The following is a 108,656-nucleotide window of genomic DNA, read 5'->3' as shown; positions in this document are numbered from 1 at the left end:
TGAGCAACGGTGGGAGACGTGCGTCCGCAGGGCGGGAAAACGCGCCATGCGCCCACCATCACGACCGTCATGCATAGATCGCGGCTATCGAGAGTGGCGCGAGACGGTGCTTCTCAACAGCCTGCTAACGCTGGAGTTAAGCGGCGCGCGCTTTTGCGCGTCCGCTTGAATGACTGGTTAGGTGCTGAACCGCAAACCATGTGGCTGCACCGACGAAGGGTGGCGATAAGATAGCTAAGAAATTGCCAAGTGACATATTGGCTTGGACGTGGGCCGCTGCGGCATCTGGCCAAGCGACACCGGCTATTAGGAAGAGAATGCTTAACGCCATGACCGGCCCCACAATGACCAGCGTAAGCACGACAAACTCAAGACTGACTCTACCAACAAGGACGGCGAAAACTGTGCCGATGGCAGGAGGGGCGATATTTATCCAAGCTCCGGGGAGGAAGGAGGGTTGGACGAGCACAAACTGCAGTGTGACCAGCCCGATGCAAGCAACAAATTGACGAATTGCGCGCACTTTGCCACCTAACGCTGGAGTTGAGCGGCGGCGTAGCCGTCCGCCTCGAACGCACTGTTAGGCGCATGGCTGGTGCCTATAGTGAACTTCTTGGATAGCCAGTACCCAGCAAGCTTCCATTTTTTATCTACATATTGAAAAACGAACTTTTCTTGCACCCCCTTAATATTGGCGAAGTCCGTCTCCAGCTCGATGATGCCGTACTGACCCGGCGGAGCGTCGGCCATGGTTTTTGTAAAGCCAAAGCCTTGAACCTTTGAAGCACCCGGAGTCCCTAGAGGCGTGCGCAGTGTAGAGACATATTTACTCCACTCCTGCTGGGTGGTCTTTGCCTTAAGAATCGGCGCTAAAAGCTTCCAAGACTCAGCGTATTCACCCGAGTTGAACATTTTCGCCACCGACTTGGCTGCCGCAAAAACCTGCTCTTGCTGACTCACTGTGCCACTGTCGATCGCGTCGGTTGGATCAGTTGATCGAGCCTGCACGCTGCAAACGCAGAACAAAATAGTCAAAAGTACTGAAAGTAAACGAGCGAGCATGGGTGATAGGCCTAACGCTGGAGTTGAGCGGCGGCGTAGCCGTCCGCCTCGAACGAGTGGTTAGGTACGCTTGCCACCCGGAAAAAGTACGAGATCCGGCTTGCCCCTTGGCTTTCGAGTTGGTCGGTTAATGATAAGTTCGAAACCAACGAGACGCTTCCATGGAATTCGATAGATATGGTCTTTCTCCGGGCCGTTATGAAACAGGATAAGCATGCCGGGTGAGTTAAAATTTATCTGGAGCGACGAGTTGTCACCGGAAACATGAATATCACCGTCGAAGTGAAACGCAAGAGTGAGGTGATCTCGCGGCGAAAATATTTCTCCCGCGGCCTCCAACTCCTCGTCCCTCTGGATAAAGGGGTTGAGGTGTTCACGCCAGTACTTTTCGTGGATTGACGTTCGCGGCATGCTCGGTGTGTACCTAACTATTGAATATACGGAAGCCAGTGTCCGGCTATACAAGTCGCGGCAGACTCCGGCAACGGTAGCACAACCCCATGATGCTGATGGAATTTCGTGTGGCTCAGTCTGGCTAACCATGCGCGGTATAAACGGACCCAGCGACGCCGGACCCGGTTCCGCACTCTGCCGCCAGCAACCGCAAGGCAAGTTTCAAACGGCTGCTATCAGGCAACCTAACTGAAGCCACGGGCGGCCGGTCATGGCCGGTTGCTGCCGGCCGATTCCAGCACTTCGCATACCTCGAACTCGCGGCGGTGATCACCAACAGCGCACTGATTGCGAGATACCGGAGCGAGTGATCAAGGTCGCCGGAATACGCAGAATGGTAGCGCCAGCCGCTGGTGCTGCATGGGGTTCGTTTCGCGGATCGCGTCGCGCGCGTGATGTGGGCAGCTTGGGCCTGCCAGCAAACCTAAATCCAAAGGCTAACCGCCCTTTTACTCGTCAAAACCAAGCGCCCCTACCCTGCCCAGCAACCGGGCGAAATGGCCAAACTCCCGCGCAGCCAGCTCGGCATCGCGCGCGGCGTAGCGGTCGAAGGTGCGCCAGCGCATCCACTTGGGTTTGAACGGCTGGCTGAACAGGTCGCTGTACTCGTCGCCCAGCTTGCGGCGAATTGCCCAGCGTTGATCCATGATGCGTTCCGCACCGCTCACGCGCTGGCTGGCGTAGGTGGGCCGGGGCTTGATCGCGTCGCGGTGGCAGAACTGCGCGATGCCGTTCCACTTGTAGAGCCTCACCGCGAGCCGCTGTGAGTACGGGCAGCGGGCATACCAGCGTCGCCCGCCGTAATGGCAGGGCAGCGACTCCAAGGCAATGCGGCAGGTCACCGGCTGGCGCTCGCCGGTGTCGCGCTCGCGGTGCGTGTAGTCCAGCACCAGCAGGCCCGCCCCGTCGGTGAGCGTCGCGTGGTAGTTCACGCTGGCGACTTTCTCGCCGTCGCCGTTCGTCCATTGCCAACTGCCGCGCGTCTCGCGGTTCGGCACCAGCGCCCCCAGCTTGAGCATGCGCCGCACGTCCAGGCAGGTGGCCGATTCGATGTGCGGTCGCCAGCCGCCCGGATAACTCACAGCTGCGGCTCGATATGCGCGGGCAGTTCGGCCGCGACCTGCTCGCGGCAGTAGTCGCGGGAGTCCTCGGTGCCCGTTGTGCCGTATTGCAGGCGACTGACCATAGGCTCCGCGAGTTTCGCCACCAGCACATCATCGCCACTCAATCGCCGCGCCGTCACGATCAGCGGCTCGGGCGCCTCATGCACCGGCTTGCCCACCAGGTAGGCGGCCAGGAATGCCCGCGCCTGCGCATCGCCTTCCTTGGCCTTGGCGACGGTGGCGTCTATCACGTCGCCCCAGGTTTCAAGCGTCACGCGATCCAGCAGCGCACCCATGTAATCGGATTGCGTGCGCCGGTGCGTGGCGCTACCGCGCAGCATCGGGACGGTGTCGGTCTTGCGGGTCATGGCGTCGGCTCCTCGCGCTGGCGCTTCCATGCCGCAGGCGCAACGTAGTAGATCGTGCACCCGTCCCGCTGCGTGCGCGTCACAGCCACCGCCGCCACGTCGGCTGGCTGCCGTTGTGCCGACAACGCGGCTTCGGCTTGGCGCAGGTAGAAACCGGATGCGGTGCGGTTGAAGTCTGCCGGATGGTGTCGGGTTGTCATGGCTGCCTGCTCGCGGTCGGCTGCTTCGTGGTGAGGCCGTGCGCTCGCGCGCGGCTAGCCCTTACGCTCTTTGATAAGCCTTGATGTCTGCACTTACGGGCTTTCACTCCCATTGAAGAATCCTTGATATCCCTTGATAAGCCTTGATGTCTGCACGGGGCCAAGTTCATGCGCTGGCGACTCGCTGGAAGTCACCAGCCGCGATGGCGGCATAGATCGCGCTGGCGCGCCCGCAGCTTTCGCGGTGGCGTGCCCACCATGCTGCGGTGAGCTTGGTGTGGGGCCGGTACACCAGCCGCGACACGCCCACCACGGCAGGCGCGCCGATATGGCACAGCACAGGCAACACGTAGGCGAAGCCCTCGGCCTTGTAACGGAATCCGCCGGGCAACTCCGTCGATAGCGCCCATGCCGCCTCGCGTGCCTCGTCTGCATCGGCGTCGCCGGTCAAGGCATGGATCAGTTCGGCGTCGGGTGAGTCACCCTCGGCCAGATAGTGCACGGTTTGCAGCAGGCCCATGCGCTCAAGGGCTTCAAGACAATCCCATGCGGAACCGTCGCCATTCTTGCGCTTGGCGAAGCGCGCCAGCGGGCCTCGCGCGTTGCAGTAGCGAGCCCCATTTTCCGGCTCGCGAAAGCCCCACACCACAAACTGGCCGGTGTCGCAAATGCGCTCGCGTTCGTATTGCTTCCAGATCAGGTTACGCGGCAAGCCACCGTCGCCGGCCAGGTCTTGCATGCCGTACAACTCGATGAACGCTTGCAGGTGTTCCAGATTCTGCGCCTGCCGCAGTCGCATGATCGGCGGCGCTTCGGAGCCAGCGCCCGAGACAAGCGCGTTAGGCAGCCACAGCATGTTCGCCGCATCCTCGGGGATGGCGAGCTTGCGCGTGGGCCGCGTGGTGCGCTCGCCCACGGCATCCGCCAGCTTGGCCTGCTCCAGTATCTCGATGGCCGCCGCTGCACGACGCCATGCCATGCCGGTGCAATTGGCGACGGCCTCCGCGCTCCATCGCGTCGTGCTGTTGTCGCGCCCGGTGCCACGCGCCAGCACCAGCAGCGCCGCCGCAGGGTTTAAACCCAAGGCACAAGCCTGCGTCCATTGCGGTTTGCCGATGGCGAAAAAGTCGCCGCTCACGACATGCCTGCCTGCGGGTTTTGCGCCGCGACGGTGACGGGGTACTGGCCTACCCTAACCGCGTGCGTGCGATGCGCTGGAATGGCCGCTGCCCGCTGTCGTGCGGCACGTTGCGCGCGGGCCTCGCTAGTCCAGAATCCCGCCGCGTTGCGGACGAAGCCGGCAGCTTCCATTGCCTGCACGTCCAGGCATCGGCGGTCGGTGCCGAAGCTGCCGACGCGGTGCCTATCGAACGGCTGCACCCCGTTGAAGTATTCGCCGCAGGCCGTGCACTGGCATCGGTTGCCGGTGAGCTTGGGCGCGGTCATGGCTGCACCGCCTTGGCCAGCAGATCGGCCACGCTGTCCAGCAGGTCGGCGGCTTGCACGGCTTCCCAGGCGGGCCGGTCGGTGGCGTCGGCGTACTCGCGCAGGTGCTGGAGCACTTCGTCGGCGGCAAGCATGGCCACGCGCAGAGGATGCGCTTGTTTCAGGTCGGTGCCGATCATGTCCGCACCCCCAGCGCGTGCAGTATCAGCACGGGCACGCACAAGACGATGGCGAGTACGTAGACGGTGGCCGTCATGGTGGCGTCGGTGACGCGATGCAGGGACGGGCGTTTCATGCCGCCTCCTCCCCGTTCTCAATGAACGCCAGCAGGTCGGCACGGTTGTATCTAATTATCTTCGCCCCGATTTTTTTTGCGCGTGGGCCTTTGCGCAGCGTGCGCCAGTTCTGGAGTGTCTTGCGCTGCACGCCCAGGATCGCGGCAGCTTCGCGTTCGTCGATCAGGTCGCCGGGTTCCAGCTTGGTGACCGGTTGCGGTGCAAGGGTGTTCGTGGGCATTGCGGCATCCTCAGCAGTGCCCCGCGGGTGGTGCGGGGTTGGTGTGGATGTTCGCGGGGCATCGCGTCGCCGCTGCCCGTCAGCTAGCACGATGGCCAGTCAGCTAGCAGGCTGGGATTTCTTGGCTTCCTTGTTCCACTCCGTGCACCAGCCGCAAATTACCTTCGCGCTCGTCAGCACCGGCCAGCGATGCATGCACTCCATTGCAAATTGCTCGTTTGTGCGCAGCTTTGGATGCTTCCCCGCGTGGCGCTCCTGCCACAACTTGTAGGCCATGGCTTTGGCCGCTTGCACAGGGTCTTTCGCCAGTTTCGCGGCCACCCTCTTTTTAGCGCTGCCTGTCCGATCTTGCTTGACCATCAAAATGTCAGTTCGCTGACTGATAAGAGCATCCGCCGCGAATCGAGCATCGACAACGTAAGTCCACGCCTCGGTTACTTGCCCAGCGTTATATGCGGCCATTGCCTCGACACAATACGTGGTAGCAACAAGACCCCAAAACATACGATTATCGGGGAAGGAACGAATGAGTCGCTCCTCAGGGATCATTCCCTTATCTCTGAGGATTGCTTGGATTTGCTCGAACCTGCCACTGCTAGTAAGGGCTTTATAAACCTCGGTGCCGCCCATTCCATGATTCACATGCCCATACACCGCATGATTGAACATAACCTTCATGTACTCATCTTCGCTCCTGAAGAAGCCAAGTTCTATCAAGGAATTGCAAATTGATCCAAGAATCTGACCCACATACTCCTGGGGAGTTCTTTCGCACCTTGGCTTTTCGTGCTCATCAATCACGCGCACACCTCTGCGCCCTTCAAGTGGAGCCGCGCCAGCCGGGGAAGGTGCCCGGTGTTCGGATGGCCGTCCTAGGCGCGGCTTGATCGAATCAGCTTGCCTTGCGCTTGAACGGCACGATGCTGCCTCCCGCGCGTAGGGCGTCCAGGTAGTCCGCCCAGCCTTGCATCATCTTCCGCCGCTCCGGCAGGTGCGCCGTGCGGTTGTAGGCGCGCCCGTTCGGGTCTTTCACGGCATGCGCCAGCTGGTGCTCGATGTAGTCCACGCGGTAGCCCAGCACTTCGTCCAGGATCGTGCGAGCGGTGGCGCGGAAGCCGTGGGCGGTCATGCTGTCGGTACCGTAGCCCATGCGGCGCAGCGCGGCGTTGATCGCGTTGTTGCTCATCGGGCGACGCGGTGAACGGCCACCGGGGAACACGTACTGCCCGCGCCCGGTCAGCGGCTGCAACTCGCGCAGGATCGCCACCGCCTGCTCGCACAGCGGCACCAGGTGGGGCTGGCGCATCTTCATCTTGCCGGCAGGGATGTTCCACTCCGCCGCGTCCAGGTCGAACTCTGCCCACTCCGCATGCCGAAGTTCGCCGGGGCGCACGAACAGCATTGCGGACAGCTTCAACGCCGCCCGCGTGGTCGGATCGCCCGAGTACCCTTCGATGGCGCGTAGCAGGCCGCCCAGTTCGGCGGGGTCGGTAATCGCGGCATGGTGGCGCTCAGGCGGCGCGGCAATCGCGCCCTTCAAGTCGGCCACGGGGTTGCGCTCGGCTCGCCCGGTGGCGATGGCGTAACGCATGACTTGCCCGCACGTCTGCAAGATGCGGTGTGCGGATTCAATGGCACCACGCTCTTCCATCCGGCGCCCTACCCGCAGGAACTCCGGCGCGCTCAGCTCGGCTACGGGCCTGCCGCCAATGTGCGGATAGACGTCGTTCGCCATCCAAGCCTCGACCTTGACCCGGTAGTGTTCCACCCAAGTTTGCTTACCCAGCCACTCGCGGGCGACCACTTCGAAGCTGTTGGCCGCTCGCTCCTCTCCTGCCGCTTTCTCAGCCTTGCGGTGCTCGCCGGGGTCTATTCCCGCCGCCAGCAGGGCGCGGGCTTCCTCGCGTTTCTCGCGGGCCAGCCGCAGGGACGTTTCCGGGTACGCACCCAGCGCCAGCATATTTTCCATACCCGTGACGGGTCGGCGGTAGCGCCAGCGCCACAGCTTGCTACCGTCCGGGTTCACCAGCAGCAACATGCCCCGTCCGTCCGGCAGCTTGTAGGGCTTGGCCTGCGGCTTGGCATTGGCAACGGCGGAAGGGGTCAACGGGTCTGCACGCTTGGGCATCGGGGCTGCTCCGGTTTTTCGGGTACGTGCTCCGTCACTCGGCCTGCTACCCGTACCCATACCCGCAAACTTGGGGGATATACGGGTACACCCCGGGGACGTTGCGGGGCAAGCGTACAACAAAAAACCGCGCCAGAGCGCGGTTTCAGGGGGATCAAGGGGCATCCCGTGACGCTTGATTGGTGGAGGTGGCGGGAGTCGAACCCGCGTCCGAAAGCGCTTGATGCCCGGATCTACATGCTTAGCTCGCCGTTCGATCTCGTTCCGCGACAAGTACGGTGGGCAAAACGCACCGCGGAACCAGCCTGATTGATTTGACCTAGCACCGCCAGGCGGCAGCGTTCGGCGATCTCATGATAATGACCCTACACCGACGAGCATGAGCACAAGTGGGTTCGGGGCTAGGCCTTAAGCGGCCAGAGCGTAGTTGTCGTCGTTGGCAACTATGAGTTTGCCGCTGGATTAACGAGGAAAGCTGCCCCCTCGGCATGCACCAAGCCATCTCACTGCCCCCGTCGAAGCCAGTACACCCCCGGGGAAAACGGTATGGCTGCACAAGTATATGGGGTCGCGGCACAAGGCTTCAATGCGATGCGCCGTACCCATGCATCGTTCGTTACATCTCCACGCAGTCGAAGCGCCGATCCGTCTCCACCTCGGCGTCATAGTCCACATCCGCCCGGTCAAACCCGAACAGCTTGAGGAACTCGTGCTTGTAACCGGTGTAGTCGGTGATCTGCCTGAGGTTCTCGGTGGTGACGGTGGGCCACAACGCCTTGCAGGCGTCCTGCACGTCGTCGCGCAGTTCCCAGTCGTCCAGCCGCAGGCGGCCTTCGTCGTCGGTGGGTGCATGGGCACCATCGGCGCGGTAGAGGCGGTCGTGGAACAGGCGGTTGATCTGCTCGATGCAGCCTTCGTGGATGCCCTTCTCCTTCATGATCTTGAAGGCGATCGACACGTACAGCGGGATCACCGGGATCGCCGCGCTGGCCTGGGTGACCACCGACTTCATCACGCCGACGCGTGCGTCCAGGCCGCCGTGACGCTCGCGCAGCGCCTTGGCGGTGTTGTCGAGGTGCTGCTTGGCCTGGCCCAGCGTGCCGTGCCAGTACATCGGCCAGGTGATCTCGGTGCCGATGTAACTGTAGGCGATGGTCCTGGCATCCTTCGCCAGCACGCCGGCAGCGGAGAGCGCGTCGATCCACAGCGCCCAGTCCTCGCCGCCCATCACGGTGACGGTGTCCTTGATCTCCTGCTCGGTGGCCGGCTCGATGGTGGCCTCGATCACGGCGTCCTTGTTGGTGTCGACCGAGGTGTTGGTGAACGGCTGGCCAATGGTCTTGAGCGCGGAGCGCACCACTTCGCCGCTGACCGGCAGCTTGCGCACGGGCGAGGCCAGCGAATAGACGACGAGGTCGATCGGGCCACCCATTTCGTTCTTGATGATCTCGATCGCGCGGGCGCGCGTTTCGTTGGCGAACGCATCGCCGTTGATCGACTTGCTGTACAGGCCGGCCTGCTTGGCCAGCTTGTCGAACGCGGCGGAGTTGTACCAGCCGGCGGTGCCGGGCTTGTCCTCGCTGCTGGGCTTCTCGAAGAACACGCCCAGCGTGGCCGCGCCGTAGCCGAACGCGGCGGTGATGCGCGAAGCGAGGCCGTAGCCGGTGGAGGCGCCGATCACCAGCACGCGCTTCGGGCCCTTGCCGCCGTCGTGGATCGCAGCCTTGGTGGTGGCGATCTGCTCGGCCACGTTGCGCTCGCAGCCGACCGGATGGGCCGTGACACAGATGAAACCGCGCACTTTGGGTTTGATGATCACTGGTGTTGCTCCACGGGGAATTCGCAAGGCGGCATTTTAGCGAAGGTGGGGGAACATGCGCTGCGGTAGGGAGCATTGAACCGCTCTCCCGCCAGGAGAGGGGATTCGGACTTGATTGAACGCCACGCTACGCCCGAACTTTCATCCGGCGCTTCGCGCCACCTTCGTCGCTCCCCAGAACGGCGCCATCCATGGCGCCTCTCCGCGTCTCCCGAGGGGAGAAGGGAAATACTCGCGCCGTAGACGCTATTCAATCGCTTGCAATGCCTGCACCAATGCGCGCACCTGTTCCTCGTCGCTGCGCAGTTCGCCGCCTTGCATGTCGGCGAGCCGCGGCGGGCGATGACGCATGCCTGAGGCGAGTTGCCGCTTGGCCGAGGCATGGAACTCGCGGGCGCCGGTGGCGTCGGCGAGCGAGGCCAGATTGGCAGCCGTGACGCCGGCGCCAGGCATGATCGCGATGCGGTCCCCCGCCTGCGCGACCAGCTCGCGGATCAGCGAAGCGCCTTCCAGCGCGCTGGCCTGCCCACCCGACGTGAGCACGCGCTCGCAGCCCAAGGCGATCACGTCGCCCAGCGCACGCCGCGGATCGCGCATCAGGTCGAAGGCACGATGGAAGGTGACGCCGAGGTGGCCGGCCGCGGCAATCAGGCCGTAGCAGCGCTCCATGTCCACATCGCCGTCCGCATCGAGCACACCCAGCACCACACCGTCGCAGCCCAGCGCCACGCAGGTCTCGATGTCGCGGCGCATCGCCTCGCATTCATCGTCGTCGTAGAGGAAGTCACCGGCGCGCGGGCGGATCAGCACGTACAGCGGAATGCGCAGCCGTTCGCGCACCATCGCGATGGTGGCCTGCGAGGGCGTGAGGCCGCCCAGCTCCAGCGCGCCGCAGAGTTCCACTCGCCCTGCCCCGCCGGCCTGCGCGGCCAGCGCGGAGGCCACCGAGTTCGCCGCCACTTCCAGCAGGCGGGCGCTCATGCGGGAAACACGCTCTTCGCGGGGACCAGCGCGTGCTGGTCCTTCGCGTCGCACACGGCGTAGGAGAAGCCAGGCTGGATCGCCCAGGCGCCCACTTCGCCGTCCTTGTTCATGGCGAGGAAGCCCACCTGGATGTCCTGCGCGGTCTTGGGTTTCTTGCGCACGATGCGCAGCACCGCCTCGCGGCAGGCCTCGGCCGGCGTGCGGCCCTGGCGCATCAGTTCCACCACGAGGAAGCTGCCGGCGTTGCGGATCACCTCCTCGCCCACGCCGGTGGACGTGGCGCCGCCCACTTCGCCGTCCACGTACAGGCCGGCGCCGATGATCGGCGAATCGCCCACGCGGCCGTGCAGCTTCCACGCCATGCCGCTGGTGGTGCAGGCACCGGCGAGCTTGCCGTGGGCATCCAGCGCCAGCATGCCGATGGTGTCGTGGTTGTCCTTGCCGCCGGGGAAGCCCTTGCCGTAATCGCGCACCTCGCTGTTGGCGGTGGGCTGGTAGCGCGCGGTATTCAGCCATTCGTGCCAGGCTTTTTCGGCCTCCGGCGTCAGCAGGTTCTCTTTCTCGAAGCCCTGCTCCAGCGCGAACTGCAACGCGCCGTCGCCGGCCAGAAGCACGTGCGGGGTGCGCTCCATCACGCGGCGCGCCACCGAGATCGCGTGGGTGACGTGCTCCATCGCCGCGACCGCGCCGCAGTTGCCTTCGGCATCCATGATGCTGGCGTCCAGGGTCACGTTGCCGTCGCGGTCGGGGTAACCGCCCTTGCCCACGCTGTGGTTCCTGAGGTCTGCTTCCGGCACCCGCACACCGGCTTCCACCGCGTCCAGCGAATGGCCGCCCCGACCCAGGATCGCCCACGCTGCCTGGTTCGCGGCGATGCCGAAATCCCAGGTGGAAGTCACGCGCACGGTGGCGGGCTGGCGCCCGGTGCCGGCCGACTCCGCGGCAGCGATCGGCTTGCTTATTGCCAGCGCCGAGGCGCCCAGCAACGAGGTCTTGAGGAATTGGCGGCGATCGGCCATGTCTGGTCCTTTGTTTATGCCATCGTCCATGATTGCGGGGATCACACGGGCGGCCATCCTTGGCTGCACTCTTCAATGTTTTTGCAATCGTCCATGATCGCGAGAACCCTGCGAGCGGCCCACGGCAGCACTTCTCAAAGCAAAAAGCCCCGCGCCGGGGCGCGGGGCTTGGTTTCACTGCATGGCCGGCGCAAGCGCCGGCCGGTGGAACTCAGGCCGCAATCTCGACGCCCGAAGCCTGGGCACCTTTCGGGCCCGTGGTGACTTCGAACTTCACGCGCTGGCCTTCCTGCAGGCTGCGGAAGCCCTTGGAGTTGATGGCCGAGAAATGGACGAACACGTCCTCCCCACCGTCCTCGGGCGCGATGAAGCCGAAGCCCTTGGCATCGTTGAACCACTTGACCGTACCGAAACGCATTGCTGGAACCTCTGTAAGCATGGACAGGATGCACCCGACCGAGCTCGAACCATCCCCCTGGCTCACCGTCCTGGTGCCCGGAAAGTATCATCATGTTTGCGGGCAAAGCGCAATATGTGTCTGCCGATTTCCTGCCCGGGACCCCATTCCAGTCCACAAGGATGCGTCATGCGGTAATGCGATAACGCGCGATCACGCGCGCAGCATCGCTTCCAGCAGACGCGGCACCTCGGCGGTAGCCGCGGCGAGATGGGCGAAGATCTCCTCGATGCTGATCTCGTCCTCGTCGCCGCAGCCGGCGGCATAGTTCGCCACCAGGGCGAGGCAGGCGTAGTCCAGCCCCAGTTCGCGCGCCAGCGCGGCCTCGGGCATGCCGGTCATGCCGACCAGGTCGCAGCCGTCGCGCTTCATGCGCGCGATCTCGGCGCGGGTCTCCAGCCGCGGCCCCTGGGTGGCGCCGTAGCAGCCGCCGTCGATCACCGCGATGCCGGCCTTGCGCGCGCCCTGCAACAGGCGGTGGCGCAATGCGGCGGTGTACGGCTCGCTGAAGTCGATGTGCTTCACCTCGGCGCCTTCGACGTCGCAGAAGCTGGTGTAGCGACCGTGGGTGTAATCGATCAGCTGGTCGGGCACCACGATGGCACGCGGTCCCATGTCGGTGCGGATGCCGCCCACCGCGTTGACGCCGATCACCGTGCGCGCGCCGAGGCCGTGCAGCGCCCACAGGTTGGCGCGGTAGTTCACCCGGTGCGGCGGCAGGCTGTGGCTTTCGCCATGGCGGGCGAGAAAGGCCACCCGCTTGCCGGCGAAATCGCCCAGCACCACATCGCCCGAGGCCGCGCCCCAGGGCGTCTCGACGGCGCTACGCTCGACGTTCTCCAGCCCCGGGAACTTGTACAAGCCGCTGCCGCCGATCACGGCGAGGTCGATGGCGTGCGGCGTGCTCATGCGCCGGTCTCCTTCAAGGCATAGATGGCCGGCAGGTTGCGACCTTGCTCGTGGTAGTCCATGCCGTAGCCGAACACGTAGCGGTCGGGCAGCTCGACGCCGTTGAAGTCGGCGACGATGCCCGCGACCAGACGGTCGTGCCGCTTGCTGCACAGGCTGGCGATCAGCACGCGCTTCGCGCCGCGGTGCAGGCAGTCGTCGCGCACCGCCTTCAGCGTGTGGCCCTCGTCGAGGATATCGTCCACCAGCAGCACGGTGCGATCTGCCAGGTCCGCCGCCGGTTCGCGCAGCCAGTGCAGCTCGCTGCCGGAAGTGGCGCCGCGGTAGCGGGTGGCGTGCACGTAGTCGAATTCGAGATCAGTGCGGATCGCCAGCGCAAGCTGGCCGGCGAACATCAGCGCGCCGTTCATCACGGTGAGGAACACCGCGCGCTCGCCGTCCAGCGCGGCGTCGATCCGCCGGCCGAGGTCGGCGATCACGGTTTCCAGTTCGGCGCGCTCGAACAGCACGTCGGCATGCGCCAACGCGTCGCGGAGGGAGGGAGTCGTCGCGTTCATGCGTTGTCCGGTGCGGCGTCCAGCGCCGTGATGCGCGCGACGAAGCGGTCGCGCTGGGGGTTGTCGGTGAGGCTGTCCCAGCTGGCGCCGATCGCGCCGCGCAGCGGAAGCAGCCGCTCGGGATGGGCCGGCACGCGACCGGCGACAGCGGCGATAGCCCGGTCCACCACGTCGGGGAAGCAGGCCAGCACCAAGTCGCAACCGGCATCCAGGTGGCCGAGCACGCGCTCGGCCACGCCACCGGCCACGCCGGCGGCGGCCATGCTGATGTCGTCGCTGATCGCCGCGCCGGCGAAGCCCAGTTCGCCGCGCAGGATCTCGCCGATCCACGCGCGCGAATAGCCGGCCGGCTGCGCGTCGACGGCGGGATAGACCACATGCGCCATCATCACCGCCTCCACCCGCGCCGCGATGCATTCGGCGAACGGGCGCAGGTCGTCGCGGCTGATGACGTCCAGCGAACGCGGATCGACCGCTAGCGCCTTGTGCGTGTCGGCGGCCACCGAGCCGTGGCCGGGAAAGTGCTTGAGCACCGCGGCCATGCCGGCCAGGTGCATGCCGCGCACGTAGGCCGCGGCGAGTTCCGCGGCCACGGCGGGATCGGCATGGAAGGCACGCGTGCCGATCGCGGCGTTGCCGCGCGCGAGATCCGCCACCGGGGCGAAGCTGAAATCCACGCCGCAGGCGCGCAGCTCGCTGGCCATCACCCAGGCATGTTCCTCGGCGAGACGCACCGCTTCGGACGGGTCGCGGTCGTGGACCTCGCCGATCCGTGCCAGCGCCGGCAAGCGGGTGAAGCCCTCACGGAAGCGCTGCACCGGTCCGCCCTCCTGGTCCACCGCGATCAGCAACTGCTCGCCGCCGATCTCGCGGATGGATTCGCACAGCGTCATCAACTGCGCGCGATCGGCATAGTTGCGCGCGAACAGGATCACGCCCGCCACGCCGGGTGCGGCGAGCCACGCGCGTTCGCGCTCGGCGACTTCGAGTCCGGCCAGGCCGATCAGCAGCATCAGGGATTCGCTCCATCGTTGGCGTCGCGCTCGGCCTGCGTCCAGCGGGCATACGGATGCGTGATCAGGTTGACGTTGTAGTAGCGCGCCAGCGCGCTCACCTCGCGCCCCAGCCACGGCGGCCGCGGGAATGGCGCGTCCGACCGCGGCAGTTCCACCTCGGCCACCACGAGGCCGGCATTGTCGCCCAGAAACTCATCGATCTCGAACAGCGTGCCGTCGACCGTGACGTGATGGCGCCGCTTGCCCAGCACGCCGTCGCACAGCGTGGCCAGCAACGTGTCGGCATCCGCCGGCGGGATCGCGTAGTCGTACTCGGCGCGCTCGATGCCCAACCGCGCAGCCTTGATGTTGAGCCAGGCCTCATCGCCCGCCAGCCGCACCCGCACCGAAGCCCGCGCCAGTCCCGCCGCCAATGCCGCCGCGCCGACCAGATAGCCTTGCACGAGGTGCTCGCTGCGCTCGATCGCATCGCGCCAGCTGTCGCCGCGCAGGAGGAATTTGCGTTCGATTTCTATGGGCATCTGATGAAGCGCCATGTATCACAGGTTTATTGAAGAGTGCGGCCATGGATGGCCGCCCGTTTAATCTTCGCGGTCAGGAAGACCGCTCAAATACAGCAATCGACTCCACGTGCGCGGTGTGGGGGAACATGTCCATCACACCCGCCGCGCTGAGCCGGAAACCATGCTGGCTCACGAGGATGCCGGCATCGCGCGCCAGCGAGGCGGGATGGCAGGAGACGTAGACGATGCGGTTCGTCGCCTGGTGCGGCAGGTAGGCCAACACCTGGTCGGCGCCGGCGCGCGGCGGGTCCAGCAGCAGCTTGTCCCAGGGCTGGCGCGCCCAGTCGGCACCGTGCTGGTCCTCGAACAGGTTGGCGACATGGAAGCGCGCATTGGCGATGCCGTTGCGTGCGGCGTTCTCCGCGGCGCGCGCCACCAGCCCGTGCTCGCCCTCGACGCCCGCCACCTCGGCCACGCGGCGCGCGATCGGCAAGGTGAAGTTGCCCAGCCCGCAGAACAGGTCCAGCACGCGGTCGCTGGCCTGCGGATCGAGCAGCTCCATCGCGTGCGCCATCATCTTCCGGTTCATGCCGGCGTTGACCTGCACGAAATCCAGCGGCTGGAATTCCAGTTCCACGTCCGCCGCACCGCCGCCCGGCGACAGCGTGAACGCCAGCCGCGGCGCCTCCGGCCACAGCGGATGCACGCTGCTCACGCCACCCGGCTGCAGGTAGATCGCGAAACCGTGCGCCTGGCCGAATGCGGCCAGTGTCGCACGGTCGCGCTCGCTCAACGGCTGCATGTGGCGGAACACCAGCGCCACGGTGTCGTCCCCGGCGGCGAACTCGATCTGCGGAATCTCCGAAGCAGCGTCCATGCCGCTCACCAACTCGCCGAGCAGTTCGATCTTCTCGCCCAGCGCAGGATGCACCACGTCGCAATGGCGGATGTCGGCCACATAGCGCGGATTGGCCTCCTCGCGGAAACCCACCAGCACGCGCCCCTTCTTCGCTACCGCACGCACCGACAAGCGCCCCTTGCGGCGATAGCCCCAGGGCTCATCGACCAGCGGTGGCAGCCACCGCGCCGGCTCCACCTTGCCGATGCGCGCGAAGTTGTCGGCCAGCACGCGCTGCTTGGCGCCGATCTGCGCTGCCGCGTCCAAGTGCTGCAGCGAGCAGCCGCCGCACTGGCCGAAGTGCGCGCACTTGGGCTGCACGCGATGCGGCGAGGCGCTGAGCACTTCGACCGTTTCGGCCTCGTCGAAGTGGCGATGGCGCTGGCGGATGCGCAGGCGCACGCGTTCGCCTTCGAGCGCACCGGCGACGAACACCGCCTTGCCGTCGATGCGGGCGACGCCACGGCCGTCGTGGCTCAGGTCGGTGATGTCGGCTTCGAGTTCGGGTGCAGGCGCGCGGGGGCGGGAGTTGGATCGGGACATGGTCTGCGGGGCTTCAACACGGCAGGGGCAGACCGGCCATTATCCCTGATTGCTTCCCGCGACGCTGCAACAGGCGCCCACCCCCTCCCTCTCCCCGGAACCTCTCCTCGCTCCCCGATGCCGGCGCCAGCCGTGGCGCCTTCCCGCGTGCCCGCAGCGGGCGAAGGGGATCAGGCGCTCACTTGCGCTGCCAGGCGCCGGCGGCATCCTGGTAGTACCAGCCGGCATGCGCATGTTCGATCCAGGTCTGCGCGAAGGTGGCGCGGATCTGCGCTTCCCACTCCGGATGGTTGTTGGCGTTGGCGATCTCGCGGTACAGCGCGGCGCGGTCGCGGTTCTCGTCGGCCACGGCGGCGTTGGCCTGGGCGCGTTCGGCGAGCGGCAGCTTGGCCGCGTCGCGCATGGCCACCATGCCGTCGCGGGTGAAGCCCACCGCGCCGCTGTCCAGCAAGGCCTTCAGGGAGCGCTCGAAGCGCGTGCGCATCCGCTCGTGGATCGCCTGCACCGCCGGCGTCTGCACGCGCAGGTTCGGCACGTCGGCGGCATAAGCGGCCGGCACCAGCAGGTCCAGCAGCATCGCCGAGGGCTGATGCGCGGGTGGCGGATTGTCCTGCGCGGGGGCGTTCTTGTCCGCCGCGGGTGCCTTCTGCCCGCTGCCGTCGAGCACGGTGCCGATGAACTGGTCGGCGGCCTTCTGCGCCGCCGCCTCGGGGAAATAGACGTTGATCGTGACGCATCCCACCAGTGCGACGGCCAGCATGGCGAGGATGGTGCAGGTGAGCTTGCGCATGTGCCACTCCTTTGAACGAGACGTCCGCAACGGCTTCAGCGAACCACCGGCGCGTGACCGTTGATGGCTTCGCGCAGGCGACGCACCAAGGTGGGCCAATCGACCCGGGTCTGGTGGCCGATCACCTCGAGATGCGGCAGGCCGCTGCCTTCGACGATAGTGTAACCGCCATCGTCGCTCTCCAGCCCGCCCATCTGGCAGACCGCGCCGCGCAGCGTGCAGCTGAGGCCGATGCGCTTGTAGCCGAAGGTCTTGAACAATTTCAACATCGCGCCCTGCAGGCCGCCGGCCATGCTGCCGCCGCCCACCGTGGTGAGGTTGTTCACCGCGCGCTGGCTGATCCGCCCGCCGCTGCCGGCGAGCAGCGAGGCCTTGAACGCGACCGGGTTCCAGTTCGCCAGTCGCAGATCGTCGATGGTGCCGTCGAGTCGCCCGGTGATGCTGCCGAAGTCGAACACGCTGGTGATCGCGCCGAGGTCGAGCTGGTTGAGGCTGATGTCGCCGGCCAGCACCGGCGCATCACCGAACGGCTGCTGCAGCGAGAGATGGGTGACGTCCACGAAACCGTCGAACACGTTCACCGACAGGCCGCCCTCCAGCTCGAAGCGATCGCCGACCCAGCGCAGCGAGGGAACCGCGCCACCCAGCGTGCCGGGGAAGGACGGCCAGCCCAGCGCGTGGCTGAAGCTGGCCATGTCGATGCCGGCGACGGTGAGGCTGGTGGCGAGGCGCTGGCCCTTCACCGCCGCCGGGCGCCAGTCCAGGCTGGCCAGCCGCAACTGGCCCTTCAGCACCGGCACGGTGAGCGGCTGCTGCAAGGCCAGCGTGCCGTCGCGGCTCTGCCAGCGGGACTGCGCCGCGCCGTTGGGAATGCGGTAGAACTGCAGGCCCTGCCAGCCCAGCGTGGTGGCGGGACGATCGCCCTGTGCCGTCCAGTCCAGGCCGCCGCGAAGGTCGCTCACCGCGAAACGGCCGGCGCCGTCGGCCAGGTCCAGCCGGTCGGTGTCGAACGCGAAAGCGTGCAGGCCGTCGCTGCGCAGATCCAGACTGCCGCTCAACTGCCCCGCGGAGCGCACGTCACGCAGGCCCAGCGTGGCCAGCCAAGCCTGGCCGTAACGTTCGTACGCTGCCGGCAAGCTGGCGTGGAAGCGATCCAGTTCCAGCTTCTGCAGGTTGCCCTTGGCGTCGAACGCCAGCGCGCCGTCCAGTTGCAGCGCATCGGCATCGTCCACGTGCAGGCGATCCAGTTCGATCGCGCCGCGACTGGCGCGTGCGCCGATGTCCAGCTGCACCGGGTGCGCGGGCAGTTTCGCGTACAGTGGCCCAAGCAGCAGTTCGCCGCCGCCCAGGCTGCCTTGCAGGCTGATCCGCGCTCCGTCGCCGCCGTTCTCGAAACCGAAACGCCCCTTGCCGCTGATGCCCTGCCCCGCGAGGGTGCCGCTGGGCGTGTCGAAGCCTACGCCGGCCAGGGTGAACTCGCCGGAGGACTGCACCCCCGCATCGCCTGCGTCCAGCGCGAGATCGGCATCCAGCCGACCGGCGCCGAGCCGGCCGGACCATACCGTGCCGAGCAGGCCCTGCAGCCAGCCCGCCGGCAACTGGCGCAGGCTGATCTTCGCGTGGCTGAGCTGGTCCAGCGGCAGCCACGCGCTGGCTTGCGCCTTGTCCTGCTGCAACTGCACCTGCATGGTGTCGGAAGCGGGATTCACTACCCAGCTGAGCTGCGCGTTGCCCAGCGCGCCGCCCGGTGCGCCGCGCAACTGCACGTGGCCGTCGAACACCCAGCGCTGCTGTGCATCGCGCTGCAGCCGGCCGTCGAGATGCAGGCCCACGCGCCGCCAGCCCATCGCGGCAATATCCGCCTGGTCGGCCTGCAGCTGCAGATGCAGGCCGCCGGCCGGATCCTCGCTGATCCGGGCGCTCAGGTCCTGCAGCCGCAGGCCCGGCAGACTGAGCTGTTTCGCGGCGACCGTGATGTCCGCCCGCGCCGGCCCCGCCAGGGCCAGGCCAAGGCCGAGCAGCAGGAACAGGCACAGCAGCAGATGGCTTGATGTCGGGCGCATGTCGGGCCATTCTGCCAAAACCAGCTGAACCAAGGACCCGGTCATGCCAGCCAGCCCCGTTGCCCCCCCCTTCACCGCGTGTGCTGGTGGCCGACGACGATCCGGCCAGCCGCCGCTTCCTGTGCGATGGATTGCGCTCGCTGGGCGCCCACGTGACGGATTGCGCCGATGGCGTGCAGGCGCTGCGGCAGGGTCGCGGCGAACCCTTCGACCTGCTGCTGCTGGACTGCCGCATGCCCGGTGCCGGCGCCCGCGAGGTGCTGGCGGCGTTGCGCGCCGACGCCCAGGCCCGTTCCGCCGGCAGTCTCGCGGTCGCCAGCTCCGCCGAGCTGGACAGCACCGAACAGCGCAGCCTGCTCGCCTGCGGCTTCGGCGACGTGCTGCGCAAACCCTGCGGCATCGCCGACCTGCAGCGCCTGCTGGCCCGGCTGCCCGGTGTCACGCCGGTGTTGGACGATACCGCGGCCCTGCGTGCCAGCGGCGACGCCAGCACCATGCAGGCGCTGCGCCAGCTGCTGCGTGGCGAGCTTGCCTTGCTCTACCAGGAGCTGGGCATGCCGGTTCGCGACCAGGCGGCACTGGACGACCGGCTGCACCGGCTGCGTTCGTCCTGCGGATTCTGCGGCACCGCCGCGCTGGCCGCCGAGGTGGCCAGCCTGCAGCTGCGGCTGCGCGAGGAGCCACACGCTGTCGCCCCCGCCATCGCGCGATTCCGCAGCGCCGTGCAGGTCACGTTGCAGGCCCTGGACACCTGAGAGCCGGCCGCCTCAACGACGCGGCTGCACGCCCGCCAGCATGCGCCACGCGCGCAGCTCGCCCCCGCCCAGGTGGTAACGGATGACCTCGCGCATCAGCCGCCGCAACGCCGCCGCCCCCGCGGGGTCCGGCATGCGGTCTTCGGCCAGCGCCAGCAGGTCGCCGCCGCGCACGGCACGGGCCGCACCGGCCGCGCAACGCACGGCGCCTTGCTCCACGTCGTAGCGGTAATGTGCCTGCGCCTGCAGCGCCTCCTCGCCGCCGGCCTCGCAGCGCAATTGCAGTCCGTAGCCGATGGCCTCCAGCAGGTCGCGCTCGAAACGGCGCAACGTCCATCCCGCCGGTTCGCCCGCGGCCAGCCGCGCCAGCGTGCAGGCATAGGCGTCGAACAACGCCGGATGGGCATCCTGCCGTGCGGTGAGCCGCACCACCAACTCGTTGAGGTAAAGCCCCGCCAGGCCGTGATCGCCGGTCAGTCGCAGCGGCATGCCCACCGTCTCGACTCCCGTCAGCGTGGCCAGTTCGCCGCGCAACAGCAGGTCCAGCGCCAGCAGCTGGAATGGCTCCAGTTGCGCCCGCCGCAACTTCGCCCGTTCGCCACGCACCCCGCGCGCCACCACGCCGAGCCGGCCTTGGTCGCGGGTCAGGCATTCGAGCAGCAGCGAAGTCTCGCGGTAGGGCCGCGCATGCAGCACGTAGGCGGGTTGCTGGTCGAGTCGCATGAAAAATCAGGAGTGAGGAACGAGAAGTGAGAAGTGGGACCGCGCAAGCAGCGAAAGGCGAATGGCGATGATGCGAGAAGCATCCCCGGCTTCTCTCTCACTTCTCACTCCTCACCTCCCACTCCTAATCCGTATAGCCGAACTTCTTCAGCATCGCTTCGTCGTCCACCCAGCCTTCGCGCACCTTCACCCACAACTTGAGGAAGACCTTGCGCTCGAACAGGCGCTCCATGTGCCGGCGCGCGGCCGTGCCGATGGCCTTGAGCTGGGCGCCGCCCTGGCCGATCACGATGGCCTTCTGGCCGGCGCGCTCCACCCAGATCACCGCGTGGATCTCGGCGACTCCGTCGGGACGGTCATTGAACTGCTCGATCTCCACCGTGGTGGCATAGGGCAGTTCCTGGTCCAGCCGCAGCATCAGTTGCTCGCGCACCATCTCAGCGGCGAGGAAGCGCTCGCTGCGGTCGGTGATCTCGTCCTCGCCGTAGACCGGCGCGCGCACCGGCAAACGGGCGAGGATGGCCCGCTCCAGCTCGGCCAGGCCCTTCTTCTTCAACGCACTGGCGTAGTGGATCTCGTCGTACTGGTGCTTCTCGCTCAAGCCGGCGACGAACGGCAGCAGGGTCGTCTTGTCCTTGCTGAGGTCCACCTTGTTGATGACCAGCAGGCGCGGCGCCTTCTGCTCGGTGAGCGCGGCGTACAGCGCCTCGTCCTCGTCGGTCCAGCGGCCGGCCTCGATCACCTGCACCACCAGGTCCACGTCGCTGATCGCCGCTCGCGCGGCACGGTTGAGGCTGCGGTTCATCGCCCGCTTGGCGCCGCGGTGCAAGCCGGGCGTGTCGACATAGAGGATCTGCCCCGCCTCGCTGCTGGCGATGCCGAGAATGCGGTGGCGGGTGGTCTGCGGGCGCGGGCTGACGATGGAGAGGCGGAAGCCGATCAGCGCATTGAGCAGGGTCGACTTGCCCACGTTCGGGCGACCGGCCAGCGCGACCAGGCCGCAGCGATAGTCGGCATGCGGCAGCACGCCGTCGGCAACGGGTTCGTCGGAATGATCCATGGGAATGGGTGCTCGGGCTGGGAGAGGCATTGTAGTCGCGCGTGCCGCTTGCTGCCGCAAGCAGCGGACTGCTCAGGCGGCGCGCGACTGCTCGATCAAGTGGGCCAGCACGCTGTCGGCGGCGTCCTGTTCGGCCTGGCGCCGGCTGGAGCCGCTGGCCTCGGCGCTGAACGGCTGCGGCTCGGTCACCGTGCAGCGCACGTCGAAGACCTTGGCGTGGTCCTCGCCGTGGCTGTCGACCAGTTCGTACTGCGGCAGCGCATGGCCATGGCCTTGCAGCCACTCCTGCAGGCGCGTCTTGGCATCCTTGGAGGAGCGTTGCAGCGCGGCGATGCGTTCCGCGAACAACTCGCGCACCACCTGCCGGCAGTCATCGAGGCCGCCATCGAGGAAGACCGCCGCCAGCAACGCCTCGAACGCGTCGGCGAGGATGGAATCGCGGCGGAAACCGCCGCTCTTCAACTCGCCGGGACCGAGCTTCAACGCATCGCCCAGTTCCAACTCGCGCGCGATCGCCGCCAGCGCCTGGCCGTTGACCAGCTGCGCGCGCAGGCGCGACAACTCGCCCTCGCTGGCCTTCGGGTGCGCCTCGTACAGCATCTCGGCGACGAAGGCGCCCAGCAGGGCATCGCCGAGGAACTCCAGGCGCTCGTTGTTCGGCTTGCCGACGCTGCGGTGGGTCAGCGCCAGCGCGGCAAGTTCGGGATCGCAAAAACGGTAGTTCAGGGTCAAGCGGGGGCGGCTCACTCGTTCACGTTGCCCTGCATCTTCACACTCTTCTCGAAGTGCAGCAGAAAATCGATGTTGTACATGAACGGGATGTCCTTGTCGTAGACGACATGCAGCGTACTGCCACCGCCGTTGTCGCGGCTGATCGTGATGTCGGTCGGTTTGATGGTGTTGTCGCCAACGTATTGATTGTCAAACTTGAACATCAGATCGCGACGGATCTCGTCCAGTGACTTGCCCGATGTTCCGCTCGAAGCTTCCTGGTTCACCGCCTTCACCACGCCACCGTATTCGGTATAGGACGGCACCAGCTTCATCGCCATGTAGCCGAAGAAGCCCACTACCAGCAGGATCACCAGGAATCCGACCAAGGTCACGCCCGACTGTTTCGTTTTCATAGTCCCCTCAGCTATGTGACCGGCGCGGCCGGTTGTGCTTGTGTCAGGCAACCGAGTAGGCCGCCGGCACCGATTATGCCAGCGGCCACGCGGCGTGCATCCACCGCCGCGTCACATCAGTGGATGATCGTCCCGATGCGGTGGAAGTCCACGCCACCGGCACCCCAGCCCTTCCAGCTCATCCAGATCATGAAGGCCTTGCCCGCCAAGTCCTGCTCCGGCAGGCAGCCCCACCAGCGGCTGTCGGTGCTGTTGTTGCGGTTGTCGCCCATCACCAGGTAGCAGCCCGGCGGCACCTTCGAGGGCACCACGGGGTTCGGGATCGAGTTCGGCGTGGTGTAGGCCGGCATACGTGCGATCAGGTGGTTGACCAGCTTGCCGTCCTCGCGCTGCAGGTGCTCGGTCCAGACCGTGGCGCCCATGTCCAGCATCAGGCGCTCCTCGTTGCGCTGCGGGTTGCCCACGTAGGGGCCGATCTCGGTGGCCGTGACCGGCTTGCCGTTGATCAGCAGGTCGGAGCCGTGGATCTCAATGCTGTCGCCGGGCAGGCCGATCACCCGCTTGATCCAGTTCTGGCTGGGTACCGGCGCATGCGGGTCGGCGCAGCCGTAGTCACCGCTGCGCACCAGCTTGCCGCTGGCGTCTTGGCACAGATAACCCGGCCAGCGAAACACCACCACGTCGCCGCGCTTCGGCTCGCCAAGGTCGAGGAACTTGGTGTTGAACGCCGGCAGACGCAGGCCGTAGGCGAACTTGTTGACCAGGATGAAATCGCCCACGTCCAGCGTGGGCATCATCGAACCGGAGGGGATGCGGAACGGCTCGGCTACGAAGGAACGCAGCACCAGCACCGCCAGCACCACCGGGAATAGCGAGCGCGCCCAGTCCACCGGCGCCGGGTCGCGGTACTCGCTGCCGGCCGCGTCGAGGCGCGCCTTGCGCTTCTTGTAGAGGAACAGCCGATCCAGTCCCCACACCACGCCGAACAGCACGGTGAGGCCGAGCAGGATCGCGGAAAAGTCGAATTCCATGCTTACTCCTGGGAGTGCCGCTTCTTATTTGTCTGTCCGCAACACGGCGAGGAAGGCTTCCTGCGGAATCTCCACCCGACCGACCTGTTTCATGCGTTTCTTGCCTTCCTTCTGCTTCTCCAAGAGCTTCTTCTTGCGGCTGACGTCGCCGCCGTAGCACTTGGCCAAGACATTCTTGCGCAGCGCCTTCACCGTGGAGCGCGCGATGACCTGCGCACCCACGGCGGCCTGGATCGCCACGTCGAACTGCTGGCGCGGGATCAGGTCCTTCATGCGCTCGACCAGTTCGCGGCCGCGGCGATCCGCGTGCGAACGATGCACGATGAGGGAAAGCGCATCCACGCGGTCACCGTTGATCAGTACGTCCACGCGCACGAACGGGCCGGCGTCGAAGCGCTCGAAGTGATAGTCCATCGACGCGTAGCCGCGCGACACCGACTTCAGGCGATCGAAGAAGTCCAGCACCACCTCGGCCAGCGGCAGCTCGTAGGTGATCTGCACCTGGCTGGCCAGGTACTGGATCGAGCGCTGGACGCCACGCTTTTCCTGGCACAGCGTGACGATGTTGCCGATGTAGTCCGGCGGAGTGAGGATGCTGGCCACGATGACCGGCTCGCGGATCTCCTCGATCTGCGGCACCGGCGGCAGCTTGGCCGGGTTGTCCAGCGCCAGCACCGTGCCATCGCTCTTCAGCACCTCGTACACCACGGTGGGGGCGGTGGTGATGAGGTTGAGGTCGTACTCGCGCTCCAGCCGCTCCTGCACGATCTCCATGTGCAGCATGCCGAGGAAGCCGCAACGGAAGCCGAAGCCCATCGCCTCGGAGGATTCCGGTTCGAAGAACAGCGCGGCGTCGTTCAGGCGCAGCTTGTCCAGCGCCTCGCGCATCGCGGGAAAGTCGTCGGCCGAGACCGGAAACAAGCCGGCGAACACCCGCGGCTGCATGGTCTGGAAACCGGGCAGCGGTTTGGAAGCAGGCTTGCCGGCGTGGGTGAGCGTGTCGCCCACCGGCGCGCCGTGCACGTCCTTGATCGAGGCGTTGATCCAGCCCACCTCGCCCGCGGAAAGCTTGTCCAGCTTCTTGCGCTTGGGCGTGAACACGCCCACCTCGTCCACTTCGTGAGTGCGGCCGGTGGACATCACCAGCAGCTTGTCGCCCGGCCTGATCTCGCCTTGCATCACGCGGACCAGCGAGATCACGCCGAGGTAGTTGTCAAACCACGAGTCGATGATCAGCGCCTGCAGCTTGTCGGTGTCGCGCGGCTGCGGCGGCGGGATGCGTGCCACGATGGCCTCCAGCACCTCGACCACGTTGAGGCCGGTCTTGGCGCTGATCGCCACCGCGTCGGTGGCGTCGATGCCGATCACCGCCTCGATCTCGCCCTTCACCTTGTCGATGTCGGCGGTGGGCAGGTCGATCTTGTTCAGCACGGGCACCACTTCCAGGCCCATCTCGACGGCCGTGTAGCAGTTCGCGACGGACTGCGCCTCCACGCCCTGCGCGGCGTCCACCACCAGCAGCGCACCTTCGCAGGCCGCCAGCGAGCGGCTGACCTCGTAGGAGAAGTCCACGTGGCCGGGGGTGTCGATGAAGTTGAGCTGGTAGGTCTTGCCGTCGCGCGCCTTGTACGGCAGCGACACCGACTGCGCCTTGATGGTGATGCCGCGTTCGCGCTCGATCGGGTTGTTGTCCAGCACCTGCGCTTCCATCTCGCGCTCGGCAAGGCCGCCGCAGATCTGGATGATGCGATCCGCGAGCGTGGACTTGCCGTGGTCGATGTGGGCGATGATGGAGAAATTGCGGATCAGTTCCATGGAGCGCGAAGAGCCTGCCGTACCTTGGGTGGTGCCACCGCGCCTGGCGCGGGCGGCGCGCCGCCGGAATGGCGACGCGAACCCCGTATTGTCGCATGGAACTGACCCGCGTCATGCCCTCGCCACTCGACGCGGCACGGGCGCCATCGCATGGCGATGACGCCCGCAGCGGATTCGCCTTACTTGCCGTCCGGCACGGTCAGGCCGAAGAAGCGGTTCTGCCCGTCGCGGCGCACCAGCAGCAGCACCGTGGAACCGGCCTTCACGTCCTTCGTCGCGGCGCGGAACGCCTCCACGCTGCCCACCGGCTGCTGGTTCACCATCAGGATCACGTCGCCCGGCTGCAAGCCGGCCTGCGCCGCCACCGCGCCGGTGACATCGCCGACCAGCACGCCCTGCCCGGACTTCAGGTCCATCTGCTTGCGGGTGGCGTTGTCCAGCGGCTGCACGGTGATCCCCAGCGCGGCGGTGCCGCTGCTGTTCGCGCCCGGCGCCGCGCCGCCGTTGTCCACCGCATCCTGGTCACGCGGCATCGCGCCGATGGTGACCTGCACGGTCTGCTTCTTGCCGTTGCGCAGGATCTCCAGCGGCACCCGCGTACCCGGCTTGGTCATGCCCACCAGCGGCGGCAGGTCGGAAGGACTGCGGATCACGTGGCCGTCATAGCCTAGGATGATGTCGCCGAGCTGGATACCGGCCTTCTCCGCGCCGCTGCTGGCGGTCACCTCGGCGACCGCCGCGCCGGAGGCATCCGGCAGCTTGTAGGCCTTCTCCATGTCGTCATCGACGGCCTGGACCAGCACGCCCAGCTGGCCACGCGTCACGTAGCCCTTGGTCTTGAGCTGCTCCACCGCGTTCATCGCCACGTCGATCGGGATCGAGAACGACACGCCCTGGTAGCCGCCCGTGCCGGAATAGATCTGCGAGTTGATGCCCACCACCTGGCCCTGCAAGTTGAACAACGGGCCGCCGGAATTGCCGCGGTTGATTGGCACGTCGGTCTGGATGAACGAGGTGTAGGGCTGGTCCTGGCTGCCCAGGTTGCGGCCGATCGCGCTGACGATGCCCTGGGTCACGGTGTAGTCGAAACCGAACGGCGAGCCGATCGCCAGCACCCACTGGCCGGGCTTCAAGCCACGCGAGTCGCCGATGCTCACCGTGGGCAGGCTGCCGCCCGCGTCCACCTTGAGCAGGGCGATGTCGTAGGTGGGATCGGTGCCCACCACCTTGGCGTCGAGGATGCGCCGGTCCTGCAGGCGCACGATCACCTTGTCGGCATCGGCCACCACGTGGTTGTTGGTGAGGATGTAGCCGTCGCCGGAAATGATGAAGCCCGAGCCCAGCGAGGTATGCGCCTGTTCCGCCGGCGACGGCATCATCGGCATGCCGAAGAAGCGGCGGAACAGCTCGGCCTGCGGATCGTTCGGCATGCCGCCCTGCCCCGACAGGCCGCGTGCGTTCGGCTTGCTGCGACCGCTGTACTTCGCCTCCACCTGCACCACGGCGGGTGCGTTCTTCTGCACGATGCCGGTGAAGTCCGGCAGGGAGGCCGCGACAGGTGCCGGCTGGGCCTGCACCACCGGCACGGCCAGGACCGTGCCGGCCAGGGCACAGCACACCAGCAGGCTCAGGCGGGAGCTGCGCAGGATGGATGATTTCATGACGCCTCCTAGGATCGGTTCAGGCTTCGGAACGGACACGCGCCACCGACGGCCCTGGTCGGGTCGCGGGTGAGCGGAACGGATGGAGAGGCGGACCGCGGTGCGTGCACGCGGTCCCGCCTTACTGGGCGCTGGCGCCTTGGCGCGGAGCGTCCGGCACTTGCTGCTGGGCCGGGTCGAGCAGGATCAGGTAGCTGCCGTCATGATTGTCCAGCGTGCGGTAGCGCTGCGCGCGAAACGGCGACATGCCGCGACCGCCGTACGACGGCGAGAGGCCGGCATCGACCGGCGCAGCCAGCGTGGCCGAGGCGCGCTGGCTGAGCAGGCCGGGCGCCTTGCCGCTCAGCCACGGCGGCACCACCGCCACTTCCGGCTGCGGCGCGGCGGCTGGCGCGCTCTTCACCGGCATGCCCGGCGGCGCAGCCTGCGCGGTCAGCGGGGCCGCGTGCCGTTCGGCATCGCCGGTGGGCTGGGCGATCATCAGTGCCGCGGCAGCGACGCTCGCAGCGATCGCGCCACCGGCGGACCAGCGCAGCCAGCGATGGTGGCGCGGCATGGCGACCACGACCGATTCCTGCTCGATCGCCAGCATCACCCGCGACACGAAGCCGGCCTCGGCCAGCGGCGGCAGCTGTTTGCGCAAGCCGTCGCGGGCGACGTGATAGCTCACCCAGGTGCGGCGCAGCTCGCCGTCGTGGTCGAGCCGGCGCAGCAGGAAGCGCAGTTCCTCGTGCGACAGTTCGCCGTCGATGCCGGCCGAAAGGTGTTCACGCGCATGCTGGTCTGGCTGGTTCATGTCTGCTCCTCGCGATCCGACAACAATGGTCGCAACTTCTCGTCGATCGCCTCGCGGGCCCGGAAGATGCGCGAACGCACCGTACCGATCGGGCAGCCCATCGCCTCGGCGATTTCCTCGTAGCTCAGGCCGTCCACCTCGCGCAGCGTGATGGCCACCCTGAGTTCCTCAGGCAGCGCTTGGACAGTGGAAAACACCGAATGTTCAATTTCCTGCCGCATCAGCTCGCGCTCGGGGGTGGCGCTGTCGTGCATGCGCTCGGCGCCGGACAGGAACACGGCGTCCTCGGCGTCGATGTCGTCGGTGGGCGGACGCCGCCCCATCGCCACAAGGTGGTTCTTCGCGGTGTTCACCGCGATCTTGTACAGCCAGGTGTAGAACGCGCTGTCGCCGCGGAACGAGCCGATCGCCCGCCAGGCGCGGATGAAGGACTCCTGCGCGATGTCCTCGCACTCGGCGTGGCTCCTCACGTAGCGCGAGACCAGCCCGATCACCTTGTGCTGGTATTTGCGCACCAGGAGATCGAAGGCACGCTTGTCGCCGCCCTGCACGCGTTCGACCAGTGCCCGATCCAGTTCGTTTTCGCCCGTGCGGGCCGTTTCCGTCGTCAATGCCGTCTTCCGCTGCGGAGCTTGTGCCAGAACGAGCGCTGCTCAGACCGGGGCCGGGCGCGCAAGTTCAGCGTACCCATGAGTGTAGCGATTCCACCCTGACGTACGGCTGTGCCATCGGTTGACCCGTCTGGGTCAACCGAGCATGGGGACGAGGGGTGCCCGGCTCAAGCCGGCACGGCGGTCGGCTGGCCCAGCAACTGCTGGCGCTCGGCCAGCAGGCGCTCGAAGGAAACCACCGGCAGCGGCCGGCAGAACAGGTAGCCCTGCAGCTCGTCGCAATCGTGGGCACGCAGGAACGCCAGGTGCTGCTCGGTTTCCACGCCCTCGGCCACCACGCTGCGGCCGAGCCGGTGCGCCATCTCGATGGTGGCGCGCACGATCGCCTCGTCGTCCGGGTCCACGCCGATGTTGCGCACGAAGCTCTGGTCGACCTTGATGCGGTCGGCCGGCAGCTTGCGCAGGTAGTCCAGCGAGGCAGCGCCGGTGCCGAAGTCGTCGATCGCGATCCGGCAGCCCAGCCGGTGCAACGCCTGCAGGTTCTCCACCAGGTTCGGCGCGGCCTTGATGCTGATGCTCTCGGTGATCTCCAGCTCCAGCAGGGTGGGATCGAGCCCGGTTTCCTGCAGTGCGCGGAACACCGTGGCCGGCAGCTTAGGTTCCATCAGCTGCAGCGCGGACAGGTTCACGCCCAGGCGCAGGCGCAGGCCGTAGCGCTGCTCCCATTCCTGGGCTTGGCGGCAGGCCATGCGCAGCACCCATTCGCCGATCGGCACGATCAGGCCGGTCTCTTCCGCCAGCGGGATGAACACCGCGGGGCTGATCGGCCCCAGCTCGGGGTGCTCCCAGCGCAGCAGCGCCTCCATCCCCACGATGTCCTCGCTGTCGGTGCCGACCTGCGGCTGGTAGACCAGGCGCAGTTCGCCATTGCCCAGCGCATGGCGCAGGCGCGAGCGCAGCGCCAGGCCGTGCTCGCGCGCGTACTCAGGGCTCACCTCGTAGATGCGGCAGTTGTTGCGGCCCTGACGCTTGGCCGCGTACATCGCCTCGTCGGCATGCTTGAGCAGGGTTTCCGCATCGGCCGCGTCGTCGGGGAAGAAGCTCACGCCGATCGACACGCCGACTTGCAGGCGGGTGCCGTTCTCCAGTTCCAGCGGCTCGGCCACCACCTGCAGGATCTTCTCGGCCACCCGCTGCACGTCGTCGTTCTTCACGATGTGGCGCAACACCACGGTGAACTCGTCGCCGGCATAGCGCGCCACCGTATCGGAGGCGCGCACGCTGCCGCGCAGGCGACGGGTGACTTCCTGCAGCACCTGGTCGCCGGCGGCGTGGCCGTGGGTGTCGTTGATCGCCTTGAAGTGGTCGAGGTCGACGAACAGCACGGCGAAGCATTCGCCGTTGCGCACCGCCTCGCGCAGGATCGATTCCAGCCGGTCGCCGAACAGCAGGCGGTTCGGCAAGCCGGTGAGCGCGTCGAGCAGGCCCTCCGCACGCCCTTGCTCGCGGGTGAGCCCCAGCTCCAGCCCCTGCGCGAAGCGCGCCGCCGCGCAGCGCAGCAGCGGCTCGACGATCGCCATGTCGCCGAAGCCGCGCCGGGTGCCGGCCAGCATCGCGCCCAGCACCACGCGGCGCTCGTCGAGGAGCGGCAGGCCCACGAAACCGGACAGCTCCAGCAAGGGCAGCAGCGGATCGGTGGGCACCCGCTGCACCGCCTCGCTGCGGTAGAGCACCGGCTCCCCGTCGAGGACGCGCTGCAGCAGCGTTTGGGACTCGATTGGCGGCCAGGCCGGTTCCGCGCCGTTCCACAGCTGCAGCAGCGGCGCCAGGAACTCGCTGCCCTCGTTGCGCACCGGCCACACCGCCAGGTAATCCAGCGCCATCTCGTCGAACAGCAGCCGTGCGCTGGCGTCGCGGGTGGCGCCGCCGCCGCTGGTGGCGAAGATGCGCGCCAGCAGGGCCAGTGCGTTTTCCGCCGCACTGCGGCCTTGCGCGGGCATCGCTGGCGCAGCGGCGGGCGGCAGTTGCTGCCAGCGCGTCAGCAGCTCGGCTTCGATCTGGGCCGCATGCAGCCAGCCGGCGATGTCGTCGGGCAATTGCGCGGCCTGCAACGGCGCGTCTTCGTCGAGGATCGCCAGCATCGGTACGCCGGCCCCGGCATCCAGCGCGCGCAATTGCTCGCAGCACTGACGCGCCTGCGCGGCATCGTCGCCGAGCACCGCCACCATCAGCTGCAGCGGCTGGCGCCCTTCCAGCAGGATCGCCGCGTGCTGCGCGTCGCGGGCGCTGTGGATGTGCCGGCAACCCGACTGGTCGAACACGTCGAACAGGCGGCGGCGCAGATCGCGCCGCGCGGCGAGGACGAGGATGCCTTCGCTCATGCCTGTTGTCCGCTCAGCCAGCGGCCGTCGCGCAGGCGCAGGCGCTGCGGCAACTCAGGTTCGCTGTCGATGCAGGTGATCAGCTCACCCAGTTGCTCGACCAGGGCCAGTGGTGCGTTGAGCAGCACCACGCGGCGCAGATGTCCGGTGGTCGCCCGCGCCAGCTGCCGCAGCAGGGTGAGGTCGGCTGCCGCCAGCGGCAACTCCAGTTCCTGCAGCACGTAGACGCCGAAATGCATGCTCTGCTGCATGTAGCGCAAGGCTTGGCCGAGGCGCTGCGCGTCCGGCACGCGCGCATGCGCGTCGCGCAGGCTGGACAGCCCCAGCCCCGGCTGCCACAGGTACACCGCCTGCCCGCTGTGGCGGGCGATGCCGCGGAAGTGTTCCAGCAGGGCGGCGCCATCTTCGCTGCGCACCGCCACCACCCCGGCAGGCGCGGCCAGGATCCGTTCGAAGACGTCGTGACCGGAAGATGGCAGCGGCATGTCCATCATCGATGTCATCGTGGCTCCCAGGATCGTTCGGCGCCGGCTGGCGGGATGGTGCACCGTCGGCCGGCACGCATGGCGCATTCTCCACGGTTTCAGCCCATTCTGGGGCCTGTCCGCCACCAGCGGAGCGAACCGCTTCACATTCGACCGATCGGAAGATTCCGAAACCCGACGCAAGTCCATGCGAGTCCTCTCCGGCGCGCATCTCGCATTCGTCCGGACGGGACGGTAAGGTTCGGGCTTCGTCCACCACCCTCCCCGGCCCATGTTCGAAGGATTGCGCTTCAACCACTGGAAGACGAGCCTGGACGAGCGCGGCATCGTCACGCTCAGCCTCGACCGCGCCGGCAGCAGCGTCAACGCGATCAACCGCGACGTGCTGGATGAGCTGGGTCAGATCGTCGAGCGGCTGGCGATCGAGCAGCCCGCCGGGGTGATCGTGCATTCCGCCAAGCCCGCCGGCTTCGCGGTAGGCGCGGATATCAAGGAATTCGTGGCGTACGCGAAACAGGGCAGCGTGCTGGAGAACATCGAGCACGGCCAGCAGGTGTACGAGGCGCTGGCACGGCTGACCTGCCGCACGGTGGCCGCAGTGCACGGCGCCTGCATGGGCGGCGGCACCGAGTTGATCCTGGCCTGCCACCAGCGCATCGCCGCGGATGACGACAAGACGAAGATCGCCCTGCCCGAGGTGATGCTGGGCATCCACCCCGGCTGGGGCGGCACGGCACGCCTGCCCCGGCTGATCGGCGCCACCGAGGCGCTATCCCTGATGCTGACAGGCAAGTCGCTGTCGGCGAAACGTGCGCTCGCGCTGGGCGTGGTCGACCGCGTGGCGCCACCCGACGAATTGCTGGCCGAGGCGCGCGCGCTGCTGCGCCGCCCGCAGACGCAGCCGTTCGCGCGCCGCGCCAAGGCCTGGCTCACCAACTGCTGGCCGGCGCGACAGATCCTTGCACCGATGGTGATGAAGCGGACCGCTGCCAAGGTGCGCAAGGAACACTACCCCGCCCCGTTCGCGCTGATCGACGTATGGCAGCGCGGCGGCAGCGACATCCGCCAGCGACTGAAGCTGGAGGCGCGCTCGGTGGCAAAGCTGGCGACCACGCCCACCGCGCACAACCTGATCCGCCTGTTCTTCCTGCAGGAGCGACTGAAGAACCAGAGCGCCGGCACCGAGCACGGCATCCGGCACGTGCACGTGGTGGGCGCCGGCGTGATGGGCGGCGACATCGCCGCGTGGGCCGCGCTGAAAGGCTTTGACGTCACCTTGCAGGATCGCGAGATGAAGTTCGTGCAGCCCGCGCTGGACCGTGCCCGCCAGCTGTACGAGAAGAAACTGAAGACGCCGGCGAGGGTCGCGGCGGCCAGTGCGCGCCTGCGCGCCGACGTCGAAGGCAAGGGCGTGGCCAGTGCCGACCTCGCCATCGAGGCGATCTACGAGAACGCCGAGGCCAAGCAGGCGCTGTACGCCGCGATCGAGCCGCAGTTCCAAAGCGACGAGATCCTCGCCAGCAACACCTCCAGCATCCCGCTGGACGAGCTGCGCAAGCAGCTCAAGGCACCGCAGCGTTTCCTCGGCCTGCATTTCTTCAACCCGGTGGCGCAGATGCCGCTGGTGGAAGTGGTGCGCCACGACGCGCTCGACCCGGCGATCGAGAAGCGCGCACTGGCGTTCTGCAAGGCGATCGGCAAGCTGCCGGTGGCGGTGAAAGGCACGCCTGGCTTCCTGGTCAACCGCATCCTGATGCCCTACCTGCTGGAAGCGCTGCGCCTATACAACGAGGGCGTGCCCGGCCCCGTGCTGGACAAGGCGGCGAAGGCTTTCGGCATGCCGATGGGGCCGATCGAACTGGCCGACACCGTGGGTCTGGACGTATGCGCCTCGGTCGGCAAGGAGCTGTCGCCCTTCCTCGGCCTGGAACTGCCACCGGGGCTGGAGGACAAGCTCGACGCCGGCAAGCGTGGCAAGAAGGACGGTCAGGGCTTGTACGTTTGGCAGGACGGCAAGCCGATCAAGCCGGAAGTCGATCCCGACTACCATCCCGCGCCCGACCTGACGGATCGCATGATCCTCGCCATGGTGAACGAGGCGGTGGCCTGCCTCGCCGACGGCGTGGTCGACGACGCCGACCTGCTCGATGCCGGCGTGATCTTCGGCACCGGCTTCGCGCCGTTCCGCGGCGGTCCGATCCAGTACCTGCGCAGCGAAGGCGCGGACAAGGTGAAGGCTAGGCTGGAGCAACTGGCGCAGCGCCATGGCGCCCGGTTCACGCCCAAGGAAGGCTGGGATCATCCGGCGCTGGCGGCGAGTACCGACACGCTCTGAATTCATGCTCATCGCATGTGAAAACGCCCGGCTCATGACCGGGCGTTTTCGTCAGAAGGTAGTGCAGCGGCCTACCAGACCAGATCGTCGGGCACGCCGTCGTCGTCAGCTGCTGCATCTGGATCGACCAACAAGGCCAGTTGGTGGGCATCGATCGCGCGCACCAGCTCGGCGATCTCGCGGCCGACCAGCAGATAGCGTCCGGCCTGCTGTACGACGCCCAGCTCGCCCGCGTTGAGCGCCGCCAGTTGTTCGGCATCGACATGGACGCGGCGGATCTTGCCGCCGTACTCGAAATTGCGCACCAACTCGGTCTCGGCCTTGTTCAAGGCCTTGCCGTCCAGCAGTTGCTGGATCTTCTGCTTGCGCTCGCGGCGCAGTCGCGCCTGTTCCTCGGCTTCCTGCTGGGCGCGCTTGCGCTCGCCCGCCTCGGCCTGGGCGCGGATCGCGTAGGCCTTGGCCAGGTCGATGTCTTCCTGGTTGCGCCGCGGCGTCGGCGGTTTGCCGCCGTGGCTGTGCGGCTTGGCAGTCGGTTTGCCGTTGCCTTCGTTGCCGCGCCTTTCCTCGCGGATTTGCTTGACGAGGCCGCTCTTGAGCAGCTGATCGCGCAGTGATTCACTCATGGATGGGATGTCGTGTTTTAGTAATGAGGCGGCGGCGGTTCGCTGTGCGGATCGGACGTCGCGCCCAGCCGCACGCTCTGCAGTTCCTGGCGCAGATGATGCACCAGCTGTTCCAGTTGGACGATGCGCAGCGCCTGCTCGGCGTCTGCGCCGGCCAGCGCCTGCACGGTGTCGTCGATGAAGGTCAGCCGCACTTCGAGATCGGCGAGGCGCTGCTCGATCGCGTCCATCAGCGTGCCACGCGCAAGCTGCGGCCACGGCCGATGCCGTAGTAGGCCAGGCCAGCCTCTTCCACCGCCGCCGGATCGTAGAGATTGCGACCGTCGAAGATCACCGGCGTCTTGAGCAGGGCGCGGATGCGCGCGAAATCCGGGCTGCGGAAGGCCTTCCATTCGGTGACGATGGCCAGCGCATCGGCGCCTTGCAATGCGTCGCGGGCGTGCTCGCACAGCACGAGGTCGTTGCGCTCGCCGTAGATGCGTCGGGTCTCCTCGCGCGCTTCCGGATCGAAGGCCTGCACGCAGGCGCCGGCATCCCACAGCGCTTCCATCAGGCGGCGGCTGGAGGCCTCGCGCATGTCGTCGGTGTTCGGCTTGAAGGCCAGCCCCCACAGCGCAATGGTCTTGCCCTCCAGGTCGCCATCGAAGTGGCGCGAGATCAGTTCGAACAACTTGGTCTTCTGATCGTGGTTGACCGCCTCGACCGCCCCCAGCAGGCGCGCCGCGTAGCCCGCGCCGCGCGCGGTGCGTTCCAGCGCCTGCACGTCCTTGGGGAAACAGGAGCCGCCGTAGCCCGCGCCCGGATAGATGAAGTGGTAGCCGATGCGCGGATCGGCGCCGATGCCCTGGCGCACCAGTTCCACGTCTGCGCCCACGCGCTCGGCGATGTTGGCGATCTCGTTCATGAAGCTGATCTTGGTCGCCAGCATCGCGTTGGCGGCGTACTTGGTCAGTTCGGCCGAGCGCTCGTCCATCACCACGGTGCGCTCGTGGTTGCGGTTGAACGGCGCGTACAGCTTGCGCAGCACGGCCACCGCCCGCTCGCTGGAGCTGCCGATGACGATGCGGTCGGGACGCAGGCAGTCCTCCACCGCGTCGCCTTCCTTGAGGAATTCGGGGTTGGAGACCACGTCGAATTGGATCGCAGCGTCACGCGTCGCCAGCTCGGCCGCGATCGCCGTGCGCACGCGGTCGGCAGTGCCCACCGGCACGGTGGACTTGTTCACCACCACGGCATAGCGATCCAGGTGCCGGCCGATGGTGCGCGCCACGCCCAGCACGTACTTCAGGTCGGCGCTGCCGTCCTCGTCGGGCGGCGTGCCCACCGCGATGAAGATCACCTCGGCGTGCGCGATGCCGGCCGCGGCATCGGTGGTGAAATCGAGCTGGCCGTCGGCGTGGTTGCGCCGCACGATGGGTTCCAGGCCCGGCTCGTAGATCGGGATCTCGCCGCGCAGCAGGCGCTCGACCTTGCCCGCGTCGATGTCGACGCAGACCACGTGGTTGCCCATCTCGGCGAGGCAGGCGCCGGTGACCAGGCCGACATAGCCGGTGCCGAAGATCGTGACTTTCATCGTGCTGCCGATTCCTCTTCGAACGGAACGTGCATTCTAACCGCGCGGTCGTTGCCGCGCAGGGACAAAGCAAGAGGGCGCGAATCGCTTCGCGCCCTCTTGTGATTGACTGCCGAAGCCGCGCTTACTTGGCGGCGGGAGCCGCCGGCGTCGGCTTGGTGCTGACCAGCGTCACGTCGAAGATCAGCGTGGCGTTCGGCGGCATCGGCGGCTGCGGCTCGGCGCCGTAGGCCAAGGCTGACGGGATGAACAGCTTGTAATGGCCGCCCACCTGCATCAGCTGCAGGCCTTCGCGGAAGCCCGGGATCACGCCGGCCAGCGGGATGTCGGCCGCGCCCGGCGGATTGTGCTTGGACGAGGCGTCGAACACCTGGCCGTCGACGAACGTACCGGTGTAGTCGATCTTCACCGTGTCGTTCGGACCCGGGCGGGCGCCGGTACCCTGGCTGATCACCTGGTACTGCAGGCCCGAGGCGGTGGTCTTCACGCCCGGCGCAGTCTTGTTCTTGGCGAGGAAGGCGTCGCCCTCGGCCTTGTTCTTGGCCGCCAGCTTGGTCATCTCGGCCTCGTACTTGGCCTTGATCTTGGCCATGAAGGCGTCATGCACCTGCTTGGCCTCTTCCTCGCTCATGCTCGGCTTCTGGCCGGACAGGGCAGCCTTCACCGCATTCGCCACGGCGGTCGGGTCCAGCTCGTCGCGCATGATCGGCGGCACCTGGGAAGCAATCTCCCAGCCAACCACGTAGCTGGCCTTGGCCTTGTCAACCGTACCGCTGGCGCTGGCAGCCTTGGTAGCCGTCTGGGCGGCGAACGCACCCGCCGACATGCCCAGCGTCGCGGCCACCGCAAGGGCCGTCAGCGTGGGGCGCAGAAAATGCTTCATTCGGTATTCCCTCGTGTTTTGGATATGCCGGTGCCGCCGGCCGGGCCCCCACAGCGGAGGCATGGTCGCCCATTGTGAGGCGCCCGCGCCGGGCTTGCAATCGGGTCTGCTTGCGACAGTCAAGCCGCAGAAAGGTTCCGCCGGTGCCGCGGAAAGCGCGAGCCCGACGCGGCGCAGCCGGGCACCGGGCGTCAGGCAGAATGGTGATGCTCGGGGGGCTCCGGCTTGTCCAGCGTCTCCTTCAGCGCGGCCTGCAGCCGCGCATGCAACTTGACCAGGGTGCGCCACAGGATCACCGCCAGCACCACGACGGCCACCAGCAGCGACAACGCCACGCCGAACGGCGGCAGGATCGCCGAGCCCAGCGCACCGACCAGCAGCGCCAGCGCGAACAAGGTGGCCAGCGGGATCATCCGCGCCAGCACGTTGCGGATCGCCTGCGTATAGCTGCCGGTGTAGCGTTCGCGGATGCCCAGCTCGGCCAGCAGCATGCCCAGCGCCTCGGCCTTGCGATAGACGGCGATCAGCATCGGCAACGACAGAAACAGCGCGCAGGCCCATATCAACGTGTGGCGCAGGTCGCGATGGATGCCAACCTGCGTGAACCAGATCCAGCTGTGTGCATTCACGTAGGCGCCGATCACGAACAGCGTAACCACCAGCAACACGTTGACCGCGATATGCCACAGCAGGCGGCGCAGCATCGCCGCCAGCACCGCGTTCTCGTCGACCGGCCGGAGGTTCTCCAGCCAGCCGCTGTAGCTGTCGGCCAGCACGTGCAGCGGCCGTGGCGTGATGCGCGACAGGCCATCGGCTAGGTGGTCGGCCGAGCGCCCCAGGTAGGGCGATACCGCCATGCACAGCACCGACACCGCCACCGCGATCGGATAGAGGAAATCACTGATCGCACCCAGCGACAGGCCCAGCGTGGCGATCACGAACGAGAACTCGCCGATCTGCGCCATGCCCAGGCCAGAACGCAGCGCGGTGCGCGCATCGTGGCCCACGGCGAGGATGCCGAGTCCACAGGCCAGCGTCTTGCCCACGATCACCACGGCGGCGATCAGCAGCGCCGGCAACGCGTACTGCCACAGCATCGCCGGGTCGATCTTCAGGCCGATCGCGACGAAGAACAGCGCCGCGAACATGTCGCGCAACGGCTCGATCAGGTGCAGCACGCGCCCCACGCTGCGCGCCTCGGCCACCACCGCGCCGGCAAGAAACGCGCCCAGTGCCACGCTGAAACCCATCCACGCCGCCAGCAGGCTGGCGCCGAAGCAGATGCCGAGCACGCTCACCAGCAGGGTCTCGTCGCGGCCGAAGCCCGCCACGTAATCCACCAGCCGCGGCAGCAGCAGCAGGCCCAGGACCATGCCCACCACCACGAACAGGCCGAGGTGGCCGATCAGCGCGAACGCGGTGTCCGCATGCACGGTGCCTCCGATCGCCACCGCGGTGAGCAGGGTCAGCATCACGATGGTGAGCACGTCCTCGGCCACCAGCAGGCCCACCACCAGCTTCGCGAACGGCTGGCCCTGCTTGCCGCTTTCCTTGAGCGTGCGCGTGGCGACCATCGTCGAGGAGAGCGCGATGATCGCGCCGAGGAACAGCGCGTCGATGCCCTTCCAGCCGAACAGGCTGCCCAGGCCCACGCCGATCCACAGCATCAGCCCCACTTCCAGTACCGCCACGGCGAGCACGCCGATGCCGACCTCGCGCAGCTTGCGCACGCTGAACTCCAGCCCCAGCGTGAACATCAGCAGCACCACGCCGAGGTTGGAGATGTCGTCGATCGCGCGCGGATCGGCCACCAACGTGCCCGGCGTATGCGGGCCGATCAGCACGCCGGCCAGGATGTAGCCCAGCAGCACCGGCTGGCGAAAACGCTGGAACAGGATCGTGGCGGCGCCGGCCACGAGCATCACGATCGCGAGGTCGCGGATGAAGCCGATCTCGTGCATGTCTTCCTCTCGTTGCGCCGATGCAGGAAGCTTAAACGATGCCTCGCGCCGGCCGTGATCGCGGCCGGGCGAAGCTCGCCGATTCGACGTCGTCGAGCGCGTGAAAATTTCTTGAAAAAAAGCTTGACGGAAATGCGACCCCCGCCTATTCTTTGCGGCTTCCAGCGGCGGGGCCATAGCTCAGCTGGGAGAGCGCCTGCATGGCATGCAGGAGGTCGGCGGTTCGATCCCGCCTGGCTCCACCAACGTTTGATTCAAGGCAAGTCCTTTGCGAGAGACCGCACCTCCAGTGCGGACTTTCCGAAAAAGCAACGTCCCCATCGTCTAGAGGCCTAGGACATCACCCTTTCACGGTGGCGACCGGGGTTCGAATCCCCGTGGGGACGCCAAGATTCGATACGCGTTGTTACGTTTGCTGGAAACACATGTGGAGCGGTAGTTCAGTCGGTTAGAATGCTGGCCTGTCACGCCGGAGGTCGCGGGTTCGAGTCCCGTCCGCTCCGCCACGATCAACAAGAAAGCCGCCTCCGGGCGGCTTTCTTGTTGGGTTGTATCCGGGGTTGCATCAAGACATCTCAAGCGTACCGACGGAATGTCCCTGCTCCGCCAGGTATTCCAGCCAGCGCGCGAGAAACCCGTTCATTTGCAGGCGATGCTGAAACACCGTGTGTGCCGGCGCGAACGGGCCAAGCACCTGCCACAGGTGTCGCCCTGGATGGCAGTGCAGCGCCTCGGCCACGTGGGCGTCGGTGTACATGCGCAACTGCGCCGACGGCGCGCGGTGGCCGGTGTGCGCATCGACGAAACCGTAGGTGAGTTCCAGTTCCAAGGTGTAGGGATGGCGTTCCTGCACCGCCAGGTGCACGTTGAGTCCGTCGTCCACGTCCGACACGTAGCTCCCCGGCGCCAACTGCTGCGGCGCGAACAGCCGCGTCAGCCGGTGGTAGTTCTCCGCATACAGGCCCATCAGGAACTCGAAGCGTCCCGGCAACAGGCTGTGGCGGTCGTCGAGTACGGCACTCATGGTGGGCGCTGGCTACTCCGATGTGGTTGCAGGATGCGGTTTCAGAACATGGTGCGCTCGATGCCGAAGCTCGCGAAGATCTTGCTCGCGATCTCCTCGATCGACACGTGCGTGGTGTTGAGGAACGGGATGCCGGCCTGGCGCATCAGCCGGTCGGCCTGCTCCAGCTCCCAGCGGCACTGCTTGATCGTGGCGTAACGGCTGCCCGCGCGGCGCTGCTCGCGGATCTGCGCCAGCCGCTCGGGCTCGATGGTGAGCCCGAACAGACGGTCGCGGTACGGCCGCAGGCGCGCCGGCAGTTCCAGTTTTTCCAGGTCCTCGTCGGTCAACGGGTAGTTGGCGGCGCTGACGCCGTAATGCAAGGCCATGTACAGGCAGGTCGGCGTCTTGCCCGAGCGCGACACGCCAACCAGGATCAGGTCGGCTTGCGCATAGTCCACGTCGATGCCGTCGTCGTGCGACAGCGCGTAATTGGTGGCGTTGATGCGCGCCTCGTACTTGTCGAAATCCACCAGGCCGTGCGAGCGGTTCACCGCACCGGAACGCTTTGCGCCCAGCTCATCCTCCAAGGGGCCGATGAACGGCGCGAACACATCCAGCATCAGCGCACCGCTGGCGGCCACGATTTCGCACAGGGCGCGGTCGGCCATGGTGTTGACCACGATCGGCCGCTCGCCGCTCTTGGCGTAGTGCGTCTTGATGCGCAGCGTGGCCGCCTCGGCCTTGGTCGCGTCGTCGATGAAGGGCAAGCGGTGCTTGTCGAAACGCACCCCCTCGAACTGCGCGAGGATGCTGTTGCCGATCGTCTCCGCGGTGATGCCGGTGGAGTCGGAGATGAAGAAAACCGTGCGCTGCATGGGGAGTCCAAGGGTCGTGGCGCCTGCCTGCTGCGCACCATATCGCAAGGTCCGGAAGCTGTCGCCGCTTGACCGGCGCCTGACTGGTATGCAGTTGGCTCGGCGCCGGGCGGCATTGGTCTTCTTGTGCCATGCACCATCGACAGCGGACAATACCAATCCTTTGCGGCCCGCTTCGGGCCTTTGCTTTGTGACCATTCCACTCGTTGCGGCGCTTCCTGAGGAGACACCCTTGAACCATCTGGTGCTTTGGCTCGACCAACTGCGCATGACCGACCTGGGCAAGGTCGGTGGCAAGAACGCCTCGCTGGGCGAGATGATCGGCAACCTCGCCAAGCTCGGCGTCTCGGTGCCCGGCGGCTTCGCCACCACGGCCGACGCGTTCCAGCAGTACCTGGAAAAGAGCGGCGTGGCCCAGCGCATCCAGACGCGTCTCGCCGACCTCAACGTGGAAGACGTGGACGCGCTGACCAAGGCGGGCAAGGAAATCCGCGAGTGGGTCACCGAGACTCCGCTGCCGGCCGAGCTCGACCAGGCCATCCGCGATGCCTACGCCAAGCTGTGCAAGGACGCGGGCGCCGACAACATCGCGGTGGCGGTGCGCTCCTCCGCGACGGCCGAAGACCTGCCCGACGCCAGCTTCGCCGGCCAGCAGGAAACCTTCCTAAACGTGGTCGGCGTCGAGGACGTGCTGCACAAGGTGAAGGAAGTCTTCGCCTCGCTGTACAACGACCGCGCGATCGCCTACCGCGTGCACCAGGGCTTCGCCCACGAGAACGTGTTCCTCTCCGCCGGCGTGCAGTTGATGGTGCGTTCGGACGTGGGCGCCGCCGGCGTGCTGTTCACGCTGGATACCGAGTCCGGCTTCCGCGACGTGGTGTTCGTCACCGGCAGCTACGGCCTCGGCGAGATGGTCGTGCAAGGCGCGGTGAACCCCGACGAGTTCTACGTGTTCAAGCCCACGCTGAAGGCTGGCAAGCCGGCCGTATTGCGCCGCAATCTCGGCGCCAAGCAGCTGCGCATGGTCTATTCGAACCAGCCCGGCGAGCGCGTGAAGACCGAGGACACCCCGGTCGAGCTGCGCAACCGCTTCTGCATCAGCGACGCCGACGTGGAATCCCTGGCGAAGCAGGCATTGATCATCGAGCAGCACTACGGCCGCCCGATGGACATCGAGTGGGCGAAGGACGGCCACACCGGCAAGCTCTACATCGTGCAGGCGCGCCCGGAGACTGTGAAGTCGCGCGCCCACGCCACCCAGCTCGAGCGCTTCCACCTCGGCGAGAAGGGCAAGGTGCTGGCCGAAGGCCGCGCGATCGGCCAGAAGATCGGCGCCGGCAAGGCGCGTGTGATCCGCTCGCTGGCCGACATGAACAAGGTGCAGCCCGGCGACGTGCTGGTAGCCGACATGACCGACCCCGACTGGGAGCCGGTGATGAAGCGCGCCAGCGCCATCGTCACCAACCGCGGCGGCCGCACCTGCCACGCCGCGATCATCGCGCGCGAGCTGGGCGTACCGGCGGTGGTGGGCACGCACAACGCGCTGGACAGCATCCCCGACGGCACCGAGGTCACCGTGTCCTGCGCCGAGGGCGATACCGGCACGATCTACGCGGGCCAGTTGAAGTTCGAGCGCATCACCGCCGACCTCGGCGCGATGCCCGAGGCGCCGCTGAAGATCATGATGAACGTGGCCAACCCCGAGCGCGCGTTCGACTTCGGCATGTTGCCGAACGCCGGCATCGGCCTCGCCCGCCTGGAGATGATCATCGCCAGCCACATCGGCGTGCATCCGAAGGCGCTGCTGGAATACGCCAAGCAAGACGCCGAGACCAAGGCAAAGATCGACGCGCGCGTCGCCGGCTACCCGGGCCCGGTCGAGTTCTACGTGGATCGCCTCGCCGAAGGCATCGCCACCATCGCCGCCTCGGTGTACCCGAAGCCGGTGATCGTGCGCATGAGCGATTTCAAATCCAACGAATACGCCAACCTGCTCGGCGGCTCGCGCTACGAGCCGCACGAGGAAAACCCCATGATCGGCTTCCGCGGCGCCAGCCGCTACGTCGATCCCAGCTTCGCCGAGGCGTTCGGGCTGGAGTGCAAGGCGGTCAAGCGCGTGCGCGAGACGATGGGACTGGACAACGTGTGGGTGATGATCCCGTTCGTGCGCACGCTGGACGAAGGCCGCAAGGTGGTCGAGGTGCTGGCGAAGAACGGACTCAAGCAGGGCGAGCACGGCCTCAAGCTCATCATGATGTGCGAGGTCCCCTCCAACGCCCTGCTCGCCGACGAGTTCCTCGACATCTTCGACGGCTTCTCGATCGGCTCGAACGACCTCACCCAGCTCACGCTCGGCCTGGATCGCGACTCCAGCATCGTCGCCGGCCTGTTCGACGAGCGGAATCCGGCGGTGAAGAAGCTGCTGGCGATGGCGATCCAGACCGCGCGCGCCAAGGGCAAGTACATCGGCATCTGTGGCCAGGGGCCGAGCGATCATCCGGATTTGGCCGAGTGGCTGATGGACCAGGGCATCGAGTCGGTCTCGCTGAACCCGGATACGGTGGTCGATACTTGGTTGAAGCTGGCGAAGAAGAAGGCCGGCTGAGCCCTCCGCGTCAGACTGACGACAACGAGCGCCGCATCGCCCCGAAGCGGCGCCGGTACTGGACCGGCGCAAGCCCGACCTTGCGCCGGAACAGTTTGCCGAAAAAGCCCGCGTCCTCGTAGCCGACCGCATTGGCGATCGCCTCGATCGGTTCGTCGCCGGCTTCGAGCATCTGCTTGGCCTCCTCCAGGCGCAGCGTGTGGACGTACTCGAGCGGTGACAGCCCGGTCGCAAGCCGGAAGCGCCGCTTGAAGGTCCGCTCGGGCAATTCGCTCAGGCGCACCATCGCGGCGACCGGCGCCGGTTCCTGGTAATGCTCGGCAATCCAGACCTGGCAGCGCGCGACCACGGCATCCCCGGACTGGCGTGAACGCGCGAGCCGCGCATACGGCTGCTGGCCGACCGCATGCCATTCGACGAGGTTCATGCGTGCCGTGCCCATGGCTTGTTCGACGCCGGCGAGGCGGGCGATCAGATACAGCGCGAGGTCGGCCCATGAGGTACCTCCCCCGGCCATGACCAGGCGATGCCCCTCGCCGGTGACGACCAGCGCGTTCTCCGGACGCATGCGGATGCGCGGGTGGCGCCGCGCGATCGCGTCGGCGAAGGCCCAGTGCGTCGTCGCATCGCAGCCGTCGAGCAGACCGGCCTCGGCGAACAGCAGGGCGCCCGAGCAGGCCGAAGCGAGTACCGCCCCGCGCGCATGGCAATCCCTGAGCCAAGCGATCTCGGTCGCGAAGCGCTCGCGGTTGCGAGGATCGTCCGGATCGACCGCCAGATCGGGAATGACGACGACATCGGGGCAGCCGATGCGATCGATCGTCGTCTCCGGCGTCACGTGGATGTCGTTGACGATCGGGAACGAGCCTTCGCGCGTGGCGACAACGACGGGCTGCACGACGCCCGGCCCCGCATCACCGCCAATGGCCATGTTCCAGTCGCGGCCGGCCGAGCGGAACAGGTCGTACATGCCGTAAAGGACCGATGCCGAGGTCTCGGGTACGGCAAGGATCGCGATCATGGGCTGGCGGGCTGCGGTCATGGCCGATCCGTCCGATTCGCTGCCGAAATGACTGGGGGCTGTGGCTGACGTGCGGGTTATCGTAACCCGTACCAGGCAAACCGGAGGCCGCCATGCCCACGCCGATTGAAGTCCTGCTCGATCCGATCTCCCTGACCGTCTTCGCACTCTACGCGGCACTGATCCTCTGGGAGCATTTCTTCCCTGCACGCGAATTGCCCCGGACACCTGCATGGCGAATGCGCGGACTGGCCGCGTTCGCACTCTTTTTCACGCTGTCCACCTACCTGCCGCTGCTGTGGACCGAGTACCTGTTGTCGTGGCAGTTTTTCGACCTCAGCCACCTTGGTACCGCGACTGGCGCCCTCGTCGGCGTCCTCGTCTACGAAGGCCTCGGCTACTTCTACCACCGCGGCATGCACGCCTCCGACCTACTGTGGCGTGGCCTGCACCAGATGCATCACAGCGCCGAGCGCGTCGATACCTGGAGCGCGTTCTGGTTCCATCCGTTGGACATGATCGGCTGGACGGCGATGTCGAGCCTCGCGCTGCCCCTGGTCGTCGGCCTGTCCGCGTCGGCGACGACGACGGCCCTACTCGTCTTCACCCTGCTGTCGATCTTCCAGCACACCAATGTGCGCACACCGCGCTGGCTCGGCTGCATCGTCCAGCGACCCGAGAGCCACTCCTGGCACCATGCGCGCGGACGGCACCGCAACAACTATGCTGACGTGCCGCTGTTCGACATCCTCTTCGGCACCTTCGACAACCCGCGCGACTTCGCCCCCGCAACGGGGTTCTACGACGGCGCCTCGTCGCGCCTCCGCGACATGCTGCTGTTCCGCGAGGTCTCGGTGAATCCGCTCACGCACGGAGAGCCGGAAAGATCGGCTCCGCCGCAGTAGTGGATCAGGCATCAGCCCCATCGCCGAACCCGGATACCGCGGTCGACACCTGACTGCGACTGACCGGGAAGCCAGTTGGCCGACCAGCCCGGCATGACAAGCCGGTCCGCCCGCGCTTGTCACGGCCCCGGCCAGCACGTAAAATCGCCGGCTCGCGCAGACCACGCGACCCCTTTGGAGAGGTGGCAGAGTGGTCGAATGTACCTGACTCGAAATCAGGCGTACGTGTAAGCGTACCGTGGGTTCGAATCCCACCCTCTCCGCCAGACACAAAAACGCCCCCTCGCGGGGCGTTTTTGTGTCTGGCGGAGAGGGTGGTGTGGACGAACCCACTCGGTTCGACAAAATTGCCCGGAGCAATTTTGGACAGCCGAAGGCTGGCCCCGCAGCGCGCAAGCGCGAAGGGGTTCGGCTCATGGATGAGCCGAACAATCCCACCCATGTTTCAAATCACGCATTCGCTTTTGCACCCTCCCCCAACATCCGCCATGCTCCACCCATGATCGAATTCGGACACGCCACCCACGTCGGATTGCGCCGCACGCGCAACGAGGACACCTATTACGTCGACGCGGCGCTCGGCCTGTTCCTGGTGGCCGATGGCATGGGCGGGCACCTGCACGGCGAGGTGGCCTCGGCCCTCGTGCGCGACAGCGTGGTCGAGCTGGTAAGCCGCGGGCACAGCCTGGCCGAAGCGATTCGCGGTGCCGACGAACATCTGCTGGCGCAACTGCATGACTACGCCGACGTGATGCCGATGGGCAGCACGATCGCGGCCTTGCGCCTGAACGAGGACGGTTACGAGGCGGCGTGGGTGGGCGACAGCCGCATCTACACCACCGGGCGCGAGCTGCGCCAGATCAGCCACGACCACTCGCTGGTGCAGGCGCTGGTCGAGGCAGGGCAACTGGATCCGGCGCATACCGCGCGGCATCCGCAACGCAACGTGCTGACCCAGGCGCTGGGCGTGACTGCCCCCTCCCAGCTGCACATCGGCATGGCGCACGGCCGCGTGGTGCCCGGCATGGGTTTCCTGCTATGCAGCGACGGCCTGACCGAGGATCTCGACGCGGCCTCGATCGCGCGCACCGTGGCGCGTACCGACCTCGCCGCACAGGAGTGCGTGGATCAGCTGCTGTTGAACGCGCTGGATCGCGGCGGCAAGGACAACATCACCGCGATCCTGGTGCGCTCAAGCTGAGCCGGCTTCCACAGACGCCTCGACCGTTTCCAGCTTGCGCCAGACGCTGACGCCGCCGGCGCCCTTGTCCAGCGCATCGAGGCGTTGCTCGTGCGCGGCGGCCTCCTCGGCGGATGCGCGCAGCACGCGCGGCCGTCCGCGCAATACCAGCGGCGCAGCTGCCGTCGTCGCCGACGATTCCTGCGGCTGCTCGAAGGCCAAGTCCAGCGCCACCTGGCCCGAGGTCATCGCGAGATAGACGTCAGCCAACAACTGTGCGTCGATCAGGCCGCCATGCAGGTCGCGGCGCGAGTTGTCCACCCCGAGGCGCTTGCACAGCGCGTCGAGGCTGTTGCGCTGGCCGGGGTAGCGTTCGCGCGCCATCGCCAGCGTGTCGAGCACGCTGCAGCGGTCGCCGATGCGGCCGTAGCCCTCGCCCAGGCGTGCCAGTTCGGCATCGAGGAAGCCCACGTCGAAGCTGGCGTTGTGGATGACCAGCTCCGCGCCATCGACGAAGGCGAGGAACTCGTCCACCTTGCTGGCGAACAGTGGTTTGTCGACCAGATCGCCGTCGCGGATGCCGGTAACCTGGCTGGCGCCCTCGTCCATCGCCCGCTGGGGATTGAGATAGGTTTGCCAGTAGCGGCCGGTGAGCCGCCGCCCGACCATTTCCACACAGGCGATTTCCACCAGTCGGTGGCCCTGGCGCACTTCCAGGCCAGTGGTTTCCGTGTCCAGCACCACCTGCCTCATGCGTTGCTCCTGTGCTGTTCGGCCTGCTCGCGTGCGGCCTGGTCCACGCGTTCGTTCTCGGCGTGGCCGTTGTGACCCTTCACCCATTGCCAGCGCACACGATGATGGCCGCTCGCCGTGGAGAGGCGCTCCCACAGGTCCTGGTTCTTCACCGGCTTCTTGTCGGCGGTGCGCCAGCCGTTGGCGCGCCATTTCGGCAGCCACTGCTCGATGCCCTGTATCACGTAGCGCGAATCGGTAGTGAGCAGCACGGCGCAGGGTCGCGTCAACGCCTCCAGCGCGCCGATCGCCGCCATCAGTTCCATGCGGTTGTTGGTGGTGTCGGGCTCGCCGCCTGCCAGCAGGCGTTCGCGGCCCTTGGTGCGCAGCAGCGCCGCCCAGCCGCCGGGTCCCGGATTGCCGAGGCAGGCGCCATCGGTGAATGCTTCCACTTCTTCAGTCGTCACGCAGTTTTCCAATCAAGATACGGAGTGCCGCCGCGTGCCCGGCGACAGGTGCGCGTTTACCGGCGCGCGCGCCGGCAACGGCCGCAATTTCAGGGGAATGGCCTGGCGCCGCTGCTTGCGCGCCAGCAACAGATAGCCGCCACCCCAGCGGCTGTCGCCACCCGCCGGCCGTGCGTCACTGGGCCAAACCGCGCCAAGCCGATGCAAGCCATCGATCTCCAGCCCTTGCCGCCGGAGTTGCTGGCGCAGGCGCCACGGCCACTGCAGCGATTGCCGCTGCCTCCTTGCACGCCAGCAGAACCAGGGAGCCCAGCCGCCCAGCGGATGCACCGCGGTCACCACCAGCACGCCGCCGGCGGCCAGCACGCGGCACGCCTCGGCCAGCAGCGCGGCGACCTGCGGTGCCGGCTCCAGCGCATGCTGCAACCAGACCAGGTCGAAGGCTTCGTCGATGAAGGGCAACGGTTCGTCGGCACGGCCGCGCAGGTCGCCGCGGTAGCCGCCCTCCGTCAGCCACAGTCGCGTCCACGTCACGTCGGGCAAGGGCGGCACCGCGTCGTCGTCGGCCACGCCGATACGCAATGCGCGTCGCCCCGTCTCGCGCTGCAGCAAGGGCGCCATGCTGCGCCATTGTCCGCTGCGCAACTGCCGCAGGGGAACGCTGGCATGTATGTCCTGATCGCGTTGAAGCGGCATGCACTCGATCCGGTGCCGGCGGTGCCGACCCCCGGCCATCCTCGAAATCCAGCCCGCAGTGTAGCGTTTGGCAACGCCGACCGTGTCGCAGATCGTTGCGGACGCGCCTCACATCGCTGAACCGCCACCACTCGCATTAACGACATGCTAACGAGTCGCCGGAGCAGGCTGTTTATAGTCGTCCGGTTCGCGCATGCCGGGATGGCTGCGTCTGCACGTTAGTGAACCAACGCAGCGGAGCATGCCATGCATCTCGTACCGTTACCGGCGCTGGCCGACAATTACATCTGGTTGCTGCACGATGACGCGGGCCACGCGCTCGTCGTCGATCCCGGCGACGATGCGCCGGTGGAACAGGCGCTGGCCACGCGCAAGCTGCAGCTGCGGGCGATCCTGCTGACCCACCATCATCACGATCATGTCGGCGGTGCGCTGGCGCTGCGCCAGCGGCACGGCGTGCCCGTGTACGCGCCCGAGGATGCCCGCATCGAGGCGGCCACCGTGCGCGTGCGCGACGGCGAGCGCATCACCTTGTCGCAGCCGCAGGCGAGCTTCGAGGTGATCGCGGTGCCCGGCCATACGCTGAGCCACGTGGCCTACCTCGGCGAAGGCTTGCTGCTGGCCGGCGACACCTTGTTCAGCCTGGGCTGCGGCCGCCTGTTCGAGGGCACGCCCGCGCAGATGCTGGCTTCGCTGGATCGCCTCGCGACACTGCCGGCCAACACCCTGCTCTGCTGCGGCCATGAATACACCACCGCCAACGGCCGCTTCGCCCGCGAGGTCGAACCGGACAATGCCGCCTTGTCGGCGCGCCTGCGCGAGGTGGAGACGCTGCGCGCACGGCAGCACCCCACCCTGCCGGTATCCATGGCCAGCGAGCTGGCGACCAATCCCTTCCTGCGCACCGACGCGCCGGCCGTGGTCGACTGGTGCCGGCGGCAGTCTGGCGATCCCGCGGATCGCACCACCCGCTTCGCCACCGTGCGCGCGGCCAAGGATGCGTTCCGCGCATGAGCACGCATCTTTATCCGAAGCGATTGCTGCCGCTGGCGCTCTCGGCCCTGCTCGCCGCCTGCGCCACCACGCCGCCGCCACGTCCCGAGCCGGGGCCGCTTCTCGTTCCGTCAGCATCCGGCGCCATCGAAACGCCGCCACCAGCTATCACGGCCGCACCGGCGCCGGAGGCCAGCGACGTCTGGGATCGATTGCGCGGCAGCTTCGCGATGGCCGATTGCGATGCCGATCCCGCGGTACTGTCCTGGGCGCGGCGCTACACGCGCAACCCGCAGCGCTTCGAGCAGGAAGTGCGCGACGCGCTGCCCAAGCTCACCTACGTGCAGCAGGTGGCCGCCGAGCACGACGTCGCCGGCGAGTTCGTGCTGCTGCCCTGGGTCGAGAGCGGCTTCCGCCCGATCCCCGGCCGGCGTGACCGTCCGGCCGGCATGTGGCAGATCATGCCAACCACGGCGGCTGCCATGGGCCTGCGCGTGGATCGCCATTACGACGGCCGCCTCGACGTGCATGCTTCCGCCGACGCGGTGATGAAGCTGCTGAGCCACTATCACGATCAGTTCCACGACTGGCGCGTCGCCGACTATGCCTACAACGCCGGCGAGTTCCGAACGCGCAAGCTCGTCCAGCAGCACGGCCTGCCGCCAGCGACACCGGTGATCCCGCGCTGGCCGGTGCACGACATCACCCGCGAGCACCTCACCAAGCTGCTGGCGATGGCCTGCGTGGTGCGCGAACCCGACCGCTTCCACGTCAGCCTGCCCACGCTGACGCCCAGCCAGCACCTCGTCTCGGTGGCGCTGCCGCACTCGATGCCGCTGGCGCGTGCCGCCGATCGCGCCGGCATGCCGCTGGACCAGCTGAAGAACCTCAACGCTGCCTTCCGCAACGACGTCGCCGACACCAGCATCGCCTCCTACCTGATGATGCCGGTCAGCCACGCGCAGCAGTTCCGCGATGCGCTGCTGAACCAGGCGGCCAGCGCGAGCGCCGATCGCCTGCCCGAGGCTTCGTTCGCGACCGGCATCGGCGCCACCGACGCCACCGATGCGAGTGCGGCCGGCGCGAAGCCCGCGCAGACGGTCGCGGGACGCGCGCGGACACACCGTGTGAAGTCCGGCGAAAGCCTGTGGCTGCTGGCCCGCCACTATTCGGTGAGCGTGGGTGACCTGCAGCACTGGAACCACCTGCACGGACAATCCATCAAGCCCGGCCAAGTGCTCAAGATCAGCGCCTCGCGCTGAACCGGCCGGCGCTCGCCACCAACCACCGAGTTGCGGAGACGAAAAAGGCGGCCACGGCCGCCTTTTTCGCATGCTCCGTATCGACCGGGGACTTACATCCGGTCCTTGGCGATCTTGATCTCGGTGCTGTTGCGCAGTGACTTGATCAGTTCCTGGGTCGCCACCGCGCCGTAGGCCTGGATCATCTGCTGGCGCAGCATGTTCCGCTGCTCGGAGGTGACCTTGGACAGGTCGGCTCCCTGCACCTTGTCCACCGCCAGCAGCGCATAGCTGCCGTCGCGCATGTCCACCGCGGCGTACTGCGGCTTGCCCTCGGCCGGATGCGGCAACAGGAAGGCTTCGTCGCGCAGTGCCGCCGGCACGTCGGTCTGGATGCGCACCACTTCGTTCGCGCTCTTGATGTCGGCGTTGGCCGAGGCCGCCACGGCGGCCAGCGCCTCGCCCTTGCGCAGGCGCGCCAGCAAGGTATCGGCCTGCTGCTTCGCTGCCGTCTCGATGCGCTGATCCAGGATGGTCTTGCCGATCTCGTCATGCACCTGGGCCAGCGGCTTGGCCGCGGCGGGCACGTGCTTCGCCACGCGGATCACCACCGCGTCGTCGTTGCCGAGCTCGATGAGGTTGGAGTTGTTGCCCTGCGCCAGCACGTCGTTTCCGAACGCCGCCTTGGTCACCTTGGGATTGGCGGCAATGCCCTCGCCGCCCTGGCGCGAGAACAGCGCGGTGGTCTTGACCGAAAGGCCCAGCGCCTGCGCGGCCGGTTCCAGCGAGGACGGATTCTGGTAAGCGCTGTCCGACAACTTGCCGGCCACCTCGTTGTACTTGCGGTCCTTGTCGCCCGCGGTGGCCTCGGCCAGCAGCTGGTCGCGCACCTCTGCGAAGGACTTGGCCTCGCCACTGCGGGTGTCGCGCAGCCAGATGATGTCGTAGCCGTCCGGGGTCAGCACCGGCTTGGAGATCTCGCCCTTCTGCAGCGCGAACATCGCGGTGTCGAAGGCAGCATTGGTCACGCCCTTCTGCAGCCAGCCCAGGTCGCCGCCCTGGCGCTTCGAGCCCAAGTCGTCCGAGTCCTGCGCGGCCAGCTTGGCGAAGTTCTCCGGCGTGGCTTCGGCCGCGATCTTGTCGGCCTTGGCCAGCGCAGCTTTCTGCTGCTCGGGCGTGGCGTTCGCGGGCACGTTGACGAGGATGTGCGACACCTCGCGCTGCTCGGGCTGCACGTAGCGCTGCTTCTCGCTCTCGTAGCGCTTCATCAGGTCGGCGTCGCTGGGCGCGGCATCCGGCTTCAAGTCGGCGCCGTTCACCTCGAGGTACTGCAGCGACACCTGCTCGGGGTTCATGTAGTCGGCGAGGTGCGCCTTGTAATAGTCCGCGATCTGCGCGTCGGTGACGGTGGCGTCGGCAGGCTGCGGCTTGGGCAGCACGGCGTAGCTGATGTCGCGGCGCTGCATGCGCAGGTCGAGGAAGTGGTCGATCTCGGCGTCCGTGACGATCGTGCTGGCATCGATCGCGTTCGGCAGCGCCTGGGTGGACAGCGAGGCGCGCACGTCGCCCTGGAACATCTCGGGCGTCTTGCGCTGCTCGGCCAGCAAGGTGCGGTAGGTGGCGGGATCGAACTGGCCATTGATCTGGAACGCCGGGATCGCCGCGATGTAGTCGCGCACGGCCTGGTCGGGCACGCGGATGCCCCAGTCCTGGTTCGCCTTCAGCAGCAGTTGCTGGTCGATCATGCCGTCCAGCACCTTCAGCTTCGTTTCCGGCTTCTCGAACGCGTCCGGATCGAAGCTGTCACCCTGCTCGGCACTCAGCTGCTGGCGCAGCTGGTTCATGCGGCCCTGGAAATCCTGCTGGCTGATCTCGTGCTTGCCCACCTTCGCCACGTAGGTGTCGGCACGCGACATGATGTAGCCCTCGATGCCGAAGAACGTCATCGCGAAGGTGGCCACCCCGAGAAGGACGACGGCCGGCCATCCATGCATCTTGTTCCGCATTGCCTGCAGCATTGCCTACCCTTCCTGCCAGTGTTGATCGGCGCACACGGCGCACGTTGCATGAATCATTGGGTGCCGGCGTGGCGCCAGTCACAGCGGATTCCCCCGGAACGCCATCCAAACGACAAGGGCGCCACAGGGGCGCCCTTGCGAACCGTGGCGGAGCGGACGGGACTCGAACCCGCGACCTCCGGCGTGACAGGCCAGCATTCTAACCGACTGAACTACCGCTCCACATCGTTCTGGTGGGTGCTGTAGGGATCGAACCTACGACCATCGCCTTGTAAGGGCGGCGCTCTACCGCTGAGCTAAGCACCCGAAACCGAGCGTCAGCCGCTCAGTTTAGGGCGTCCTTGAGCGTCTTGCCAGCCTTGAAGGCGGGAACCTTCGAAGCCTTGATCTTGATCGTCTCGTTGGTACGCGGGTTGCGACCGGTACGGGCGGCGCGCTTGCGCACGGTGAAGGTACCGAAACCGACCACCGACACGTCCTCACCCTTCTTCAGCGACTTCTGCACGACCTCGAAGAACGCTTCGAGCGCGCGACCGGCGTCGGCCTTGGTCAGTTCAGCCTTGTCGGCGATGGCATTGATCAGATCGGTTTTATTCATTGAAAACTCCCTAGTACGTTTTGCGGCAGGCTCGCCCCGTGGCATGGGCGCACGCAGCCGCCGTGGATGGTTGGTACCCGCTTGGCGCCGTAACGCAACCCCGCATCACGGTCACATGCAGCAGGCGCCGGGATTGCGGTTTCGCCTTTATACCAGTGCCTCGCCGAACACCGCAATACAAGCTGCAGCAAGGTTTTCAGGACGCATGCAGCGGCAGCGGCGATTTGCCGGCGACTGCATCGCAAAACACCCGCAACGCCTGCGGATTCCCCGTAACACATGAAAACGCAAGGCGCCCTGTCCACTTCGGGATCCTGTCACGCCTTGCCCGCAAACGGCCTCAGTGGGGGCGCGCGTGCGACTCCGCCTCGTCGACGTCCGTCTGTTCCTCGCGCGCGGCGTGCGATTCCGGCCTCGCTTCGTTCGGCTGCAGCGGACGCTCCAGCGCGATATCCAGCACCTCGTCGATCCAGCGCACCGGGTGGATCTCCAGCGAGGAGGTGATGTTGGCCGGCATGTCGGCCAGATCCTTCTGGTTGTCCTCGGGAATGATCACCGTGGTGATGCCGCCGCGATGCGCGGCCAGCAGTTTCTCCTTCAGACCGCCAATCGGCAGCACGCGTCCGCGCAGGGTGATCTCGCCGGTCATCGCCACTTCCGAACGCACCGGCACCTTGGTGAGCGCGGACACCAGCGCGGTGCACATGCCGATGCCGGCGCTGGGACCGTCTTTCGGCGTGGCGCCCTCGGGCACGTGCACGTGGATGTCGAACTTCTGGTGGAACTCGGGATCGATGCCTAGCAAGTCCACCCGCGCGCGCACCACCGACAGCGCGGCCTGGATGGATTCCTTCATCACGTCGCCGAGTTGGCCGGTATGCACCAGCCGGCCCTTACCGGCCACCACCGAGGCCTCGATGCTGAGCAGTTCGCCGCCCACCTGGGTCCAGGCCAGGCCGGTGACCAGGCCCACTTCGTTCTGCAGTTCCTTGCGGCCGAAATCGAAGCGGCGCACGCCGAGGTAATGGTCGAGATTCGCCGAATCCACGACCACCGCCGCCGCCGCCTTTGCCTTGCCCTTAGCGGGTTTCGCCGCCGCCGGTTTGGCGTTGCCCTTGGCCTTGCGCACCTCGCCCAGGGTGAGCTCCTTCACCACCTTGCGGCAGATCTTGGAAATCTCGCGTTCGAGGCTGCGCACGCCGGACTCGCGCGTGTAGTAGCGCACGATGTCGCGCACGGCCTCCTCCACCACGCTCAGTTCTTCGGTCTTCAGGCCGTTCGCCTTGAGCTGCTTCGGCAGCAGGTACTTCTGCGCGATCGCCAGCTTCTCGTCCTCGGTATAGCCGGGGATGCGGATCACCTCCATGCGGTCGAGCAGCGGGCCCGGGATGTTCAGCGAATTCGCGGTGGCGATCCACATCACCTCGGAGAGGTCGAGATCGACTTCGAGATAATGGTCGTTGAACGCGTGGTTCTGCTCGGGATCGAGCACTTCCAGCAGCGCCGAGGACGGGTCGCCACGGAAGTCCATCGACATCTTGTCGATCTCATCCAGCACGAACAGCGGGTTCTTGCTGCCTGACTTGTTGAGGTTCTGCACGATGCGGCCCGGCATCGAACCGATGTAGGTACGGCGATGACCGCGGATTTCCGCCTCGTCGCGCACGCCACCCAGCGACATGCGGACGAACTTGCGGTTGGTGGCCTTGGCGATCGACTGGCCGAGCGAGGTCTTGCCCACGCCGGGCGGACCGACCAGGCACAGGATCGGCCCCTTCATCACCGACACGCGATGCTGCACGGCGAGGTATTCGAGGATGCGGTCCTTGACCTTCTCCAGGCCGAAATGGTCGGCATCCAGCACCTGCTGCGCCAGCGCCAGGTCCTTGCGCACCTTGCTGCGCTTCTTCCACGGCACGCCGACCAGCCAGTCCAGGTAGTTGCGCACCACCGTGGCCTCGGCCGACATCGGCGACATCTGGCGCAGCTTGCCGAATTCCTGGCGCGCCTTGGCCAGCACCGCCTTCGGCATGCCGGCGTTCTCGATCTTCTTCTGCAGCTCCTCGACCTCGTTCGGGCCATCCTCGCCTTCGCCCAGTTCCTTCTGGATCGCCTTCATCTGCTCGTTGAGGTAGTACTCGCGCTGGCTCTTCTCCATCTGCGACTTGACGCGGCCGCGGATGCGCTTCTCCACCTGCTGCAGGTCCATCTCGCCGTCGACGAGGCCGATCAAGAGCTCCAGCCGTTCGCCCACGTCGGCGGTTTCCAGCACCTTCTGCTTGTCGGCCATGCGCACGGACAGATGCGCGGCGATCGAGTCGGCCACGCGCGAAGGATCTTCGATGCCGGACAGGCTGGCCAGCACTTCCGGCGGCAGCTTGCGGCTCTGCTTCACCAGCTGCTCGAACAGCGAGATCAGCGTGCGCGAGACCACGTCCAGCTCGCGCTCCTTGACACTGTAGACCGGCGCGATCACGCGCGAGCGCGCCACCAGCATGCCGCCATCCTCGTGGCAGTCCTCGACGGACACCCGCGACTGGCCCTCGACCAGCACCTTCACCGTGCCGTCGGGCAGCTTCAGCAATTGCAGCACGCCGGCCAGCGTGCCGATCTGCTGCAGGTCATCCACCGCCGGGTCGTCGATGTCCGGGCTCTTCTGCGCCACCAGCAGGATCTGCCGTTCGCTCTCCATTGCGCGCTCCAGCGCGCGCATGGATTTGTCGCGGCCCACGAACAGCGGGATGACCATGTGCGGATAGACCACCACGTCGCGCAGCGGCAGCACGGGCAGCGTGTCGATTACGGCAGGCATAGGAGCGTTCTTGGCCATCGAGGGGTTCTCACGGGAATCCGGTGGGACAAGCCCGACACTGCGCCGGGCACCATGACACGTCAAGTGGTGGCGAACCCGTCGGTACGCAAGCTTTGCCGGGGAACGGCAGGGACCGCCCCGCACGCCCTCCCGCGCGTCCGGCGGGGCGGCGCGAGGGACGCGCGCAAAACAAAACGGCCCCGGCGCGGGCGCCGGAGCCGTTCACGTGAAGCCGGCGGCGATCAGGCGGCGTCGCCGCCATCCCCCGCCACGCGCTGCTGCAGGTTGCCTCGGTAGATCAGGTAGGGCTCGGCCTGGCCATCGATCACCGCGTCGTCTACCACCACCTTGCTGACATGCTCCAGCGACGGCAGCTCGTACATGGTGTCCAGCAGCACTTGTTCGAGGATGGTGCGCAGGCCGCGGGCGCCGGTCTTGCGCTTGAGCGCCTTCTTGGCGATCGCCTGCAGCGCCTCGGGGCGGAACTCCAGCTCCACCTCTTCCATCTCGAACAGTTTCTTGAATTGCTTGGTGACGGCGTTCCTCGGCTCGGTGAGGATCTTTACCAGCGCCGCCTCGTCCAGCTCGTCCAGAGTGGCGACCACCGGCAGGCGGCCGACGAACTCGGGGATCAGGCCGAACTTCACCAGATCCGCCGGCTCCACGTCGGCCAGCGTCTTGCCCAGGTTCTGGGTGCGCTCCTTGCTGCGCACCTCGGCGCCGAAGCCGATGCCGGTATTCTCGGAGCGCTGCTGGATCACCTTCTCCAGCCCCGCGAACGCGCCACCGCAGATGAACAGGATGTTCTTGGTGTCCACCTGCAGGAATTCCTGCTGCGGGTGCTTGCGCCCGCCCTGCGGAGGCACCGAGGCCAGGGTGCCCTCGATCAGCTTCAGCAGCGCCTGCTGCACGCCTTCGCCCGAGACGTCGCGGGTGATCGACGGGTTCTCGCTCTTGCGCGAGATCTTGTCGATCTCGTCGATGTAGACGATGCCCGACTGCGCCTTCTCGACGTCGTAGTCGCACTTCTGCAGCAGCTTCTGGATGATGTTCTCGACGTCCTCGCCCACGTAACCGGCTTCAGTCAGCGTGGTGGCGTCGGCGATCGTGAACGGCACGTTGAGCAGGCGCGCCAGCGTCTCGGCCAGCAGCGTCTTGCCCGAACCGGTGGGCCCGATCAGCAGGATGTTGGACTTGCCCAGTTCGATCTCGTCGTTCTTCTGGCGCGATTCCATGCGCTTGTAGTGGTTGTACACCGCCACCGCCAGCGCCTTCTTGGCACGGGTCTGGCCCACCACGTACTGGTCGAGCGACTCGCGGATCTCCTTGGGTTTGGGCAGCTGGGTGCGACCGGAGGCGGCCTTCTCCTCCAGCTCCTCGCGGATGATGTCGTTGCACAGCTCCACGCATTCGTCGCAGATGAACACGGACGGACCCGCGATCAGCTTGCGCACTTCATGCTGGCTCTTGCCGCAGAAAGAGCAGTAGAGAATCTTTCCGCCGTCGCTGGAACGCCCCTGCCGATCGTCGCTCATACTTTCGATTCCGCTGGTGAAACTGGGTGATTCAGGTTGCGGCCGAGAATAGCACAGGGCTCCGCGCCTGCCCGCAGGCGCGGAGCCCCAGGGACCCAACCGTGAAGTGTGCGGCCAAGGATGGCCGCCCGTTTGACCTTCGCGATCAGGGATGATCGCAAGGACACTCTCAGGCCGACTTGACCGTGTCGACGGCGCGACGATCGAGCACCGCATCGATCAGGCCGTACTCGCAGGCCGCCTCCGCGCTCATGAAGCGGTCGCGCTCCATGTCACGCTCGATCTTGTCCAGCGGCTGGCCGGTGTGCTGCACGTAGATATCGTTGAGGCGCCGGCGCAGGTACAGGATTTCCTGCGCCTGGATCTCGATGTCAGTCGCCTGGCCGCGGGCGCCGCCCGACGGCTGGTGGATCATCACGCGTGAGTTGGGCAGCGAATAGCGCTTGCCCTTGGCGCCGGCCATCAGCAGCAGCGACGCGGCGCTGCAGGCCTGGCCGATGCACATGGTGCTGACGTCGGGCTTGATGTACTGCATGGTGTCGTAGATCGCCAGCCCTGCGGTGACCGCGCCGCCCGGGCTGTTGATGTACAGGTGGATGTCCTTGTCCGGATTTTCCGACTCCAGGAACAGCATCTGCGCGACCAGCAGGTTCGCCACCTGGTCGTTGACCTCGCCCACCAGGAAGATCACCCGCTCCTTGAGCAGGCGCGAGTAGATGTCGTAGGAGCGCTCGCCGCGGGCAGTCTGCTCGACGACCATCGGCACCAGGTTGAGGTTCTGAATCGGTTCCATGGTGTTTGCGCTCTCTCGTTGATGTGCCTGAAGTATGCCACCGGGCCCAGTCTGCGCCAGACCCGATGGGCGGATGCCTGATCGTCAGGCGCCCGCGGGGCGCATCACCTCGTCGAAGCTCAGGTCGAGGTTGGTGGTATTGGCGTGCTCCGCCACCCACTCGGCCACCTGGTCTTCCATGACGCGGTTCTGCAGCCCTGACATCAACTGGGGGTCGCCGTTGTAGAGTTCAATGACCTTTTCCGGCTCCTCGTAGGTCGAGGCGATCGCGGCGAGCTGCTCGGCCACGCGCTTGCGGTCGATCTTCAGCTCCTGGTTGCGGGCGATCTCGCCCATCAGCAGGCCGGCGATCACGCGCTTGCGCGCCATCGGCAGCGCGGCCTCGACCAGCTGCGGCGGCGCCTGCTGGCCACGCGGCACGCTGCCCGCGGCCATCGCCTGCGCCTCGGACTGCACCATCAGCTTCGGCACGTCCAGCGCGGGATGCGCGTCGGCCAGCTTCTCGGCCACCTCGGACTTCAGCCGGCCCATCAGCGCGGCCTTCAGCTCGCGCTCGAGATTCGCGCGCACTTCCTTGCGGAAGTGCTCCAGGTCGCCGTCAGCGATGCCGAACAGCTTGGCGAACTCGGCGTCGATCTCCGGCAGCTTCGGCTCCTGCACCTTGACGATCTTGAAGCTCACCTTGGCGCTCTTGCCAGCCAGGCCCTCGTTGCGGAAGTCCGCCGGGAACTCGATGTCGGCCTCGTAGCTGTCGTCGCCCCTGCGACCGGTCAGCGCTTCGTCCAGCGCCTTGAACAGGTTGCCCGAACCGAGCACGCTGCCCGCACGCTCCAGGCCGTCGGCCGGGAAGCGGTAGTCGCCGGCCTGTGCGGCGTACTCGAACATCACGAAATCGCCTTCGGCCGACGCGCGTTCGACCAGCTCGAAGCTGCGGCGCTGCTGGCGCAGCGTTTCCAGCATCTTCTCCACGTCGGCGTCGGCCACCTCGGCCTGTGGACGCTTGATCTCCAGCGCGGCGACATCGACCGCCGGGAACTCCGGCATCACCTCGAAGGTGGCGGTATAGGCGATCTCGCCGTTCTCCGGCTTGCCGGTGGTGTCGATCGCGGGGTTCGCGACCGGCTGCAGCTTCTCCTGCGTCACCGCCTCGCGCAACGTGCTGCCGATCAGGTCGGACAGCACTTCGCCGCGCACCTGCTCACCGAAACGCTGCTTGATGACCGCCACCGGCACCTTGCCCGGACGAAAACCCTTCAGGCGTACCGTGCGCCCCAGCTCCGCGATGCGCGCACTCACCTGCGTCTCGTAACGCTCGGCGGGAAACTTCACCGTGAGCTTGCGCTCGAGCGTGCCGATGTTCTCAACCGAAACCTGCATGTCGTCTCCTGGAACCTGATTGTTGTGGCACCCGGCGGGCACCCTGGCGGCAACCGTTAAGGCGCCGGAAAACCATCGTGGCATGGTGCGAAAGGCGGGACTCGAACCCGCACGGGGGTTACCCGCCAGAACCTAAATCTGGTGCGTCTACCAGTTCCGCCACTTTCGCCTTGCCCAGCCCGGCCGCCGAGGCAGCCACGGCGCGCGCGCCACGCCTGCCCCGCCGCAGCCTAAGTCGATGATTACCCAGCGCTAAAGCGGTTCATTGTACGGGTGCGCCAAGCCGCAGCACAAGCATGCAGCGCACATCGGCCCGGCTTTGCGCGGCCCAAAAACGAAGCGCCGACCGCAAGGGTCGGCGCTAGGCAAATTGGTGGGCCGTGTAGGATTCGAACCTACGACCAATTGATTAAGAGTCAACTGCTCTACCAACTGAGCTAACGGCCCTGAAACTTCAATTTGGGGTGAGCGATGGGATTCGAACCCACGACAACCGGAATCACAATCCGGGACTCTAACCAGCTGAGCTACGCCCACCATGAAACACTTAACTGGTGCGCCCGACAGGACTCGAACCTGCAACCGTCGGCTTAGAAGGCCGATGCTCTATCCGGTTGAGCTACAGGCGCGGACGCCGACGGCAGAACACGCAACTGGTCGGGGCAGAGGGATTCGAACCCCCGACTTTTGCGTCCCAAACGCAACGCTCTACCAGACTGAGCTATACCCCGAACGAGCCCGCGACAGCCTTCATCAACGGAACCTTGGAATGCTACGGGCGACCATGCCAACCGTCAATCCGCGCGCATCGCTCAGGGCACCTTGCCCACCGTTCCACGGCACCGACAAACTGCGCCGCTCCGTGGAAGCAAGACGAAGCGCGAGCACCTCGCCTTGCAGTACAAAATGGCGCGCCCGGAGAGATTCGAACTCCCGACCACCTAGTTCGTAGCCAGGTACTCTATCCAACTGAGCTACGGGCGCGCACTGAACTTGCCACTCCGTCGACCGGTTTCCCGAACCACCGAAGCGAGGAGCGGAATTATTCAGGGTCATGCCGCGAAGGTCAACACCTTTCGTGAATTTTTTTTCGCATGCGCTACCGGCATCCTGCCCTCGCCGCGCTTCGCCATGCGAAGGTCCCGTCGAACGGCGCGATTCCGGCCATGCGCAAACGACGAAGGGAGCGGACGTCGCCGCTCCCTTCGCATGATCCGACACTCCCGACCGTATGGACGTCCAGACGTCCGATTCAGGCATCCATGCCGGAGCGATTCTGGGTCGCCGGATCGCCCACCTTGCCCAGCGTGGAATCCCCGCCCTTCGGCGGCGGCGGAGGCGGCGTGGAGCCGCCGCTGGTGTTGCGATTCCAGTCGGCGGGCGGACCCGGCTGGCAGCCGGCCATGATGTCGTCGATCTGGTGCGCGTCGATCGTCTCGTACTGCAGCAGCGCCTCGGCCATCGCGTGCAGCTTGTCGAGGTTGTCGGTCAGCAGCTGCGTGCTGCGTGCGTAGGCGCGGTCGAGGATGCCGCGCACCACCTCGTCGATCTTGCTCGCGGTCTCGTTGGAGATGCTCTTGTGCTGGGTCACCGAGCGGCCCAGGAACACCTCGTCCTCGTCCTCGCCGTAGGTGATCGGGCCAAGCTCGTCGGACAGGCCCCACTTGGTCGCCATGTTGCGCGCCATCTTGGTGGCACGCTCGATGTCGTTGGAGGCGCCGGTGGTGACCTTGTCGGTGCCGAAGATCAGCTCCTCGGCCACACGGCCGCCGTACAGCGAGCACAGCTGCGATTCGATCGCCACCTTGTTCATGCTGTACTTGTCGCCCTCCGGGAGGTACATGGTGACACCCAACGCGCGGCCACGCGGGATGATCGTGACCTTGTAGACCGGGTCGTGCTCGGGCACCAGACGCCCGACGATGGCATGGCCGGCCTCGTGGTAGGCGGTGAGCTTCTTCTCGTCCTCGCTCATCGCCATCGACCGGCGCTCGGTACCCATCAGGATCTTGTCGCGCGCCTTGTCCAGATGGACCATGCGCACCTCGCGCGCGTTCTCGCGCGCGGCGAACAGCGCGGCCTCGTTGACCAGGTTGGCGAGGTCGGCGCCGGAGAAGCCCGGCGTGCCGCGCGCGATGGTCATCGCGTTGACGTCGCTGGCGGTCGGCACCTTGCGCATGTGCACCTTGAGGATCTGCTCGCGGCCGCGCACATCCGGCAGTCCCACCACCACCTGGCGATCGAAGCGGCCCGGACGCAGCAACGCAGGATCGAGCACGTCGGGACGGTTGGTCGCGGCGATCACGATGATGCCTTCCGAACCCTCGAAACCGTCCATCTCGACCAGCAACTGGTTCAGCGTCTGCTCGCGCTCGTCGTGACCGCCGCCGAGGCCGGCGCCGCGGTGGCGACCGACTGCATCGATCTCGTCGATGAAGATGATGCAGGGTGCGTGCTTCTTCGCCTGCTCGAACATGTCGCGCACGCGGCTGGCGCCCACGCCCACGAACATCTCCACGAAGTCGGAACCGGAGATCGCGAAGAACGGCACCTTGGCCTCGCCCGCGATGGCCTTGGCCAGCAGGGTCTTGCCGGTGCCGGGCGGACCCACCATCAGCACGCCGCGCGGGATCTTGCCGCCCAGCTTCTGGAACTTGGACGGATCGCGCAGGAACTCGACCAACTCGCCGACCTCCTCCTTGGCCTCGTCGCAACCGGCCACGTCACTGAAGTTGACCTTGATCTGGTCCTCGCCCTGCAGCTTGGCCCGCGAACGGCCGAAGCTCATCGCACCGCGCCCGCCGCCGCCGGACTGCATCTGGCGCATGAACCAGATGAACACGCCAACGATCAGCAGCACCGGCAGCCAGCTCACCAGCAGGCCCAGCAGCGAGAAGCCCTCGGCCGGGTCCTGGCGTACTTCCACGCCCTTGTCCTGCATCTGCTTCACCACCTGGTTGGTGGAGAAGCCCAGCATCGGCGCCACCGTGCGGTAGCTCGAACCGTCCTTGAGCTTGCCGCTGATGGCGGGTGGCGAGTCGGCGCTGATCACCGCGCTGGAGACGTTGCCGTTGGACACGCTCTGCACGAAGCTCGAGTAGGCCATGTTCGACGACCCGGAGCCGTGCGGGTTGAAGCTCTGGAACACGGTGAACAGCACCACCGCGATGATGACCCAGAGCAACACGTTTTTCGCTGTTTCGTTCATGCGCGGTTCCCGCCCGGTTGCACCGCGACGGCCTTGCGGCCGGTCGCCAGTGCGTACACCTCGCGCGAACGTGCGCGCGAGGCCTTTGGTTTACGCATCGTCACGCGCGAGAAGTCCGCGCGCAAGCTGCGAATGTAATCGTCGAAGCCGGCGCCCTGGAACAGCTTGATCAGGAACGCGCCGCCCGGTTTCAGCCACTGCCGGGAGAAATCCAGCGCAAGCTCGGCCAGGTCCATCGCACGAATCTGGTCGGCCAGCGCCACTCCACTCATATTGGGGGCCATGTCGGACAGTACAAGATCGACCGGCAGCCCGGCCAGCCGCGCCTCCAGCGCCCGCAGCACGCTTTCTTCGCGGAAATCGCCTTCGAGGAAGTCCACCCCGGCGATGCCCTGCATCGGCAGGATGTCCAGCGCGAACACCTTGCCGTTGTCGCCCAGCCGCTGGCGCACCAGTTGCGACCAGCCGCCCGGCGCCGCGCCCAGGTCCACCACGGTCATGCCGGGCTTCAGCAGGCGGTCGCGGTCGATCAGTTCCTCCAGCTTGTAGACCGCGCGCGAGCGCACGCCCTCGGCCTGCGCCTTCTTCACGTAGACGTCGCTGAAATGTTCGCGCAGCCAGCCGGCGCTGCTCTTGCTGCGGCTCATGGGACAGCATCACTGCAGGGGAATCGGGGCGCATGATACCCTTTGCCGCTCACTCCCCGCGAATCGAAGCCGCCGCATGGCCCTCTCCCCCTCGCAGACCCGTTACCTGCGTAGCCTCTCCCATGGCCTGAACCCCGTCGTCCTGCTCGGCAACAAGGGCGCCAGCGAGGCCGTGGTCAAGGAGCTCGGCCAGGCGCTGGAGATCCACGAGCTGGTCAAGGTGAAGCTCTCCGGCGGCGACAAGGAGGAGCGGCAGGCCCAGCTCGACACCTTGCTGGCCGGCACCGGCGCCGAGGCGGTGCAGCAGATTGGCCACGTCGCCGTGCTGTTCCGCCGCAACGCCGACGAACCGAAGATCGCGCTCCCCCGCTGATGGACCTCGCGCTCGACCGCCCCGAGGGTTACCTGTTCGTGCGCCGGGTTGGCGAACATGGCATCACCCTGATCGACCGCGAGCTCACTGACAGCTTCCTGCTGGCGCCCGACCGCGTGGTCGAGCACTGGCCAGTGCACGCGGCCGGTGCGCTCGATGCCAAGCATGTCGAGACCCTGCTTGCCCTGCAGCCGGAACTGGTGCTGCTGGGCACGGGCGCGCGCCAGGCATTCCCTGCCGCCGCCTTCATGGCCGGTTTCCTGCGCAAAGGCATCGGCGTCGAGGTGATGGACAATGCCGCCGCGGCACGCACCTACAACCTGCTGGCTGGTGAGGGGCGGCACGTGGTGGCTGCGTTCATGCTGCCTGGCTGACATCGGGAAGCTTCAAGCGTCGCGCCACAATCAACCCAATAGCCGTTCTTGATGGCCAGGAAAGTGCTCCTGCACTTTCCTGGCTCGCTGAGCCGGAAACGCCCGGCTCAGCTCCGTCAGGCAATCACTTCGTGATTGCCTGACGAGCGCCCCATCCCTGGGGCGCTACTTCGCCGGCAGGTAGTTCAACGGGTCGACCGGGTTGCCGTCCTTGCGGATCTGGAAGCCCAGCTCGACGCGCGAGGCGCCGCTGGAACCCATCTCGGCGATCTGCTGGCCGGCACTGACGCGCTGGCCTTCCTTCACCAACCGCTTGCTGTTGTGCCCGTAGGCCGACAGCAGGCTGTCGTTGTGCTTGATGATGACCAGCTCGCCGTAGCCGACCAGGCCGTTGCCGCTGTACACCACCACGCCATCGGCCGCAGCGCGCACCGGATCGCCCGCCTTGCCGGCGATCTCGATGCCCGGCACCGCGTCGCCGGGCGTGAAGCGCTTGATGATCTGGCCGTCCGCCGGCCAGCGCCAGCTCACGCCGCCCGCCGCGCGCGACCCCCCGCTCGCCACCGCCGGGGCCGGCGGCGGCACGGCCGCCTTCGGCTCTCCCGCCACCGGCACTTCGGTGCTCACGGCCGTGGCCGGCGCGGCTGCGACGGTTGGCGCATGCGCGGCCGGGACGGTAGCCGACCCGGTCGCCGTCGACACATGGGGGCTCGCCGGCGGCGCCGAAGCCGTTGCCGGCACGCTCTGGAACACGGGAGCCGACAGTGCCGCAGCCGCGGGCGTCGACCTCGCCTTTTCCGTCGTGGCCACGGCTGCGTGCGACCTCGGCGCGCCGCCCGGCGGCGGCGACAAGCGCAAATGCTGGCCAGGCCAGATCGTGTAGGGCGCGGCGATGCCATTCCATTTCGCCAGGTCGCGGAAGTCCACGCCCTTGCGGAAGGCGATCGAATACAAGGTGTCCCCCCGCACCACCGCGTAGCTGCCGCCGGGTACCGATGTGTGCGCCACGACCGGGACGGCATGGCGGCCGCCTTGGCCCGTGGCCGGCTCCACCACCACGGTGCTGCAGGCGGACAGCGCCAGCAAGGCGATGGCGAGCAGCCATGGAGCGAGGTGTCGATTCATGCGCGCCAGCATAGCGAGGCCTCCCTGTTTTTTCATGCGAGGCACGGCGTGCCCGCGAGGCTCAATGCCGCCAGATCCACCACGCCAGCAGCAGGCCCAGCAACACCAGCACGATCCAGCCGATCCACTCGATGTACTTGTGCAGCAAGTGTTCGGCGCGCTCGCCGAACAGCCAGATCAAGAGCGCAAGCAGCCACACGCGCTTGCCGCGCCCCAGCGCCACGCAGCCGAGGAAGGGCAGCACCGGCACGCCGACGATGCCCGAGGCCCAGGTCACGAACTTCATCGGCACCACCGGCTGCAGCGCGGCGAGAATCAGCACACCGTAAAGCCCCCAGCGATGCTCCGCCATCTGCGTACGCAGACTAGCCACGCCCTGCTCGATCGGACTCAGCAGGTGTAACGTGTCCAGCAGCGGTTTCAGCGCCGTGAACGCCCAGTGCCCCAGCGTGTAACCGACCAGCGAGCCCAGCAGCGAGAACGCGAGGCTGAGGTTGGCGTAGAAGAACGCCCGATGCCGCTTGCCCAGCATCATCGGCGCCAGCATCACCTCCGGCATGATCGGGAAGATGAAGGCCTCGAAGAAGCTGAGCGCGCACAGGTAGCGGATCGCGTGCGGATGGCGTGCCCACACCAAGGCGCGGGCATAGAGCTTGCCGAACAGGCGCATCTAGTCGGTTTCCTTGGAGAGTCTGCTCAATGCCTCCGCATGGCCCGCGCCGGGAGCTGTTTGCGCGCAGACCAAGGAAGAACGAAGGAGTGGACGTCCGTCCACGACTGAGTGATGACGCAGGGATGCGGGCAAACGGACCCGGCCCCGGAATTGATGGGTGCGGGGGTTACCTTGCCGTGGCAGCCATGCGGCAGCGCGCGGCTTGACCTGCCAGCCAGGCAGGCGCTGCGCCGCGCACTCCCACCTGGCGGCCACGGCAAGGCAACGCGGGCTATGTGGAGACATTGAGCAGACTCTTCGTTGCATCAGCCGATGCCGCCCAGGAGCGGCACGAAGCTGACCGCGCCGAGTTCTTCCTGGGCGAAGTCGCCCTGCCCGTCGCCGCGCAAGCGGATCAGCACCTGGCTGCTGGGCGAGCCCACCGGGGCCACCAGCACGCCGCTGGGGCTGAGCTGTTCGAGGATGCGGCTGGGGATGGTGTCGCCGGCGGCGGTGAGGATGATCGCGTCGAACGGCGCCTCGTCGGCCCAACCCAGCTTGCCGTCGTCGTAGCGCGAGCGGATGTTGGCGAGGCCCAACTGGCGGAAACGGCGGCGCGCCTGGCGCAGCAGTTCCTCGATGCGTTCCACCGTGTAGACCTGTTCCACCAGCGCGGCCAGCACCACCGCCTGGTAGCCGGAGCCGGTGCCGATCTCCAGCACCCGACCGGGCTTTTCCTTGCGCACGTCGAAGTGCTCGAGCAGCGCCTCGGTCATCCGCGCCACCACCCAGGGTTGCGAGATGGTCTGGCCGTGGCCGATCGGGAGCGCGGTGTTCTCGTAGGCGCGCGAATGCAGCGCCTGGTCAATGAAATGATGGCGCGGCACGTTGCGGATCACGTCGATCACCCGCGGATCGCGGATGCCGCCCTCGCGCAGTTGGGTGGCGAGGCGGTCGCGGGCGCGCTGCGAGGTCATGCCCTCGCCTTTCAGTACCGCGGGAGGCAGCGTATGCATGTTCATCACTCAGGCCGCCTTGTGGCCGGGAGCGGCCATGTCGTCGCTGAGCGCCTGCATCCAGCTGCTGACCTTCTCCAGCGCCTGGAAGCGGGTGAGGTCGACGTGGATCGGCGTCACCGAAACGTAGCCGCGCCGCACCGCGTCGAAATCCGTGCCCGGGCCGGCGTCGTCCGCCTCGCCCGCGGGGCCGATCCACCACACTTGGCGGCCGCGCGGATCGGTCTGCGCGATGCACGGCGCCGCGCGATGACGGCGGCCCAGCCGGGTGACCTCGAAACCGCGGATCTCCACCCACGGCCGGTCCGGCACGTTGACGTTGAGGATGGTGTCGGCCGGTAGCGGATCGACCAGCAACCGGCGCATCAGCAGCAGCACCGCATTCGCCGCCGAGTCGTAATGCGTGCCGCGATGGTCGTCGCTGACCAGCGACACCGCGATCGCGGGCAGGCCGAGGAAGCGCCCTTCCATTGCCGCCGACACCGTGCCGGAATAGATCACGTCGTCGCCGAGGTTGGCCGAGTTGTTGATGCCCGACACCACGATGTCGGGCTCCTCGGCCAGCAGGCCGGACAGCGCCAGGTGCACGCAATCGGTGGGCGTGCCGGCCACGCGGTAGCGGCCATCCTCCATGTGCAGCACGCGCAGCGGCGCGTCCAGGGTCAGCGAATTGCTGGCGCCGGAGCGGTCGCGATCGGGCGCCACCACCGTCACCTCGCCCACTTCGCCGAGACGCTCGGCAAGCACGTGGATGCCTTTCGCATCCACGCCATCGTCGTTGCTGACAAGAACTCGCATGCTGATCCGTGTTGAGTCGACCGCAGCGCATCGCCATTCGTGGCATGCGCACCCTGCAACTGCCCGAGTTTACCGGAGCGCACCCGCCGTTTCACGGCTGGCCACCGCGACTTGCTAGCATCGCTGCATGAAACGCCGGCCGCCCACCGTGATCAGCGAAGATGACGCTCGCCTGTTCCGCGAGGCGATCGGCGAGATACGTCGCATCGATCCCGTCGCCGCGCCACCGCCGGCGCCGAAACCCGAGCCGTTGCCGCGCATGCTCGAAGCCGACGAGGCGGCGGTGCCGGGCGAGCTGCTGGAGATGGCGTTCGACCCGGCCACCCTCGAAGTGGGCGAGGAACTGACTTACCTGCGCGAGGGTTACCCGCCGAAGCTGCTGCGCGAGCTGAAGCGCGGCCAGTTCAGCGTGCAGGACGAGCTCGACCTGCACCAGATGAATGCCGCCGCCGCCCAAGCCTCCATCGCGACCTTCCTCGCCGAGGCACGCCGGCGCGGGCTGCGCTGCGTGCGCATCATCCACGGCAAGGGGCTGCGTTCGAAGGCCGCCGGCCCGGTGCTCAAGGCGCTCACCGACCGCCTGCTGCGCCGGCGCGACGACGTGATCGCGTTTGCTTCGGCACGGCCGGCGCAAGGCGGCACCGGGGCCGTGGTCGTGCTCCTCAGGAATCTCCGATAGGAGCGCACCCTGTGCGCGAATGCCATTCGCCTCGATCAAGGCATCAGAGCATTCGCGCACAGGGTGCGCTCCTACAATGTTGAGGCCACTTCGCGCGCCACCACCGTCGCATACGCCCCGGCCGGCAGCTCGAACGACAGCTCCAGCGCATCGTCCGCCAGCCAGCGCCAGCGCAGGTCTTTCGGCAGCAGGCGCAACGGGCGGCGCTCCTGGTCCATGCGCGCGGCAGCAACGCCTTCGGCGAGATCGGCGTGAGCGGCAGCGACTTCCCGCTCCAGCGCGCCCGCCTCGCCCGTGCTGGGTGGTTCGCCCTGCCCCCACAGCGGGCCCGAGGGCTGAATGTCGCCGCTGGCAAGCCGTTGGGCCAGCACATCGCTGTACGGCTCGGGTCCGAACCACGAACGCGAACCGGCCAGCGACCAGATTTCGCCATCCAGCGGCGCATCCCATGTACCGCGCTCGACGCGGGCGGCGAGCACGCTGTTGAAGATCTGCGAGCGGGCAGCGGAAAGCAGGAAACCACGCTTGTCGCGATCCACCCGCCGTCCTGCGAACATCGCCCGTGCCTGTTCCAGGTTGCCGCCTTCGCGGCCGAAACGCTGCTCGCCGAAATAGTTCGGCACGCCGCGCGCGGCGATCGCGGCCAGCACCTGCTCGGCGCGTTCGCGCTCGCCCCGCGCCTCGCGCAGCACCAGCACGAAGCGGTTGCCGCGCAACGCACCATGCTTGAGCTTGCGGCCGTGGCGGGTGGCGGCAAGCACCCTCACTTCCGCATGCGGAAACACGGACCAGTCCAGGTCGGGCTTGCCCGCCAGTTGCACCGAGAAGGTCTGCCGGGTCACCGCGTTGCGGTCCTTGAGGCCGGCATAGCCCACCGCCAGCGGCGGCACGCCGGCGAACTTCGCCAGTTCGCGCGCCACCCAATCGGTATTTGCACCGCGCTTTTCCACCCACAGCAGCGCGTGCTCGCCGCTGCCGTCGGCGTCGTAGCCCAGGATTTCCTCAACGAGGAAATCTTCATGAGTAAGGCGAAGACGCGCTGTCAAAGGTGGGATGGCGCCATGGGCGAAAGGAAGCTCCTGGTTTGTCATGGGCCTGCCTCTCAGCGTTCGATCAGCAACACGCAGGCCTGGGCTGCGATGCCTTCGCCACGGCCGGCAAAACCCAGCTTTTCGGTGGTGGTGGCCTTGACGCTGATGCGGCCAAGTTCGCATTCGAGGTCGGCGGCGAGGTTTTCGCGAATGGCCTGTGCGTGCGGGCCGACCTTGGGCGATTCGCAAATCACGGTGATGTCGGCGTTGCCCAGCGCGTAGCCGTGTTGCGTCATCAGCAAGGCCGCGTGGCGCAGGAACTGCCTGCTGTCGGCATCGCGCCAACGCTCGTCGGAAGGCGGGAAGTGCTTGCCGATGTCGCCCAGCGCCAGCGCGCCGAAGATCGCGTCGCACAGGGCGTGGATCACCACATCGCCGTCGGAGTGCGCGACCAGACCGCGAGCGTGGGGGATGCGCACGCCGCCCAGGGTGACATGGGCGCCCGCGCCGAAGGCGTGTACGTCGAAACCGTTGCCGATGCGCATGCTCACGCCGTCCTCGCCAGCAGGAATTCGGCGAGCGCGAGGTCCGCCGCCGTAGTCACCTTGATGTTGTCCTCGGCGCCCTCGACCAGCAGCGGCCGGAAGCCGGCCAGTTCCATCGCCATCGCCTCGTCGCTGACCGCGCGACCATCGCGCGCCGCGGCCCGCAGCGCGGCGACGAGCTCACCGCGGCGGAACATCTGCGGCGTGAACGCGCGCCAGCGCAGCTCGCGCGGTTCGGTGGCAAGGCTGCGCCCGCCTTCCCCCGCGCGCTTCAGTGTGTCGCGCAACGGCGCACCGAGCAGGCCGCCATCCGCCTGCGCGGCCTGTTCGATCAGGCGCGCGATGTCGGCTGCACGCACGCAGGGGCGCGCGGCATCGTGCACCAGCACGAAGTCGGCCTCGCACACCTCGGGCGGCAGGGCATGCAGGCCCGCCAGCACCGAATCGCTGCGCTCGGTGCCGCCGATCGCGGTGCACACCGGCTTGCCGTGCAGGGTCGTGCCGCCGGACCAGTGCTCATCCTTCGCGCCCAGCACGACCATCAGGCCGGCGATGCGCGGGTGCGCGGCCAGCCGCTCCAGCGTGTGCGCGATCAGTGGCCGACCAGCCAGCGGCAGGTATTGCTTGGGACAGTCCGTACCCATCCGGGTGCCGCGACCGGCGGCCGGCACCACGCACCACAAGGCCGTGTTCATTTGACAACGCCACCGGTAGCGCCGCCGGGCCGGGCCGGCGGCGGCAGGGGCAGCGTGCTGCTGGCCCCCGCGGGCTGGTTGTCGACCTGGTAGAAGGTCTCGCCCGGCTTGATCAGGCCCAGCTCGGTGCGCGCACGCGCCTCGATCGCCTGGTCGCCGTGCTTGAGGTCGGTCACGTCGGCGGCCAGCGCCTGGTTGCGCTGCTGCAGGCGCGCGTTCTCGTCGGTCTGCTTCTTGATCGATACGCGCAGGGCATCCACTTCATGCACACCGCCGTGCGCGGACCACAGCTTCATCTGCAGTCCGATCAGCAGCAAGAACAGGACGAGGGCGATCCAGCGCAGCATGGGCCGGGGGCGCCGGATCAGCCCGGCAGGTGGTCGAGGCTGACGAAAGCCGCGCGGCCCGCGTAACGTGCCGCCGAGCCCAGCGCCTCCTCGATGCGCAGCAGCTGGTTGTACTTGGCCACGCGGTCGGTGCGGCACAGCGAGCCGGTCTTGATCTGGGTGGCGGTGGTCGCCACCGCGATGTCGGCGATGGTGGTGTCCTCGGTCTCGCCCGAACGGTGCGAGACGATGGCCGCGTACTTCGCCGCGTCGGCCATGGCGATCGCTTCCAGCGTCTCGGACAGCGTGCCAATCTGGTTCACCTTGATCAGGATGGCGTTGGCGATGCCCTTGTCGATGCCTTCCTTGAAGATGGCCGGGTTGGTGACGAACAGGTCGTCGCCCACGACCTGGGTGTTCTTGCCGATGGTGTCGGTGAGCAGCTTCCAGCCAGCCCAGTCGCCTTCGGCCATGCCGTCCTCGATGGTGACGATCGGGTACTGCCTGGCCCAGCCAGCCAGCACGTCCACCCATTGCTCGGGGGTATAGACCTTGCCCTCGCCTTCGAGGTCGTACATGCCGTTCTTGAAGAACTCCGAGCTGGCCGCGTCGAGGCCGAGCAGGATCTCGCTGCCGATCTTGTAACCGGCCTTGTTCACCGCTTCGAGGATGGTGTCCAGCGCCTCGATGTTGGAACGCAGGTTCGGCGCGAAGCCGCCCTCGTCGCCTACCGCGGTGTTCAGGCCCTTGCCCTTCAGCACGCTCTTCAGCGCGTGGAAGATCTCCGCGCCCGCGCGCAAGGCTTCGGCGAAGCTGGCCACGCCCACCGGCAGCACCATGAACTCCTGCACGTCGACGTTGTTGTCGGCATGGGCGCCGCCGTTGATGATGTTCATCATCGGCACCGGCAACGCGCCGGGCTTGCCGGTGGTGCCGTTGATCTCGGCGAGGTACTCCCACAGCGCCTGCTTGCGCTGCGCCGCCACCGCGTGCGCGGCGGCCATCGACACGCCGAGCAGCGCGTTGGCACCGAGCTTGCCCTTGTTCGGCGTGCCGTCGAGCTGGATCAGCTTCGCGTCCAAGCCGCCCTGGTTCGCTGCATCAAAGCCCTTCAATGCGCTGGCGATCGCGCCATTGACGTTGCCCACCGCATGCTTCACGCCCTTGCCGAGATAGCGCGCCTTGTCGCCGTCGCGCAGTTCCACCGCCTCGCGGGTACCAGTCGAAGCACCGCTGGGCACCGCCGCACGGCCGAAGCCGCCGCCCGCCAAGGTGACCTCGGCCTCCAGCGTGGGGTTGCCGCGCGAGTCGAGGATTTCACGGGCGTGGATGCGGGTGATGTCGGTACTCATGCGGCTGCAATCCTTCAAAGTTTTGGAGAGGGTACGATCCGGGGCTTACAAAGTGTTCTCGAGGAAGCCGTGGCGCTTGGTCACGGCATCCAGTTCCAGCAGGGTTTCCAGCAGCGCTTCCATCTTGTCCAGTGGCCAGGCGTTCGGGCCGTCGGAGAGCGCCTTGCTCGGATCGGGGTGCGTCTCGGCGAACAGGCCGGCCACACCCGCGGCCACCGCGGCACGCGCCAGCACCGGCACGAACTCGCGCTGGCCGCCGGAGCTGGTGCCCTGGCCGCCCGGCAATTGCACCGAATGGGTGGCGTCGAACACCACCGGGCAACCCGTGTCGCGCATCGCGCTCAGCGAGCGCATGTCGGAAACGAGGTTGTTGTAGCCGAAGCTCGCGCCGCGCTCGCACACCAGGATCTCGTCGTTGCCCACGGCCTTGGCCTTGTCCACGACGTTCTTCATGTCCCAGGGCGCGAGGAACTGGCCCTTCTTGATGTTCACCGGCTTGCCGGCGCGGGCCACGGCCTGGATGAAATCGGTCTGCCGGCACAGGAAGGCCGGCGTCTGCAACACGTCCACCACCGCGGCGACCTCCCCGAACGGGGTGTATTCGTGCACGTCGGTGAGCACCGGCACGCCGATCTGGCGTTTCACCTCGCCGAGGATGCGCAAGCCCTCCTCCATGCCCGGGCCGCGGAAGCTGGTGCCGGAGGAGCGGTTGGCCTTGTCGAAGCTGGACTTGAAGATGAAGTTCACGCCGAGCCTGCCGGTGATCTCCTTCAGCGTGCCCGCGGTATCCAGTTGCAGCTGTTCGGACTCGACCACGCAAGGGCCGGCGATCAGGAACAGCGGTTGGTCCAAACCGACTTCAAAGTTGCAGAGTTTCATCGCTGCAGCCCTCCGGGTTGCAGCGATGCCGCCGCACCGTCATCCCGGCCATGGATTGGCCGGGACCCAGTCGCAGGGAGGCAAGAACCTTTCATGCCACGTGCTCCCTGGCCAGCTTCTCGCCCTCGCGCACGGCCTTGAACTCGCGCGCGGCGCGCACGAAGCCGATGAACAACGGGTGGCCGTCGCGCGGCGTGGAGGTGAATTCCGGATGCGCCTGGCAGCCGAGGAACCATGGGTGCTTCTGCTGCGGCAGCTCGACGATCTCCACCAGCAGGTCGTCCATCGACTTGCCGGAGATCACCAGGCCGAGATCCTCGAAGCTCTGGCGATAGCGGTTGTTGAATTCGTAGCGGTGACGATGGCGCTCGCGCACCACGTCGTGGCCGTACATCTCGCGCGCCAGCGTGCCGGCCTTGAGCCGGCATTCCTGCGCGCCCAAGCGCATGGTGCCGCCCAGGTCCGAGCGATCGCTGCGCTGCTCCACCTCGCCGCTGGCGGTGGTCCATTCGGTGATCAGCGCGATCACCGGATTGGCCGTGTTGCGTTCGTTCTCGCTGGAATCGGCGTCGGCGAGCCCGGCCACGTGGCGGGCGAAATCCACCACTGCCGCATGCATGCCATAGCAGATGCCGAAGTACGGCACGCCGTGCTCGCGGGCGTATTTCGCGGCCAGCACCTTGCCCTCGAAGCCGCGCTTGCCGAAGCCCCCGGGCACCAGGATCGCGTCCATGCCGCCGAGCACCTTGGCCGCGCCTTCGGCCTCGACCTGCTCGGAATCGATCCACTGCAGGTTGACGCGCGTCTGCTGCTTGATGCCGCCGTGGCGCAGCGCCTCGCCCAGCGACTTGTAGGCGTCCTTGTGCTCCACGTACTTGCCGACGATGGCCACGTTGACCTCGTCCTTCGGGTGCACCACGGCGTCCACCGTGCGCTGCCAGCCAGACAGGTCGGCCGGCTTGGCATCCAGCCCCAGCTTCCGCACCACGATCTCGTCCAGGCCCTGGCCGTGCAGCCACAGCGGCATCTTGTAGATCACGTCCACGTCCACCGCGCTGATCACCGCGTTCTCCGGCACGTTGGTGAACAGCGCGATCTTGCGCCGCTCGCCCTCGGGCAGCGGCTGTTCGCAGCGGCACAGCAGCACGTCCGGCTGGATACCGATCGAACGCAGCTCCTTCACCGAATGCTGGGTCGGCTTGGTCTTGATCTCGCCGGCGGCCTTGATGTACGGCACCAGGGTCAGGTGCATGAACAGGCACTTCTCCGGGCCGTGCTCGATGCGCAACTGGCGGATCGCCTCCAGGAACGGCAGCGACTCGATGTCGCCCACGGTGCCGCCGATCTCCACCAGCGCCACGTCGAAGCCGCGAGTGGCCTCGTGGATGCAGTGCTTGATCTCGTCGGTGATGTGCGGGATCACCTGCACGGTGGCGCCCAGGTAATCGCCGCGGCGCTCCTTGCGGATCACCGACTCGTAGATCTTGCCGGTGGTGATGGAGTTCTTGCCGGTGAGGCGGGTATGGACGAAGCGCTCGTAATGACCGAGGTCGAGGTCGGTCTCGGCGCCGTCGTCGGTGACATAGACCTCGCCGTGCTGGAACGGGCTCATGGTGCCCGGATCCACGTTGATGTACGGATCGAGCTTCATCATGGTGACCGAGAGGCCACGCGCTTCCAGGATGGAGGCCAGCGACGCCGCGGCGATGCCCTTGCCAAGCGAGGACACCACACCGCCAGTGACGAAAATCAGGGGGGTCATGGAAAGCAGCCGTGCTGGAAATACGCATTCTAGCGGCAGACGGCCCCTGCCGCGAGATCCCGCGGCGGGCGAATTCATCCGGAATTGCGGTTGCGGAGTGTTGCCTGGTGCATTCGCGAGTTTCAAAGCGGTTTCGAGCGCCCTCCGGCGCCCGAGTCACTTTTCTCTGCGTGGCCAGAGAAAAGTAACCAAAAGAGAGGCCACCCCGCCTCACCGCCGCCCAGGGGACCCACAAGAGCAGGCGCGCATCGTGCGCGCCAGAAGCCGAAGCCAGAGCGCCGCAAGCTCGCGGCTTTATGCTTTTGCCGTTGCTTCTGTGCGCCGGGAGCGCGCTGCTCTACCCGGGGCCCCTATGGCGCGGCGGGCGGGTGGAGGAAAGTCCGCAGGATGGCCGGCAGGAAGCCGGCCAGTTTTTCGCCGGTACAGGGACGTGCCGTCGGAAACCCCCGGAACCCGCCCGCGCACCCGGAGGGCAGGATGCCTGGAGGGCGCGCCATCGGGGCGCCCCTCTCTTTGGCTACTTTCTCTCGGGCAAGCGAGAGAAAGTAGCTCGGGCGCCGACAGGCGCTCGAAACCGCTCTGTGCTTGCAGCACCACAAGCCAAACAAAAACCGGCGGCCCCTCGCAAGGCCGCCGGCAGCGGAATACTCGGAAGCGCGACCTCAGCCGTGCGACATGCCCGGCACCATGTAGACATTCATGTTGTGCAGCACCCACAGCGAGCCGATCACCACGATGGCGATGAACAGCAGCGCGCACGCGGCCACCATCAGGTTCTCGCGCTGCTCCGGCGCGATGCCCATGTGCAGGAAGAAGCCGAGCTGCACCAGCACCTGGGCCACGCAGAACACCATCAGGCCAGGCACGATCAGGTGGTGCGGCACCATCCCGGTCATCACGCAGCCGAAGGAAAGCAGGGTGAGCACCAGCGACAGCCCGAAGCCGACCAGGTAGGACGACAGCGTCCCGTGCTTGCCGCCGTGGGCGGCCTGTTCATGAGCGTGCGACATCACAGCACCCCGTGCAGATAGACAAAAGTGAACACGCAGATCCAGATCACGTCGAGGAAATGCCAGAACAGGCTGAGGCAGGACAGCCGGCGCTTGACCACGGCATCCAGGCCGTGGCGACGCACCATGTCCAGCATCACCACGATCCAGATCAGGCCGCAGGTGACGTGCAGGCCGTGCGTGCCGACCAGGGTGAAATAGGCCGACAGGAACGCGCTGCGATCCGGGCCCGCGCCCTCGTGGATCAGCGCCGCGAATTCGTGGATTTCCATGCCCACGAAGGCCGCGCCGAACAGGAAGGTGATCGCCAGCCACGCCAGCACCTTGTTGCGGCGACCGGCGTGCATGTTCAGCATCGCCATGCCGAAGGTGAAGCTGCTGACCAGCAGCAGCATGGTCTCGCCCAGCACGTACTTGAGATCGAAGATCTCCTTGCCGGTGGGACCGCCCGCGTAGGCGTGGGCCATCACGGCGAAGGTGGCGAACAGGCCCGAGAAGATCAGGCAGTCGCTCATCAGGTAGATCCAGAACCCCAGCAGGGTCTTGGAGCCGTCGTCGTGATGCTCGTGGTGGCCGGCCACGTCGTGGCCGGCAGTGATGACGGAGGTATTCATTAGGCCACCTTCTGCTCGGCGGGAGCGGCGCCCACCTGGTCAATCAGCTTGGACAGCGGCACCAGCCGCTCGCGCTCGATCTTCTCGACCTCGGCACCGGGCACGTAGTAGTCGACGTCACGGTCGTAGGAGCGCGCGATGAACGCACCGATCATGCCGGCCAGGCCCAGGATCGCCAGCCACCAGATGTGCCAGATCAAGCCGAAGCCCAGCACCGTGGCGAGGCCGCCCATCACCACGCCCACGCCGGTGTTGCGCGGCATGTGGATGTCGGCGTAGTGGGCATGGCGCGGGTAGGCGCGCTTGTGCTCCTTGTCCGCCCAGAACTGGTCGAGCTCGCTCACCTCGGGCAGCACCGCGAAGTTGTAGAACGGCGCCGGCGAGCTGGTCGCCCACTCCAGCGTGCGGCCACCCCAGGGGTCGCCGGTGAGGTCGCGGTTGGCCGCGCGGTTGCGGATGCTCACCGCGATCTGCAGCACGGTGAAGCCGATGCCCGCCATGATGATCGCGGCGCCGATGAAGGCCACCACGAAGTAAGGCTGCCAGGCCGGGTTGTCGTAGTGCTGCATGCGGCGGGTGGCACCCATGAAGCCGAGTGCGTACAGCGGGAAGAAGGCCACGTAGAAGCCCACCAGCCAGCACCAGAACGACCACTTGCCCCAGCGCTCCTCCAGCTTGAAGCCGAACGCCTTCGGGAACCAGAAGTTCAGCGCGGCCAGGCAGCCGAATACCACGCCGCCGATGATCATGTTGTGGAAGTGCGCGATCAGGAACAGGCTGTTGTGCAGCACGAAGTCCGCGCCCGGCACCGCCAGCAGCACGCCGGTCATGCCGCCGATCACGAAGGTCACCATGAAGCCGATCGTCCACAGCACCGGCACGGTGAAGCGGATGCGGCCGCGGTACATGGTGAACAGCCAGTTGAACACCTTCACGCCGGTGGGGATCGAGATCACCATCGTGGCGATGCCGAAGAACGCGTTGACGTTGGCGCCCGAGCCCATGGTGAAGAAGTGGTGCAGCCACACCAGGAAGGACAGCACGCCGATCGCCACCGTGGCCCACACCATCGACTTGTAGCCGAACAGCGGCTTGCCGGAGAACGTGGAGATGATCTCGGAGAACACGCCGAAGCACGGCACCATCAGGATGTAGACCTCGGGGTGGCCCCAGATCCAGATCAGGTTCACGTACATCATGGCGTTGCCGCCGAGGTCGTTCGTGAAGAAGTGCATGCCGAGGTAACGGTCGGCGCCGAGCAGGGCCAGCGTCACGGTGAGAATCGGGAACGCCGCCACGATCAGCACGTTGGTGACCAGCGCGGTCCAGCTGAACACCGGCATCTTCATCAGCGTCATGCCCGGGGTGCGCATGCGCAGGATGGTGACGATGAAGTTGATGCCGCTGAGCGTGGTGCCCAGGCCCGACAGCTGCAGCGCCCAGATGTAGTAGTCCACGCCCACGCCCGGACTGAACTGCAGCTCGGACAGCGGCGGATAGGCCAGCCAGCCGGCGGTGGAGAACTCGCCGATGAACAGCGACAGCATGATCAGCACCACGCCCGAGGCGGTGAGCCAGAAGCTCAGCGAATTCAGGAACGGATAGGCCACGTCTCGTGCGCCGATCTGCAGCGGCACGATCAGGTTCATCAGGCCCACGATGAACGGCATCGCCATGAAGAAGATCATGATCGTGCCGTGCGCGCTGAAGATCTGGTCGAAGTGATGCGGCGGCAGGTAGCCCTGGTCGCCGGCAGCGGCCAGCGCCTGCTGGCCGCGCATCATGATCGCATCGGCGAAGCCGCGCAGCAGCATCACCAGCGCCAGGATGACGTACATGATGCCGATCTTCTTGTGGTCCACCGTGGTGAACCACTCGTTCCACAGGTAGCCCCACTTGCGGAAGTAGGTGATGCCGCCGAACAGGGCCGCGCCGCCGATGGCCACCATCAACAGGGTAACCATCACGATCGGCTGGTCGAACGGGATCGACGAGAGGGAAAGCTTTCCGAACATGGCTTACTCCGCAGCCTGGGCGTGATCGTTGTGCGAGGCGGCGACGGCGACGCCGTCATGCGCCGGCTCGCCGTGCATCGGCATGCCTTCCATCGGCTTGTCGCCAGCGGGCTTGCCGTCCATGTCCTTGTGCAGGATGTCCTCGAACAGGCCGGGCGCAACCGTCGCGTAATACGACACCGGCACCTTCTCACTGGGCTGCTCCAGCGCCTGGTAGGTCGGCAGGTCGAGCGTGGCCGCGCCGGCCTTCGCCTTCGCCAGCCAGTCCTGGAAGCCCTGCTCCGTGGTGGCGATCGCCTTGAAGCGCATGTCGGAGAAGCCGGCACCGCTGTAGTTGGAGGACAGGCCGTCGTAGCTGCCCGCCTCGCGCGCGATCAGGTGCAGTTTGGTCTGCATGCCCGCCATCGCGTAGATCTGGCTGCCCAGCTGCGGGATGAAGAACGCGTTCATCACGGTGGCCGAGGTGATCTTGAAGTTCACCGGCGTATCCACCGGGAACGCGATCTGGTTGACGCTGGCCACGCCGTAGTCCGGGTAGATGAACAGCCACTTCCAGTCCATCGCCACCGCCTCGATGGTCACCGGCTTCACGTCGGACACCAGCGGCTTGTACGGATCGAGCTGGTGCGTGCTGCGCCAGGTGATCACGCCGAGGATCGCGATGATGACGCAGGGGATGCCCCACATCGCCGCCTCGATCTTCGTCGAGTGCGACCACTTCGGCGCGTAGGTGGCCTTGGTGTTGGAGGCGCGGTAGCGCCACGCGAACCACAGGGTCAGCACGATCACCGGGATCACCACCACGGACATCAGCCCGAGCGCGATCAGGATCAGGTTCTTTTCATGCATGCCCACGTCGCCCTTCGGCGAGAGGACTTCCATGTTGCAGCCGGCGAGGAACACGGCCAGGCCTGCGCACGACCAGCGCAAGGCGGAAACGACGCTACGTTTGCTCACGAACGACTCTTTGGACGGCTTGAAGGGGATGCCGTGGGGATGCGGCGCGCGCATCGTAGTCAGTGGCGGCGCGAAATGACACCCCGTCGAGACACAATGCCGCAGTTGAAACATGCTGCGCGATGATCTTGCGCGTTGCTTGCCGCGCGACGTTGTGGCGGGCATCGTGAGCAGGCTCTAACATGCCGCGCATGAGCCCCTCCATCCCCGCCCGGATCGCCGCGCTGCGCGCGGCCATGCAGCAGCACGGCGTCGCCGCCGCGATCGTTCCCAGCGCCGACCCGCATCTTTCCGAGTACCTGCCCGAGCGCTGGCAGGCACGCGCCTGGCTGTCCGGCTTCACCGGTTCTGCCGGCATCTTGATCGTGGGCCGAGAGCACGCCGGCCTGTGGACCGACTCGCGCTACTTCGCACAAGCCGAGCAGCAGCTCGCCGGCAGCGGCATCGCGCTGATGAAGCTGCGCGTGCCGCACACGCCCGAGCACCTGGACTGGCTGGCCGCGCAGCTGCACCGGGACGAGGTGCTGGCGGTGGCCGGCGACAGCGTGTCGCTGGCCGGCCTGCGCGCGATGGAAGGCAAACTGGCCGAACACGGCGTGCGCGTGCGCAGCGACCTCGACCTGCCCGGCGCGATCTGGCATGACCGCCCCGCCCTGCCCCATGCGCGCATCGTCGAGCACCCGATCGCCTGGGCCTGCACGCCGCGCGCGGACAAGCTCGCCCGCCTGCGCAACGCGCTGCGCAAGCACGGCGCCACGCATCACCTGCTCTCCAGCCTCGACGACATCGCCTGGCTGACGAACCTGCGCGGCAGCGACGTGGAGTGCAACCCGGTCTTCCTGGCCCACTTGCTGGTCGCCGTCGACGGCAAAGCCACCTTGTTCGCCGAGCGCGGCAAGTTCGACGACGCGCTGGTCGCCCGGCTCGCCGCCGACGGCATCGTGCTCGCGCCCTACGCCGGCATCACCGGTGCGCTGGCGGAACTGGGCAAGGCCGACACCTTGTTGTTTGATCCCGCCCGCGTGGTCTGCGCGATCAGCAACGCGATCGCCGCCGAGGTGGGACGCATCGAGGCCGCCAATCCCAGCACCGCGTTCAAGGCGGTGAAGAGCCCCGCCGAACTGGACCGCGTGCGCGAGGTGATGCGTCGCGACGGCGCGGCGCTGGCCGGTGCGTTCCGCGAGATCGAGCACCAGTTGACCCAGGGCAAACCGCTCACCGAACTGGACGTGCACCGCCTGGTGCATGCCGCGCGCGCCGCCCAACCCGAATTCGTGGGCGAGAGCTTCGCCACCATCGCCGGCTACCAGGCCAACGGCGCGCTGCCGCACTACCGCGCCACGCAGGAATCGCACAGCGCGCTGCAGGCCAAGGGACTGCTGCTGATCGACTCCGGCGGCCAGTACCTGGGCGGCACCACCGACATCACCCGCGTGCTGGCGCTGGGCGAGAGCTCCGCCGAGCAGCGCCGCGACGCCACCCTGGTACTGAAGGGCATGATCGCGCTCAGTCGCGCGCGTTTTCCGAAAGGCGCCAGCGGCCCGCAGCTCGACGCGCTGGCGCGCGCGCCGCTGTGGGCCGCCGGCTGCGACTACGGCCACGGCACCGGCCACGGCGTGGGCTATTTCCTCAACGTGCACGAAGGCCCGCAATCGATCCGTCCGCCGGTGAGCGGCGGCGCGCTGGTGGCGCTGGAGCCGGGCATGATCTCCTCGATCGAGCCGGGCCTGTACAAGCCCGGTCGCCACGGCATCCGCCACGAGAACCTCGCGGTGGTGGTCGAGGCCGACCGCACCGAGTTCGGCGACTTCCTCGCATTCGAGACGCTCACCTTGTGCCCGTTCGACCGCCGCGCGCTGGAGCCCGGCCTGCTCGCCCCCGACGAGCGCGCGTGGCTGGACGACTACCACGCCACCGTGCGCGCCGCGCTCAGCCCGCTGCTGGAAGGCGCCGACCTCGCCTGGCTGGAGCGCCACTGCGCGCCGCTGTAAGGCACCCCGGAAAAACTTCGAGGTACCTTTGGCAAGTCACGGATCACTCGCCGAGACAAGCACGCATCGCTTGAGCTGGATTCGCTGTAAAGGCATGAAGCGACAACGCGTGTCGGCGCTCGCCGATCCAGCGGCATGACCCGGGGCGTTCAGGTGCACGCCGTCGACGCATGTCGCCGGATCGTGGTCGCCTTGCATGCGTTCCGCCGAGCCCCATCTCGGGAGTCCGCGCATGCCGCGCCACCGAGTCGATGGACCCCGCCGACGTGCCACCCCATCCGCCCCCTGCTCCCGCCACGCCTCCCGCCGACCCGACGCGCGGGTTTCTGGGCGTTTTCCGTTACAGCGGGCGCGCGCTGCAACTGGTATGGACGACGAGCCGGTCGCTGACGATCGCACTGGCGCTGCTGACGCTTGCTGCCGGCTTGCTGCCAGCCGGCGTGGCGTTTGTCGGCGCCCGTATCGTCGACGCCGTGGTCGACGCCAATCGCCAGTGGCTGGCCGGCACACACCCCTCACTGGCGCCAGTGTTCGCTTGGGTGGCGCTGGAAGGCTTGCTGGTTGCCGCGCTGGCCGGTGCGCAACGCGGCTTGTCGACGTGCCAGTCGCTGCTGCGCGCACAACTCGGGCAACGCGTCAACGTGATGATCCTGGAGAAGGCACTGACGTTGCAGCTGGCGCACTTCGAGGATTCGGAGTTCTACGACAAGCTCACCCGCGCGCGGCGCGAGGCGTCGAGCCGGCCGCTGTCGCTGGTGACGCGCACGTTCGGGCTGGGACAGAATGTAATTTCGCTGGTCAGCTACAGCACCCTGCTGTACCAGTTTTCGCCTTGGGCGGTGGCCGTGCTGGTGCTGGCCGGACTGCCGTCGTTCCTCGCCGAAACCAAGTTTTCCGGCGACGCGTTCCGGCTGTTCCGCTGGCGCTCGCCGGAAACGCGCATGCAGCTGTATCTGGAGACCGTGCTGGCGCGCGAGGATCACGCCAAGGAGGTCAAGCTGTTCGGCCTCGGCCCGCTGCTGCTGCAGCGCTACCGCGACATCTTCCACACGCTGTACAGCGCCGATCGCGACCTCACCATCCGCCGCGACGGCTGGGGCTTCGGCCTGGGCCTGCTAGGCACGCTGGCGCTGTACGGTGCGTATGCGTGGATCGCCGCGAGCACCGTGGTCTCCCGCATCACGCTGGGACAGATGACGATGTACCTGATGTTGTTCCGCCAGGGCCAGTCGGCGGTGTCGGCGATGCTGTCGGCGATCGGCGGCATGTACGAGGACAACCTGTACCTGTCGACGCTCTACGAGTACCTGGAAACGTCGGTGCCGCCATCGCAGGGCAAGGCCCGGCGCGGCGCGCAGCCAGAGGACGGCATCCGCTTCGAGCACGTCAGTTTCACCTACCCCGGTGCCGGCGAACCGGCGCTGCACGACATCAACCTGCATATCCGCCCCGGAGAATCGCTGGCCCTGGTCGGCCAGAACGGTTCGGGCAAGACCACCCTGATCAAGCTGCTGACGCGGCTGTATGCGCCCGACCACGGCTGCATCCTGCTCGACGGCACCGACCTGCGCGAGTGGGACGAAGCCGCCCTGCTGCAACGCATCGGCGTGATCTTCCAGGACTTCGCGCGCTACCAGATGCGCGTCGGCGAGAACGTCGGCGCCGGCGACGTCAGTCATTTCGAGGACGCAGCGCGCTGGCGCGAGGCCAGCGACAAGGGCATGGCCAGCGACTTCATCGACAGCCTGCCGGCCGGCTTCGAAACTCAGCTCGGCAAGTGGTTCCGCGACGGCCGCGAACTTTCCGGCGGGCAATGGCAGAAGATCGCGCTGGCGCGCGCCTTCATGCGCTCGCAGGCCGACATCCTGGTACTGGACGAACCTACCGCGGCGATGGACGCCGCCGCCGAGGCCACCATCTTCGAACACTTCCGCGAGCTGGCCGGTGGGCGTATCGCGATCCTGATCTCGCACCGTTTCTCCACCGTACGCATGGCCGACCAGATCATCGTGATCCAGGACGGCCGCATCATCGAACGCGGCAACCATGCGCAGTTGATGGCCGGGAATGGGCATTACGCGCACCTGTTCTCGTTGCAGGCGCAAGGCTATCGCTAGATCCGGCGGCCCGGCTTGACCCTTCCCGCCCACGCACCCCATGCTTCGCCGTCTTGGATCATCCGAAACACACACATGAGCAGTCGCTACAACGCCGCCGATATCGAAGTCCTCTCCGGCCTGGACCCGGTCAAGCGCCGCCCGGGCATGTACACCGACACCACGCGCCCCAACCACATGGCGCAGGAAGTGATCGACAACTCGGTGGACGAGGCGCTGGCCGGCCACGCGAAGGCGATCGATGTGGTGCTGCACGCGGACGGCTCGGTCGAGGTGACGGACGACGGCCGCGGCATGCCGGTGGACATCCACCCCGAGGAAGGCGTCCCCGGCGTCGAACTGATCCTCACCCGCCTGCATGCCGGCGGCAAGTTCAGCGGCAAGAACTACAACTTCTCCGGCGGCTTGCACGGCGTGGGCGTGTCGGTGGTGAACGCGCTGTCGACCCGGGTCGAGGTGACGATCCGCCGCGACGGCAACGAATACCGCATGGCGTTCGAGCACGGTGATCGCGTCAGCGAACTGGAAGTCATCGGCACCGTGCCGAAGAAGAAGACCGGCACCACCGTGCGCTTCTGGGCCGACCCGAAATACTTCGATTCGCCGAAGATCTCGCTGCCCAGGCTCAAGCACCTGTTGCGCGCCAAGGCCGTGCTGTGCGCGGGCCTCAACGTCAAGCTGGTCGACGAAGCCAGCGGCGAGACCAGCGAGTGGTTCTACGAGGACGGCCTGCGCGACTACCTGCGCGGCGAACTGGACGGCGGCGAGGCGCTGCCGGCGGAACTGTTCGTGCACCATGTCGCACGCGACACCGAAGGCATGGACGTGGCGCTGGCCTGGCTGCCGGAAGGCGAGCTGGTGCAGGAAAGCTACGTCAACCTGATTCCCACCGCCCAGGGCGGCACCCACGTCAACGGCCTGCGCTCGGGCCTCACCAATGCCATCAGGGAATTCTGCGACATCAGGAATCTCTTGCCGCGCGGCGTGAAGCTGGCTCCGGAAGACGTGTGGGAACGGCTCGCCTTCGTGCTCAGCGCCAAGCTGCTCGATCCGCAGTTCGCCGGCCAGACGAAGGAGCGGCTGTCCTCGCGCCAGGCCGCCGGCATGGTGGAGAACGTGATCCACGACGCCTTCAGCCTGTGGCTGAACCAGAATGTCGACTTGGGCGAACGCATCGCCCAACTCGCGATCGAGCGCGCCAGCGCGCGGCTGAAAGCGGCCAAACAAGTCGTGCGCAAGAAGATCGTCCAGGGCCCGCAACTGCCCGGCAAGCTGGCCGACTGCACCTCCACCGACCTGTCGCGCACCGAACTGTTCCTGGTCGAGGGCGACTCCGCCGGCGGCAGCGCCAAGCAGGCGCGCGACAAGGAATTCCAGGCGATCCTGCCGCTGCGCGGCAAGATCCTCAACACCTGGGAGGTGGAGTCGACTTCCGTGCTCGCCTCCGAGGAAGTGCACAACCTCGCCGTGGCGATCGGCTGCGATCCCGGCAAGGACGACCTCGCCGGCCTGCGCTACGGCAAGGTCATCATCCTCGCCGACGCCGACTCCGACGGCCTGCACATCGCCACCTTGCTCAGCGCGCTGTTCCTGAAGCACTTCCCGCACCTGGTCAGCGAAGGCCACGTGTTCGTGGCAATGCCGCCGCTGTTCCGCGTCGACGTGGGCAAACAGGTGTTCTACTGCCTCGACGAGAACGAGAAACAGGCGATGCTGCAGAAGGTCGAGCGCGAGAAGATGAAGGGCGCGGTTGCGGTCACCCGCTTCAAGGGCCTGGGCGAAATGAACCCGCCGCAGCTGCGCGAATCGACGATCCATCCCGACACCCGCCGCCTCGTGCAGCTTACCGTGGACGGCGACGACGGCACCGCCAAGCTGATGGACCTGCTGCTGGCCAAGAAACGTGCCGGCGACCGCAAAGCCTGGCTGGAGGAAAAGGGCGACCTCGCCACGCTGGAAGTCTGAGCGCCGCCACAGCGGCTCGACGTCCATCGGGATCGCTTGCATCCGCCGCCTGTCGGGGCACGTATATCTCTCTGCTTCCAGTCCGGAAGTCATTCCCCACAGGGAGATCGCCCATGAAACTGTTCAATCGCCATGTTCGCGTACTGTCCGCCGCCCTTGCCTTCGCCCTGATCGGCCTGCCGCTCGCGGCCAGTGCGGCGCCACAAGGGATGGACAAGACCGTGATGGTCGGCGGCGCGGCCATGTATCCCTCGCGCAACATCATCCAGAACGCGGTCAACTCGAAGGACCACACCACCCTCGTCGCGGCCGTGAAGGCCGCCGGCCTGGTCGGCACGCTGGAAGGCAAGGGCCCGTTCACGGTATTCGCGCCCACCAACGAGGCATTCGCCGCACTGCCGGCCGGCACCGTGCAGAACCTGCTGAAGCCGGAGAACAAGGCAACGCTGGTGAAGATCCTTACCTACCACGTGGTGCCGGGCCGGCTCACCGCACACGATCTGGCCGACAAGGTGGCCGCAGGCGGTGGCAAGGCCGAGCTGAAGACCGTCGAAGGCGAGGACCTCGCCGTGAGCAAGGACGGCAACGCTTGGGCCATCACGGACGCCAAGGGCAACACCGCCCATATCACCATCGCCAACGTGATGCAGTCCAATGGCGTGATCTTCGTGATCGACAAGGTGCTGATGCCGTAAAAGCAGGCAATGAAGCTGCCCCGTCGAGGCGGGGCGGTTTCCACCATTGCAGGAATGTGCCCGGGCAAGCGAACTGTTTGTCGATCACCGTGCCAATCCTTGGCGCGCCGCTCCGCGCATTTCGTTGCCGGCTTCGAAATGCGGCGCGGTTTTCCCATGGCATCGCGCAGGAGTATCGTGCGGGCGCTTCGTCCCCTCCCTGCAGAGTGGCTCCCATGATGCGTGCGGCCATCCCGCGACTCGCGTTCACCCTAGCCTGCTGGCTGGCCGGCGGATGCGCCCTGGCCCAGGATGTCGTCCAGCTGTGGCCCGGTGTCGCGCCCGGCTCGGAGCACTGGACTTGGCAGGAACAGGTATTCCCGCACCAGCAGGTCGACCACCGCTCCATCGGCACGGTGGTCGAGGACGTGGTAACGCCGACGCTCACCGTCTACCTGCCCGCACCCGGCCATGCCACCGGCACCGGCGTGGTGATCGCACCGGGCGGCGCCTGCATCGCGCTGGTGATGGATGAGCAAGGCCGCGACGTGGCGCGCCAGCTGCAACGCATGGGCATCGCCGCCTTCGTGTTGAAGTACCGCCTCCTGCACAAGCAGGGGCAAGGCATGCCGAAGGACCTCAGCGAGGATCGGGCCTGCCGCTGGGGCATCGCCGACGCTGTCCAGGCACTCCGGCTGGTGCGCCGGCACGCAACGGAATGGCACGTGGCGCCGAACCGGGTCGGCCTGCTGGGCTTCTCCGCCGGCGGCATGATCGCCAGCGAGGTGCTGGTGCAGCAAGATGTCGCCCTGCGGCCGGACTTCGCGGCACTGGTCTATGGCGCGCCTTTCGAGGCCATGCCGCCCGTTCCCGCCGGCCTGCCGCCGGTGTTCATGGCCTGGGCGCAGGACGACGCCATCGCCGGCGACGCGATGGCGCGCTTCTACCAAGCCCTGGTCAAGGCCGGCGACAAGCCCGAAGCACATATCTACGAAGCCGGCGGCCACGGCTTCTCGGCACGGCAACCGGATGCCAGCAGCGCGCACTGGCTGCAGGAATTCGAATGGTGGCTGTGGTCGCGCAAGCTGCTGGCCGCACATTGATCCGCAGCTTGCCGCCGGCGGTTTTCGCCGCGGCGCGCCGGCGCTAAGGTAGGAGGGTCTTCCACGGACCGCCCGCATGGCCCTCACACCGCCGTTCAACCTGCAACGCTGGATAGCCGAGCACCGCCACCTGCTGAAGCCGCCGGTGGGCAACAAGTGCATCGTCGACGGCGACTTCATCGTGATGATCGTGGGCGGCCCGAATGCGCGCACCGACTACCACTGGGACGAGGGCCCGGAATTCTTCTACCAGCTCGAAGGCGAGATGGTGCTGAAGGTGCAGGACGATGGCGTGGCGCGCGACCTGCCGATCCGTGCCGGCGAAATGTTCTACCTGCCGCCGCGCGTGCCGCACTCGCCGCAGCGCATGGCCGACTCGATCGGGTTGGTGATCGAACGGCGGCGACTCGAGCACGAAAAGGACGGCCTGCTGTGGTTCTGCGAACGCTGCAACCACAAGCTGTACGAGGAATATTTCACGCTCGAGAGCATCGAGCGCGATTTCCCGCCGGTGTTCGAGCGCTTCTACGGCTCGCGCGAGGCGCGCACCTGCCAAGGCTGCGGCCACCTCAATCCGGCGCCGGCACGTTACGCGTAGGAGCGCACCCCGTGCGCGATTGGCTTTTCGCAAAGGCGATTCGCGCACAGGGTGCGCTCTACAGCTAGCGTGCCAGCCATTTGCGCGCCATGCGCCGCAACGACGCATCCGCCTGCGGGTCGGTGGCGATCTCGCGCACCGGCTTCCATGCCAGCGCCAGCGACTCCGCGCTGACCGCGAACTCCTCGTCGCCGGTGGCGCGCACCACGTGGCGCACGTCGTAATGCCAGTGTTCGGCTTCCTCGCCGCGGACCGGATGAGGTTCGCCCGGAGCGAACCCGGACGGCGCAGCCGGCCCGCCAGGGCTGGCCACAGGGATGTGGGCAGCAATGCGATGGGCGTCGAGGTCGAAGATCTCCGGCTCGACCACCAGCTGGCCCAGGCCGGACTCCTCCTCTGCCTCGCGCAGCGCAACGCGCGCGAGGTTGGCATCGCCGTCGGCATGACCGCCCAGTTGCAACCAGCGCCGCAGCTTGCGGTGATGGGTGAGCAGTACGCGCTCGCCGTCCGCGCTCACCAGCCACGCCGAACCGGTGAAATGTCCGGCGGCATGGTGGCGCTCGAATACGGACGCATCCGAGGCGAGGAATTGTTCGAAGTCGGCGACGACATCGCCCTCGTCGGGATGGCGCGCGAGGTAGTCGTCCAGAGCAGCGGCAAGGCGCGGAAAATAGGCTGGCATGACTTGTGGCAGGGGAAGTGGAAAACTGCATGCATTCTAGCTGCATCGCGTCTTGTACCCCTCCGGACGCTCCGCTATGGTTGGCCGTCCGTCGGCTCGTCGCGTCCCACTTCGTCGCGTTTCCGTTCGAGCGTGACGTCGCTGTTTCCCCGGGGAGCCACCGCATGCTGTTCAAGCGCATCAAGCCGATCGACCAGATCATCGCCACGGCGGAAAAGAAAAGCCTCACCCGCCAGCTCGGTGCCTTCCAGCTCACCATGCTCGGCATCGGCGCGATCATCGGCACCGGCATCTTCGTGCTCACCGCCGAAGCGGGCCAGAAGGCCGGCCCCGGCATGATGATCGCGTTCGTGATTGCCGCAGTGGTGTGCGCGTTCGCCGCCTTGGCCTACGCGGAACTCGCCGCGATGGTGCCGGTGGCCGGTTCGGCCTACACCTATACGTACGGCGTGCTCGGCGAAGGTGTTGCCTGGATCGTCGGCTGGGCGCTGGTGCTGGAATACACCATCGCCGCCAGCACCGTCTGCGTGGGCTGGGCCGGTTACGTCAACGGTCTGCTCAGCCATGCCGGATTCGGTTTGCCACACTTCCTGCAGGTGGGTCCGATGGATGGCGGCAGCTTCAACCTGCTGGCCTGCCTGATCGGCCTGGCGGTCACCGGCCTGCTGGTGATCGGCACCTCGAAGTCGGCCAAGGTCAACACCGTGCTGGTGCTGATCAAGATCATCGCCCTCACCGCCTTCATCATCGTCGCCTTGCCGGCGGTGAAGGACCAGAACTTCACACCGTTCGTGCCGAACGGCTGGGGCAGCCCGATGGGCGGCATCGGCGTGCTGGGCGCGGCGGCTTCCATCGTGTTCGCCTACATCGGCTTCGATGCCATCTCCACGGCAGCCGAGGAAACCAAGAACCCGAACCGCAACATCCCTATCGCGCTGATCGCTTCGCTCGGCGTCTGCACCATCTATTACCTGCTGGTGAGCTACGCAGCGGTGGGCTCGATAGGCGCGCAGCCCATGCTGGGCCCGAACGGGGTGGCACTGGAGCCGGGCACGCCGGCGTTTGCCGCGGCCTGCCAGGGCTCGGAGGCACTGGTCTGCAGCAAGGAGGCGCTGGCCCACGTGGTGCGCCTTCTAGGCCATACCAATACCGCCGCCTTCATCGCCTTCGCCGCCAGCATCGCGCTGCCGTCGGTGATCCTGACGATGACCTACGGCCAGACGCGCATCTTTTTCACCATGTCGCGCGACGGCCTGCTGCCCAGCAAGCTGGCCAAGATCCATCCGCGCTTCCATACGCCGCACATCATCACGCTGATTACCGGCACCTTCGTTTCGCTGTTCGGCGCGCTGTTCCCGGTGGGCATCCTCGCCGACATCACCAACTCGGGCACGCTGTTCGCCTTCATCATGGTGGCGATTGGCGTGCTGATCCTGCGCCGCACCCAGCCCGAGCGCCCGCGTCCGTTCCGCACCCCGCTGCCGTGGCTGATCTGCCCGTTGGCGGTGATCGGCTGCCTGCTGCTGTTCCTCAACCTCTCGAAGGAAGCGAAGATCACGTTCTTCGTGTGGGGCGCGATCGGCCTGGTGGTGTATTACCTGTACGGCTACCGCAGGAGCCACTTGGCCTGCGGTACCGAGGCGGACTGATCCGCGCGCATACAAGCCATTCGCCATACTGCCGGCACGACAACGTCGTGCCGGTTTCATGTTCCGAGAGCCTGTTCGATGTCTCCACATAGCCCGTGTTGCGTTGCCGTGGCCGTCAGGTGGTGGCGCGTGGCGCAGCGCCCGCCTGGCTCGCAGGTCAAGCCGCGCGCTGTCGCATGGCTGCCACGGCAAGGCAACCCCCGCACCCATCAATTCCGGGGCCGGGTCTGTTTGCCCGCATCCCTGCGTCATCACTCAGTCGTGGACGGACGTCCACTCCTTCGTTCTTCCTTGGTCTGCGCGCAAACAGCTCCCGGCGCGGGCCATGCGGAGACATCGAACAGGTTCTAGGCCCCATGCTCAAACAACTGCTCGCCCGCAAGACCGAATTCGGCGCCGACGCCGCTCATGGCATCGCGCTGCAGCGCACGCTCGGCCCCTGGGGCCTGACCGCACTGGGCATCGGCGCGGTGATCGGCGGCGGCATCTTCGTGATCACTGGCCAGGCGGCGGCCGAGCATGCGGGGCCGGCGATCATCCTGTCATTCATCATCGCGGCGATCTGCTGCAGCTTCACCGCGTTGTGCTACGCCGAGTTCGCCACGCTCATACCGATGTCGGGCAGCTCGTATTCCTACGCCTACGCCACGCTGGGCGAACTGGTGGCCTGGTTCATCGGCTGGAACATGGTGCTGGAATACGGCGTTTCCGCCTCGGCGGTGGCGGTGAGCTGGACCGGCTACTTCACCAGCCTGCTCGACAACATGGGGCTGCACCTGCCCGCGGTGCTGACCAATGCGCCGCTGGCTTACCAGGGTGGCCACCTCGTCGCCACCGGCGCGCTGTTCAACCTGCCGGCGGTCGCGATCACCCTGGCGCTGACCTGGCTGTGCTACGTGGGCATCCGCGAATCCAGCGGCGCGAACCTGGCGATGGTGCTGCTCAAGGTCGGCCTGATCGTGATCGTGATCGTGGCCGGCTGGCAGTACGTGAACCCGGACCTGTGGCATCCGTTCATCCCGCCGCAGCAGGGGCCGGAGAAATACGGCTGGGCGGGCATCATGCGCGCCTCGACCCTGGTGTTCTTCGCCTACATCGGCTTCGAGGCCACCTCCACCGCGGCGCAGGAAGCGAAGAACCCGCAGCGCGACCTGCCGATCAGCACTCTCGTCTCGCTGGCGGTGTGCACCGTGCTGTATATCGGCATGGCGGCCGTGATCACCGGCCTGCTGCCGTTCGACCAGTTGGGTACTAGCGAGCCGGTGGTCACCGCGGTGAAGGCGCACCCGCAACTGAACTGGTTGCGCTGGGTGGTGGAGATCGGCGCGCTGATCGGCCTGTCCTCGGTCATCCTGGTGATGATCATCGCGCAGCCGCGCATCTTCATGATCATGGGCAACGACGGCCTGCTGCCGCCGGTGTTCTCGAAGATCCACCCACGCTACAAGACGCCGCACATCAATACCGTGATCACCGGCATCGGCATCGCGGCGCTGGCTGCGGTGTTCCCACTGGACATCCTCGGCGATCTCGTCTCGATGGGTACGCTGATCGCCTTCGTCGCGGTCTGCGCCGGCGTTTTCATCCTGCGCTACACCCGCCCCGACCTGCCGCGCACCTTCCGCGTGCCGTGGGCGCCGGTGATCTGCACGCTGGGCGTGGCCAGCTGCCTCGGCCTGCTGTACTGGGAGAACTGGTACCAATGGCTGCTGATGAGCATCTGGACCCTGATTGGGCTGGCGATCTACTTCGGCTACGGCTACCGGCACAGCCAGCTGCGCCGCGCGCGGGTAAACGCGCCATCAGCCTGAGCCTCCAATCCCGCCAAATCTCGCCGAAAATCGACGATTTTCGGCATATGCCCGTCATTGCACTCGTTATGGCTACCGGCTTGATTCCTGCCTGCATTGCATCACAAATGCAGGACAAGTTGTTGTTTTTGAACAGCTTAACGGAATATTTCCGAAAGAATCTCGACTCCCGACCGCCCATTTGGCCCGACGAGGGGTATCATCCCCAGTCCGAGGGTTGATCACTTGGCAGTGGGCCCCGGATCGCCGCCCGGCGCGTCAGGTGGGTAGCTCCTCAACCCGACGCGCCGGGCAGCACTTTTCCCGCCGAATCCCCCTCCTCGATCCCGCCGCGCACCGCGCGCAGCCATCGTGCCCGCATGGCCACACAAAAAAGGCCGGCAACCCGTGCCGGCCTTTCGCTCGTTGCGGTCGAGACCAGGCTGCGCGATCAGCCCGCCTTCGGCGAATGCGACACGCACCAGCCCTTTGCGTTGACGGACTTCCCGGGGAACAGCGCGCAGGGGCCGTAACCGGTCGGACCGCCGGAGTAGAACTGGCAGTTCGTGCAATCGTCGCCGGCCTTGTGCTTGGGGTTGGTGGTCTTGCTGGCGTCCTCCACGTAACCCAGCGCCTTCGCGGTCGGGTCCGCGTCGGTCACGTGCGGCAGATCGGCGGCGCGCGCGAAACGCGGCAGCCCGCCCATCACGACCGCGGCAGCCGTGGTGCCGGCGGCCACCTTCAGGAAACGGCGACGCGATTCATTGTTTTCGTCATGCGACATTGGAAACCTCCGTCGTTGGGGAGAACCTCCATCGCATGCCGCGATGGAGCCATCCGCCATGCTACGCCCACCACCGCACGCGCGGCGCGAATGGCTCGCATTTGGTTGAGACAGGTTGCCGCAGGGCGGCGAGCCCCGCGTGGTATGATCCCGCCCTCGTTTGGACGTCCATTTGCATGAGCCAGCAACTGCCCGATTCGATTCCGCCCGACCTGTTCGCCGCGCGCGCCGACGCCATTGCCGACGCCGCGCGCGAACTGGCGCTCGCCGGCTGGACGCCCGCCACCAGCAGCAACTTCTCGATGCGCGTCGATGGCGGGCACGCCGCGATCACGATCTCCGGCCGCGACAAAGGCAAGCTCAGCCGCGACGACATCATGCTGGTGGACATGCAGGGCCACGCCGTGGGCACCGATGCCCGCCCCAGCGCGGAAACCGCGCTGCACACCCAGGTCTACCGTCACTGGCCGGAAGCACAGGCCGTGCTGCACACCCATTCGCGCACGCAAAGCGTGGCTTCGCGGCTGTATGCGCAGGCCGGCGTGGTGCGCCTGCAAGGCTGGGAACTGCAGAAGGCGATCACCGGCCACACCACGCACGAAAGCGTGCTGGAGATCCCGGTATTTCCCAACACCCAGCACATGCCCGAACTGGTGGCGCGCGTCGATGCCTGGCTGGACGCCGGCAAGCCGCTCGCGGCCTACCTGATCGACGGCCACGGCATCTACACCTGGGGCCGCGACATGGCCGAGGCGCGCCGCCACCTGGAGGCGCTGGAATTCCTGCTGGGCTGCGAACTCGACCTGAGGAGACTCTCCGCATGAGCCGTCTGCGCATCTTCGACGAGCACCATCCCGAGGCACCGCTGTCCACGCATGCCGAACATGCGGCCATCGCCCGCGAACTGGCCAGGGTCGGCGTGCGCTTCGAGCAGTGGGCCGCGAACCAGCCGATCGCGCCCGGCGCCAGCCAGGACGAGGTGATCGCCGCCTACCATGCCGACATCGACCGCCTGATGCGCGAGGAAGGCTACCAGTCGGTGGACGTGATCAGCCTGAAGCCCGACCACCCCGAGCGTGCCGCGTTGCGCCAGAAGTTCCTCGGCGAGCACACCCACAGCGAGGACGAAGTGCGCTTCTTCGTCGCCGGTGCCGGCCAGTTCACCCTGCACATCGAGGGCAAGGTCTACGACGTGCTGTGCGAGGCCGGCGACCTGATCGGCGTGCCCGACGGCACCCGCCACTGGTTCGACATGAGCGAGGCGCCGTATTTCGTGGCGATCCGCCTGTTCACCAACAAGGACGGCTGGGTGGCGAACTTCACCGGCAGCGATATCGCGCAGGGCTTCCCGCGCATGGCGCCGCTCGCCGCTGGCTAAGCCGCGATCGCCCCCCCTGCCTCCGGCAGAGGGGATGAGCTCCAAGCCCGGGTAAACTGGCCGCTCCGCTAAACGTTCCCATGGCCATGTCCGAAATCCGCGCCATCCTCACCGACATCGAAGGCACCACCAGTTCGATCAGCTTCGTCAAGGACGTGCTGTTCCCTTACGCGCGTAAGCGCCTGCCCGCCTATGTCGAGACCCATGCCGATCACCCCGAGCTGCAGCACTGGCTGCACGAGGCGGCGAAAGAGGCCGGCTACATCGAAGCCAGCCGGCAGGAAGTGATCGAACTGCTGCTGCGCTGGATAGCCGAGGACCGCAAGTCCACCGCGCTGAAGGCACTGCAAGGCATGATCTGGCAGGAAGGCTACGCGGCCGGCGACTACCGCGCCCACGTCTATCCCGAGGTGGCGGCACGGCTGCGCGCCTGGCGGGCCGAAGGGCTGCGGTTGTACGTGTATTCCTCCGGTTCGGTGCCGGCGCAGAAACTGTTCTTCGGCTACAGCGAGGCGGGCGACCTCACGCCGCTGTTCGCCGGTTACTTCGACACCGAGACCGGCCCCAAGCGCGAGCAGGCCTCCTACGCGAAGATCGCCGCGGCGATCGGCGAGCAGCCCGCGCACATACTGTTCCTCTCCGACATCGTCGAGGAACTGGACGCCGCACGGGCTGCCGGTTTCCGCACCGGCTGGCTGCTGCGCCCGCCGCAGGCGCTGCCGGCGCAGCCGCGCCATCCCGCCTACGCCGATTTCGACGCCATCACGCCCTGACCTGAGCGAGCCGCCGCATGCGCACTGCCCTCACCGCCCTGCTCGCCTTCGCCGCCGGCGTGCTGCTGATGCTGTGGCTGCCCGGCCATGCACCGGCGCCAGCCGTCGTCGGCGCGCCCACGGCGGCGACGGCGAACGACGCCGCCACCGCCAGTTCCGTCGCCGACAGCAGCGACGACGACGATAGTGCCGCCGACTGGCCGAACCAGGGCCCCACGCCCGAACAGGTGCTGTACGCCCAGCCGCAGAAGCTGCACGACGCCCTGGCCTCGCTGGGCCCGCGCGTACCCGGCAAGCCCAACCTCTATCTGCTCGCGTTCGCGGGCGACGGCAGCGAAGACGTGTTCCGCAACGAGGCCGAATACGCGGCCCGCATGTTCCGCCAGCGCTTCGGCGCCAGCGCCCACGCGCTGGTGCTGGAAAACAATCCCGCCTCGCTCGCCACGCATCCGCTGGCCAGCTGGAGCAACCTGGAAGGCGCGCTGGACGGCCTCGCCAAGGTCATGCAGCCCGACGACATCCTGATGCTCTACATGGCCAGCCACGGCAGCGAGGACCACGAACTGCTGGTGGACATGGACCCGCTGCCGCTGGACCAGATCGGCGCGCAGGACCTCGCCGACATCCTCAAGGAGCACCCGTTCAAGTGGAAGGTGGTGGTGGTCAACGCCTGCTACTCCGGCGGCTTCATCCCGCCGCTCGCCGGCGACGGCACCCTGGTACTCACCGCCGCGCGCAGCGACCGCAGCTCCTTCGGCTGCGGCAGCGAATCGGAACTCACCTACTTCGGCCATGCCTGGCTGGTCGACGCGTTGAACCGCAGCGACAACTTCGTCGACGCCTTCGCCCAGGCCAAGGCCGAGATCGCGCAGTGGGAGCAGCGCGACAAGCTCACGCCCTCGGAACCGCAGAGCTATGTCGGCAAGGGCATAGCGGCGCAACTGGATGCGTGGCGCAAGGGCATCACGGCTGGACCGGCGGTGCCGTTCGCGCCGGCACCGCCCGCGCCGGCCGCCAGCACCGCCGCAGCGACCTTCTGAGGTACCGCGATCAGCGTTCGGCGTGCCGCCTCGCCAGCACGGCGGCCACGTCGGCCAACGACAAGCCACGGTCGCGCAGCAGCACGATGAGGTGGAACACCAGGTCCGCTGCTTCGCCCAGCAGTTCCTCATCGCCCTGCGCCACGGCGGCGAGCGCGGTTTCCACGCCCTCCTCGCCCACTTTCTGCGCGATGCGGCGCACGCCGCCATCGAACAATTTGGTGGTGTAGCTGTCTGCGGGCCGCTCGGCATGGCGCTGCGCGACCAGCGCATCGAGCTCGGCGAGGAAGCCCAGCGGCGGACGTACGTCGGCGCGGTCGCCGAAGCAGCTGGAAGTGCCAAGGTGGCAGGTCGGACCGTGCGGATCGGCTTGCACCAGCAAGCTGTCGGCATCGCAGTCGATCCGGATACCCTTCAGTACAAGGACGTGGCCCGAGCTTTCGCCCTTGGTCCACAGGCGCCGCTTGCTGCGGCTGTAGAAGGTGACGTGGCCGCTGGCCCTGGTATGCGCCAGCGCCTCGGCGTTCATGTAGCCAAGCATCAGCACTTCGCCACTCAGCCAGTGCTGCACGATCGCCGGCAGCAGACCGTCGCCCTTGGCCCAGTCGAGGCGGCCGGTATCGATGTTGGAATCACTCATGGCTGTCTTTCCTTGAGACTCACGACCGCACCGCCACGCCCTGCTCTTGCAAGTAGCGCTTGAGCGCGGGGATCGCGATGGCGCCGGAGTGGAATACGCTGGCGGCCAGCGCGCCGTCCACGTCGGCGTCGACGAAGGCGTTGCGGAAATGCTCGGGTTCGCCGGCGCCGCCGGAGGCGATCAGCGGCACGCGGCAGATCGCTCGGGCGCGCGACAGCTGCTCCAGATCGTAGCCCCGGCGCACGCCGTCGCTGCCCATGCAGTTGAGCACGATCTCGCCCGCGCCGCGCTGTTGCGCCTCGATCATCCAGTCCATCGTCCTGCGCGCCAGCGCCTGCGTCTTCGCGGGATCGCCGGTGTACTGGCGCACGCGCCACTCGCCGTCGGCATCGCGCAGCGAGTCGATGCCGACCACCACGCATTGCACGCCGAACGCGGCGGCGAGTTCGTCGATCAACTCGGGGCGTTCGAGCGCGGGCGAGTTCACCGAGATCTTGTCGGCGCCGGCATGCAGCACCGCGCGCGCCTCGTCGACCGAGCGGATGCCGCCGGCGACGCAGAACGGGATATCGATCGCGCGGGCGACCTTCTCCACCCAGCCGCGATCCACGCTGCGGCCTTCCGGGCTGGCGGTGATGTCGTAGAACACCAGTTCGTCGGCGCCTTCGTCGCGATAGCGCAACGCCAGCTCGACGATCTCGCCCATCACCACGTGGTCGCGGAAACGCACGCCCTTGACCACCTGGCCATCGCGCACGTCGAGGCAGGGAATGATGCGGCGGCTCAGCATGCGAGTGCCTCTTCCACCGTGAAGCGCCCATCCAGCAGCGCGCGGCCGAGGATCACGCCCTGCGCGCCGGCCTCGCGCGCCGCGCGGATATCGTCCAGCGAACGCACGCCGCCGGAAGCCTGCACCGCCAGCTGCGGCACAGTGTCGGCGAGGTGGCGATACAGATCGAGATTGAAGCCGGCCAGCATGCCGTCGCGGTCGATGTCGGTGCACAGCAGATGCCGCGCACCACGCGCGGCGTACCACGGCGCCAGTTCGTCCAGCGTGCGTGCCTCGACTTCGGTCCAGCCGGCACTGGGCAGGGCCCAACGGCCGTCGATGCGACGCGTATCCAGCGCGAGCGTCAGGCGCTCGGCGCCGTATGTCGCCAGCCAGCCGGCGACGCGCTCGGGATCGCGGATCGCCACGCTGCCCAGCACCACGCGCCGCACGCCGGCTTCGAACAGGCGCTGCAAGTCGGCTTCCTCGCGCACGCCACCGCCGGCCTGGATCGCCATGCCGTCGGCGGCGATCGCGGCGATCACCGCGAGGTTGTCCAGCTGGCCCGAGCGCGCGCCGTCCAGATCCACCAGGTGCAGCCAGGTCGCACCCGCTTGCGCATAACGTGCGGCGACGCCGCGGGGATCGCTGGCGTAGGTGGTCTGCTGCGCGTAGTCGCCCTGCTTCAGACGTACCACGCTGCCGCCGCGCAGGTCGATGGCGGGAATCACAGTGAATGTCATAGGTCGAGGAAGTTCTTCAGCAGCTTCGCGCCGACCGCGGCCGAACGCTCGGGATGGAATTGCATGCCATGGAAATTGTCGCGCGCGACCACGGCGGAGAACGGTACGCCGTAGTCCGCGGTGGCCAGCGTCCACTCGCCTGCGGGCACCGCATAGCTGTGCACGAAATACGCCTGCTCGCCATCGGCGAGTCCGGTCAACAGCGGATGTTCGCGCTGCACCGACAAACCATTCCAGCCCATGTGCGGCACGCGCAGGCCGGGGCGCTCGGCGAAGCGGCGCACCGTCGCCGGGATCAGGCCCAGGCATACGGTGTCGCCCTCCTCCGAGTGCGCGCACAGCAACTGCATGCCCAGGCACACGCCCAGTACCGGCTGGCGCAGCGAACGCAGCAGCTCGACCAGTCCCAGTTCGCGCAGCCTTGCCATGCCGGGGCCCGCCGCGCCCACGCCGGGCAGGATCACCTTGTCGGCGGCGCGGATCGTCGCCGCGTCCGCGGTGAGCGCGGCATCCGCACCGAGGCGCTGCAGTGCGTAGCGCACCGAACCGATGTTGGTGCCGCCGGCATCGACGAGAACCACCGCCATTACAAGGTTCCCTTGGTGCTGGGCAGTTCGCTGCCCTCGCGACGCAGCGCCTGGCGCAGCGTGCGCGCCACCACCTTGAAGCAGGCCTCGACCATGTGGTGCGCGTTCTCGCCGCGCACGCTCAGGTGCAGGTTCGCGCCCAGCGTCTCGCACAGCGAGCGGAAGAAGTGCGGCACCAGCTCGGTCGGCACCTCGCCCACGCGCTCGCGCGGGAAGTTTCCCTCGAACACGAAGTACGGGCGCCCGGACAGGTCCAGCCGCGCGTCCGCCGCGCTCTCGTCCATCGGCAGCGAGAAGCCGTAGCGGCCGATGCCGCGCTTGTCGCCCAGCGCCTGCTTCAAGGCCTGGCCCAACGCCAGCGCGCAGTCCTCGATGGTGTGGTGCTCGTCGATATGGGTGTCGCCGTCGCAGACCAGCTCCAACGCGAAACCGCCGTGCTTGCCGATCTGCTCCAGCATGTGGTCGAAGAAGCCGAGGCCGGTATGCACCCTGGGTTCGGCCACCTTGTCCAGATCCACGTTGACCGTGATCCTTGTTTCCTTCGTGTTGCGCACCACCGTCGCCATGCGCGGCGCATCCAGCAACTGGTGCGCCAGTTCGACCCAGCCCATCCCTTGCGGGCCGACGCGCAACCCGCGCACGCCGATGTTCGCGGCGAACTGCAGGTCGGTCTCGCGGTCGCCGACCATCGCCGACGCAGCGCGGCTCCAGCTGTCATCGGCAAGCCAGCCACGCATCAGCCCGATACCCGGCTTGCGCGTGTCCCTGCGTTCGTGAGGGAAACTGCGGTCGATCAGCACCTCGCGGAAACGGATGCCCTGCGAGGACAGGATGCGCATCAGCAGCTCATGCGGCCCGCTGAAGTGCGATTCCGGAAAGCGGTCGGTGCCGAGGCCGTCCTGGTTCGTCACCATCACCAGCTCGTAACCGGCGGCGACGAAGCGCTGCAGCGCAGCGACCACGCCCGGCAGCAGGGCCAGCTTCTCATAGCTGTCGATCTGTTCGTCCGCCGGCTCCTCGATCAGGCAACCGTCGCGGTCGACGAAGAGGATGCGGCGACTCATGCGGCCGATCCCTCGGCAACCCCCCGGCCATCCTTGGCGGAACTCTTCAGAAGTGCCGCCCCGCCGGACAGGCCCTTGCCGCGAGCCAGGGCGGCCAGCACTTGCTCGTTCTCCGCCGGCGTGCCGACGGTGATGCGCAGCGCATCGTCCAGCCCCGGGTAACGCCGTACATCGCGCACCACGATGCCGGCGTCGAACAGGCGCTGGTACATCGCGCCGGCATCGTCGAAACGCACGGTGAGGAAATTCGCCTGCGATGGCAGCACCGCGCGCACGCCCGGCAGGCGCGCCAGCGCCGTGCGCAAGCGCGCACGCTCGGCGCGCACGATGTCGATGTGTGCGCGCGCGTTCGCCTGCCCCCAGCCAGAGATCGCCAGCAAGGCCGCCTCCACGCTGGGCAACGGCAACGGATACGGCGGCATGATCCGGCGCAGCAGGGCCACCACGTCCGGATGCGCCAGCAGGCAGCCGACGCGCGCACCGGCCAGCGCCCAGGCCTTGGACAGCGTGCGCAGCACGGCGAGGTTGTCGTGGCGATCCAGCAGGTCGGCCACGCTGCCCTCGTCGGCGAACTCCACGTAGGCCTCGTCCACCACCAGCAAGGCGCGGCCGGCCAGCGCCCGCGCCAGCCGCTCCATGTCGGCGCGCGGCACCACGCTGCCCGCTGGATTGTTCGGCGTGCAGACGAATACCAGTTTCACCGCCGGCGTGAGTGTGGCCAGCGTGGCGTCCACGTCCAACGTGAAGTCCGGGCGCAGCGGCGCCTCGACCACGTCCGCGTCCTGGATGCGCGCACATACCGCGTACATGCCGAAGGTGGGCGGCTGGACCAGGATGGCATCGCGGCCGGCACGGCAGAATGCGCGTACCAGCAGGTCGATCGCCTCGTCGCTGCCGCGGCCCACCAGCAACTGCTCGCGGCACACGCCATACAGCCGCGCCAAGGCGTCCACCAGCGCGGCCGGCTGCGGTTCCGGATAGCGGTTGCAGCCCGTGCCGCTGTCGCCGGTGGGCGCCCATGCGGATTCGTTCGCGTTGAGCAGCAGCTGGCCGCCGCTGGCCTCCATGCGCGCCGAGGAATACGGCTGCAGGGCGCGGATTTCCGGCCGCGCGAGATCGAGCACGTTCATGTCATGGACTCCAGTTCGGCCAATCGCAGCGTCACCGCGCGGCGATGTGCCTCCAGTTGTTCGGCCGCCGCCAGCGTGGCGGTGCACGGGCCGATGGCGCGCAGGCCGTCGGCGCTGAGCTCCTGCACCGTGATCTGTTTCTGGTAGCTCGCTACCGATACACCGCTGTAGCTGCGTGCGTAACCATAAGTAGGCAGCACATGGTTGCTTCCGCTGCAATAGTCGCCCACCGACTCGGGCGTCCACGCGCCCAGGAACACCGAACCGGCGCTCTCGATGCCGTCGAGCAACACCCGCGGCGCGGTCACCTGCAGGATCAGGTGCTCGGGCGCGTAGCGGTTGCTTACCTCGACCGCCTGCGCCAGCGACGCCACCGCGATCAGCCGGCTCTGCCCCAGCGCCTGCTGCGCGATCTCCGCGCGCGGCAGTTCGGCGCATTGCCGCGCGACCTCGGATGCGACGCGATCCAGCAAGGCCGCCGAATCGCTGAGCAGGATCACCTGCGAATCCGGCCCGTGCTCGGCCTGCGACAGCAGGTCGGCAGCGACGAAGGCGGGATTCGCCGCCGCGTCGGCGATCACCAGCACCTCGGACGGGCCGGCCGGCATGTCGATCGCCGCGCCATTCGGCTCGGACGAGACCTGCAGCTTGGCCTCGGTGACCCAGGCGTTGCCGGGGCCGAACAGCTTGTCGCACTTGGGCACGGAAGCCGTGCCGTAGGCCATCGCCGCGATCGCCTGCGCGCCACCGAGCTTGAATACCTTGTGCACGCCGGTAAGGCGGGCGGCGTACAGCACCGCGGCATCGCAGCGGCCGTCGGCGCGCGCGGGCGAGCACAACGCCACCTCGCGGCACCCGGCGATGCGCGCCGGCACGCCCAGCATCAACGCGGTCGACGGTAGTGGCGCGCTACCCGCCGGCACATACAGACCCACGCGGCTGATCGGGCGCAGCATGCGCTCCACCCGCACGCCGGGTGCGGTGTCCACGCCCATCGGCTGCGGCGCGGCCGCACGATGGAAAGCCTCGATGCGTGCAGCAGCCTCGTGGATCGCCGCCTTCAAGGCGGGATCGAGCATCGCCTCGGCTTCCGCGAACTCGGCCTCGGTGACTTCGAGTTCCGTCAGCGTGCAGCGATCGTATTTCGCGCTCAGCTCGCGCAAGGCCACGTCGCCGCGCGCGCGCACCTCCGCGATGATGCGGCCCACGCCATCGCGCAGCTCCGCCGCGCGGGACTGCGCCGGGCGCGCGAGCGCCTCGCGGTGCCCCTGCTCGTCCAGCAGGTCCCACTCGATCCGTTTCATGACAGCCAGCTCTTCATGCGAGCATTTTCTCCACCGGCAACACGAACATCTCGCGCGCGCCGGCCTTCTTGATCTCTTCCAGCTGCCGCCAGCTCACCTCACCCGCGCACAGCGCCTGCAGCATCAGCTGGTCGGGCTGGCCGGCCACCGGCAGCAGGGTCGGCTGCGGGCCGCCGGGCAGCAATCGGGTCACCGCGTCCAGGGCATGGCGCGGGGTCTGCAGCAGCAGCAGGCGCGATTCGCGCACCTGGATCACGCCGTCCAGCCGCTTCAGCAACAGCGCGACCAAGTCGCCACGCTCGTCCGCCGGCAGATTCTGCGGACCGGCCAGCACCGCCTCGCTCTCCAGCAGCACGTCGACCTCGCGCAACTGGTTCGCCACCAGGGTGCCGCCGCTCTGCACCAGGTCGCAGATCGCGTCCGCGGTGCCCAGCTTCGGCGCGATCTCCACCGAGCCGGCCAGGGTCACCACGCCGGATGTGACCCCACGCTCGCGCAGCCAGGCGCCGAGCAGGCCCGGATACGAGGTGGCGATGCGCCGCCCGGCCAGTTGCACCGGCTCGCGGTAATCGAATTCCTGCGGTACGGCGATGGACAACCGGCAGCGCCCGAAGCCCAGCGGCCGCAACTCGGCCAGCGGCTCGCTCTCCGGTCCCGCCGTGAGGCGGAATTCGTCGAGCACATTGCGGCCCACGATGCCCAGCTCGCACACGCCTTGCGCGATCAGGCCGGGAATGTCGTCGTCGCGTACCAGCAGCAGGTCCACCGGCTCGCCTTCGCCGAAGCAGAACAACTTGTCGCGGCTCTGCCGGAACGTGAGGCCGCAACGCTTGAGCAGTTCCAGCGCCGGCTCGGTGAGTCGGCCGGACTTCTGCATCGCGATGCGCAGGCGGTCGCGCGGCTTCATGCGCGCACCTTCTTCGCGTTGGCGCGGCGGCGCGAGGCGCGCGCCGCGGCCGCCAGATAACCGCCGTTGCCCTGGGTGAGGAAGCGCGCCACCCGGCCGATCGTGGTGATACTCACCGCGGTGCGCTCGTGGATCTCCCGATAGGCCACGCCGTCGAGCAGATAGGGCACCACGCGCCAGCGATCCACCAGCACCTCCAGCTCGGCCGGCGTGCACAAGTCGCGCAGGAAGGCATCCATCTCCTCCGCCCCCTTCAGCGACAGCAAGGCCTCGCACAGGCTCAGCTCGGCCGACTCGACGGGCGTCTCCGGATCCAGCGATCGACGTTTCATAATGTATTAACGCGTTAGTACAGTGGAGCGGCATTGTAGGGAGCGTCGGCGCCCGGCGCAAGCGGCAGGCGCCATGGCGCGTTCAGCGCGTCGTCACGGGATGCGCGTCGATCGATGCGCCCAACCCGACGAGCTCGCGCAAAATCGCCGGCATCGGCGTCCCGCCTTGCATCGGGGATGGCCCGGGGCGACCGGCAAGGGTCCGTCCAGGAATTCCGGGAACGACGGGCACAAAAAACCCCGCCTTGGCGGGGTTCTTCGTGACACGTGGTGGAAGCGGCTCAGGCCGACTTCTTCTTCGGCGCGGCCTTCTTCGCAGCGGCCGGCTTGGTCACGGTCGGCTTGGCGCCGACCACGGCAGGCTGCGCGCCGTGCACGCGGGTGTTGCCGTAGCTGCCGCGGTAGGTCTTGCCGCGACGGGTCTTGCGATCGCCCTTGCCCATGGGAATCTCCTCAATGCGTGATGGCGGATCATGATAGCAGCGCCGCCGCCGGCGCCATAGCCGGGAGCGGCGAACTCAGCCGCGGCCGTGGCCGGCGCAGCCCTGCGGCTGGTCGAGGCAGGCTTCCGGATCGATCTGCACGGTGACGTGCTGGATGCCGAAACGCTCGCCCAGCAGCCGGTGGATCGCGCGCAGCGCCTGCGCGGCGGCGGCCGGGTCGTGCAGCTCGGCATGCAGGGTGGCCATGCGCGAACCGGAGGCCAGCTGCCATACGTGCAGGTGGTGGATGCCGCGGATCGAGGCATCGGCACCGCGCAACGCAGCTTCCACCTCGGCGCTGTCCATGCCGTCCGGCACGCCCTCCAGCAGGATGTGGGCGGAACGGCGCAGCAGGCGCCACGCACTGCCCAGGATCAGCACCGCGACCAGCAGCGACAGCAGCGGATCGGCCCACAGCCAGCCGAACCAGCGGATCGCCAGCGCGGCCAGCACCGCCGCCACCGAGCCCAGCAGGTCGCCCAGCACGTGCAGGCTGGCACCGGCCAGATTCACGTCGTCGTGCGCATGCCCGTGCAGGCTGCGCAGCACCAGGAGGTTCACCAGCAAGCCGACGATGGCCACGACCAGCATCAGGCCCGACAGGATCGCGGCCGGATGCAGCAGGCGCTGGACCGCCTCCCACACCACCCAGGCCACCAGCACGAACTGGCTGAGCGCGTTGACGAAGCCGACCAGCACCTCCATCCGCCCGTAACCGTAGCTGCGCCGCGCGTCGGCCGGCCGCAACGCCATGCGCGCTCCCATGAAGGCCATCAGCAGGGCCAGCGCGTCCACCATCATGTGGCCGCCGTCGGTGAGCAGGGCCAGCGAGCCGGACCACAAGCCGCCGGCTACCTCGGCCAGCATGGTCAGCGTGGTCAGCACGAAGGCCAGCAGCAGCTTGCGGCCGCGCATGCCGGCATGCGATGCGTGCTCGTGATCAGGCGTCGCCGCCGAATGCGGATGGTCGTGCTGGCAGGAAGGCGTGGCGCTCATGCGCGCATGCTAGGAAGCGTGGACGGCGTTACACAATCACCGCGAGGCGCGGGCTTCAGTGCGCGCACTGCGCGCCGTGCACATGTGCGCCGGCACGGCCATGCCGGCGATCGATGGCCAGGTTCACGAAATGCGCCGAGGCCAGCAGCAGGCCGCCGCAGGTGACCATCACGCTGTGCACGACGACCGAGTAGTCCGTCGCCCAGGTGACGCCGAGCAGCAGCAACGCCAGGCCCGGCACGGCCAGCAGCAACGGCAATGGCCGGCGATGCCGGCGATAGCCGCCAAGCAGGGCGAACAGCGCCAGCGTGCCGGCGAACATCACGAAACCACGCTCGAAGCGATGCCCCGCCAGGAAACCCAGGCCCAGCAGCGGCAACACGGTCAGCACGAACGGCAACAGCGCGCAGTGGATCGCGCACAGGAACGAGGCGGTGGCGCCCACGCGGTCGGCCAGATGCCACCAGCGCGCGGATTTCGTCGCGTCGCCCACGGCGACGGACCCCATCGCCATGGGGTCCAGCAGCACGCTGTCGGCTTCGGCGGAGCTTGCGATCCTGTCCATGCGATCAATGTTACTTTATAACAATCAAGACGCACAAGCGGTCGCGCCGGCCGGCGACAACACGGGATCAGGACTTGCGGCAACGCTTGCAGACGCCGTGCACTTCCAGCGTCTGCGCCTGGGCGCGGAAGCCCAGCGCCTTGGCCTGCGCCTCGATCAGTTCCGCGACGCGTTCGTCGCAGACTTCCTCGGCGCCGGAGCAGACGTCGCAGATCAGGAACGGCACCTGGTGCGCCTCGGCCGGGTGATGGCAGGAGACGAAGGCGTTGATCGATTCCAGCTTGTGGATGAAGCCCTGCTCCAGCAGGAAATCCAGCGCGCGGTACACCGTGGGCGGCGCCGCGTTGCCGTGCTTCTCGCGCAACTGGTCGAGCAGGTCGTAGGCCTTCACCGGCTTGGCTGCGGCGGCCACCAGCTCCAGCACCTCCATGCGCAGCGGGGTCAGGCGCAGCCCGCGCTCCTCGCTGACATGCGCCACCTCGCGCACGAAACCCTTCGCGTCGTGGTGATGCGAATGATGGGCGTGCGGCTTGTGGATGGCGTCGTGTGCCAAGGGACTCTCCTCGCGGGGATCATACATGCCCGCCAACGGGAAGATATGGGCACCACCCGGCGAATCAACGCGGCAGTGGCGGCGGCACGGAGCGTGCGCGGACGCGCGTGCGCAGCCACAGCACGATCCAGCCGATCGGCCCCAGCACCCAGGCCCAGGCGACGCCTTCCCACAGGCGCCCGCGCCACCAGCCCAGCAGCGCGCCCACCGCCACGAACAGCAGGTTCCACCAGAACAGCGCGGCCCAGGGCACCATCGCCCACAGGTTGAGAAAGACGTGCCAGAACGCGCCCGGCGCGTCCGGATCGACGCCCTGCATGGCGCGGGTCAGCAGCTCATGCACGGCGCCGTCCCGCTCGCCGGCCTCAGCCGCGCGCCAGGGTCAGTGCGTGGTCGATGCGTTTCAGCGCCTCGGCACGACCGCACAGATAGACGGTATGGTCGATCGACGGCGACACCTGGGTGCCGGTCATCGCCACGCGCAGCGGCTGGGCGATCTTGCCCATGCCCAGTTCCAGCTTCGCGGCCACCTGCTCGATCAATCCATGGATAGCCTCCGGCTTCCATTCGACGGCGGCGAGCAAGCCCCTGGCCGCCTCCAGCACGGCGACGGCGCTGTCGTTCTTCAGGTGCTTGGCGACAGCCTTGTCGTCCCACTCGGCGATCGGCCCGTACCAGAGCTTCGCGCGCTCGGCCATTTCCTTGAGCGTGTGCACGCGGTCGCGCAACGCCACGATGACGTCGGCGGGTGCAGGGCCGTGCGCCACGTCGATGCCGGCGCGAGCGAGATGCCATTCAAACTCGGGGGCCAGCGAAACCGGCTCGTCGGTCTTGAGGTAATGCTGGTTCAGCCAGTTGAGCTTCTCGGTGTCGAAGCGCGAGGCGGCCTTGTTGACATCGGCGATGTCGAACAACCGGATCATCTCTTCGCGCGAGAAGATCTCCTGGTCGCCATGCGACCAGCCGAGGCGCACGAGGTAATTGAGGATCGCGTGCGGCAGGTAGCCTTCCTCGCGGTACTCCATCACGCTGACCGAATTGGTGCGCTTGGAGAGCTTCCTGCCCTCCTTGTCGAGGATCATCGGCAGGTGCGCGAACTCCGGCACGGGCTTGTCGAGAGCCTTGTAGATGTTGATCTGGCGCGGCGTGTTGTTGACGTGGTCGTCGCCGCGGATCACCTCGGTGATGCCCATGTCGATGTCGTCCACCACCACGGCGAAGTTGTAGGTGGGCCAGCCGTCGGAGCGGAAGATCACCAGGTCGTCCAGCTCGGCGTTGGCCCACTCCACCCGGCCCTTGACCTTGTCCTCGAACACCACCGAGCCTTCCAGCGGGTTCCTGAAGCGGATCACCCGGTTCGGGTCGTCGCGACAGGGTTCGTTGCGGTCGCGGTAGTAACCGTTGTAGCGGGGCTTCTCGCCCTTCGCCATCGCGGCTTCACGCATCGCCTCGATCTCCTCCTTGCTCTCGTAGGCGTAATAGGCCTTGCCCTCGGCGAGCAGGCGCTCGGCCACTTCCTTGTAGCGGGCCAGGCGATGCGTCTGGTACACCGGCGCCGCGTCGGCCGAAAGCTCCAGCCAGGCCATCGCGTCGAGGATCGCCTGCACCGCTTCGTCGGTGGAGCGCTCGCGGTCGGTGTCCTCGATGCGCAGCAGAAATTCGCCGCCGCGCCGGCGCGCCTCCAGCCAGCAGTACAGCGCGGTGCGCGCGCCGCCGATGTGCAGGAAACCGGTGGGGCTGGGGGCGAAACGGGTGCGGACGGTCATCGGGGCATGGGCAACGACTGGAAACACGTGATTCTACCCGATGGCCGCGCGGCGTTTAGCGCTGGACGAAGGTCTCGCAGGCCCAGCTCTCGCAGATTTCCACGTTCGGGCCGGGGCCGGGCAAGCCGAGTCGACGATAGACCTGCCGGTACCGAGACACCGGCACGATCCCGGCCGCCTGGTTGTCGAACCGGATGCGCGGCAAGCCCTCGCCCTGCTTCGGCGCCGGCCGCAAGACAAACTTCACCTCGAACAGGCGCGGATGGTGGCTCGCTGCAGTGGGCGGCGCCGGCGCATCCTGCTGCATCGGCAGACCGGCCCAGGCAGCACCGGGCATGCCCAGGATGAGGACGAACAGCATGCGCTGCATGGCGCACCTCCGTGGGGATCGGATGGGCTCGGCCACATAGTACGCTCGCCCGTGGTGACCGCCATGGCGACATCGCCCCGACCACGGAACCCCGGCATGAGATCCCGACGAAACGGCCATCGCCACCGATACATCCCTGCCGCACTCGCTGCGCTGTTCGCGTTGCTCTTGCCTCACGCGGCGCGGGCCGACGACAACCCCGGTTACGATCGTCCCGGCCTCGGCTTCACGCCGGCCGTGCTCGGGACCGGCGACGTCACCTGGGAACAGGGCCTGCCCGACTGGAGCCGCGGCCGCGACGCAGGCGTCGCCAGCGCGCAATACACCACCGACGGCCT

109 protein-coding genes, 12 tRNA genes and 1 other RNA gene (1 of these 122 only partly in view) are annotated in these 108,656 nt (G+C 67.2%); 29 read left to right on the top strand and 93 right to left on the bottom strand.

The features are described from left to right. Positions 1-531 precede the first annotated feature (531 nt). Positions 532-1,062 carry a DUF4019 domain-containing protein gene (locus B0E52_RS09860; protein ID WP_077483646.1) on the bottom strand — a complete coding sequence of 177 codons (531 nt, stop codon included), beginning with the start codon at positions 1,060-1,062 and terminating at the stop codon, positions 532-534. A 264-nt stretch (positions 1,063-1,326) separates the two neighbouring features. On the opposite strand from B0E52_RS09860, the gene B0E52_RS18765 reads away from it, so the two are divergent. Further along, positions 1,327-1,461 (top strand): hypothetical protein, encoded by a 135-nt coding sequence (locus B0E52_RS18765; RefSeq protein ID WP_256363981.1) that lies wholly within the window; start codon positions 1,327-1,329, stop codon positions 1,459-1,461. A 503-nt stretch (positions 1,462-1,964) separates the two neighbouring features. On the opposite strand, the gene B0E52_RS09855 is transcribed toward B0E52_RS18765, so the two are convergent. From B0E52_RS09855 to B0E52_RS09760, 21 genes are all read right to left on the bottom strand, one after another. Next, a complete protein-coding gene (locus tag B0E52_RS09855; RefSeq protein WP_077483645.1) occupies positions 1,965-2,597 on the bottom strand; it encodes a hypothetical protein in 633 nt (210 codons plus the stop codon). Then, positions 2,594-2,986 carry a hypothetical protein gene (locus tag B0E52_RS09850; protein WP_077483644.1) on the bottom strand — a complete coding sequence of 131 codons (393 nt, stop codon included), beginning with the start codon at positions 2,984-2,986 and terminating at the stop codon, positions 2,594-2,596. The genes B0E52_RS09855 and B0E52_RS09850 overlap by 4 nt, the downstream gene beginning before the upstream one ends. Further along, positions 2,983-3,186, bottom strand: coding sequence for a hypothetical protein (locus B0E52_RS18320; RefSeq protein ID WP_139351632.1), 204 nt, complete (start codon positions 3,184-3,186; stop codon positions 2,983-2,985). The genes B0E52_RS09850 and B0E52_RS18320 overlap by 4 nt, the downstream gene beginning before the upstream one ends. A gap of 166 nt (positions 3,187-3,352) precedes the next feature. After that, complete coding sequence (locus tag B0E52_RS09845; RefSeq protein ID WP_077483643.1) at positions 3,353-4,324, bottom strand: hypothetical protein; 972 nt, start codon at positions 4,322-4,324, stop codon at positions 3,353-3,355. Beyond that, positions 4,321-4,632 (bottom strand): hypothetical protein, encoded by a 312-nt coding sequence (locus B0E52_RS09840; RefSeq protein WP_077483642.1) that lies wholly within the window; start codon positions 4,630-4,632, stop codon positions 4,321-4,323. The genes B0E52_RS09845 and B0E52_RS09840 overlap by 4 nt, the downstream gene beginning before the upstream one ends. Beyond that, positions 4,629-4,811: a hypothetical protein gene (locus tag B0E52_RS09835; protein WP_077483641.1), complete on the bottom strand. Its 183-nt coding sequence runs from the start codon at positions 4,809-4,811 to the stop codon at positions 4,629-4,631. Before B0E52_RS09835 ends, B0E52_RS09840 begins: the two co-directional genes overlap by 4 nt. Positions 4,812-4,923: 112 nt before the next feature. Further along, positions 4,924-5,148: a helix-turn-helix domain-containing protein gene (locus B0E52_RS09830; RefSeq protein WP_077483640.1), complete on the bottom strand. Its 225-nt coding sequence runs from the start codon at positions 5,146-5,148 to the stop codon at positions 4,924-4,926. Positions 5,149-5,247: 99 nt separating this feature from the next. After that, the gene (locus B0E52_RS09825; RefSeq protein WP_139351631.1) at positions 5,248-5,949 is read right to left on the bottom strand and encodes a hypothetical protein; all 702 of its coding nucleotides are present in this window, start codon (positions 5,947-5,949) and stop codon (positions 5,248-5,250) included. A 91-nt stretch (positions 5,950-6,040) separates the two neighbouring features. Further along, a complete protein-coding gene (locus tag B0E52_RS09820; protein WP_077483638.1) occupies positions 6,041-7,276 on the bottom strand; it encodes an integrase arm-type DNA-binding domain-containing protein in 1,236 nt (411 codons plus the stop codon). 180 nt (positions 7,277-7,456) lie between these two features. Beyond that, positions 7,457-7,810, bottom strand: a transfer-messenger RNA (tmRNA) gene (ssrA, locus tag B0E52_RS09815). 82 nt (positions 7,811-7,892) lie between these two features. Beyond that, a complete protein-coding gene (gene fabV / locus B0E52_RS09810) occupies positions 7,893-9,095 on the bottom strand; it encodes an enoyl-ACP reductase FabV (RefSeq protein WP_077483637.1) in 1,203 nt (400 codons plus the stop codon). A gap of 246 nt (positions 9,096-9,341) precedes the next feature. After that, on the bottom strand, positions 9,342-10,076 hold the full coding sequence (locus tag B0E52_RS09805; protein WP_077483636.1) for a copper homeostasis protein CutC: 735 nt from the start codon (positions 10,074-10,076) through the stop codon (positions 9,342-9,344). Continuing rightward, complete coding sequence (locus tag B0E52_RS09800) at positions 10,073-11,098, bottom strand: N(4)-(beta-N-acetylglucosaminyl)-L-asparaginase (RefSeq protein ID WP_077483635.1); 1,026 nt, start codon at positions 11,096-11,098, stop codon at positions 10,073-10,075. The genes B0E52_RS09805 and B0E52_RS09800 overlap by 4 nt, the downstream gene beginning before the upstream one ends. Positions 11,099-11,309: 211 nt before the next feature. Next, positions 11,310-11,516, bottom strand: a complete 207-nt coding sequence (locus tag B0E52_RS09795; protein WP_036117760.1) for a cold-shock protein — start codon at positions 11,514-11,516, stop codon at positions 11,310-11,312. Between the two features lie 192 nt (positions 11,517-11,708). Next, positions 11,709-12,464, bottom strand: a complete 756-nt coding sequence (locus tag B0E52_RS09790; RefSeq protein ID WP_077483634.1) for an S-methyl-5'-thioinosine phosphorylase — start codon at positions 12,462-12,464, stop codon at positions 11,709-11,711. Beyond that, positions 12,461-13,021, bottom strand: coding sequence for a hypoxanthine-guanine phosphoribosyltransferase (locus B0E52_RS09785; RefSeq protein WP_077483633.1), 561 nt, complete (start codon positions 13,019-13,021; stop codon positions 12,461-12,463). Before B0E52_RS09785 ends, B0E52_RS09790 begins: the two co-directional genes overlap by 4 nt. Then, positions 13,018-14,034: a beta-N-acetylhexosaminidase gene (gene nagZ, locus B0E52_RS09780; RefSeq protein ID WP_077483632.1), complete on the bottom strand. Its 1,017-nt coding sequence runs from the start codon at positions 14,032-14,034 to the stop codon at positions 13,018-13,020. The genes B0E52_RS09785 and nagZ overlap by 4 nt, the downstream gene beginning before the upstream one ends. Next, positions 14,034-14,558 carry a CYTH domain-containing protein gene (locus B0E52_RS09775; RefSeq protein WP_077483659.1) on the bottom strand — a complete coding sequence of 175 codons (525 nt, stop codon included), beginning with the start codon at positions 14,556-14,558 and terminating at the stop codon, positions 14,034-14,036. Before B0E52_RS09775 ends, nagZ begins: the two co-directional genes overlap by 1 nt. 73 nt (positions 14,559-14,631) lie before the next feature. Continuing rightward, positions 14,632-15,981, bottom strand: a complete 1,350-nt coding sequence (rlmD, locus tag B0E52_RS09770) for a 23S rRNA (uracil(1939)-C(5))-methyltransferase RlmD (RefSeq protein WP_077483631.1) — start codon at positions 15,979-15,981, stop codon at positions 14,632-14,634. A gap of 178 nt (positions 15,982-16,159) precedes the next feature. Further along, positions 16,160-16,771 carry a YdbL family protein gene (locus tag B0E52_RS09765; protein WP_077483630.1) on the bottom strand — a complete coding sequence of 204 codons (612 nt, stop codon included), beginning with the start codon at positions 16,769-16,771 and terminating at the stop codon, positions 16,160-16,162. Positions 16,772-16,806: 35 nt separating this feature from the next. Further along, complete coding sequence (locus tag B0E52_RS09760) at positions 16,807-18,834, bottom strand: hypothetical protein (protein WP_077483629.1); 2,028 nt, start codon at positions 18,832-18,834, stop codon at positions 16,807-16,809. A gap of 59 nt (positions 18,835-18,893) precedes the next feature. On the opposite strand from B0E52_RS09760, the gene B0E52_RS09755 reads away from it, so the two are divergent. Next, positions 18,894-19,589 carry a response regulator gene (locus B0E52_RS09755; protein ID WP_254426755.1) on the top strand — a complete coding sequence of 232 codons (696 nt, stop codon included), beginning with the start codon at positions 18,894-18,896 and terminating at the stop codon, positions 19,587-19,589. A gap of 12 nt (positions 19,590-19,601) precedes the next feature. Here the strand turns inward: B0E52_RS09755 and recO are convergent, their stop codons facing one another. From recO to B0E52_RS09700, 11 genes are all read right to left on the bottom strand, one after another. Further along, positions 19,602-20,312, bottom strand: coding sequence for a DNA repair protein RecO (gene recO / locus B0E52_RS09750; protein WP_077483627.1), 711 nt, complete (start codon positions 20,310-20,312; stop codon positions 19,602-19,604). 124 nt (positions 20,313-20,436) lie between these two features. Then, positions 20,437-21,372, bottom strand: a complete 936-nt coding sequence (gene era / locus B0E52_RS09745) for a GTPase Era (protein WP_077483626.1) — start codon at positions 21,370-21,372, stop codon at positions 20,437-20,439. A 72-nt stretch (positions 21,373-21,444) separates the two neighbouring features. After that, on the bottom strand, positions 21,445-22,104 hold the full coding sequence (gene rnc, locus B0E52_RS09740) for a ribonuclease III (protein ID WP_077483625.1): 660 nt from the start codon (positions 22,102-22,104) through the stop codon (positions 21,445-21,447). A gap of 11 nt (positions 22,105-22,115) precedes the next feature. Further along, positions 22,116-22,499, bottom strand: a complete 384-nt coding sequence (locus tag B0E52_RS09735) for a DUF4845 domain-containing protein (RefSeq protein ID WP_077483624.1) — start codon at positions 22,497-22,499, stop codon at positions 22,116-22,118. 116 nt (positions 22,500-22,615) lie between these two features. Next, positions 22,616-23,530: a signal peptidase I gene (lepB, locus tag B0E52_RS09730; protein ID WP_077483623.1), complete on the bottom strand. Its 915-nt coding sequence runs from the start codon at positions 23,528-23,530 to the stop codon at positions 22,616-22,618. 24 nt (positions 23,531-23,554) lie between these two features. After that, on the bottom strand, positions 23,555-25,345 hold the full coding sequence (gene lepA, locus B0E52_RS09725) for a translation elongation factor 4 (protein ID WP_077483622.1): 1,791 nt from the start codon (positions 25,343-25,345) through the stop codon (positions 23,555-23,557). Positions 25,346-25,524: 179 nt separating this feature from the next. Beyond that, complete coding sequence (locus B0E52_RS09720) at positions 25,525-27,006, bottom strand: DegQ family serine endoprotease (protein WP_077483621.1); 1,482 nt, start codon at positions 27,004-27,006, stop codon at positions 25,525-25,527. Between the two features lie 121 nt (positions 27,007-27,127). Next, positions 27,128-27,802: a sigma-E factor negative regulatory protein gene (locus B0E52_RS09715; RefSeq protein ID WP_077483620.1), complete on the bottom strand. Its 675-nt coding sequence runs from the start codon at positions 27,800-27,802 to the stop codon at positions 27,128-27,130. Further along, positions 27,799-28,413, bottom strand: a complete 615-nt coding sequence (rpoE, locus tag B0E52_RS09710) for an RNA polymerase sigma factor RpoE (protein ID WP_077483619.1) — start codon at positions 28,411-28,413, stop codon at positions 27,799-27,801. Before rpoE ends, B0E52_RS09715 begins: the two co-directional genes overlap by 4 nt. Positions 28,414-28,580: 167 nt before the next feature. After that, positions 28,581-30,794, bottom strand: a complete 2,214-nt coding sequence (locus tag B0E52_RS09705) for a bifunctional diguanylate cyclase/phosphodiesterase (RefSeq protein WP_077483618.1) — start codon at positions 30,792-30,794, stop codon at positions 28,581-28,583. Next, on the bottom strand, positions 30,791-31,279 hold the full coding sequence (locus tag B0E52_RS09700) for a hypothetical protein (protein ID WP_343124498.1): 489 nt from the start codon (positions 31,277-31,279) through the stop codon (positions 30,791-30,793). Before B0E52_RS09700 ends, B0E52_RS09705 begins: the two co-directional genes overlap by 4 nt. Here B0E52_RS09700 and B0E52_RS18560 point away from each other — a divergent pair. Both B0E52_RS18560 and B0E52_RS09695 read left to right on the top strand, forming a co-directional pair. Further along, positions 31,278-31,517: a hypothetical protein gene (locus B0E52_RS18560; protein ID WP_168174169.1), complete on the top strand. Its 240-nt coding sequence runs from the start codon at positions 31,278-31,280 to the stop codon at positions 31,515-31,517. The genes B0E52_RS09700 and B0E52_RS18560 overlap by 2 nt on opposite strands. A gap of 33 nt (positions 31,518-31,550) precedes the next feature. Beyond that, positions 31,551-33,614, top strand: a complete 2,064-nt coding sequence (locus B0E52_RS09695) for a 3-hydroxyacyl-CoA dehydrogenase NAD-binding domain-containing protein (RefSeq protein ID WP_077483616.1) — start codon at positions 31,551-31,553, stop codon at positions 33,612-33,614. A gap of 71 nt (positions 33,615-33,685) precedes the next feature. Here the strand turns inward: B0E52_RS09695 and B0E52_RS09690 are convergent, their stop codons facing one another. The 5 genes from B0E52_RS09690 to B0E52_RS09670 all read right to left on the bottom strand — a co-directional run bounded on the left by B0E52_RS09690 (position 33,686) and on the right by B0E52_RS09670 (position 38,654). After that, positions 33,686-34,237, bottom strand: coding sequence for a DUF2058 family protein (locus tag B0E52_RS09690; RefSeq protein ID WP_077483615.1), 552 nt, complete (start codon positions 34,235-34,237; stop codon positions 33,686-33,688). Between the two features lie 17 nt (positions 34,238-34,254). Next, a complete protein-coding gene (locus tag B0E52_RS09685; RefSeq protein WP_077483614.1) occupies positions 34,255-34,467 on the bottom strand; it encodes a SlyX family protein in 213 nt (70 codons plus the stop codon). Continuing rightward, positions 34,467-35,810, bottom strand: a complete 1,344-nt coding sequence (locus B0E52_RS09680; protein ID WP_077483613.1) for a UDP-glucose/GDP-mannose dehydrogenase family protein — start codon at positions 35,808-35,810, stop codon at positions 34,467-34,469. The genes B0E52_RS09685 and B0E52_RS09680 overlap by 1 nt, the downstream gene beginning before the upstream one ends. A gap of 124 nt (positions 35,811-35,934) precedes the next feature. Further along, on the bottom strand, positions 35,935-36,693 hold the full coding sequence (locus B0E52_RS09675) for an FKBP-type peptidyl-prolyl cis-trans isomerase (protein ID WP_077483612.1): 759 nt from the start codon (positions 36,691-36,693) through the stop codon (positions 35,935-35,937). 191 nt (positions 36,694-36,884) lie between these two features. After that, positions 36,885-38,654, bottom strand: a complete 1,770-nt coding sequence (locus B0E52_RS09670) for a cation:proton antiporter (protein ID WP_077483611.1) — start codon at positions 38,652-38,654, stop codon at positions 36,885-36,887. A gap of 169 nt (positions 38,655-38,823) precedes the next feature. On the opposite strand from B0E52_RS09670, the gene B0E52_RS09665 reads away from it, so the two are divergent. From B0E52_RS09665 to B0E52_RS09655, 3 genes are all read left to right on the top strand, one after another. After that, positions 38,824-38,899: transfer RNA gene (locus tag B0E52_RS09665), tRNA-Ala, on the top strand. Positions 38,900-38,967: 68 nt separating this feature from the next. Further along, a tRNA-Glu gene (locus B0E52_RS09660) sits at positions 38,968-39,043 on the top strand. 40 nt (positions 39,044-39,083) lie between these two features. After that, a tRNA-Asp gene (locus B0E52_RS09655) sits at positions 39,084-39,160 on the top strand. Positions 39,161-39,219: 59 nt separating this feature from the next. On the opposite strand, the gene B0E52_RS09650 is transcribed toward B0E52_RS09655, so the two are convergent. After that, positions 39,220-39,678 carry a DUF1249 domain-containing protein gene (locus B0E52_RS09650; protein ID WP_077483610.1) on the bottom strand — a complete coding sequence of 153 codons (459 nt, stop codon included), beginning with the start codon at positions 39,676-39,678 and terminating at the stop codon, positions 39,220-39,222. Between the two features lie 41 nt (positions 39,679-39,719). Beyond that, on the bottom strand, positions 39,720-40,535 hold the full coding sequence (locus B0E52_RS09645; protein WP_077483609.1) for a pyruvate, water dikinase regulatory protein: 816 nt from the start codon (positions 40,533-40,535) through the stop codon (positions 39,720-39,722). 232 nt (positions 40,536-40,767) lie between these two features. Between B0E52_RS09645 and ppsA the strand changes: the two genes are divergently transcribed. Then, positions 40,768-43,140, top strand: a complete 2,373-nt coding sequence (ppsA, locus tag B0E52_RS09640; protein ID WP_077483608.1) for a phosphoenolpyruvate synthase — start codon at positions 40,768-40,770, stop codon at positions 43,138-43,140. A gap of 10 nt (positions 43,141-43,150) precedes the next feature. Here ppsA and B0E52_RS09635 read toward each other — a convergent pair whose 3' ends face one another. Next, positions 43,151-44,182: a helix-turn-helix domain-containing protein gene (locus B0E52_RS09635; protein ID WP_077483607.1), complete on the bottom strand. Its 1,032-nt coding sequence runs from the start codon at positions 44,180-44,182 to the stop codon at positions 43,151-43,153. A gap of 92 nt (positions 44,183-44,274) precedes the next feature. On the opposite strand from B0E52_RS09635, the gene B0E52_RS09630 reads away from it, so the two are divergent. The 3 genes from B0E52_RS09630 to B0E52_RS09620 all read left to right on the top strand — a co-directional run bounded on the left by B0E52_RS09630 (position 44,275) and on the right by B0E52_RS09620 (position 46,267). Continuing rightward, on the top strand, positions 44,275-45,066 hold the full coding sequence (locus tag B0E52_RS09630; RefSeq protein WP_077483606.1) for a sterol desaturase family protein: 792 nt from the start codon (positions 44,275-44,277) through the stop codon (positions 45,064-45,066). A gap of 176 nt (positions 45,067-45,242) precedes the next feature. Beyond that, positions 45,243-45,332, top strand: a tRNA-Ser gene (locus tag B0E52_RS09625). A gap of 233 nt (positions 45,333-45,565) precedes the next feature. Then, the gene (locus B0E52_RS09620) at positions 45,566-46,267 is read left to right on the top strand and encodes a protein phosphatase 2C domain-containing protein (protein WP_077483605.1); all 702 of its coding nucleotides are present in this window, start codon (positions 45,566-45,568) and stop codon (positions 46,265-46,267) included. On the opposite strand, the gene dnaQ is transcribed toward B0E52_RS09620, so the two are convergent. The 3 genes from dnaQ to B0E52_RS09605 are packed head-to-tail and all read right to left on the bottom strand — an operon-like array spanning position 46,259 to position 48,141. Beyond that, positions 46,259-46,999, bottom strand: a complete 741-nt coding sequence (dnaQ, locus tag B0E52_RS09615; RefSeq protein WP_077483604.1) for a DNA polymerase III subunit epsilon — start codon at positions 46,997-46,999, stop codon at positions 46,259-46,261. The genes B0E52_RS09620 and dnaQ overlap by 9 nt on opposite strands. Then, complete coding sequence (gene rnhA / locus B0E52_RS09610) at positions 46,996-47,445, bottom strand: ribonuclease HI (RefSeq protein WP_077483658.1); 450 nt, start codon at positions 47,443-47,445, stop codon at positions 46,996-46,998. The genes dnaQ and rnhA overlap by 4 nt, the downstream gene beginning before the upstream one ends. 12 nt (positions 47,446-47,457) lie before the next feature. Continuing rightward, positions 47,458-48,141 carry a methyltransferase domain-containing protein gene (locus tag B0E52_RS09605; RefSeq protein ID WP_139351630.1) on the bottom strand — a complete coding sequence of 228 codons (684 nt, stop codon included), beginning with the start codon at positions 48,139-48,141 and terminating at the stop codon, positions 47,458-47,460. A 246-nt stretch (positions 48,142-48,387) separates the two neighbouring features. On the opposite strand from B0E52_RS09605, the gene gloB reads away from it, so the two are divergent. Both gloB and B0E52_RS09595 read left to right on the top strand, forming a co-directional pair. Beyond that, a complete protein-coding gene (gene gloB, locus B0E52_RS09600; RefSeq protein ID WP_077483602.1) occupies positions 48,388-49,155 on the top strand; it encodes a hydroxyacylglutathione hydrolase in 768 nt (255 codons plus the stop codon). Then, complete coding sequence (locus B0E52_RS09595; protein ID WP_343124497.1) at positions 49,152-50,396, top strand: transglycosylase SLT domain-containing protein; 1,245 nt, start codon at positions 49,152-49,154, stop codon at positions 50,394-50,396. The genes gloB and B0E52_RS09595 overlap by 4 nt, the downstream gene beginning before the upstream one ends. A gap of 92 nt (positions 50,397-50,488) precedes the next feature. On the opposite strand, the gene B0E52_RS09590 is transcribed toward B0E52_RS09595, so the two are convergent. The 16 genes from B0E52_RS09590 to rlmE form a co-directional block, all read right to left on the bottom strand. Beyond that, positions 50,489-52,393, bottom strand: coding sequence for a SurA N-terminal domain-containing protein (locus tag B0E52_RS09590; RefSeq protein WP_077483601.1), 1,905 nt, complete (start codon positions 52,391-52,393; stop codon positions 50,489-50,491). Positions 52,394-52,538: 145 nt separating this feature from the next. Then, positions 52,539-52,615 (bottom strand) — tRNA-Asp (locus tag B0E52_RS09585). 9 nt (positions 52,616-52,624) lie between these two features. Continuing rightward, positions 52,625-52,699: transfer RNA gene (locus tag B0E52_RS09580), tRNA-Val, on the bottom strand. 19 nt (positions 52,700-52,718) lie between these two features. Further along, positions 52,719-52,991, bottom strand: coding sequence for an HU family DNA-binding protein (locus B0E52_RS09575; RefSeq protein ID WP_077483600.1), 273 nt, complete (start codon positions 52,989-52,991; stop codon positions 52,719-52,721). A gap of 340 nt (positions 52,992-53,331) precedes the next feature. After that, the gene (lon, locus tag B0E52_RS09570; protein WP_077483599.1) at positions 53,332-55,821 is read right to left on the bottom strand and encodes an endopeptidase La; all 2,490 of its coding nucleotides are present in this window, start codon (positions 55,819-55,821) and stop codon (positions 53,332-53,334) included. A 224-nt stretch (positions 55,822-56,045) separates the two neighbouring features. Further along, entirely contained in the window at positions 56,046-57,338 is a 1,293-nt protein-coding gene (gene clpX, locus B0E52_RS09565) for an ATP-dependent Clp protease ATP-binding subunit ClpX (RefSeq protein WP_077483598.1), read from the bottom strand. A 169-nt stretch (positions 57,339-57,507) separates the two neighbouring features. After that, on the bottom strand, positions 57,508-58,131 hold the full coding sequence (gene clpP / locus B0E52_RS09560; protein WP_077483597.1) for an ATP-dependent Clp endopeptidase proteolytic subunit ClpP: 624 nt from the start codon (positions 58,129-58,131) through the stop codon (positions 57,508-57,510). A gap of 84 nt (positions 58,132-58,215) precedes the next feature. After that, positions 58,216-59,508 carry a trigger factor gene (tig, locus tag B0E52_RS09555; RefSeq protein ID WP_077483596.1) on the bottom strand — a complete coding sequence of 431 codons (1,293 nt, stop codon included), beginning with the start codon at positions 59,506-59,508 and terminating at the stop codon, positions 58,216-58,218. A gap of 83 nt (positions 59,509-59,591) precedes the next feature. Beyond that, positions 59,592-59,677 (bottom strand) — tRNA-Leu (locus B0E52_RS09550). A 202-nt stretch (positions 59,678-59,879) separates the two neighbouring features. Beyond that, a tRNA-Lys gene (locus tag B0E52_RS09545) sits at positions 59,880-59,955 on the bottom strand. A 13-nt stretch (positions 59,956-59,968) separates the two neighbouring features. After that, positions 59,969-60,045: transfer RNA gene (locus tag B0E52_RS09540), tRNA-His, on the bottom strand. A gap of 15 nt (positions 60,046-60,060) precedes the next feature. Next, positions 60,061-60,137 (bottom strand) — tRNA-Arg (locus B0E52_RS09535). Positions 60,138-60,162: 25 nt separating this feature from the next. Next, a tRNA-Pro gene (locus B0E52_RS09530) sits at positions 60,163-60,239 on the bottom strand. A gap of 176 nt (positions 60,240-60,415) precedes the next feature. Continuing rightward, a tRNA-Arg gene (locus B0E52_RS09525) sits at positions 60,416-60,492 on the bottom strand. Positions 60,493-60,760: 268 nt separating this feature from the next. Next, a complete protein-coding gene (gene ftsH, locus B0E52_RS09520) occupies positions 60,761-62,716 on the bottom strand; it encodes an ATP-dependent zinc metalloprotease FtsH (RefSeq protein ID WP_174575552.1) in 1,956 nt (651 codons plus the stop codon). Then, a complete protein-coding gene (rlmE, locus tag B0E52_RS09515; RefSeq protein WP_077483595.1) occupies positions 62,713-63,363 on the bottom strand; it encodes a 23S rRNA (uridine(2552)-2'-O)-methyltransferase RlmE in 651 nt (216 codons plus the stop codon). The genes ftsH and rlmE overlap by 4 nt, the downstream gene beginning before the upstream one ends. Before the next feature lie 76 nt (positions 63,364-63,439). On the opposite strand from rlmE, the gene yhbY reads away from it, so the two are divergent. Together yhbY and B0E52_RS09505 are read left to right on the top strand one after the other, a co-directional pair. Then, positions 63,440-63,736, top strand: coding sequence for a ribosome assembly RNA-binding protein YhbY (yhbY, locus tag B0E52_RS09510; RefSeq protein ID WP_077483594.1), 297 nt, complete (start codon positions 63,440-63,442; stop codon positions 63,734-63,736). Next, positions 63,736-64,110, top strand: a complete 375-nt coding sequence (locus B0E52_RS09505) for an Mth938-like domain-containing protein (RefSeq protein ID WP_077483593.1) — start codon at positions 63,736-63,738, stop codon at positions 64,108-64,110. The genes yhbY and B0E52_RS09505 overlap by 1 nt, the downstream gene beginning before the upstream one ends. 165 nt (positions 64,111-64,275) lie before the next feature. Here B0E52_RS09505 and B0E52_RS09500 read toward each other — a convergent pair whose 3' ends face one another. The 4 genes from B0E52_RS09500 to surE form a co-directional block, all read right to left on the bottom strand. Beyond that, complete coding sequence (locus B0E52_RS09500; RefSeq protein ID WP_077483592.1) at positions 64,276-65,247, bottom strand: peptidoglycan DD-metalloendopeptidase family protein; 972 nt, start codon at positions 65,245-65,247, stop codon at positions 64,276-64,278. Between the two features lie 49 nt (positions 65,248-65,296). Beyond that, complete coding sequence (locus B0E52_RS09495; protein ID WP_077483591.1) at positions 65,297-65,905, bottom strand: DedA family protein; 609 nt, start codon at positions 65,903-65,905, stop codon at positions 65,297-65,299. Between the two features lie 308 nt (positions 65,906-66,213). Next, a complete protein-coding gene (locus tag B0E52_RS09490) occupies positions 66,214-66,909 on the bottom strand; it encodes a protein-L-isoaspartate(D-aspartate) O-methyltransferase (RefSeq protein ID WP_077483590.1) in 696 nt (231 codons plus the stop codon). 3 nt (positions 66,910-66,912) lie between these two features. Beyond that, entirely contained in the window at positions 66,913-67,701 is a 789-nt protein-coding gene (gene surE, locus B0E52_RS09485) for a 5'/3'-nucleotidase SurE (RefSeq protein WP_077483589.1), read from the bottom strand. A gap of 127 nt (positions 67,702-67,828) precedes the next feature. On the opposite strand from surE, the gene B0E52_RS09480 reads away from it, so the two are divergent. Further along, positions 67,829-68,380, top strand: coding sequence for a Smr/MutS family protein (locus B0E52_RS09480; protein WP_077483588.1), 552 nt, complete (start codon positions 67,829-67,831; stop codon positions 68,378-68,380). Positions 68,381-68,451: 71 nt separating this feature from the next. On the opposite strand, the gene truD is transcribed toward B0E52_RS09480, so the two are convergent. The 11 genes from truD to cyoA all read right to left on the bottom strand — a co-directional run bounded on the left by truD (position 68,452) and on the right by cyoA (position 79,566). Next, entirely contained in the window at positions 68,452-69,471 is a 1,020-nt protein-coding gene (gene truD, locus B0E52_RS09475) for a tRNA pseudouridine(13) synthase TruD (protein WP_077483587.1), read from the bottom strand. A gap of 11 nt (positions 69,472-69,482) precedes the next feature. Beyond that, entirely contained in the window at positions 69,483-69,956 is a 474-nt protein-coding gene (gene ispF / locus B0E52_RS09470) for a 2-C-methyl-D-erythritol 2,4-cyclodiphosphate synthase (RefSeq protein ID WP_077483586.1), read from the bottom strand. A 2-nt stretch (positions 69,957-69,958) separates the two neighbouring features. After that, positions 69,959-70,651 carry a 2-C-methyl-D-erythritol 4-phosphate cytidylyltransferase gene (gene ispD, locus B0E52_RS09465; RefSeq protein ID WP_077483585.1) on the bottom strand — a complete coding sequence of 231 codons (693 nt, stop codon included), beginning with the start codon at positions 70,649-70,651 and terminating at the stop codon, positions 69,959-69,961. Then, the gene (gene ftsB / locus B0E52_RS09460) at positions 70,648-70,998 is read right to left on the bottom strand and encodes a cell division protein FtsB (RefSeq protein ID WP_077483584.1); all 351 of its coding nucleotides are present in this window, start codon (positions 70,996-70,998) and stop codon (positions 70,648-70,650) included. The genes ispD and ftsB overlap by 4 nt, the downstream gene beginning before the upstream one ends. A gap of 17 nt (positions 70,999-71,015) precedes the next feature. Continuing rightward, complete coding sequence (gene eno / locus B0E52_RS09455; protein ID WP_077483583.1) at positions 71,016-72,329, bottom strand: phosphopyruvate hydratase; 1,314 nt, start codon at positions 72,327-72,329, stop codon at positions 71,016-71,018. Positions 72,330-72,374: 45 nt separating this feature from the next. Beyond that, on the bottom strand, positions 72,375-73,208 hold the full coding sequence (gene kdsA, locus B0E52_RS09450) for a 3-deoxy-8-phosphooctulonate synthase (protein WP_077483582.1): 834 nt from the start codon (positions 73,206-73,208) through the stop codon (positions 72,375-72,377). Between the two features lie 91 nt (positions 73,209-73,299). After that, positions 73,300-74,970, bottom strand: coding sequence for a CTP synthase (locus B0E52_RS09445; RefSeq protein ID WP_077483581.1), 1,671 nt, complete (start codon positions 74,968-74,970; stop codon positions 73,300-73,302). A gap of 662 nt (positions 74,971-75,632) precedes the next feature. Continuing rightward, positions 75,633-75,980 carry a cytochrome o ubiquinol oxidase subunit IV gene (cyoD, locus tag B0E52_RS09440; RefSeq protein ID WP_077483580.1) on the bottom strand — a complete coding sequence of 116 codons (348 nt, stop codon included), beginning with the start codon at positions 75,978-75,980 and terminating at the stop codon, positions 75,633-75,635. Next, positions 75,980-76,594: a cytochrome o ubiquinol oxidase subunit III gene (gene cyoC, locus B0E52_RS09435; RefSeq protein WP_077483579.1), complete on the bottom strand. Its 615-nt coding sequence runs from the start codon at positions 76,592-76,594 to the stop codon at positions 75,980-75,982. Before cyoC ends, cyoD begins: the two co-directional genes overlap by 1 nt. Next, positions 76,594-78,609, bottom strand: a complete 2,016-nt coding sequence (cyoB, locus tag B0E52_RS09430) for a cytochrome o ubiquinol oxidase subunit I (RefSeq protein WP_077483578.1) — start codon at positions 78,607-78,609, stop codon at positions 76,594-76,596. The genes cyoC and cyoB overlap by 1 nt, the downstream gene beginning before the upstream one ends. A gap of 3 nt (positions 78,610-78,612) precedes the next feature. Next, a complete protein-coding gene (cyoA, locus tag B0E52_RS09425) occupies positions 78,613-79,566 on the bottom strand; it encodes a ubiquinol oxidase subunit II (RefSeq protein ID WP_256363980.1) in 954 nt (317 codons plus the stop codon). Between the two features lie 191 nt (positions 79,567-79,757). Between cyoA and B0E52_RS09420 the strand changes: the two genes are divergently transcribed. The 6 genes from B0E52_RS09420 (at position 79,758) to B0E52_RS09395 (ending at position 88,014) form a co-directional block, all read left to right on the top strand. Further along, the gene (locus tag B0E52_RS09420) at positions 79,758-81,557 is read left to right on the top strand and encodes an aminopeptidase P family protein (RefSeq protein WP_077483655.1); all 1,800 of its coding nucleotides are present in this window, start codon (positions 79,758-79,760) and stop codon (positions 81,555-81,557) included. A gap of 251 nt (positions 81,558-81,808) precedes the next feature. Beyond that, entirely contained in the window at positions 81,809-83,674 is a 1,866-nt protein-coding gene (locus B0E52_RS09415) for an ABC transporter ATP-binding protein (protein WP_077483576.1), read from the top strand. Between the two features lie 75 nt (positions 83,675-83,749). Then, positions 83,750-85,639 carry a DNA topoisomerase IV subunit B gene (gene parE / locus B0E52_RS09410; RefSeq protein ID WP_077483575.1) on the top strand — a complete coding sequence of 630 codons (1,890 nt, stop codon included), beginning with the start codon at positions 83,750-83,752 and terminating at the stop codon, positions 85,637-85,639. A 113-nt stretch (positions 85,640-85,752) separates the two neighbouring features. Continuing rightward, complete coding sequence (locus B0E52_RS09405) at positions 85,753-86,334, top strand: fasciclin domain-containing protein (RefSeq protein ID WP_077483574.1); 582 nt, start codon at positions 85,753-85,755, stop codon at positions 86,332-86,334. A 215-nt stretch (positions 86,335-86,549) separates the two neighbouring features. After that, entirely contained in the window at positions 86,550-87,416 is an 867-nt protein-coding gene (locus B0E52_RS09400) for an alpha/beta hydrolase (RefSeq protein WP_077483573.1), read from the top strand. 76 nt (positions 87,417-87,492) lie between these two features. Further along, positions 87,493-88,014, top strand: a complete 522-nt coding sequence (locus B0E52_RS09395; RefSeq protein ID WP_077483572.1) for a 3-hydroxyanthranilate 3,4-dioxygenase — start codon at positions 87,493-87,495, stop codon at positions 88,012-88,014. Positions 88,015-88,078: 64 nt separating this feature from the next. Here B0E52_RS09395 and B0E52_RS09390 read toward each other — a convergent pair whose 3' ends face one another. Beyond that, positions 88,079-88,696 carry an NUDIX hydrolase gene (locus B0E52_RS09390; RefSeq protein ID WP_077483571.1) on the bottom strand — a complete coding sequence of 206 codons (618 nt, stop codon included), beginning with the start codon at positions 88,694-88,696 and terminating at the stop codon, positions 88,079-88,081. 164 nt (positions 88,697-88,860) lie between these two features. On the opposite strand from B0E52_RS09390, the gene B0E52_RS09385 reads away from it, so the two are divergent. Then, complete coding sequence (locus tag B0E52_RS09385; RefSeq protein WP_077483570.1) at positions 88,861-90,345, top strand: amino acid permease; 1,485 nt, start codon at positions 88,861-88,863, stop codon at positions 90,343-90,345. A 356-nt stretch (positions 90,346-90,701) separates the two neighbouring features. After that, complete coding sequence (locus B0E52_RS09380; RefSeq protein ID WP_077483569.1) at positions 90,702-92,156, top strand: amino acid permease; 1,455 nt, start codon at positions 90,702-90,704, stop codon at positions 92,154-92,156. A gap of 430 nt (positions 92,157-92,586) precedes the next feature. Here B0E52_RS09380 and B0E52_RS09375 read toward each other — a convergent pair whose 3' ends face one another. Next, positions 92,587-92,919, bottom strand: a complete 333-nt coding sequence (locus tag B0E52_RS09375) for a high-potential iron-sulfur protein (protein WP_077483568.1) — start codon at positions 92,917-92,919, stop codon at positions 92,587-92,589. Positions 92,920-93,095: 176 nt separating this feature from the next. Here B0E52_RS09375 and B0E52_RS09370 point away from each other — a divergent pair, with 176 nt between their 5' ends. From B0E52_RS09370 to B0E52_RS09355, 4 genes are all read left to right on the top strand, one after another. Then, positions 93,096-93,743 carry a methylthioribulose 1-phosphate dehydratase gene (locus B0E52_RS09370; protein ID WP_077483567.1) on the top strand — a complete coding sequence of 216 codons (648 nt, stop codon included), beginning with the start codon at positions 93,096-93,098 and terminating at the stop codon, positions 93,741-93,743. Then, positions 93,740-94,297 (top strand): acireductone dioxygenase, encoded by a 558-nt coding sequence (locus B0E52_RS09365; RefSeq protein ID WP_077483566.1) that lies wholly within the window; start codon positions 93,740-93,742, stop codon positions 94,295-94,297. The genes B0E52_RS09370 and B0E52_RS09365 overlap by 4 nt, the downstream gene beginning before the upstream one ends. Positions 94,298-94,383: 86 nt before the next feature. Next, entirely contained in the window at positions 94,384-95,070 is a 687-nt protein-coding gene (gene mtnC / locus B0E52_RS09360; protein WP_077483565.1) for an acireductone synthase, read from the top strand. A 17-nt stretch (positions 95,071-95,087) separates the two neighbouring features. Beyond that, the gene (locus B0E52_RS09355) at positions 95,088-96,110 is read left to right on the top strand and encodes a C13 family peptidase (RefSeq protein ID WP_077483564.1); all 1,023 of its coding nucleotides are present in this window, start codon (positions 95,088-95,090) and stop codon (positions 96,108-96,110) included. A 10-nt stretch (positions 96,111-96,120) separates the two neighbouring features. Here B0E52_RS09355 and hisIE read toward each other — a convergent pair whose 3' ends face one another. The 16 genes from hisIE to B0E52_RS09275 form a co-directional block, all read right to left on the bottom strand. Beyond that, entirely contained in the window at positions 96,121-96,750 is a 630-nt protein-coding gene (gene hisIE, locus B0E52_RS09350; RefSeq protein WP_077483563.1) for a bifunctional phosphoribosyl-AMP cyclohydrolase/phosphoribosyl-ATP diphosphatase HisIE, read from the bottom strand. A gap of 19 nt (positions 96,751-96,769) precedes the next feature. Further along, positions 96,770-97,540 carry an imidazole glycerol phosphate synthase subunit HisF gene (hisF, locus tag B0E52_RS09345; RefSeq protein ID WP_077483562.1) on the bottom strand — a complete coding sequence of 257 codons (771 nt, stop codon included), beginning with the start codon at positions 97,538-97,540 and terminating at the stop codon, positions 96,770-96,772. Then, a complete protein-coding gene (gene hisA, locus B0E52_RS09340; protein ID WP_077483561.1) occupies positions 97,534-98,262 on the bottom strand; it encodes a 1-(5-phosphoribosyl)-5-[(5-phosphoribosylamino)methylideneamino]imidazole-4-carboxamide isomerase in 729 nt (242 codons plus the stop codon). Before hisA ends, hisF begins: the two co-directional genes overlap by 7 nt. Beyond that, positions 98,259-98,849 carry an imidazole glycerol phosphate synthase subunit HisH gene (gene hisH, locus B0E52_RS09335; RefSeq protein WP_077483560.1) on the bottom strand — a complete coding sequence of 197 codons (591 nt, stop codon included), beginning with the start codon at positions 98,847-98,849 and terminating at the stop codon, positions 98,259-98,261. Before hisH ends, hisA begins: the two co-directional genes overlap by 4 nt. After that, complete coding sequence (gene hisB / locus B0E52_RS09330) at positions 98,849-99,913, bottom strand: bifunctional histidinol-phosphatase/imidazoleglycerol-phosphate dehydratase HisB (RefSeq protein WP_077483559.1); 1,065 nt, start codon at positions 99,911-99,913, stop codon at positions 98,849-98,851. The genes hisH and hisB overlap by 1 nt, the downstream gene beginning before the upstream one ends. Beyond that, positions 99,910-101,043, bottom strand: coding sequence for a histidinol-phosphate transaminase (gene hisC, locus B0E52_RS09325; RefSeq protein ID WP_077483558.1), 1,134 nt, complete (start codon positions 101,041-101,043; stop codon positions 99,910-99,912). Before hisC ends, hisB begins: the two co-directional genes overlap by 4 nt. Further along, complete coding sequence (hisD, locus tag B0E52_RS09320; protein ID WP_077483557.1) at positions 101,040-102,347, bottom strand: histidinol dehydrogenase; 1,308 nt, start codon at positions 102,345-102,347, stop codon at positions 101,040-101,042. Before hisD ends, hisC begins: the two co-directional genes overlap by 4 nt. A 13-nt stretch (positions 102,348-102,360) precedes the next feature. Next, positions 102,361-103,254, bottom strand: coding sequence for an ATP phosphoribosyltransferase (hisG, locus tag B0E52_RS09315; RefSeq protein ID WP_077483556.1), 894 nt, complete (start codon positions 103,252-103,254; stop codon positions 102,361-102,363). Beyond that, a complete protein-coding gene (locus B0E52_RS09310) occupies positions 103,251-103,586 on the bottom strand; it encodes a YerC/YecD family TrpR-related protein (protein WP_077483555.1) in 336 nt (111 codons plus the stop codon). The genes hisG and B0E52_RS09310 overlap by 4 nt, the downstream gene beginning before the upstream one ends. Before the next feature lie 281 nt (positions 103,587-103,867). Next, positions 103,868-104,029, bottom strand: a complete 162-nt coding sequence (locus tag B0E52_RS09305) for a 30S ribosomal protein THX (protein ID WP_077483554.1) — start codon at positions 104,027-104,029, stop codon at positions 103,868-103,870. Positions 104,030-104,104: 75 nt separating this feature from the next. Further along, positions 104,105-105,064: a cation diffusion facilitator family transporter gene (locus tag B0E52_RS09300; RefSeq protein WP_077483553.1), complete on the bottom strand. Its 960-nt coding sequence runs from the start codon at positions 105,062-105,064 to the stop codon at positions 104,105-104,107. A gap of 55 nt (positions 105,065-105,119) precedes the next feature. Then, positions 105,120-105,572: a MerC domain-containing protein gene (locus B0E52_RS09295; RefSeq protein WP_077483654.1), complete on the bottom strand. Its 453-nt coding sequence runs from the start codon at positions 105,570-105,572 to the stop codon at positions 105,120-105,122. A gap of 124 nt (positions 105,573-105,696) precedes the next feature. Further along, on the bottom strand, positions 105,697-106,209 hold the full coding sequence (locus B0E52_RS09290) for a transcriptional repressor (protein WP_077483552.1): 513 nt from the start codon (positions 106,207-106,209) through the stop codon (positions 105,697-105,699). Positions 106,210-106,246: 37 nt separating this feature from the next. Continuing rightward, positions 106,247-106,525 carry a hypothetical protein gene (locus B0E52_RS09285; RefSeq protein ID WP_077483551.1) on the bottom strand — a complete coding sequence of 93 codons (279 nt, stop codon included), beginning with the start codon at positions 106,523-106,525 and terminating at the stop codon, positions 106,247-106,249. Positions 106,526-106,547: 22 nt separating this feature from the next. Continuing rightward, complete coding sequence (gene gltX / locus B0E52_RS09280; RefSeq protein ID WP_077483550.1) at positions 106,548-107,948, bottom strand: glutamate--tRNA ligase; 1,401 nt, start codon at positions 107,946-107,948, stop codon at positions 106,548-106,550. Positions 107,949-108,003: 55 nt separating this feature from the next. Beyond that, a complete protein-coding gene (locus B0E52_RS09275) occupies positions 108,004-108,318 on the bottom strand; it encodes a hypothetical protein (RefSeq protein ID WP_077483549.1) in 315 nt (104 codons plus the stop codon). A 96-nt stretch (positions 108,319-108,414) separates the two neighbouring features. Here B0E52_RS09275 and B0E52_RS09270 point away from each other — a divergent pair, with 96 nt between their 5' ends. Beyond that, on the top strand, positions 108,415-108,656 hold the 5' end (the start) of the coding sequence (locus tag B0E52_RS09270; RefSeq protein WP_077483548.1) for a transporter. The gene runs 547 nt beyond the window's last position; only the first 242 of its 789 coding nucleotides appear in the window; it begins with the start codon at positions 108,415-108,417; its stop codon lies beyond the right edge, outside the window.

It is taken from the genome of Rhodanobacter sp. C06, from assembly GCF_002001105.1.
Taxonomy (GTDB): domain Bacteria; phylum Pseudomonadota; class Gammaproteobacteria; order Xanthomonadales; family Rhodanobacteraceae; genus Rhodanobacter_A.
The sequence above is the reverse complement of the archived record's forward strand: the minus strand, read 5'-3'. Positions and strand labels throughout refer to the sequence as shown.

What these genes read in the sequence shown, in the direction of transcription:
- B0E52_RS09685 (WP_077483614.1), bottom strand. Translation starts at nt 34,467, where the DNA reads ATGGACGCGATCGAGCAGCGCCTCGCCGATCTCGAAGTGCGGCTGACC.
- B0E52_RS09395 (WP_077483572.1), top strand. Translation starts at nt 87,493, where the DNA reads ATGGCCCTCACACCGCCGTTCAACCTGCAACGCTGGATAGCCGAGCAC.
- B0E52_RS09700 (WP_343124498.1), bottom strand. Translation starts at nt 31,279, where the DNA reads ATGCCGCTGCCATCTTCCGGTCACGACGTCTTCGAACGGATCCTGGCC.
- hisD (WP_077483557.1), bottom strand. Translation starts at nt 102,347, where the DNA reads ATGAAACGGATCGAGTGGGACCTGCTGGACGAGCAGGGGCACCGCGAG.
- B0E52_RS09355 (WP_077483564.1), top strand. Translation starts at nt 95,088, where the DNA reads ATGCGCACTGCCCTCACCGCCCTGCTCGCCTTCGCCGCCGGCGTGCTG.
- B0E52_RS09735 (WP_077483624.1), bottom strand. Translation starts at nt 22,499, where the DNA reads ATGAAAACGAAACAGTCGGGCGTGACCTTGGTCGGATTCCTGGTGATC.
- B0E52_RS09390 (WP_077483571.1), bottom strand. Translation starts at nt 88,696, where the DNA reads ATGCCAGCCTATTTTCCGCGCCTTGCCGCTGCTCTGGACGACTACCTC.
- hisIE (WP_077483563.1), bottom strand. Translation starts at nt 96,750, where the DNA reads ATGAGTGATTCCAACATCGATACCGGCCGCCTCGACTGGGCCAAGGGC.
- lepA (WP_077483622.1), bottom strand. Translation starts at nt 25,345, where the DNA reads ATGGAACTGATCCGCAATTTCTCCATCATCGCCCACATCGACCACGGC.
- B0E52_RS09500 (WP_077483592.1), bottom strand. Translation starts at nt 65,247, where the DNA reads ATGCTGGCGCGCATGAATCGACACCTCGCTCCATGGCTGCTCGCCATC.
- hisH (WP_077483560.1), bottom strand. Translation starts at nt 98,849, where the DNA reads ATGGCGGTGGTTCTCGTCGATGCCGGCGGCACCAACATCGGTTCGGTG.
- kdsA (WP_077483582.1), bottom strand. Translation starts at nt 73,208, where the DNA reads ATGAAACTCTGCAACTTTGAAGTCGGTTTGGACCAACCGCTGTTCCTG.
- ispF (WP_077483586.1), bottom strand. Translation starts at nt 69,956, where the DNA reads ATGCGCATCGGCAACGGTTTCGACGTACACGCCTTCGGCGCGGGCGCC.
- B0E52_RS09370 (WP_077483567.1), top strand. Translation starts at nt 93,096, where the DNA reads ATGAGCCAGCAACTGCCCGATTCGATTCCGCCCGACCTGTTCGCCGCG.
- B0E52_RS09495 (WP_077483591.1), bottom strand. Translation starts at nt 65,905, where the DNA reads ATGCGCCTGTTCGGCAAGCTCTATGCCCGCGCCTTGGTGTGGGCACGC.
- B0E52_RS09850 (WP_077483644.1), bottom strand. Translation starts at nt 2,986, where the DNA reads ATGACCCGCAAGACCGACACCGTCCCGATGCTGCGCGGTAGCGCCACG.
- B0E52_RS09800 (WP_077483635.1), bottom strand. Translation starts at nt 11,098, where the DNA reads ATGGCCGATCGCCGCCAATTCCTCAAGACCTCGTTGCTGGGCGCCTCG.
- B0E52_RS09820 (WP_077483638.1), bottom strand. Translation starts at nt 7,276, where the DNA reads ATGCCCAAGCGTGCAGACCCGTTGACCCCTTCCGCCGTTGCCAATGCC.
- clpP (WP_077483597.1), bottom strand. Translation starts at nt 58,131, where the DNA reads ATGGAACCGATTCAGAACCTCAACCTGGTGCCGATGGTCGTCGAGCAG.
- B0E52_RS09805 (WP_077483636.1), bottom strand. Translation starts at nt 10,076, where the DNA reads ATGAGCGCCCGCCTGCTGGAAGTGGCGGCGAACTCGGTGGCCTCCGCG.
- B0E52_RS09400 (WP_077483573.1), top strand. Translation starts at nt 86,550, where the DNA reads ATGATGCGTGCGGCCATCCCGCGACTCGCGTTCACCCTAGCCTGCTGG.
- surE (WP_077483589.1), bottom strand. Translation starts at nt 67,701, where the DNA reads ATGCGAGTTCTTGTCAGCAACGACGATGGCGTGGATGCGAAAGGCATC.
- B0E52_RS09595 (WP_343124497.1), top strand. Translation starts at nt 49,152, where the DNA reads ATGAGCACGCATCTTTATCCGAAGCGATTGCTGCCGCTGGCGCTCTCG.
- B0E52_RS09310 (WP_077483555.1), bottom strand. Translation starts at nt 103,586, where the DNA reads ATGAAACGTCGATCGCTGGATCCGGAGACGCCCGTCGAGTCGGCCGAG.
- B0E52_RS09405 (WP_077483574.1), top strand. Translation starts at nt 85,753, where the DNA reads ATGAAACTGTTCAATCGCCATGTTCGCGTACTGTCCGCCGCCCTTGCC.
- B0E52_RS09385 (WP_077483570.1), top strand. Translation starts at nt 88,861, where the DNA reads ATGCTGTTCAAGCGCATCAAGCCGATCGACCAGATCATCGCCACGGCG.
- B0E52_RS09835 (WP_077483641.1), bottom strand. Translation starts at nt 4,811, where the DNA reads ATGATCGGCACCGACCTGAAACAAGCGCATCCTCTGCGCGTGGCCATG.
- eno (WP_077483583.1), bottom strand. Translation starts at nt 72,329, where the DNA reads ATGAGTACCGACATCACCCGCATCCACGCCCGTGAAATCCTCGACTCG.
- clpX (WP_077483598.1), bottom strand. Translation starts at nt 57,338, where the DNA reads ATGAGCGACGATCGGCAGGGGCGTTCCAGCGACGGCGGAAAGATTCTC.
- B0E52_RS09790 (WP_077483634.1), bottom strand. Translation starts at nt 12,464, where the DNA reads ATGAGCACGCCGCACGCCATCGACCTCGCCGTGATCGGCGGCAGCGGC.
- hisC (WP_077483558.1), bottom strand. Translation starts at nt 101,043, where the DNA reads ATGAACGTGCTCGATCTCGCGCGGCCGGAAATCCGCGCCCTGCAGCCG.
- B0E52_RS09680 (WP_077483613.1), bottom strand. Translation starts at nt 35,810, where the DNA reads ATGAAAGTCACGATCTTCGGCACCGGCTATGTCGGCCTGGTCACCGGC.
- B0E52_RS09605 (WP_139351630.1), bottom strand. Translation starts at nt 48,141, where the DNA reads ATGCCGCTTCAACGCGATCAGGACATACATGCCAGCGTTCCCCTGCGG.
- era (WP_077483626.1), bottom strand. Translation starts at nt 21,372, where the DNA reads ATGGATCATTCCGACGAACCCGTTGCCGACGGCGTGCTGCCGCATGCC.
- nagZ (WP_077483632.1), bottom strand. Translation starts at nt 14,034, where the DNA reads ATGCTGCTGATCGGCCTGGCCGGACTCGAAGTCGCCGAGCGCGAACGC.
- B0E52_RS09380 (WP_077483569.1), top strand. Translation starts at nt 90,702, where the DNA reads ATGCTCAAACAACTGCTCGCCCGCAAGACCGAATTCGGCGCCGACGCC.
- B0E52_RS09830 (WP_077483640.1), bottom strand. Translation starts at nt 5,148, where the DNA reads ATGCCCACGAACACCCTTGCACCGCAACCGGTCACCAAGCTGGAACCC.
- B0E52_RS09375 (WP_077483568.1), bottom strand. Translation starts at nt 92,919, where the DNA reads ATGTCGCATGACGAAAACAATGAATCGCGTCGCCGTTTCCTGAAGGTG.
- yhbY (WP_077483594.1), top strand. Translation starts at nt 63,440, where the DNA reads ATGGCCCTCTCCCCCTCGCAGACCCGTTACCTGCGTAGCCTCTCCCAT.
- parE (WP_077483575.1), top strand. Translation starts at nt 83,750, where the DNA reads ATGAGCAGTCGCTACAACGCCGCCGATATCGAAGTCCTCTCCGGCCTG.
- B0E52_RS09305 (WP_077483554.1), bottom strand. Translation starts at nt 104,029, where the DNA reads ATGGGCAAGGGCGATCGCAAGACCCGTCGCGGCAAGACCTACCGCGGC.
- B0E52_RS09705 (WP_077483618.1), bottom strand. Translation starts at nt 30,794, where the DNA reads ATGAGCGAAGGCATCCTCGTCCTCGCCGCGCGGCGCGATCTGCGCCGC.
- ftsB (WP_077483584.1), bottom strand. Translation starts at nt 70,998, where the DNA reads ATGCTGCGCTGGATCGCCCTCGTCCTGTTCTTGCTGCTGATCGGACTG.
- B0E52_RS09690 (WP_077483615.1), bottom strand. Translation starts at nt 34,237, where the DNA reads ATGAGTGAATCACTGCGCGATCAGCTGCTCAAGAGCGGCCTCGTCAAG.
- cyoC (WP_077483579.1), bottom strand. Translation starts at nt 76,594, where the DNA reads ATGAATACCTCCGTCATCACTGCCGGCCACGACGTGGCCGGCCACCAC.
- B0E52_RS09785 (WP_077483633.1), bottom strand. Translation starts at nt 13,021, where the DNA reads ATGAACGCGACGACTCCCTCCCTCCGCGACGCGTTGGCGCATGCCGAC.
- B0E52_RS09505 (WP_077483593.1), top strand. Translation starts at nt 63,736, where the DNA reads ATGGACCTCGCGCTCGACCGCCCCGAGGGTTACCTGTTCGTGCGCCGG.
- B0E52_RS09840 (WP_077483642.1), bottom strand. Translation starts at nt 4,632, where the DNA reads ATGACCGCGCCCAAGCTCACCGGCAACCGATGCCAGTGCACGGCCTGC.
- ftsH (WP_174575552.1), bottom strand. Translation starts at nt 62,716, where the DNA reads ATGAACGAAACAGCGAAAAACGTGTTGCTCTGGGTCATCATCGCGGTG.
- cyoD (WP_077483580.1), bottom strand. Translation starts at nt 75,980, where the DNA reads ATGTCGCACGCTCATGAACAGGCCGCCCACGGCGGCAAGCACGGGACG.
- B0E52_RS09300 (WP_077483553.1), bottom strand. Translation starts at nt 105,064, where the DNA reads ATGAGCGCCACGCCTTCCTGCCAGCACGACCATCCGCATTCGGCGGCG.
- B0E52_RS09290 (WP_077483552.1), bottom strand. Translation starts at nt 106,209, where the DNA reads ATGTATGATCCCCGCGAGGAGAGTCCCTTGGCACACGACGCCATCCAC.
- B0E52_RS09590 (WP_077483601.1), bottom strand. Translation starts at nt 52,393, where the DNA reads ATGCTGCAGGCAATGCGGAACAAGATGCATGGATGGCCGGCCGTCGTC.
- lon (WP_077483599.1), bottom strand. Translation starts at nt 55,821, where the DNA reads ATGGCCAAGAACGCTCCTATGCCTGCCGTAATCGACACGCTGCCCGTG.
- rlmE (WP_077483595.1), bottom strand. Translation starts at nt 63,363, where the DNA reads ATGAGCCGCAGCAAGAGCAGCGCCGGCTGGCTGCGCGAACATTTCAGC.
- B0E52_RS09765 (WP_077483630.1), bottom strand. Translation starts at nt 16,771, where the DNA reads ATGCGCAAGCTCACCTGCACCATCCTCGCCATGCTGGCCGTCGCACTG.
- gloB (WP_077483602.1), top strand. Translation starts at nt 48,388, where the DNA reads ATGCATCTCGTACCGTTACCGGCGCTGGCCGACAATTACATCTGGTTG.
- gltX (WP_077483550.1), bottom strand. Translation starts at nt 107,948, where the DNA reads ATGACCGTCCGCACCCGTTTCGCCCCCAGCCCCACCGGTTTCCTGCAC.
- truD (WP_077483587.1), bottom strand. Translation starts at nt 69,471, where the DNA reads ATGACAAACCAGGAGCTTCCTTTCGCCCATGGCGCCATCCCACCTTTG.
- B0E52_RS09795 (WP_036117760.1), bottom strand. Translation starts at nt 11,516, where the DNA reads ATGCGTTTCGGTACGGTCAAGTGGTTCAACGATGCCAAGGGCTTCGGC.
- cyoB (WP_077483578.1), bottom strand. Translation starts at nt 78,609, where the DNA reads ATGTTCGGAAAGCTTTCCCTCTCGTCGATCCCGTTCGACCAGCCGATC.
- B0E52_RS09490 (WP_077483590.1), bottom strand. Translation starts at nt 66,909, where the DNA reads ATGAACATGCATACGCTGCCTCCCGCGGTACTGAAAGGCGAGGGCATG.
- lepB (WP_077483623.1), bottom strand. Translation starts at nt 23,530, where the DNA reads ATGGAATTCGACTTTTCCGCGATCCTGCTCGGCCTCACCGTGCTGTTC.
- B0E52_RS09620 (WP_077483605.1), top strand. Translation starts at nt 45,566, where the DNA reads ATGATCGAATTCGGACACGCCACCCACGTCGGATTGCGCCGCACGCGC.
- B0E52_RS09645 (WP_077483609.1), bottom strand. Translation starts at nt 40,535, where the DNA reads ATGCAGCGCACGGTTTTCTTCATCTCCGACTCCACCGGCATCACCGCG.
- ispD (WP_077483585.1), bottom strand. Translation starts at nt 70,651, where the DNA reads ATGAACACGGCCTTGTGGTGCGTGGTGCCGGCCGCCGGTCGCGGCACC.
- B0E52_RS09295 (WP_077483654.1), bottom strand. Translation starts at nt 105,572, where the DNA reads ATGGGGTCCGTCGCCGTGGGCGACGCGACGAAATCCGCGCGCTGGTGG.
- B0E52_RS18320 (WP_139351632.1), bottom strand. Translation starts at nt 3,186, where the DNA reads ATGACAACCCGACACCATCCGGCAGACTTCAACCGCACCGCATCCGGT.
- B0E52_RS09630 (WP_077483606.1), top strand. Translation starts at nt 44,275, where the DNA reads ATGCCCACGCCGATTGAAGTCCTGCTCGATCCGATCTCCCTGACCGTC.
- B0E52_RS09675 (WP_077483612.1), bottom strand. Translation starts at nt 36,693, where the DNA reads ATGAAGCATTTTCTGCGCCCCACGCTGACGGCCCTTGCGGTGGCCGCG.
- hisF (WP_077483562.1), bottom strand. Translation starts at nt 97,540, where the DNA reads ATGCTGAGCCGCCGCATCATTCCCTGCCTCGACGTGCGCGATGGCCAG.
- B0E52_RS09275 (WP_077483549.1), bottom strand. Translation starts at nt 108,318, where the DNA reads ATGCAGCGCATGCTGTTCGTCCTCATCCTGGGCATGCCCGGTGCTGCC.
- hisG (WP_077483556.1), bottom strand. Translation starts at nt 103,254, where the DNA reads ATGAAGCCGCGCGACCGCCTGCGCATCGCGATGCAGAAGTCCGGCCGA.
- B0E52_RS09720 (WP_077483621.1), bottom strand. Translation starts at nt 27,006, where the DNA reads ATGAAATCATCCATCCTGCGCAGCTCCCGCCTGAGCCTGCTGGTGTGC.
- B0E52_RS09775 (WP_077483659.1), bottom strand. Translation starts at nt 14,558, where the DNA reads ATGCCCATAGAAATCGAACGCAAATTCCTCCTGCGCGGCGACAGCTGG.
- B0E52_RS18560 (WP_168174169.1), top strand. Translation starts at nt 31,278, where the DNA reads ATGTCCATCATCGATGTCATCGTGGCTCCCAGGATCGTTCGGCGCCGG.
- B0E52_RS09760 (WP_077483629.1), bottom strand. Translation starts at nt 18,834, where the DNA reads ATGCGCCCGACATCAAGCCATCTGCTGCTGTGCCTGTTCCTGCTGCTC.
- B0E52_RS09670 (WP_077483611.1), bottom strand. Translation starts at nt 38,654, where the DNA reads ATGCACGAGATCGGCTTCATCCGCGACCTCGCGATCGTGATGCTCGTG.
- tig (WP_077483596.1), bottom strand. Translation starts at nt 59,508, where the DNA reads ATGCAGGTTTCGGTTGAGAACATCGGCACGCTCGAGCGCAAGCTCACG.
- mtnC (WP_077483565.1), top strand. Translation starts at nt 94,384, where the DNA reads ATGTCCGAAATCCGCGCCATCCTCACCGACATCGAAGGCACCACCAGT.
- B0E52_RS09695 (WP_077483616.1), top strand. Translation starts at nt 31,551, where the DNA reads ATGTTCGAAGGATTGCGCTTCAACCACTGGAAGACGAGCCTGGACGAG.
- B0E52_RS09415 (WP_077483576.1), top strand. Translation starts at nt 81,809, where the DNA reads ATGGACCCCGCCGACGTGCCACCCCATCCGCCCCCTGCTCCCGCCACG.
- hisB (WP_077483559.1), bottom strand. Translation starts at nt 99,913, where the DNA reads ATGAGTCGCCGCATCCTCTTCGTCGACCGCGACGGTTGCCTGATCGAG.
- rlmD (WP_077483631.1), bottom strand. Translation starts at nt 15,981, where the DNA reads ATGTCCCGATCCAACTCCCGCCCCCGCGCGCCTGCACCCGAACTCGAA.
- hisA (WP_077483561.1), bottom strand. Translation starts at nt 98,262, where the DNA reads ATGACATTCACTGTGATTCCCGCCATCGACCTGCGCGGCGGCAGCGTG.
- B0E52_RS09635 (WP_077483607.1), bottom strand. Translation starts at nt 44,182, where the DNA reads ATGACCGCAGCCCGCCAGCCCATGATCGCGATCCTTGCCGTACCCGAG.
- B0E52_RS09575 (WP_077483600.1), bottom strand. Translation starts at nt 52,991, where the DNA reads ATGAATAAAACCGATCTGATCAATGCCATCGCCGACAAGGCTGAACTG.
- B0E52_RS09480 (WP_077483588.1), top strand. Translation starts at nt 67,829, where the DNA reads ATGAAACGCCGGCCGCCCACCGTGATCAGCGAAGATGACGCTCGCCTG.
- B0E52_RS09715 (WP_077483620.1), bottom strand. Translation starts at nt 27,802, where the DNA reads ATGAACCAGCCAGACCAGCATGCGCGTGAACACCTTTCGGCCGGCATC.
- B0E52_RS09420 (WP_077483655.1), top strand. Translation starts at nt 79,758, where the DNA reads ATGAGCCCCTCCATCCCCGCCCGGATCGCCGCGCTGCGCGCGGCCATG.
- recO (WP_077483627.1), bottom strand. Translation starts at nt 20,312, where the DNA reads ATGCGACTCGACCAGCAACCCGCCTACGTGCTGCATGCGCGGCCCTAC.
- B0E52_RS18765 (WP_256363981.1), top strand. Translation starts at nt 1,327, where the DNA reads ATGAATATCACCGTCGAAGTGAAACGCAAGAGTGAGGTGATCTCGCGG.
- B0E52_RS09445 (WP_077483581.1), bottom strand. Translation starts at nt 74,970, where the DNA reads ATGACCCCCCTGATTTTCGTCACTGGCGGTGTGGTGTCCTCGCTTGGC.
- B0E52_RS09365 (WP_077483566.1), top strand. Translation starts at nt 93,740, where the DNA reads ATGAGCCGTCTGCGCATCTTCGACGAGCACCATCCCGAGGCACCGCTG.
- B0E52_RS09860 (WP_077483646.1), bottom strand. Translation starts at nt 1,062, where the DNA reads ATGCTCGCTCGTTTACTTTCAGTACTTTTGACTATTTTGTTCTGCGTT.
- dnaQ (WP_077483604.1), bottom strand. Translation starts at nt 46,999, where the DNA reads ATGAGGCAGGTGGTGCTGGACACGGAAACCACTGGCCTGGAAGTGCGC.
- B0E52_RS09650 (WP_077483610.1), bottom strand. Translation starts at nt 39,678, where the DNA reads ATGAGTGCCGTACTCGACGACCGCCACAGCCTGTTGCCGGGACGCTTC.